Source organism: Kosakonia sp. N21, assembly GCF_050587465.1.
GTDB lineage: Bacteria > Pseudomonadota > Gammaproteobacteria > Enterobacterales > Enterobacteriaceae.
On record NZ_JBOBHR010000003.1, the window covers coordinates 1 to 115343 of the forward strand.

The following is a 115343-nucleotide window of genomic DNA, read 5'->3' on the forward strand; positions in this document are numbered from 1 at the left end:
GTTTTATCATGTGGCCTGGCCTGTTGCAGGCGGGCAATGACGTGAAACTTTCTCACCTTCCACTTGCGGACTCGACATTTTGACAATTCCTGGGTATCTTCGGCTATCTGGATGTCTAAACGTTTAAACGTATGCAGTGAGGATATAAGTTATGCCGATTCGGGTGCAGGACGAGCTGCCAGCCGTCAACTTCTTACGTGATGAGAATGTCTTTGTAATGACAACCTCGCGCGCAACAGTTCAGGAAATTCGTCCGCTGAAGGTGCTTATCCTCAACCTGATGCCGAAGAAAATTGAGACGGAAAACCAGTTCCTGCGCCTGCTGTCGAACTCACCGCTGCAGGTGGATGTGCGGCTGCTGCGTATCGACTCACGCGAGTCGCGCAATACGCCTGCCGAACATCTGAACACCTTCTATTGCAACTTCGACGAGATCTGTCACGAAAACTACGATGGCTTGATCGTCACCGGCGCGCCGTTAGGGTTGGTGGAATTCAACGATGTTGCCTACTGGCCTCAAATCGAGCAGGTGCTGGAGTGGGCAAAAGATCACGTCACCTCAACGCTATTTGTCTGTTGGGCGGTACAAGCCGCATTAAACATCCTCTATGGCATTCCTAAACAGACCCGCAGCGAAAAACTCTCAGGCGTATACGAACATCGCATTCTTCATCCTCATGCCCTACTGACCCGTGGTTTTGACGATGTATTCCTGGCTCCACACTCCCGTTATGCCGACTTCCCGGCCGCATTGATCCGTGATTACACCGATCTGGATATTCTCGCGGAAACCGAAGGCGGAGACGCCTATCTGTTTGCCAGCAAGGACAAACGTATTGCCTTTGTCACGGGGCACCCGGAATACGATGCCAATACGCTGGCGAGTGAGTACTTCCGCGATGTAGATGCTGGTCTGAGTCCGGAGTTGCCGTACAACTATTTCCCGAAAGACGATCCGCAGAACACGCCGCACGCTTCCTGGCGCAGCCACGGTAATTTGCTGTTCATCAACTGGCTTAACTACTACGTCTACCAGATCACGCCATTCGATCTACGTCATATGAATCCGACGCTGGATTAAGCGTTTCAGCCCTGCACTACAGGCGCCTTCGGGCGCCTTTTTTATTTCCGAAAATCACTTCACAACCAAATAAAACTATAACTTCTATGTTATCAGTAAGTTAATTTCATTTTAAATTAAAAATGGAAATTGTTTTTGATTTTGGAAAAATAATTAGCCAGGATTGATCCTGCTGAACGAAAACTGCACACCCGATCTTCGTTCGCATTGGGAAATGTCTTCGATGCACAAATGAGGAGCCGTACCATGACACAACAGGCGACAACAACCGATGAACTGGCCTTTACGCAGCCCTATGGCGAGCAGGAAAAACAGATCCTCACGTCTGCGGCGGTGGAATTTCTGAGTGAGCTGGTCACCCGCTTTACGCCAAAACGCAATCAGTTATTGGCTGCGCGTCTGCGCCAGCAACAGCAGATCGATGCCGGTACGTTGCCTGGTTTTATTTCGGAAACAGCTTCCATTCGCGAAAGTGACTGGACTATCCGCGGTATCCCTGGCGATTTACTCGATCGCCGGGTGGAGATCACCGGGCCGGTTGAGCGCAAAATGGTTATCAATGCGCTCAACGCGAATGTGAAAGTGTTTATGGCGGATTTTGAAGATTCGCTGGCACCAAACTGGGAAAAAGTGATCGACGGGCAGATCAACCTGCGCGATGCGGTTAACGGCACCATCAGCTATACCAACGAAGCAGGTAAAATCTATCAACTCAAACCCAACCCGGCGGTACTGGTTTGCCGCGTACGCGGTTTGCACTTGCCAGAGAAGCACGTCACCTGGCGTGAAGAAGCCATCCCCGGCAGCCTGTTTGATTTTGCGCTCTACTTTTTCCACAACCATAAAAACCTGCTCGCCAAAGGCAGCGGTCCCTATTTCTATCTGCCAAAAACCCAGTCCTGGCAAGAAGCGGCATGGTGGAGTGAGGTCTTTAGTTTTACGGAAGACCGCTTTAACCTGCCGCGCGGCACAATCAAAGCAACCTTGCTGATTGAAACCCTGCCGGCGGTATTCCAGATGGATGAGATCCTGCATGCCCTGCGTGACCATATCGTCGGGCTTAACTGCGGGCGCTGGGATTATATCTTCAGCTATATCAAAACCTTAAAAAACTACCCGGACCGTGTCCTGCCCGATCGCCAGGTCGTGACGATGGACAAACCGTTCCTCAGCGCTTATTCCCGTCTGCTGATCAAAACCTGTCATCGTCGCGGCGCGTTTGCGATGGGCGGTATGGCGGCGTTTATCCCCAGCAAAGATGCAGAACGTAATAACTGGGTACTGAACAAGGTTAAAGCGGATAAAGAGCTCGAAGCCAAAAACGGTCATGACGGTACGTGGATTGCCCACCCGGGTCTTGGCGACACGGTGATGGAGGTGTTTAACGCTGCACTGGGCGACCACAAAAATCAGTTGTCGGTGAGCCGTGAAGAGGATGCGCCGATCACCGCTGATCAACTGCTGGCGCCTTGCGAAGGCGAACGCACAGAAGAAGGCATGCGCGCCAACATTCGTGTGGCGGTGCAGTACATCGAAGCGTGGATCTCCGGTAATGGTTGCGTGCCGATTTACGGCCTGATGGAAGATGCCGCCACGGCGGAAATTTCCCGCACGTCCATCTGGCAATGGATCCACCACGAAAAAACGCTGAGCAACGGCAAAGCGGTGACCAAAGCGCTGTTCCGCCAGATGCTGGCTGAAGAGATGCTGGTCATTCAGGAAGAGTTGGGTGAACACCGCTTTAGCAGCGGGCGGTTTGATGATGCCGCACGCCTGATGGAGCAGATCACCACGTCTGATGAGCTGATCGATTTCCTGACGTTGCCTGGCTACCGCCTGTTAGCGTAATTCAACCACCTGTCACACTATGGAGCATCTGCATATGAAAACCCGTACCCAACAAATCGAAGCATTACAAAAAGAGTGGACACAACCGCGCTGGGAAGGCATTCGCCGCCCCTATACGGCGGAAGAGGTGGTGAAATTACGTGGCTCGGTAAACCCGGAATGTACGCTGGCGCAACTCGGCGCCGCCAAAATGTGGCGCTTGCTGCATGGCGAGTCGAAAAAAGGGTATATCAACAGCCTTGGCGCGTTGACAGGCGGCCAGGCGTTGCAACAGGCGAAAGCGGGTATTGAAGCTGTATATCTCTCCGGCTGGCAGGTGGCGGCAGATGCAAACCTGGCCTCCAGCATGTATCCGGACCAGTCGCTGTACCCGGCAAACTCGGTGCCATCGGTGGTGGAGCGCATCAATAACACCTTCCGCCGTGCGGATCAGATCCAGTGGGCGGCAGGCATTGAACCCGGCGATCCGCGCTTTGTGGATTACTTCCTGCCGATCGTTGCCGATGCCGAAGCCGGTTTTGGCGGGGTGCTGAACGCATTTGAACTGATGAAATCGATGATCGAAGCCGGTGCAGCGGCGGTTCACTTCGAAGATCAGCTCGCCTCGGTGAAAAAATGCGGCCACATGGGCGGTAAAGTGCTGGTACCAACCCAGGAAGCCGTACAGAAACTGGTTGCCGCGCGCCTGGCTGCGGATGTGCTGGGCGTACCAACATTGCTGGTCGCCCGTACCGACGCCGATGCTGCCGATCTGGTGACCTCCGACTGCGACCCGTATGACAGCGCGTTTATTACCGGTGAGCGCACCAGTGAAGGTTTTTATCGTACCCACGCCGGTATCGAGCAAGCCATCAGCCGCGGCCTGGCGTATGCGCCGTACGCCGACCTGGTGTGGTGCGAAACGTCAACGCCGGATCTTGAGCTGGCCCGTCGTTTCGCCGAAGCCATCCACGCGAAATTCCCCGGCAAACTGCTGGCCTACAACTGTTCGCCATCGTTTAACTGGAAGAAAAATCTCGACGACAGCACCATCGCGCGTTTCCAGCAGGCGCTGTCGGACATGGGGTATAAATTCCAGTTTATTACCCTCGCGGGCATCCACAGCATGTGGTTCAACATGTTCGATTTGGCCCACGCCTATGCACAAGGTGAGGGGATGAAACACTATGTTGAGAAGGTGCAACAGCCGGAGTTCGCTGCAGGCAAAGAGGGCTATACCTTTGTTTCGCATCAGCAGGAGGTTGGTACGGGCTACTTCGATAAGGTGACCACCATTATTCAGGGCGGAACCTCTTCGGTCACCGCGCTGACCGGGTCGACGGAAGAAGCACAGTTCTGATCTGTTCTCCCTCTCCCCGTCGGGGGGAGGGACAAATGAGGGAAAGCTATGTCGCGTGGCCTGGAACTGCTGATTGCACAAACGATCTTACAGGGCTTCGATGCTCAATATGGTCGGTTTCTGGAAGTGACCTCCGGCGCGCAACAGCGCTTTGAGCAGGCAGACTGGCAGGCCGTCCAGCAAGCCATGAAACAGCGTATTCACCTCTACGATCATCATGTGGGACTGGTGGTGGAGCAGTTACGCTGCATCACAGACAGCCAAAGCCCGGATGCCGCTTTCCTGCTGCGGGTAAAAGAGCACTACACCCAGTTGCTGCCGGACTATCCACGCTTTGAAATTGCCGAAAGTTTCTTTAACTCCGTCTATTGCCGCCTGTTTGATCACCGTTCGCTGACGCCGGAACGCTTGTTTATCTTCAGTTCGCAGCCCGAGCGGCGTTTTCGCACGATTCCACGACCGCTGGCGAAAGCATTCTGGCCGGAGCGCGGTTGGGAAGCGCTGCTGACCAAAGTCCTGTCTGATTTACCGCTGCGTCTGCCCTGGCAGGATAAAGCGCGCGATGTCGGTTATATCGCGGCACATCTGACGGATGCATTTGGCCCGGAAACCCTGAGCCAGTCGCATTTGCAGGTCGCAAACGAGCTGTTCTACCGTAACAAAGCGGCCTGGCTGGTCGGTAAGCTGATCACGCCGGTGGCGACGCTGCCCTTTTTGTTGCCGGTTCACCGCAGCGATGACGGGGAACTGTTTGTTGATACCTGTCTGACCACCCACGCCGAAGCCAGTATAGTGTTTGGTTTCGCCCGCTCCTATTTTATGGTCTATGCCCCGCTACCTGCGGCTACCGTGGAATGGCTGCGCGAAATCCTCCCCGGCAAGACCACCGCAGAGCTGTACATGGCGATTGGCTGCCAGAAACATGGCAAAACGGAAAGCTACCGCGAGTATCTGAACTACATCAACGCCAGCGATGAGCAGTTTATTGAAGCGCCGGGGATCCGCGGTATGGTGATGCTGGTGTTTACACTGCCGGGCTTCGATCGGGTATTCAAGGTGATCAAGGACGTGTTCCCGCCGCAAAAGGAGATGAGTGCGGCCCATGTTCGCGCCTGCTATCAGCTGGTTAAAGAACACGATCGCGTCGGGCGCATGGCCGATACGCAAGAGTTTGAAAACTTCGTGCTGGAAAAGCGGCAAATTTCACCGGCGTTAATGGCGTTATTACGGGAGCAGGCACCGGGCAAGATCACCGATCTCGGCGATCGCATTGCGATAAGTCACCTCTATATTGAGCGACGGATGGTGCCGCTCAACCTGTGGTTTGAGCAGGTCAAAGGCCAGCAACTGCGCGATGCGGTGGAAGAGTACGGCAATGCCATTCGCCAACTGGCCGCCGCCAATATCTTCCCCGGCGATATGTTATTTAAAAATTTCGGCGTCACCCGACACGGGCGGGTAGTGTTCTATGACTATGACGAAATTTGCTATATGACCGAAGTGAATTTTCGCGATATCCCTGCACCGCGCTACCCGGAAGATGAGCTCAGCGCCGAGCCGTGGTACAGCGTGACCCCAGGGGATGTTTTCCCGGAGGAGTTTCGCCACTGGCTGTGCGCCGACCCGAAAATTGGCCCGCTGTTTGAGGAGATGCACGCTGATTTACTGCGTGCTGACTACTGGCGCGGGCTGCAAATGCGCATCCGCAACGGGCATGTGGAAGATGTTTACGCCTACCGCAGGCGTCAGCGCTTTAGCGTACGCTTTGGCGCGACCGCGCTGCGGCAGGCGGGATAGGTCAGGTAAAGTAGTAACGCACCACATGGAAGAAAATGGGGGCGGCGAAACAGAGCGAATCGATTCTGTCCATCATGCCGCCGTGCCCTTCGAGCATCGCCCCAAAATCTTTCACCCCGCGATCGCGCTTGATGGCCGACATGCACAACCCGCCAAGGAAGCCGAGCAAGGTGATCAGCAGCGAAATCACAAACGCCTGCCAGGGGTTGAACGGCGTGATCCACCATAACCCGGCCCCCACCAGACTGGCGCTGAGAATGCCGCCAACGAAGCCCTCAACCGTTTTATTGGGACTCAGTTTGGGCACGATCGGACGTTTGCCCCACAGCTTACCGAACACATACTGCAGCACGTCCGAGATTTGCACGACAATCATCATAAACAGCACCAGTTTGATGTTCTGGCCGCTGTAACCGGGAATAGACAACATCAACAACGCGGGCGCATGACTGACGCAGTAGACCGCCATCATCAGACTCCACTGGATTTTCGCGCTGCGCTCGAGGAAGTGATGCGTATCGCCGGCGATGGCCACGCGAGCCGGAATAAACAAAAACGCATACACCGGGATAAAAATGACGAACACGGCGTACCACTGAATACCCACCAACAGATACTGCACGGGTAAAATAATAAAGAAGCACCAGAACAACGCTTCGTGATCGCCACGACGGGTTGGCATCAGCGTAATGCATTCGCGTAGCGCGAAAAAAGACATCAGCGCAAACAGCACCACCGAGCCGATTGGGCCAATCAGCATGGCGACCACCGACACGGTGCACATCAGCCACCAGGCGCGGATACGGGCGTTAAGATTGGCAATCGTGGCGTTTTGGTAACAGCGCGACAGGACAAAACCAATCGCACTGGCGACGGCAAGCAGGATAAACAGCCCGCTCAGCAGCAGGCGCAGCTCAGCATCAACATTAATCATGAGTCAGCGCCTCCAGAGCCTCTTTTGCACGCATTAAAAATTCCCGCTTTGTCTCCTGCTCCATCGGGCCGGAAATCGGTTCGCCAAAGGTTGCCGTGCAGATGATAGGCACCACCAGACGCGACCCTTTCGGCAATACGCGGTTCATATTCTCCAGCCATACCGGAACCAGTTGCACCTGCGGCATACGCTGCGCCAGATGGAACAGCCCGCTTTTAAAGGCGGCGACTTCATCGCCGGTTCCGCGTGTCCCTTCCGGGAAGAAGATCAGCGAATGGCCTTGCTCCAGCTTTTCTGTCAGCGGTTGTAAGGGATCGCGCGGCGTCGTTGTCTCTTCAGACGCTGTCGCCTGACTGCGTCGATCCACCAATACGGCGTTAAAAATGCGCGTAGCAAGATAGCGGCGCAGCGCGGTCTTGTTCCAGTAATCCGCCGCTGCAACAGGATGAACGTGATGGCGCAGCGCACGGGGAAAGCTGGCCCAAATCACCAACCCATCCAGGTGGCTACTGTGATTCGCGTAGTAAATGGTGGCCTGTTCCGTTTCCGGCAGCGCACGCCAGAAGGCTTTTACGCCCGTTAACAAGCGGCAAAGGCTCACAAAAAACGCCCGCACCGCCGTCTTATCCACAGAGAAATGCAATCTCATTGCGTGTGCCCCTGATGAAGAGACTGAATAATGTGCCGGGTTCGGCGTACGGTGGTCCATGCCGCGCCAACGGCAATCAGCACCAGCGCGCCAAGCAGGGTGGGTTGCCCCCACTGCGGCAGCACGATAGCGATGGCGGTTGCCGCAGTCAGCAGCGCCATACGGTGCTGCTTCGCCATCGGTCCACTGAACTGCTGCGCCAGCCCACAGGTGCCACCAAGCAGGCGGACATACGCGGTAAATAAGGCAAACAGCGAAGCCGCCCAGCCGAACTCCACGCCAGCGGGAACGGCCATCAGACCGTAACCTGCGCCAAGAAACAGCACACTGTCAGACACGCGGTCAGGCAACTCATTAAAAACGGCGCCCGCCGGGCTACGCAGGCCGCCTTCTACAGCAACCATGCCATCCAACAGGTTGCAAATAAGCCGCCCCTGGATACCGACGATAGCTAACAGCAGCAGACCGCGTTGCAGGGTGATATTTTCAACTTGCCAGACCGCAAGGAAGCAGAGGCAAGAGAGCAGCGCAAACACAATGCTGAACAGCGAAATGGCGTTTGGTGTGCAGCCCTTTTGGCGTAAATACCGGGCAGCTGCCGCCGCCCAGCGTGTATTGCGCGTCCGGACCGGACGACGATCGTGAACTTCCCTGGTCATCGGAAGCATCCCGTAAGATGAGTAAAAAATGGACGGGCAGTATATAACCTTTTGAAGTTAACGCATTCCCCCAAATTCCAGGGTTACCTCTTTTGCCCCGCGGATCACCATCGCCCCCAGTTCCGTCACACGATCGTCGGTAATGCGCGACAGCGGCCCGGAAATAGAGATAGCCGCAAACGGCTGGCCATGCTCGTCATAAATACAGGACGCTACGCAGCGCAGGCCGAGTGCGTGCTCTTCATCGTCAAACGAGTAGCCTCGTTTGCGCGTCTGGGCGAGATCCTCTTTCAGGTGCACTGGCGAAACCAGCGTCGCATGGGTGTAGGCATGCAGCCCTTTACGATGCAGTAAGCTGCTGACCTGTTCATCATTCAGATTCGCTAAAAACGCTTTACCCGCGCCGGAAGCATGCATCGGCAATTTACCGCCAATGGGCGCTGACATGCGCATCAGTTGGGTACATTGCACTTGATCGATAATAATTGCCTGATGATCGCTTTGATCCAGCACGGCAAGATTGACCGTTTCCCCGGACGCCTCCATTAATTTACGCAGGATCGGGTGCACAATGGCCATCAGGTTGCGGCTCTGCAAAAAGCTGCTGCCAACGATAAACGCATGCGCACCCACCGACCAGTGGCCCAAATCGCCAACCTGGCGAACAAAGCCCAGTTGCTGCATGGTGGTCAGTAAACGGTGGGTGGTGGAGTTCGGCAAACCTGCCTGCTGCGCCAGCTCGGTCAGTGCGACGCTGCCGTGGGACTCGGCTATCCATTCCAGCAGTTTCAGGCCGCGGGTCAGTGACTGGACTTGCCCACCGGCTGGTGCGGCGGGAGTCGTGGCTTTTCTACCCCGTTTAGCGGGAACGGAAGCAACCATGGCTGGCTCCTTTTTCTGTATCGTGGAAATCATTTTCGTTTTAAGTGAGTATAACGCAACTCCGTTGCAGACTGATCGGATGAGTGATGCTGAACATCTCTCATGTTAACCCGGCTCCGCTTTTCCGGTCTGTTACTTTGTGCCAGTATGTCCTGCTGGCCTTTTGGCCTGATTGAGCGTTGTCGGGAGCACGTGTGAGCAGCAAAGTTGAGCAACTGAAACAGCAATTAAACGAAAGAATTCTGGTTCTGGATGGGGGCATGGGCACCATGATCCAGAGCTACCGTTTGAGTGAGCAGGATTTTCGCGGCGAGCGCTTCGCCGACTGGCCCTGCGATCTGAAAGGTAACAACGACTTGCTGGTGCTCAGCAAGCCGGAGGTGATTGCCGCCATCCATGACGCCTACTTTGCGGCGGGCGCTGACATCATCGAAACCAATACCTTCAACTCAACGACCATCGCCATGGCGGATTACCAGATGGAATCCCTGTCGGCGGAGATCAACTTTGCCGCGGCCAAACTGGCCCGCGCCAGTGCGGACAAATGGACCGCACAAACCCCGGACAAGCCGCGTTACGTGGCGGGGGTACTTGGCCCGACCAACCGCACTGCTTCTATCTCACCGGATGTGAACGATCCGGCGTTTCGTAACATCTCGTTTGATCAGCTGGTCGCCGCTTACCGTGAGTCGACCAAAGCGCTGGTGGAAGGCGGATCGGACCTGATCCTTATCGAAACGGTGTTCGATACGCTGAATGCCAAAGCGGCGATCTTCGCCGTTAAAGAGGAGTTCGATGCGCTGGGCGTCGAGCTGCCGATCATGATTTCCGGCACCATTACCGATGCGTCCGGGCGTACGCTTTCCGGTCAGACGACCGAAGCGTTTTATAACTCGCTGCGCCACGCCGATGCGCTCACCTTCGGCCTGAACTGCGCGCTGGGGCCGGATGAATTGCGCCAGTACGTGCAGGAGCTGTCGCGCATTGCGGAATGCTACGTTACCGCGCACCCGAACGCCGGTCTGCCGAACGCCTTCGGCGAGTACGATCTGGATGCCGACACCATGGCCACGCAGATCCGCGAATGGGCGGAAGCGGGCTTCCTGAATATTGTCGGTGGCTGCTGCGGTACCACGCCGGAGCATATCGCCGCCATGAGCCGCGTGGTGGCGGGTCTGCCGCCGCGTAAGCTGCCGGACGTGCCTGTCGCGTGTCGTCTGGCGGGACTCGAACCGCTGAATATTGGCGACGACAGCTTGTTTGTGAACGTGGGCGAACGTACCAACGTCACCGGTTCTGCTAAATTCAAACGCCTGATTAAAGAAGAAAAATACAGCGAGGCGCTGGACGTCGCGCGTCAGCAGGTGGAAAGCGGCGCGCAAATCATCGACATCAACATGGATGAAGGGATGCTCGATGCGGAAGCGGCGATGGTGCGTTTCCTCAACCTGATTGCCGGTGAGCCGGACATTGCCCGGGTGCCGATCATGATCGACTCCTCCAAATGGGAGGTGATCGAAAAAGGGCTGAAATGCATTCAGGGCAAAGGCATCGTCAACTCCATCTCAATGAAAGAAGGGGTTGAGCCCTTTATTCACCATGCGAAGCTGGTTCGCCGCTACGGCGCGGCGGTTGTGGTGATGGCGTTTGACGAAGTGGGCCAGGCGGATACCCGCGAGCGCAAAATCGAAATTTGCCGCCGCGCTTATCACATCCTCACCGAAGAGGTGGGGTTCCCACCGGAAGACATTATCTTCGACCCGAACATTTTCGCTGTCGCAACCGGCATCGAAGAACATAACAACTACGCACAGGACTTTATTGGCGCGTGTGAAGATATCAAGCGCGAGTTGCCGCATGCGCTGATCTCTGGCGGCGTCTCTAACGTGTCGTTCTCCTTCCGTGGCAACGATCCGGTGCGTGAGGCGATCCACGCCGTGTTCCTTTATTACGCCATTCGCAACGGTATGGACATGGGCATCGTTAACGCCGGGCAGCTGGCTATCTATGACGATCTCCCTGCGGAACTGCGTGATGGCGTAGAAGATGTGATCCTCAACCGCCGCGACGATGCGACGGAACGTATGCTCGAACTGGCGGAGAAATACCGCGGCAGTAAAGCCGCCGATGACGGCGCTAACGCACAACAAGCGGAATGGCGCAGTTGGGACGTGAAAAAACGCCTCGAATATTCGCTGGTTAAAGGTATTACGGAATTTATTGAGCTGGATACCGAAGAAGCCCGCCAGCAGGCGGCGCGCCCGATTGAGGTTATCGAGGGGCCGCTGATGGATGGCATGAACGTGGTCGGCGATCTGTTCGGCGAAGGGAAAATGTTCCTGCCGCAGGTGGTGAAATCCGCCCGCGTGATGAAACAAGCGGTCGCGTATCTGGAGCCGTATATTGAAGCCAGCAAAGAGCAGGGCAGGAGCAACGGCAAGATGGTGATCGCCACGGTGAAAGGCGATGTGCACGATATCGGGAAAAACATTGTTGGCGTGGTGCTGCAATGTAACAACTACGAGATTATCGATCTCGGCGTGATGGTGCCTGCCGACAAGATCCTGAAGACCGCGCGTGAAGAAAACGCAGACCTGATTGGTCTCTCCGGTCTTATCACTCCGTCGCTGGACGAAATGGTCAACGTGGCGAAAGAGATGGAGCGCCAGGGCTTTACCATTCCGCTGCTGATTGGCGGTGCGACTACCTCGAAAGCGCACACGGCGGTGAAAATCGAGCAAAACTATAGCGGGCCGACAGTGTATGTGCAGAACGCTTCGCGCACCGTGGGCGTGGTGGCTTCCCTGCTGTCCGACACCCAGCATGATGATTTTGTGGCTCGCATCCGTAAAGAGTATGAAACCGTGCGCATCCAGCACGCGCGTAAAAAACCGCGTACACCGCCGGTGACATTGCAGGCGGCGCGGGAGAACGATCTGGCTTTCGACTGGGCGAGCTATACGCCGCCCGTGGCGCACCGGCTGGGCGTGCAGGAAGTGACTGCCAGCATTGAGACGCTGCGCAACTACATCGACTGGACGCCGTTCTTTATGACCTGGTCGCTGGCGGGGAAATACCCGCGCATTCTGGAAGATGAGGTGGTGGGCGAAGAGGCAAAACGCTTGTTTGCCGACGCGAATGAGATGCTCGATAAACTGAGTGCGGAAAAGCTGCTCAATCCGCGCGGTGTGGTGGGGCTGTTCCCGGCGAACCGCGTGGGCGATGACATTGAAATCTACCAGGACGAAACCCGCACGCAGGTTCTGACAGTGGGTTGCCATCTGCGTCAGCAAACAGAAAAAGTGGGCTTTGCTAACTACTGTCTGGCGGATTTCGTTGCGCCAAAACTGAGCGGCAAAGCGGACTATATCGGTGCGTTCGCGGTGACTGGCGGGCTTGAGGAAGATGCGCTGGCGGAGGCCTACGATGCGGCGCACGATGATTACAACAAAATCATGGTGAAAGCCGTCGCCGATCGTCTGGCTGAAGCGTTTGCCGAATATCTGCATGAGCGGGTACGTAAAGTTTACTGGGGCTATGCACCCAATGAAAACCTCAGTAATGACGAGCTGATCCGCGAAAATTATCAAGGGATCCGCCCGGCTCCCGGCTACCCGGCCTGCCCGGAACACACTGAAAAAGGGACTATCTGGCAACTGCTGGATGTGGAAACGCATACCGGCATGAAGCTGACGGAGTCTTTTGCGATGTGGCCTGGCGCATCTGTTTCCGGGTGGTATTTCAGTCATCCGGACAGCAAGTATTTCGCTGTGGCGCAACTGCAGCGTGATCAGGTTGAAGATTATGCGCGGCGTAAAGGGATGCCGGTGGCGGAGGTTGAACGCTGGCTGGCGCCCAATTTAGGCTACGACGCGGACTGATTTCCGAAGGGCATTTTTTTAAATGCCCTTTTTCTTTGTTATTTCATTTGTGCGAAACAATTGTGAAGCAAACATAATACAAATTGAAACTAAGAACATTCTTAAAGTTAGATCTTTTCTTAGACCCTTGTTCCTCTTCATGCGTATGATAGTCGTTCGGCTAAAAGGCAAGATTGCTTACTCTTTTACGTTTCATTTAATTGTCATAAATTTAACTTAGGTATTATAAAATGGATATTTATGATATAAGAAAAAGAAATCTATTGCCGAAGGATTTTGAAAACATCCTGGCCCCGGATATCGCGAAAAATATAATCAAAAAGGAATATTTTATTGAGAGCAGCCCGAATAATGTTTTGGGCAGTATTGACGGTTACACCATAAAACGGCATCACGGTTTTAAGTATGGATTGCCGCACGATCCGTTAGGTCATCAAAAAGAAAAACATATTGATAACCTGGTGGATAAAGGCGTGGTGGTGGTCGCGCGGCCGAATGTCAGTACGCGCAGCCGCTTCTATTATCCTTTCTTTATTGCCGAGAATGGCGATCTGTTTTGTGTACAACCTCTGTCGTTCAACGCCGTGTTTATCAGAACGATTCTGAACGGTTTTAAAGACAGCGTGGCGATGCATGGCCGCCCGGCGCCTACGCGTAGCGGCTTTGCGCCAGTGACGCCGGAGTACGGGCCAGGTTACTGGAAAACCAGCGAAAATGATTACCATGGCGTGAAAAACGCAGCGATGATGCTGATCAACCGGGCAACCAGCATGGGCGATGAAGGGCGGGTATTTGGCTCCGAGGGTAAGGATTATATGAATACCTCGCGTGACAAGGTTCAGTTATGGACGCCCATCCCGGACAGCGTGGCATCGGACACTCGCGAAATCCTCTATACTCGTTCGGTGATCCGGCGTTATGGCGAGAAGCGCGCGGTGTACCAGAAATATCTTGAAGGAGATGATGCCTGGGCGCAGTCGGGTAAATCATGGCAATGGATTCCAGGCGTAAGGGATGAGGATTATGAGTTTAAAAAATAAAGTATTGGTGTTTTGGGGAATTATGGATGGGCTGGCATTAGTCAGTTATTTCTTCTTTTCGCTGCAAAGTGGCAATGTTCCTTTTTATTCCGATATAAGCGGTTTTTATACCAATTATTCGCAGTTGGGGGTCAGTGGTTTGATGGGCGGGATTATTCAGGTGATGTTTTTTATAAATATCGCGCTGATCGTCTCGTTGTTTTTTTCCTGCTGGTCGCTGATCGTGAAAAAAGATATTCATAATATCTTCTTTATTGTGCAGGAAATAGCCCGTTTATTATCATTAAAATGTTCGTTGGCGTTGATTCCGTTGTTTATGCACTTCACTGGCGTTAGCGCCGCGTGGGGAGCGTTCCTGCTGTTTTTTGTGTCAGAGGCGTTGAAAATCGGTTCGGTGGTATGGGCCAAACGCAACCACAACCCGCATGCTGATTCCGCGATTACCGGCTAAATCTCCGTTTCTGTCACAAAATTGTCATTTTCCCTTACAACTCACAGGGCGTCAGCGCGGCGTCCTGCGTTTTTCCCGGCTTTAACGCCTTATACTTACATTCATAATGTTGACGTTATCTTCGTGGGTAACACGCAACGCATAATGATAAGGAGGACCGGATCCTGTGTTGACTTTGCTCCATCTGCTTTCCGCTGTGGCCCTGCTGGTATGGGGGACGCATATTGTCCGTACTGGTGTGATGCGCGTGTTCGGCGCGCGTTTACGCACTGTTCTCAGCCGTAGTGTTGAAAAAAAACCGCTCGCGTTCTGTGCGGGCATTGGTGTTACCGCTCTGGTGCAGAGCAGTAACGCCACCACGATGCTGGTGACCTCGTTTGTGGCGCAGGATCTGGTGGCGCTTACCCCGGCATTGGTGATTGTGCTCGGTGCGGACGTCGGGACCGCCTTGATGGCGCGCATTTTAACGTTCGATCTCTCGTGGCTGTCGCCGTTGCTGATTTTTCTCGGTGTGATTTTCTTTCTCGGACGTAAGCAAACCCGCGAAGGGCAACTGGGCCGCGTCAGTATCGGCCTGGGGTTGATCCTGCTGGCGCTGGAACTGATTGTGCAGGCGGTCACGCCCATCACTCAGGCGAATGGCGTACAGGTGATTTTTGCTTCGTTGACGGGCGACATTATGCTCGACGCGTTGATTGGCGCGGTATTCGCCATTATCAGTTACTCCAGTCTGGCGGCGGTGTTGCTCACGGCGACGCTGACCACCGCAGGTATTATCTCTTTCCCGGTGGCGCTGTGCCTGGTGATTGGCGCGAATCTCGGCTCTGGTCTGCTGGCGATGCTGAATAACAGCGCCGCCAATGCCGCGGCTCGCCGTGTCGCGCTCGGCAGCCTGCTGTTTAAGCTGGTGGGTAGCCTGATTATTCTGCCGTTTGTGCATGTGCTGGCGACCTCGATGCAAAAACTGCCACTGCCGGAAGCGGAACTGGTGATCTATTTCCATGTCTTCTACAACCTGATCCGCTGCCTGGCGATGGTGCCGTTTGCCGGACCGATGGCGCAGTTCTGTAAACGGATCATCAGCGAGGAGCCGGAACTGGATGCGCGCCTTAAACCGAAGCATCTCGACAGTTCTGCGCTGGACACCCCGACCCTTGCGTTGGCCAATGCCGCCCGGGAAACGCTGCGTATGGGCGATGCGATGGAGTTGATGCTGGAAGGGCTGCATAAAGTGATGCACGGCGAACCGCGGCAGGGAAAAGAGCTGCGCAAGCAGGCCGATGACGTCAATGTGCTGTATACCGCGATCAAGCTCTATCTGGCGCGCATTCCTCAGGGAGAACTGGCGGAGGAGGAGTCAAAGCGCTGGGCGGAAATTATCGAAATGTCGCTCAACCTTGAGCAGGCCGCTGACATTGTCGAGCGAATGGGCAGCGACATCGCGGACAAATCACTGGCGGCACGGCGTGCTTTCTCCCTTGATGGCCTGAAAGAGCTGGATGCGCTGCACGAACGGTTGGTGGGGAATCTGAAACTGGCGATGTCGGTATTTTTCTCCAGTGATATCTCCAGCGCTCGCCGTCTGCGCCGCAGCAAGCACCGTTTCCGCATTATGAATCGCCGTTTCTCGCATGCGCACGTTGATCGCCTGCATCAGCAAAACGTGCAGAGCATTGAAACCAGTTCGCTGCACCTTGGCTTGTTAGGCGACATGAAGCGCCTGAACTCCCTGTTCTGCTCTGTGGCCTACAGTGTGCTGGAACAACCGGATGAAGACGACGAACGCGACGAGAATTAACCCGTGCTGTGCCGTGCCCACGGGCACGGCCTGTCTGTTTTTTATCGTTCCTTTCGCTGCGCTGAAAACCCGACTTTTACTGCGGTAGTGCACAAATTCGATTATGCGGCGTAAAAATCCATTTTTATCTCTCCCGTAAGCCAGTTATATTCCGCTTTTACAGGAGAATGTATGCTGCCAACCCAATCAACACGTTTAAACAAATACATCAGCGAAAGCGGGATTTGCTCACGCCGCGAGGCTGACCGTTACATCGAACAGGGCAATGTCTTTATTAACGGCAAGCGCGCCGGTATTGGCGATCAGGTTGTCGCCGGAGACGTTGTGAAAGTGAATGGTCAACTTATCGAACCGCGGAACGAAGAAGATCTGGTGTTTATCGCGTTGAATAAGCCCGTTGGCATTGTAAGCACGACGGAAGATGGCGAAAAAGACAATATTGTTGATTTTGTTAATCACAGCAGCCGTATCTTCCCTATCGGTCGGTTAGACAAAGATTCCCAGGGGCTGATTTTTCTCACGAACCACGGTGATCTGGTGAATAAAATCCTGCGTGCCGGCAATGATCATGAGAAAGAGTATCTGGTCACGGTGAATAAGCCGGTTACCGATGAGTTCGTGCGAGGTATGAGCGCGGGTGTGCCGATCCTCGGCACGGTAACCAAAAAGTGCAAGGTCAAGAAAGAAGCGCCATTTACCTTCCGCATCACGCTGGTGCAGGGGCTGAATCGCCAAATCCGCCGGATGTGTGAACACTTTGGTTATGAAGTCACTAAGCTGGAACGCACGCGCATTATGAACGTCAGCCTGACCGGGTTACCGCCGGGAGAGTGGCGCGATCTTACGGATGATGAGCTGATTGCGCTGTTTAAGCTGATTGAAAACTCAACCTCAGAAGCGAAGCCGAAAGCAAAAGCGAAACCGCAGGCGGCGAAAAAACCTGCGGTGAAAGTGGCAAAGCCCGAAGAGAAAAGCCGGGCCAAACCGGCGGGCAAACGCTTTACCCAACCGGGGCGGAAAAAGAAAGGGCGCTAATCAGCGCCTGCCGCGCGTTGAGGTGTTCGCGGACCAGGAAAACGTCGTGTTTTCGTCCGGTTTATAAGCCTGCTGTTTTTTCACCTGGCGGGCTTTCTTCGCGGCCACTTCACGCTGCGCCATCAGTTTATCGATGTACTCTTTCTTTACGTGATTCGCTTCAGAGTTGCTGAGCGGGCGTCCGTGTGCGATGCGGGCGCGGTCGAGCAGCGTTTTCAGCTCCCGCTGCTCACTCTCCGTCATCTCTTTTTGCGTCAATCTGGTCAGTGCCATAGGACTCTCTCCCTAGGATGTGTTTCGAGTGTACGCGATGTCCGGGTATTGTACATGTGTGGGGCGCACAACTCTGGAAAGCGCCCCCACGTTACTGATAAATGGTCATGTTACGCTTGGTGCGCAGAGCACCGTATTGGACAAGCCTGGCAGACCGGTTATTCGCGCTCTGTCACCGCTTCTGTTTTCCGCCCATCCACCGGTTTACCGGACCAGTAGCCCGCCAGCAGCGAGCCGGACAGGTTATGCCAGACGGAGAACAGCGCACCCGGCAGTGCCGCGAGTGGCGAAAAGTAAATTTTCCCCAGTGCTGCCGCCAGGCCGGAGTTCTGCATCCCCACTTCAATGGCCAGCGTGCGGCAGGTGGACTCGTCAAACCCGAACAGACGCCCGCCCCAGTAACCACCGAGCAGACCGATGCTGTTATGCAGGATCACGGCGGCGATAACCACCAGACCGACCGAGGCAATATACGCGGCGGAACCGGCAACCACGGCGCTGATAATCGCCAGAATGCAGACCATCGAGAACGCAGGCAGCCAGGGTTCCACGGCCTTGACCAGACGCGGGAACAGATGGTGGATCACCAGCCCCAGGCCAATCGGGATCACCACAATTTGCAGGATGCTTAGCAGCATTCCCATCACATCCACCTGAATATGCGCATCCACATACAACCGCGTCAGCAGCGGCGTCGCAATCACACCAACCAGGGTGGAAACCGACGAGATAGTCACGGACAGCGCCACGTCGCCTTTTGCCAGATAAATCATCACGTTTGACGCCGTACCGCTGGCGACGCTACCGACCAGTACCATTCCGGCGGAGAGATCCGGCGGCATTTTAAATATCAACGCCAATAGCCATGCCGCCAGCGGCATCACCAGATAGTGCAGGAAAATCCCTGCCGCGACCGGCGCTGGGCGCGCCAGAACGCGTTTGAAGTCGTCGATTTTCAGGTGCACGCCCATACCCAGCATAATCAGCATCAGCAGCGTGGTGACCCACGGGCCGATGGCAATAAACGTCGGTGGGAAGTAATAGGCGAGGACAGAGAGCAGCAGTGCCCATAACGGGAACAGCCGCGTGAGAGTTGCGAGCATGTATCTATTCCTTGCGATTGTTATGTCGTGTCGTGTTGTCTTTTTTGTAATAAGGGTCGGGATCGGGCCCGACCATAGTTATTGTTTATCGTGCTAAGGAATATTATTCAAACGAATTATGATGAAGATGTTTTATGTTGCGCTGCGCACGCTTTCCCAGCTTAACCCGAAGCGGGCAAGGTATTTGCGCAGGCGATCCGCATCATTCGGGTTCGCCTTTTTCTGCCGGGAAACCGCAAACAGTTCGCGCCCGGCTTCCGACAGCGTCTGACTGCGGCGGCAAATGGCGATCACGGTTTCCAGTTGGCGTTGATCAAAGAGATCAAGCGCGCTGAGATCTATCGGCAGCGCGGAAGAGGCCGGTGCGCCGCGCCAGTGGTGCTCCAGGCGCTGTAGCTCTTCATTGACCAGCGCGAGCGTAATGCGCCCTTGCTCGGCCAGCGTGGCCATACGCGCAATCGATGTACTGAGTTCGCGGAAGTTTCCCCGCCATGCCGCGTGTGGCGAACAGGCGAAAGCCAGGTAGCGCTCACGGGCATCTTTATCGAAACGGATTTGTGTCTGTTGCTCCAGCGCAAAACGTTGCAACTCATACTCAATATTGGGGGCGATATCCTCCCGGCGATCTGCCAGCCCCGGCAGCGCAAAGGTCCACATATTGATACGCGCATAGAGATCTTCGCGAAAGCGACCCTCATCCACCCACTGCTGCATATTCCGGTGTGTCCCGGCGATCAACTGGAAGTCGCTGTGTACTTCTTTATCGGAACCGAAGGGGAAAAAGGTTTTCTCTTCAATCGCTTTCAGCAGCATGGCCTGCTCATCCAGCCCCAGTTCGGCGATTTCATCGAGGAACAGTACGCCGCCATCTGCTTCACGCAGCAGGCCAGTACGTGCCTGTTGTGCACCCGTAAAGGTACCTTTCACATGGCCGAACAGCGTCGACATGGCGTTATCGCCGCGCAGCGTCGCGCAGTTCACCGCCACCAGTCGCCCCGGCACCAGGTGGCGTGACTGACGTAACTGGAAGATGCGTTTTGCCAGAAACGATTTGCCTGCACCGGTGGGGCCTGTGAGCAGGATCGGTGCCGTTGAACGCAGCGCGACGCGTTCAATCTGATCGATGAGCCGGTTAAAGGTGGTGTTGCGGGTATCAATGCCGGATTTCAGAAATGACACCGACTGCTGTTGTTCACGCTGGAAACGGCTGGTTAACGTGGCATAACGGCTTAAATCGAGATCGATCACCGAACAGACGCCAGCGGCAATCGCCTCATCAGAAGAACCTTTTGCCGCCGGGCCGGTTTGCAACAAGCTGGCGGGCAGATAACGCGCTTCCGTCAGCAAAAACCAACAGATTTGTGCGACGTGCGTCCCGGTAGTGATATGCACCAGATACTCTTCGTTGTCCGTATCGAACGGATAGTGTGTGGCGAAATCGAGAAAGGCGGCATACACCTCTTCAAAATCCCACGGATCTTTAATCGTCACCGCATATGTGCGAACGCGGGTATCGGGAGAGAGCTGCGCAATGTCGTCCGCCGCCTGTTGCGCCAGCCCTTTATCCCGCGGTTGATGCAGCAGTTCGAGACGATCGACAGGGAAATCTGGCTGCTGGCATAGCCCTACCGTTGGCCGCCATTTACGAAAGCGGTTTTGCCGTTTTCCCCGTTTATCCAGCACCGTGCCCAGTACACCAATCACCACCCGACGTTTCATTTTTATCCTGAAAGATAAAGGTCGATATTTAAGGATAAAAAATACCTTCCTGACTCGCAACTGTTCTTCGCGGCGTTAAAAATAAAATGTTTATTTATCAGATAATTAAAAATTTAATTGACTGTTTTTCTATTTTGGCACGCATCTGGCAATAACTACCCTGTCAGCATGCTGGGTTCGCAGGGGGTAAGAGACCCCGCCGGCGCACCGGGAACGGCGCAAGTCGTTATCCAGGGGGCGTTCCGTCAGCAGAAAGACATGTGCGAAAAGTCGGTTTTCTATCGGGTTCGACTCCCGAATTCGCAACTCATTATCCTTTGAGATAACCATGATGCAGTACCCGGTAGCCAGCTGTACATGGCTACCCCCAACGACCGCCGGTAACGGCGCCGGGCGGCAGGCAAAACACCGTTTCCCCTGTGGTTTCGCCCCTGCATCCGCGGTCGTTAAGGCAAAACACGATTAAGGAGAGAGTTATGACCAATAAAATCACAATACGTAAAGGTCAGTTAGGTCTGCTGGCAAGAGAGGGCGACTATTATCAGGTGCTGGAAGCCGGTGAGCACCGCCAGCCGTGGTTCAACAAGCCCGAGATGCTGGTGGTGAATATTGACGGCAGCGACGTGGCGGAAGGCCTGGCGGAGTACCTGCGTCGTTTTCAGCCGCAATGGGTTGAGCGTTACTGCCTGGTGGCCGATATGGATACGCATGAAGCGGGGGCGCTGTACCGGGATGGCGTCTTGCAGGAGATCCTGCCGCCCTCTACGCGCCGCCTGTACTGGAAAGCGGATGAAACGCTGAAACTGGTGCGCATGGACACCCGTGACGTGAGCGTGCCGACAGAGATCCTCAACGCGGTGTTACAGCCGAAGCGCGGTGCCACGGTAAAAGGTCGCGATAACATTCTGGCGGTACAGGTGCCGGCATGGCATACGGGCGTTTTAAAAGTGGATGGCGCAACGCAGGGGCTGCTACCGGCAGGTTTAAGCGGTTACTGGAAAGTGAACCTCCTGGTAGAAGCGGACGTGGTGGATCTGCGCTTGCAGGTGCTTGAGGTGAGTGGCCAGGAGATCCTGACCAAAGACAAAGTCACGCTGCGCCTGAACCTGGCGGCGAACTGGCGTTATACCGATGTGCTGAGCGCATTTGCGCAGTTAAGCAAACCGCTGGATCACCTCTATCGCGAGTTGCAGTTTGCCCTGCGTGAAGCGGTGGGAACGCGCACCCTCGATGAGCTGCTGGAAGATAAGCAAATCATCGATGACGTGGTCAGCGCGCAGGTGGCGAGCCGTATGGCGGCGTTTGGTATTGAGGTGGCGTCACTGGGTGTGAAGGACATCATTTTACCCGGTGAGATGAAAACCATTCTGTCGCGTTTAGTGGAAGCAGAAAAATCGGCGCAGGCCAATGTGATTCGCCGCCGGGAAGAAACCGCTGCGACCCGTTCGTTGCTGAACACGGCAAAAGTGATGGAAAGCAACCCGGTGGCATTGCGCCTGAAAGAGCTGGAAACCCTGGAACGTGTTGCGGAACGCATCGATAAGATCTCGGTCTTCGGTGGTCTGGATCAGGTATTACATGGACTTGTGAACATCAAAGGAAGTCATGATGCAAAATAACGATTATCAGTTGCTGGCGCAGGAGAACACCGCGCCGGTGAAAATGTGGACCCACGGCGTACCGGTAGAACCGGAAGCGCGTGAGCAACTGCTGAATACGGCAAAAATGCCGTTTATCTTCAAACACCTGGCAGTGATGCCGGATGTGCACCTGGGAAAAGGCTCGACCATCGGCAGTGTGATCCCGACCAAAGGGGCGATTATCCCGGCGGCGGTTGGCGTGGATATTGGCTGCGGCATGATTGCGGTGCGCACCTCGCTGCTGGCGGGGGATCTGCCGGATAACCTGAGCGGATTGCGTAGCGCTATCGAGCAGGCCGTACCGCATGGCCGTTCGGTGAACCGTGCGAAGCGTGATAAAGGTGCCTGGGAGAATCCGCCGCTGGAAGTGGATAACCACTGGGCTTTGCTGGTGCCGCGTTTTCAGCGTTTAACGGAGAAATACCCTCAATTGTTGAAAACCAATAATCATCAGCATCTGGGTACGTTGGGAACCGGTAACCACTTTATTGAAATATGCCTGGATGAACAGCAGCGGGTATGGGTGATGTTGCACAGCGGGTCGCGTGGTGTCGGGAACGCCATTGGTAATGTGTTTATTACCTTGGCACAGCAAGATATGCAGCAGCATATTGCGAACCTGCCGGACAGAAATCTGGCTTACTTTCAGGAAGGTAGCAAACACTATGATGACTATCTGGAAGCGGTAGAGTGGGCGCAGGATTTTGCCCGTCATAACCGTGAAGTGATGATGTCGCGGGTACTGGCTGTGCTGTCGAAGACCGTCACCAAACCCTTTATGACGCAGCAGGAAGCCGTAAATTGTCACCACAACTATGTGCAAAAAGAGACGCACTTTGGTGAAGCGGTACTGGTCACGCGTAAAGGTGCGGTTTCGGCGCAAAAAGGGCAGATGGGGATCATTCCTGGCTCGATGGGGGCGAAAAGCTTTATTGTCCGCGGGCTGGGTAATGAAGAGAGTTTCTGCTCCTGTAGCCACGGCGCCGGGCGGACGATGAGCCGTACGGCGGCGAAAAAACGCTTTACGGTGGACGACCAGATCCGCGCCACTGCGCATGTGGAGTGCCGTAAAGACAGTGATGTGATCGATGAGATCCCGATGGCTTACAAAGATATTGATGCCGTGATGGCGGCGCAGGCCTCGCTGGTGGAAGTGGTGCATACCCTGCGTCAGGTGGTGTGTGTAAAAGGATAAAAAGAAGGATAAACAGGATGGAATATCAGGGCGTTGACGCCGCCATGCGTGAACGCGTGCGGCAAACATTATGCGAGGTGGAGCGGAAATACGGCATAAAAGTGCTGTATGCCTGCGAGTCCGGGAGTCGCGGCTGGGGGTTTGCGTCGCCAGACAGTGACTACGATGTGCGGTTTTTGTATGTGCACGAGCCGCAGTGGTATCTGCGGGTTGAACCACAGCGCGATGTCATCGAGCTGCCAATAGACGATGAGCTGGATGTGTGTGGTTGGGAGTGGCGCAAAGCGCTGGGGTTGCTGAAAAGCGCTAACCCGACCTTAATCGAATGGCTGGATTCGCCGGTGGTTTATCAGCAGGAGGATGCCACACTGGCGGCGCTGCGTACGCAGGTGCCGCACTGGTTTTCACCGGTCAGAGCGCGCTGGCATTACTATTCGATGGCGAAGAAAAACTTTCGTGGTTATTTGCAGGGGGAAGCGGTGCGGCTGAAGAAATATTTCTATGTGCTGCGCCCGTTGCTGGCAGTGCGCTGGATAGAAGCTGGCAAAGGAATGCCGCCGATGCGTTTTGCTACGCTGCTGGAGGGCAGCAACCTGGGCGCTCCCCTGCGTGCGGAAATCGACGAACTGCTGGTATTAAAACAGCGGGCGGGAGAAGCGCAATACGGACCGCGACGCCTTTTACTGCATGACTTTATCAAAACGGAACTGGCGCGTGGTGAAGTGCCGGACGCGCTGCCGGAGAGCCGCAGCGGTAAGGTTAGCGATCTCGACCAGTTGTTGTACCAGACCGTGATGTCTGCCTCATAAACGTTGCCGGATAGCGCTGCACTTACCCGGCCTGCATACTCCCGCAGGCCGGATTACGCGAAGCCGCCATCTGGCAGCATCGTCTGTCACTCAAACAGATTATGGTGCAGTTTCTGCACCACTTGCTCGGCTTCCGCGCCTGGCACCAGGAAGCAGAGGTTATGGCTGGACGCGCCGTAACAAATCATGCGGATGTTAAACGGATCCAACACGCCAAACACCTCTTTGCCCACGCCGCACGCTTTCGACAAATCGTTGCCGATCAGCGCCACCAGCGCCAGGTTCTCTTCTACTTCCACACGGCACAGTGATGAGAGCTCTGTCAGCAGCCCCTGGGTGAGTAGCGTATCGCCCGTAGACGTTGAGCCAGTGGTGTCCAGCGTCAGCGCCACGCTCACTTCGGAAGTGGTGATCAGATCGACGGAAATGTTATGCCGCGCCAGAATGCCAAATACTTCCGCGAGGAAACCGCGGGAGTGCAGCATATTCAGACTGTGCAGCGTCAGCAGCGTTTGTTTGCGGCGTAACGCCAGCGCACGGAACAGCGGCGGATTGCTGGTTTTATTGCACACCAGCGTACCGCCAGCTTTGGGATCTTTGCTGGAACCAACAAAGACCGGAATATCGCTGCGTACCGCAGGCAACAGTGTGGCAGGATGCAGCACTTTCGCACCAAAAGTCGCCATTTCCGCCGCTTCTTCAAAGGCGATTTCATCAATACGTTTTGCCGCTGGCACCACGCGTGGATCGGTGGTGTAAATACCGGGTACGTCGGTCCAGATGTCGACACGCGTTGCGTGCAACGCTTCACCCAGCAGCGCGGCGGTGTAGTCGCTGCCGCCGCGGCCCAGCGTGGTGGTACGACCTTTGGCTTCGCTTCCGATAAAGCCCTGAGTGATCACCAGACCTTCGGTGAGGCGAGGCGCAAGTTGCTGTGCGGTCAGTTCCGCCAGCGCGGAGACGTCTGGCTCGGCGCGGCCAAAACGATCGCTGGTGCGCATGACTTTACGCACATCAAACCACAGTGCCTGCACGCTGCGTTCACGCAGCACTTCAACAAACAGCAGCGTCGACATCAACTCACCGTGGCTAACCAGCTCATCGGTCAGCGCGGTGGAGGTGGCGAGCGAGGCGGCTTCCGCAAGTGTGCTGATGTTTTCCAGCAGGTGTTCAATCTCTTCGCGGATCACGTCCGGGTTGGACATCCGCTCCAGAATATTGAACTGAATTTTACGAATAGCATCGAGTTTGACGAACCGTTCGCTGGCTTCCAGTCCTTCCGCCAGTGCGACCAGCAGATTGGTCACGCCAGCAGAGGCGGAAAGCACCACCAGGCGAACATCGGAATCGGAAAGCACCACGTCCGCACTGCGGTTCATGGCATCATAATCGGCAACGCTGGTGCCGCCGAATTTGGCGACAACTAAATTAGACATAACAACCTCGTGTCAGGGGATCCACTATTTCAGCCATGGCACAAGGGAAGAGCGAAAAACGGGGTGGGCGCAGATAACAAAACAACTACGATTTCCCCAGAAGTGCTCCACCTTGCGAAACGCCCGACTGGGAACGTTTCTGGTGACAACCCAGAGGATTCAGCCTCTGTAGCCGATAACAAACGCTGCCAGGCGTTTTGCTATCTCGGCGTTGCTCCCCCTCAGGTGTTTTCTTCAGTTTGGCTCTTCCAACACCGTGTACCTGGGCAACGCGCCTCTTCTGGCTATTACCTTCGCCTTTCGCGCCGCAGCGGTGTTGGCTGCTTGCGAAATGCATGGGTAATAAATACCTTCACTTTCACACCGCAGCGGTATTGGCTGCTTGCGAAATGCATGGGTAATAAATACCTTCGCCTTTCACGGCTCGGTAATACAACACAATTGACTCCGCGCGTACGCGGAGAGTGTCGTTATAAATAAAGCGTCAGCGGGTGTGCTGTCAACGACGGGATTATGCGGATTTTTCATCTGGCTTTCGCCGTCAGTAAAATGACTTATGTTGTTCTCCTGTCCGGTTATTTTGCGCCGGGATTTGCGCCTTGCTCACCGCTCGTGACACAAAAACCATCACAATTTTCCCTGCCAGGCGCTACAATCGACCGCAGTCACAATTCTCAAATCAGAAGAGTATTGCTATGAAAAACATCAATCCAACGCAGACCTCTGCCTGGCAGGCATTACAGAAACATTACGCTGACATGAAGGACGTTACTCTCGCGGAGCTGTTCGCGAAAGATGGCGACCGTTTTGGCAAGTTTTCCGCAACGTTCGACGATTTGATGCTGGTGGATTTTTCTAAAAACCGCATCACCGAAGAAACCCTGAACACCCTGTTGTCGCTGGCGAAAGAGACTGAACTGGCTGGCGCCATCAACTCTATGTTCTCTGGCGAGAAAATTAACCGTACGGAAGATCGCGCGGTTCTGCACGTCGCGCTGCGTAACCGTAGCAATACGCCGATTGTGGTTGATGGCAAAGATGTGATGCCGGAAGTGAACGCGGTTCTGGAGAAAATGAAAGCTTTCTCGGAAGCGATCATTTCTGGTGCCTGGAAAGGTTACACCGGCAAACCTATCACCGACGTGGTGAACATTGGTATCGGCGGTTCCGACCTTGGCCCGTTCATGGTCACCGAAGCACTGCGCCCGTACAAAAATCACCTCAACATGCACTTTGTTTCTAACGTCGATGGCACCCACATCGCTGAAGTGCTGAAAAAAGTGAACCCGGAAACCACGCTGTTCCTCGTGGCCTCCAAAACCTTCACCACTCAGGAAACCATGACCAACGCCCACAGCGCGCGTGACTGGTTCCTGAAAACCGCCGGTGATAACAAACACGTGGCGAAACACTTTGCGGCGCTCTCCACCAACGCGAAAGCGGTTGGCGAGTTCGGCATCGACACCGCGAACATGTTCGAATTCTGGGATTGGGTGGGGGGGCGTTACTCTTTGTGGTCCGCGATTGGTCTGTCGATCATTCTCTCTGTGGGCTACGACAACTTTGTGGAACTGCTCTCCGGCGCCCATGCGATGGACAAGCACTTCTCCACCACTGAGCTGTCGAAAAACCTGCCGGTGCTGCTGGCGCTGATCGGCATCTGGTACAACAACTTCTTCGGTGCCGAAACCGAAGCTATCCTGCCGTATGACCAGTACATGCATCGCTTTGCCGCTTACTTCCAGCAGGGCAACATGGAATCCAACGGCAAGTATGTTGATCGTAATGGCAACGCCGTAGATTACCAGACTGGCCCTATCATCTGGGGTGAGCCGGGCACCAACGGTCAGCACGCGTTCTACCAGTTGATCCATCAGGGAACCAAAATGGTGCCGTGTGACTTTATTGCACCGGCGAAAACCCACAATGCGCTCTCCGATCATCATCAGAAGCTACTATCAAACTTCTTCGCCCAGACCGAAGCGCTGGCGTTCGGTAAATCCCGTGACGTGGTTGAACAGGAATATCGCGATCTGGGTAAAGATCCGGCAACGCTGGAAAACGTTGTGCCGTTCAAAGTGTTCGAAGGCAACCGTCCTACCAACTCCATTCTGCTGCGTGAAATCACGCCGTTTAGCCTCGGTGCGTTGATTGCGCTCTATGAGCACAAAATCTTCACCCAGGGTGTCATTCTCAACATCTTCACTTTTGACCAGTGGGGCGTAGAGCTGGGTAAACAACTGGCGAACCGCATTCTGCCGGAACTGGGCGATGCCAGCGCAGTATCGAGCCACGACAGCTCCACCAACGGCCTGATTAACCGCTATAAATCCTGGCGCGGTTAATCCTGAAAGCGTCGCTTCGGCGGCGCTTTTTTTTCCTCTGAATATATGAAGTCCGCGGTTTTATATATTGGTGGTCCGATCTTGCCGATATATAAGTAATGGCAATATTGATATTTTCATTATGGAAAGATTATGAAGAATAATCTGATTCGGTAATGACATATTGAGCGATCAGGTTTATCCGAAAATGTCGTCGACGCCATCAATTATTGCTATAAATTTTAGGACTAGCCTCATTGTGTCACCTTTTTGCAATTATTTAATTGCTTGATAAATATCACATTTATTTTTGATTTGTTTTCTGTCCAACTGCTAAATACCCATTTTCCTAAAACTCACTCGCCTATTTCCCGGGGCGTAATTCATCTGCTTTAGTTGTGTATACTCGATCTCGCCTGAGTTTTTTCAGGTAAATCTCCATTCATTCAATGAAGGGATATTGATATGAAAAAAGTCCTGTATGGCATTTTTGCCATATCCGCACTTGCGGCGACCTCTGCCTTCGCGGCACCGGTATTAGTCGGTGAAGCAGCAGGGTCGGCAGCGACCTCTGTCTCTGCAGGCAGTTCTGCAGCGACGGGCGTTAGCACCGTAGGCTCTGCGGCGGGTGTCGCTCTTGCGGCAGTCGGTGGCGGTGATGGCTCCAACACTGGAACCACGACCACCACAACAACAAGTACCCGGTAATAGCGGGTGCATTAACTATAACCACACTTCGGTGTGGTTATTTCGCCTCTTTCGGAGAAGAGTCGTGAAGCGACCTGGAATCATTTTGCTTTGCCTGCTCCTTCAGGCATGTTCTGGCCCGATCAAAGGCCTGGGAACGTCGCTTTGGAATAGCGTGTTTGGTACCCCTGGTGCTCATCTGACAGATGACGAACTGCTCAATATGCCTTATGCCAGCCAGTACGTGCAGCTTAATGATGGCCCGCAACTGTTTGTGGTGCTCGCTTTCGCGGAAAACGGGCAGCAGAAATGGGTGACGCAGGATCAGGCTGTCATCGTCACGCAGAATGCCCGCATTGTGAAAACCCAGCTTGGCGGCGACAAGCTCGGCGGCGATAACTTAATTGAAGTGAATAACCTTGGCGCCGATCCGTTGGCCAAACCGAATCAGATTATCGATGGCGCGAGTTGGACGCGTGTCATGGGCTGGTCTCAGCATAAACAGGTGCGCTACGCCGCCGCACAGTCAGTGTTCCGTTGGAACGGAACGGACACGATCACACTGGCGAACGACGAAACGGTTGTTCGCGTGCTGGATGAAGAGGTCACCACCGAAGAGAAAAACTGGCGCAACCGCTACTGGGTGGATGATGAAGGGCTTATCCGCCAGTCAGTGCAGTATCTCGGCGCGGGATTCTTCCCGGTGAAAATGACCCTGATTAAGGCGGCGAAAGAATGAAAACGTACGCGTTGCTCCCGCTTTTACTCGCACTCTTTTCCCCGCTGGTGCTGGCGACAGGGACCGTTGATGTGTATGTCGCAGGCGATGCGACACCGAAAAAGCTCACCAATGCTGAACATTTGGTCGACCTGGTTGGGCAACCCCGACTGGCGGACAGCTGGTGGCCTGGCGCGGTCGTCAGCGAACGACAGGCCACCATCGCACAACAGGCGAGGCATCAGGTACTGCTGGAACGCCTGAGCAGCCTGGCTGCTGACGAAAGTGATAATGCCGCCGCGGCCATTAACGCCCTGCGTCGGCAATTGCAGGCGGTCAAAGTGACCGGTCGGCAAATCGTGCCGCTCGACCCGGACTATATCCGTCTGCACCGCCTTTCTAACCGCCCGCTGCAAGGGGAATACACCCTGTGGGTCGGGCCGCAGCCTGGCACCATTAGCGTGGTGGGGTTGATCAGCAGTCCAGGCAAGAAGCCGTTTACACCCGGTCGGGATGTGGTGAGTTATCTGGATGATATGGACCTGCTAAGCGGAGCCGAACGCAGCTATGCATGGGTGATTTATCCCACCGGACAAACACAGAAAGTGCCAGTGGCGTACTGGAACAGACGCCACGTCGAGCCGATGCCCGGTAGTGTGATTTTCGTGGGTTTTGCGCCGGGTCTGTGGAGCAACGTCTATGACGAGCTCAACGCCGACATTCTTGAGTCCCTGACGCATCGGATACCGGAATAATAATGAAAAAATCGTTTGTAATAAGCCTGTTGGCGCTTGGAGTAAGCGCGGCCTGTCACGCAGAAACGTTTCCGGACCCGGTAGGCCCGTCCCAATCTGATTTTGGCGGTGTGGGTCTGCTGCAAACCCCAACGGCGCGTGTAGCGCCGGAAGGCGAGCTAAGCCTTAATTACCGCGACAACAAGCAATACCGTTTCTACTCCGCTTCGGTGCAGCTGTTGCCGTGGCTGGAAACGACGCTGCGCTATACCGACGTGCGTACGCGCAAATACAGTTCCGTGGAGGCGTTCTCCGGCGATCAATCTTACAAAGATAAAGCGTTTGATTTGAAAGTGCGGCTGTGGGAAGAGGGCTACTGGCTACCGCAAGTGGCCGTGGGTGCGCGTGACGTGGGCGGTACCGGTTTGTTCGACGGTGAATATCTGGTGGCGAACAAAGCCTGGGGGCCGTTCGATTTCTCACTCGGTATCGGCTGGGGTTATCTGGGTACCAGCGGTAATATCAAAAACCCGCTCTGTACCTACGACACGAAGTTCTGTACCCGTGATACCAGCTACAAAGCCGCAGGCTCAACGGATACGTCGCAAATGTTTCGCGGTCCGGCCGCACTGTTTGGTGGGGTGGAGTACCAGACGCCCTGGCATCCGCTGCGCCTGAAGCTGGAATACGAAGGCAACAACTATCAGCAGGATTATGCCGGTAAACTGCCGCAGCGTAGCAGCGTTAACGTTGGTGCTATCTACCGCGTCGCCGACTGGGCCGACATTAACCTGAGTTACGAGCGCGGTAACACCTGGATGTTCGGCTTTACCCTGCGCAATAACTTCAACGACCTGCGCCCTGGCTATAGCGATAACTCACGCCCGAGATATCAGCCAGAGCCGCAGGATGCCATTTTGCAGCACTCCGTGGTGGCGAATCAGCTTACCCTGCTGAAATACAATGCAGGCTTTGCAGATCCGCAAATTCAGGTAAAAGGCGATACGCTGTATGTGACCGGCGAGCAGGTGAAGTACCGCAACACCCAGGAGGGGATCGAGCGTGCTAACCGCATTGTTATGAATGACCTGCCGGAGGGGATTCGTACCATTCGCATTAACGAAAACCGTCTGCACTTGCCGCAGGTGACCACCGAAACGGATGTCGCCAGCCTGAAGCGCCATCTTGAAGGCGAACCGCTGGGGCAAGACACGGAACTGGTGCAAAAACGCGTGACGCCAATCGTGCCGGAGAGCACCGAGCAGGGATGGTATATCGATCGGCCGACGTTTGACTTCCACATTGATCCGGTACTGAACCAGTCGCTTGGCGGCCCGGAAGGGTTCTACATGTACCAGATTGGCGTGATGGCGACGGCGGACTGGTGGTGGACGGATCATCTGCTGACCACCGGCAGTCTGTTTGCCAACCTGGCTAACAACTACGACAAATTTAACTATACCAACCCGCCATCGGATTCGGCGCTGCCGCGCGTTCGTACCCGCGTACGTGAATATGTGCAGAACGATGTCTACGTGAACAACATGCAGGCGAACTACTTCCAGTATCTGGGCAATAACATTTATGGTCAGGTGTATGCCGGGTATCTGGAAACCATGTACGGCGGGGCCGGCGCAGAACTGATGTGGCGTCCGGTAGACAGTAACTGGGCGTTCGGCGTGGATGCGAACTACGTGAAACAGCGTGACTGGCGCAGCCCGCAGGACATGATGAAATTTACCGACTACAGCGCGAAGACGGGGCATTTCACCGCTTACTGGACGCCGTGGTTTGCACAGGATGTATTGGTGAAAGCCAGCGTCGGGCAGTATCTGGCCGGGGATAAAGGCGGCACGCTGGACATCTCCAAACACTTCGACAGCGGTGTTGTGGTCGGTGCCTACGCCACGATCACCAACGTGTCGGCAGCACAGTACGGGGAAGGGGACTTTACCAAAGGGGTCTATATTTCCGTGCCGCTGGATCTCTTCAGTATCGGCGCTACCCGCAGTCGTGCTGGCATCGGCTGGACGCCGCTGACACGTGACGGTGGGCAGAAACTGGGGCGTAAGTTTGAGCTGTACAATATGACCAACGATAAGACGCTGAACTTCCAGTAAGCATTTCCCTCGCTGAACGTTACCGGACACCCCTCTCTCAGGAGAGGGGGTTATAGCTGGCGCAGCAACCGCGCCGGGTTCCCCGCATAAACCTCTTTTCCGGTCTGGCGGACTTCCATTCTCACTCCTTAAATCGATTTGCCCAGAATATGCAACAGGCTCTGCTGAGAGGGGGTACTGAACACGGTATCCTTGATATGCGTTAACCCCTGGCGGAGGTAGAAACGGTATGCCTGCGGGTTGGCGTCCAACACTTCCAGCCAGAAAAAGGTTTCGCCCCGGTTTTTCGCCATCCGTTCTATTTCCGCAATCATCTGTTCTCCATAACCTTTGCCGGTTTTTCCGGGAAGCAGATAGAGCTTATGCAGCAGCGTACCGGCATGGCTATCGCCCTCTACGGCACAGTGCCAGGAGACTTTGGCGAATCCTACCGGCCCGTGATCCTGGGCGATAAACCAGTCACTGACATCGCTTTGCAGGCTCTGCTGTAATGTGTTCAGGGAGTACTCTTGCTGCAAAAAAGCCTGCAACTCGTGCTGCTGATGCCACAGATGAGCAAAATGGTGGGAATAACTGGCATAACCCATCTCGCTCAATAATGCGGCGTCATCCGGGCCTGCTTTACGTATTGTCAGCACTCTTTGGACCTCCATGCGTGAAATTTGACGATGCAACATGTCATCACGCGGTGTCACAAAATATAAGTAAATAATGTAGATCCAGATCACATTTCTGCGTTATACAGGAGGCTCGCCACTAAGCATGAGGTGCTGATATGACGTCGCTAACGCGTCCGCGCGCTGAGTTTATTTCGACCATTTTGCAGACCGTGCTTAACCTCGGCCTGCTGAGCCTCGGCCTGATTCTGATTGTCTTTCTGGGGAAGGAGACGCTGCATCTGGCGGATGTGCTGTTCGCCCCTGTGCAGACCAGCAAATATGAGCTGGTGGAAGGACTGGTGGTTTACTTTCTCTACTTCGAATTTATCGCGCTGATTGTGAAATACTTTCAGTCCGGTTTCCACTTCCCGCTACGCTATTTCATCTACATTGGCATTACCGCGATTGTGCGCCTGATCATCGTCGATCATCAGTCGCCGATGGACGTCCTGATCTACTCGGCGGCGATCCTGCTGCTGGTTATCACCCTGTGGTTGTGTAACTCCAAACGGCTGAAGCGTGAATAAAAAAAAGGCGGCTGATTAAGCCGCCAAACAACAGTCACAAGTTACTCGTCATACAAGTTGAGGGTGCAGTGGCCTCGCCCGTCATCTTTCGGGTGATAGCTGTGTTGGCTTCCTTTACTCACCCCAGTCACTGACTTCTGTCAGCTCCCGGGGATTCATGCCGTCGCCGCCTTGCTCTCAGCCGAAATCTTTAGGGCGTAATAACAACGATGAAACTTAACCTTTCACACCGCCTGCGGTCAGGCCGTTAACCAGCCAGCGCTGCGCAAGCAGGAAGACAATCGTAATGGGAATGGCGGACAACACCGCCGCTGCGGCAAAATCCCCCCACAGGTAGTTTTGCGGGTTGAGATACTGCTGCATGCCCACCGCCAGCGTGTAGCTGTTCACATCGCGCAGCAACAGCGACGCGACCGGGACTTCGGTGATGGCGGCAATAAACGACAGAATAAACACCACCGCCAGGATCGGCACCGACAGCGGCAACAACACCAGACGGAACGCTTGCCACGGGGTGGCGCCATCCAGCGCGGCGGCCTCTTCCAGCGAACTGTCGATGGTTTCGAAATACCCTTTAATCGTCCATACATGCAGCGCAATACCGCCCATATAGGCGAAGATCACCCCACCATGCGTGTTCAGACCAATAAACGGAAGGTACTGGCCCAACCGATCAAACAAGGCATACAGCGCCACCAGTGACAGCACGGCCGGGAACATCTGGAAAATCAGCATCCCTTTCAACAACGTCGCTTTGCCACGAAAACGCATACGGGCAAAGGCGTACGCACAGGTCGTGGAGAGCGCGACAATCCCGACAGCGGTGATCCCGGCAATTTTCACCGAGTTCCACAGCCATAGCAGCACCGGGAAGGGCGGGGGTGTGACGCGACCATCTGCGTGTTCAACGCTAAAGCCCAGCGCCAGTCGCCAGTGCTCCCAGGAGATGGTCTCCGGGATCAAGCTGCCGGTGGCGAAGTTGCCTTCACGCAGCGAAATGGTGATCACCATCAGCAGCGGGAACATAATGGCGGCAATAAACACCAGCAATAACAGGTGAGTCACCCACAATCTCAGCTTTTGCGATTTCGCTTGCACCATAGCCATACTTTTCGTCCTCCTTAATCGAATTTCATGCGTGTGGCTTTCAGGTTGACGATAGCCAGCAGACCGACCAGCAGGAAAATCAGCGTGGCGATGGCGGCCGCAAGCCCAAAGTCCTGACCGCCGCCGCCTTCAAAGGCGATGCGGTAGGTGTAGCTCACCAGCAGGTCGGTATACCCCGCCGGCGTCGTGGTGCCGATGCGGTCCGGCCCGCCGTTGGTCAGCAACTGGATCAATACGAAGTTATTAAAGTTAAAGGCAAAACTGGCGATCATCAGCGGTGTGAGCGGTTTGATCAGCAGTGGAAACGTGATGCGGAAAAAGTTCTGCAACGGTCCTGCGCCATCCATTGCCGAGGCTTCGTACAGATCGTCCGGGATCGCTTTTAACAGCCCCATGCAGAGGATCATCATGTAGGGATAACCAAGCCAGGTATTGACGATCACGATCATCGTGCGGGCCGTTGTCGGATCGCTGAACCAGGCCGGTTTGATGCCAAACAGCGCGCTGAGCATCATGTTGATTTCGCCGAAGCTCTGGTTAAACAACCCCTTGAAAATCAGTATCGAGATAAACGACGGCACGGCGTAGGGCAGGATCAGCAGTACGCGATAAATCGCTTTGCCTTTCAGCGACTCCCATTGCACCACGCAGGCCAGCACCATCCCCACGGCTACCGTCAGTACCACGGTGAGGACAGAGAACACTACCGTCCAGATGAAAATGGCGACAAACGGCTTCTGGATGCCCTCATCGGTGAACACACGCATGAAGTTATCCCAGCCAATGGTGACGGTATAACCGGGGCTCAGCTTTTCATCACCCCAACTGCCATCGGCATTCACGGCCTGGAAGAAGCCAATGTTGTTATTGGCCCGATATTTCGTGCCGCTCTGGTTATTGGTTAACGTGCCATCCTGTGCCAACTGGTAGAGCGGGCGGGTGCCGGAAAACTGGCGCAGCGAGCTCATGGCAACTTTGCTCTCATCCGGCAATATGGCGGTGAGCTGGTTCAGCGCCTGGCGCTGCTGGGTGATCACGCGCAGGTTGGCGCGCTCGCCAGCGGGCAGGGCAGTCACTTCTTTTACGGTGATTTTCTGTTCTCCGCCGGGTTTAAAGGCGTCGGAGAGGTAATTTTTTCCGCTGTCGCCATCGGTTAACGCCAGTTGCCACTCGTCACCCGCCGGGTACAGGCCAAAATTGTAGGCCTTTCCTGCCTGGTAAGCGCGATCGAGCAGGACTTGTTGCGCGCGCTCCTGGGTCAGCTGGTTGGTGCTGCTGTAGTTGGTAAAGGCAATGGCGATAGTGCAGATCAGAGGAAACAGGACAAACAGCCCCATCCCCGCCAGACCGGGATAGACATAACGCCAGGCATAGGCTTTACGGTTGGCGAAAATATAGAGACCCGCTGAACTCAGGATCAGCGTCGTTATGGCAAAAAGGTATTCCCCTTGGGCATACATCAAAACAACAAGGTATCCCACCAGTAGTCCCATAAGGGCAATGGCCGCCCAGGCGAGCTGCGGGCTTTGCCACCAGTGGCGTTTTCTTACAACATCCATGGGAAGTCCTTTTACAACGGTGAAAACGAGTGTCAGGTGGCGCTGCGTTTACCTGATTTGTACGTAGCGCCACCCGGCATATTGCTTACTTGGTAATACGACCCTGTGCGTCTTTCAGGGCTGCATCGACGGTCTGACGACCGCTGACCGCATTGATAACGGCGGTGCGGGTGGCGTACCAGAAGGCGGCCATCTGCGGGATATTCGGCATGATTTCGCCGGTTTTCGCGTTATCCATGGTGGCGGCAATGCGCGGATCTTTTGCTAACTGATCCTGATAGGTTTTCAACGCAACCGCGCCCAACGGTTTATCTTTGTTCACTTCTTCCAGACCCTGATCGGTCAGCAAGTAGTTTTCGAGGAACTCTTTCGCCAGTTCTTTGTTCGGGCTGGCGGCGTTAATACCGGCGCTCAGCACGCCAACAAACGGTTTGGACGGCTTGCCTTTAAAGGTCGGCAGCGGGGCGACGCCGTAATTGATTTTGCTCTTATCAATGTTGGCCCACGCCCACGGACCGTTGATGGTCAGCGCGGTTTCCCCTTTGTTAAAGGCGGCTTCGGCGATGGAGTAATCCGTGTCGGCGTTCATGTGCTTGTCTTTAATCAGCTTCACAAGGAAGCCCAGACCGGCTTTCGCCCCGGCATTGTCGACGCCCACGTTTTTCACGTCGTATTTGCCGTTTTCAAATTTGAACGCGTAACCCCCGTCGGCGGCAATCAGCGGCCAGGTGAAGTACGGTTCTTGCAGGTTAAACATCAGCGCGCTCTTACCCTTCGCTTTCAGTTCTTTGTCCAGCGCCGGGATCTCTTCCCAGGTTTTTGGCGGGTTTGGCAGCAGATCTTTGTTATAAATCAGCGACAGGGATTCCACAGCTACCGGGTAGGCAATCAGCTTGCCGTTGTAACGCACCGCATCCCAGGTGAAGGGATACAACTTATCCTGGAAGGCTTTATCCGGCGTGACTTCCGCCAGCAGACCAGACTGCGCATAGCCGCCAAAGCGGTCGTGTGCCCAGAAGATAATGTCCGGGCCATCACCGGTCGCGGCAACCTGCGGGAACTTCTCTTCCAGCTTGTCCGGGTGTTCGACGGTGACTTTGATACCGGTGTCTTTCTCAAATTTCTTACCCACTTCGGCAAGACCGTTATAGCCTTTATCGCCATTAATCCAGATGACCAGCTTACCTTCTTCGATCTTGGCGAGGGCAGAGGCGGAAAACATCATCGTCGCCACTGCGGACAATGCGAGGATGCGTGCGCCTGTTTTGATTTTCATATATCCCGTCCTTTAGGTGTTGTGCTCGTGGATACGTTCAGGTGGTTCGACGGGGATTAGTCTCCTTTTTTGACAAGCGCTTCTCATCCTCCTTAAACCTACGCCCCAGGGGTGATTTGTGTGATCCCTGTTACACAAATTTTTATTATGTGTGTCAGCGCACATAAAAATGTGCCGGTTTTTGCAGCGTCCATCACGAAATTGCCCGTAGCCCCTCAGCCAGGGGGGCAGAGCTGCTTCTCTCATCCTCCCGCCTCCTCCCCCATCAAAAACCAGGGGGGTGGAGGATTCACACGCGATATCGATGCGCCATAGTCAGCCCACGTTGAATGTTTCTGTTGGTGACAGGTTGTAACGAAGGGAGAAGGGCATGGCGAGCGTACAGCTGCGTAATGTAACGAAAGCCTGGGGCGATGTGGTGGTGTCGAAAGACATCAACCTCGATATTCACGAAGGTGAATTCGTGGTGTTTGTTGGCCCGTCAGGCTGTGGTAAATCGACGCTGCTGCGCATGATTGCCGGGCTGGAGACCATTACCAGCGGGGATTTGCTGATCGGCGATACCCGTATGAATGATGTTCCCCCCGCCGAACGCGGCGTCGGCATGGTATTTCAGTCCTATGCGCTCTATCCGCACCTTTCGGTGGCGGAGAATATGTCTTTTGGCCTGAAGTTAGCGGGTGCGAAAAAAGAGACGATCAAAGCGCGTGTTACCCAGGTGGCCGAAATCCTCCAACTGGCCCATTTGCTGGAGCGTAAACCGAAAGCCCTTTCCGGCGGTCAGCGTCAGCGCGTCGCGATTGGGCGCACACTGGTCGCTGAACCCCGCGTCTTCTTGCTTGATGAACCCCTCTCCAACCTTGATGCCGCCCTGCGTGTGCAGATGCGTATTGAGATCTCCCGTCTGCATAAACGCCTTGGCCGCACGATGATTTACGTCACCCACGATCAGGTCGAAGCGATGACGCTGGCTGACAAGATTGTGGTGCTGGACGCCGGTCGCGTGGCGCAGGTGGGTAAACCGCTGGAGCTTTATCACTACCCGGCTGACCGTTTTGTCGCCGGATTTATCGGCTCACCGAAGATGAACTTCCTGCCGGTAAAAGTCACTGCCACCGCCATTGAACAGGTGCAGGTTGAGCTGCCTAACCGCCAGCAAGTCTGGCTGCCGGTAGACAGCGCCAATGTGCGGGTCGGCGCGAATATGTCTCTGGGCATTCGCCCGGAGCATCTGCTTCCAAGCGACATCGCCGATGTCACGCTGGAAGGCGAAGTTCAGGTCGTAGAACAGCTTGGTCACGAAACACAAATTCATATCCAGATCCCCGCAATACGTCAGAACCTGGTTTACCGCCAGACCGACGTGGTGCTGGTAGAAGAGGGTGCCACATTCGCCATCGGCTTACCGCCGGAGCGTTGCCATCTGTTCCGTGAAGATGGCACCGCCTGCCGCCGGTTGCATAAAGAGCCCGGCGTTTAAGCATTCCAAAAAACTGACACAGAGCCATTCGCGCCAGCAGTCAATAACGCTCGCGTGCGAAAGGTGATGTGTAAAAGAAAAGCAATGATCTCAGGAGATAGAATGATGATTACTCTGCGCAAACTTCCACTGGCTCTCGCCATTGCCGCAGGCGTCCTGTCTGCACAGGCGGGCGCCGTCGACTTTAAAGGTTATGCCCGTTCCGGCATTGGCTGGACAGGCAGCGGCGGCGAGCAGCAATGCTTCCAGGCGACAGGTGCGGACTCAAAATACCGTCTCGGTAACGAATGCGAAACCTACGCGGAAATTAAATTAGGCCAGGAAGTCTGGAAAGATGCTGATAAAAGCTTCTATTTTGACTCCAACATCGCCTATAAAACCGCACAACTGAATGACTGGGAAGATAGCAACACGCCAGCCGTTCGCGAATTTAACGTGGTGGGTAAAAACCTGATCGATTCACTGCCAGGCGCCAACATTTGGGCCGGTAAACGTTTCTATCAGCGCCATGACGTGCACATGATCGACTTCTACTACTGGGACATCTCCGGTCCGGGCGCGGGTCTTGAAAATATCGACGTCGGTATCGGTAAACTCTCTTTAGCCGCTACCCGTTCTTCTGAGTCCGGTGGTTCTTCTGCCTTCGGCGATCGCGATCCTAACACCGGTCTGCGGACCTATAACAACAAAGTGCCAAACGACGTCTTCGACGTGCGTTTAGCGCAGATGGCCATTAACCCGGGCGGTACGCTGGAACTGGGCGTTGACTATGGTCACACCAACATTCCGGATGACTACTATCTGGAACCTGGTGCATCGAAAGATGGCTGGATGTTCACGGCTGAACACACCCAGAGCATGATGAAGGGCTACAACAAATTTATCGTGCAATACGCCACTGACTCGATGATCTCTCAGGGCAAAGGCCAGGCGCGCGGCGGCTCTGTGGATAACGACGGTCATCTGATCCGCGTGCTGGATCATGGTGCTATCAATCTCGCTGAGAAGTGGGACCTGATGTATGTCGGTATGTATCAGGATATCGATCGCGACAACAAACAAGGCACCACCTGGTACACCGTGGGCGTGCGCCCAATGTACAAATGGACGCCGATCATGAGCACGCTGCTGGAAGTGGGTTATGACAACGTCAAATCCCAGCAGACCGGCGATCGTAACGACCAGTACAAAATCACCCTTGCCCAGCAGTGGCAGGCTGGCGACAGCATCTGGTCTCGTCCGGCAATTCGTGTTTTCGCTACCTATGCCAAGTGGAATGAGAAATGGGGCTACGTCAAAACTGACTCCTCCGGTAATTCCTCTTCCTTCGCGGCAAGCAATAGCACTATCACGCCGTTTGGCACCACCAGTCGTGGTAACGACGATGAGTGGACCTTCGGCGCCCAGATGGAAATCTGGTGGTAATCCATTCACACCCGCTGTAATGACCGAACGAGGGGCGCAAGCCCCTCAATCTTGGGTGACGCGCGCTATTGCCTGGCCAACGCTCACCGAGCAATCAAGGTGATAATAATGAAAATGAAAAAAAGTTTTATCGCGCTCTGCCTGTCCGCAGGGCTACTGGTTGCGGCTCCCGCTGTGAGCCTGGCTGCCGTCAATATCGTGCCGCAGGATGTCTCTGCCGCACCGTCCATCCCTGCTTCTGCGCTGCAACAGTTGCACTGGATGCCTGTTTCGCCTTCGCAAACCCTTTCCAGCGATGTGAGCGCTGCCGGGCAGACGCTGAACGTTGCGGGAATTTCCGGGCCGGTAATGGCCTATAGCGTTCCGGCGAACATTGGTGAACTGAACATCACGCTCACCAGCAAAGTCAGCAATGAGAGCGTGTATGCGCCGAACGTGCTGGTGCTTGATCAGAACTTCACGCCCGCGGCATTTTTCCCGTCCCACTTCTTTACTTACCAGGAGCCGGGAGTGATGTCTGATAATCGTTTAGAAGGCACGATGAAGCTCACTCCTGCGCTGGGTCAGCAAAAGCTTTATCTGCTGGTGTTTACGACCCAAAAAGATCTCCAGCAAACCACGCAAATGGTTGATCCGGCCAAAGCGTATGCAAAAGGTAATGGTAACGCGGTGCCTGATATTCCTGATCCGATTGCTCGCCATGGCGTAACCGGTTCGCTGGCGGTGAAAGCCAGCACCTCGTCATCGTCCAGCATCCTGGTCGGCCCGCTGTTTGGTTCCTCCGGCCCTGGCCCGGTCACCGTGGGAAATACGGCGGCGCCAGCCTATAGCGCCCAACCCGCACCCGCCGCCGCGCCGGTTGCCGCACCTGCGCCCGCAGTGAAAAGCGAACCGATGCTCAACGATACGGAGAGCTATTTTAACCAGGCCATCAAACAAGCTGTTGCGAAAGGTGATGTTGATAAGGCATTGAAATTATTGGATGAAGCAGAACGCCTCGGGTCGAAAACCGCCCGTTCCACTTTTATCGGCAGTGTAAAAGGCAAGGGGTAAAAGTCTCCCCACAATGCTGATATTTGCAGCAACTGGTGCGTCGCCTGACGCACCCTTTTTCCGGCGCAGCGGTGCGCTGTTGCACACCTGTTGCGCTGATGAAAACCGAATGAACTTTCCCCGCCCGTAACGCCTGTTCTGCGATACAATAATCCTACGTTATGTACCGGAGAGTAAGGCATGTCTCACCCCGCGCTTACGCAATTGCGTGCGCTGCGCTATTTAGACGCGATTCCTGCGCTTGAACCGCAACTGCTGGACTGGCTGTTGCTGGAAGATTCCATGACGAAACGTTTTGAGCAGCAGGGCAAAACGGTCAGCGTGACGCTGATTCGGGAAGATTTTGTCACCGCAGACGAGATAGCGCAGGAGCACGGCCTGTTGCCGGAGGAGCCACGTTACTGGCTGCGCGAAATCATTCTCTGCGCGGATGGCGAACCCTGGCTTGCCGGGCGCACTGTGGTGCCGGAGTCCACCCTGAGTGGTCCGGAGCTGGCGCTGCAAAAGTTGGGAAAAACGCCGCTTGGGCGTTATCTTTTTACCTCTTCTACGCTTACGCGTGACTTTATTGAAATTGGTCGTCATGAGCAGCTATGGGGACGCCGTTCCCGCCTGCGCCTGGGGGGAAAACCGCTGATGCTGACCGAACTGTTTTTGCCTGCGTCGCCGTTGTACTAAGAGGAATCGAAAATGGAGTGGAGTCTCACGCAGAATAAGCTGTTGGCCTTTCACCGGCTGATGCGTACGGACAAACCGATTGGTGCGTTGCTGCTGCTGTGGCCGACGCTGTGGGCGTTATGGGTGGCGACGCCGGGAGTGCCGCCGCTCTGGATTTTACTGGTCTTTGTGGCGGGCGTCTGGCTGATGCGCGCCGCCGGATGCGTGGTGAACGATTACGCGGATCGTAAGTTTGACGGCCATGTTAAGCGCACCGCGAACCGTCCGTTGCCCAGTGGCGCCGTGACGGAGAATGAAGCGCGGACCCTGTTCGTGGTGCTGGTGTTGTTAGCGTTTGCGCTGGTGCTGACGCTCAACATGATGACCATCCTGCTGTCGGTGGCTGCACTGGCGCTGGCATGGGTCTATCCATTTATGAAGCGCTACACGCATCTGCCGCAGGTGGTGCTGGGCGCGGCGTTTGGCTGGTCGATTCCGATGGCGTTTGCCGCGGTCAGCGAGTCAGTGCCGCTGAGCTGCTGGATCATGTTTCTTGCCAATATTTTGTGGGCTGTGGCTTACGACACACAGTACGCAATGGTCGACAGGGACGATGATGTCAAAATTGGTATCAAATCGACAGCAATCCTGTTTGGCCGTTTCGACAGGTTGATTATTGGTATCTTGCAGGTTGCGGTGATGGCGCTGATGGCGTTCATTGGCTGGCTGAGCGGGTTAGGCTGGGTCTATTACGCGACGGTGCTGATAGCGGGTGGGCTGTTTGTCTACCAGCAAGTGCTGATTGCGGGCCGTGAACGCGACGCCTGTTTTAAAGCCTTTATGAACAATAACTACGTGGGTCTGGTGCTGTTTTTAGGGCTGGCGTTCAGTTACCTGCATTGATGTTTCTCATCCCTCTCCCTGTCGGGAGAGGGTTATCTTACTTTCACGCTTCTGCTTGCGTTGCGCTCTCAATCGTTAAACGCACATCCGATGTAATCAGCTCCGCCAGCATCTGGTACACGCTCAATGTCTGCGCGGGTTCCGCATCGCCAGTGTCGCTGATATAGCCTTCGTCACGCAGCGTCAGCACCAGCGTACTGAAGACCGCCTTATCGAAGAACTCCGGTGCGTTGATACCGTGCAGCACCGACAGACGTTGCGCCAGCGTACGGCTCTCTTTTTCCAGCGTACTGCGGTTCATCGACGGGTTCGCACTCAGCAGCCAGAAGGTGATGGCATAACGTTGCAGCGTTTCGCGCGCACCTGCGGCGAGCAGTTGCAACGTGCGCGAGTGCGCCGGGTTAATGCTCACACGATCGTCTTTCAGCGTCAGCAGCCCCTGGCGCAGCAGCTCCTGGGTCAGGTTTTCCAGCACCTGCGCCAGCTCTGCTTTCTCCCAACGCAGGAACAGCTCCGCTTTCAGCATCGGGTAGAGCAACTCGACATGACGCAGAATTTCACGTTGGGAAATGGCGCGATGCTGGGTCACGATAGCCGCCAGCAATGACGGCAGCATCAGCATATGCGCAATGTTGTTGCGGTAATAGGTCATCAACACGGCCTGCTCGCGCGGCAGAATGATGATATCGCCGATAGTATCTTTCTCGACTTCAAACTTGTTCATCTGCAACGCGTGATCGATAAGCTCACTGGCGCTGGCGGACGGCGTGGTTGAATCCGGCGAATAGGGCACATTGCGCATGAGCTCAAGGTAGCAACTCAATTGCTCGGTTAACTGCTCACGCGTCAGAGAGCGCTGACGCGATGCCAACAGCGCCGTACAGCACAGGTTCATGGCGTTAGCCGCACCCGCGTTGTTAATTCGCACCATCAGATCGGCGGCAATGCCGTTCACCGTCGGCGTTAACCATGCCGGACGGATGGCTTCAATCGGATCGATCGACTCGCGCCACTCCGGTACATGGTGGTTCAGGTAGTTCATCAGCGGGATGGGCTCGCCGAAATTCACATACCCCTGGCCCAGATTGCGCAGCTTGCTCAGGCCTCGCACCATCTGCAACAGACTCTCTTTCTCTTTCGTCGCCCCGCGCAGCTCTTTGGCGTAAGTGCCCACTTCCATCACGTGCTCATAACCGATGTAAATCGGCACCAGCGTGATCGGACGCGTACCGCCGCGCAGCATTGCCTGGATGGTCATCGACAGCGTACCGGTTTTCGGATCCAACAAACGCCCGGTGCGGGAACGGCCGCCCTCGACAAAATATTCGACGGAATAACCGCGGCTGAACAGCTCGCCCAGATATTCACGAAACACAGTGGAATAGAGCTTATTGCCTTTAAAAGTACGGCGAATAAAGAACGCGCCCAGACGGCGGAAAATCGGCCCGGCGGGCCAGAAATTCAGGTTAATGCCTGCGGCGATATGTGGCGGCACCAGCCCCTGGTGATACAGTACGTACGACAGCAGCAGGTAGTCCATATGGCTGCGGTGGCAGGGCACATAGACAATCTCGTGACCATCATGGGCCAACTGGCGCACGCGCTCGGCGTTGTGCACATTAATGCCCTGATAGAGACGGTTCCAGGTGAAGCCAAGGATGCGGTCGGTCAAGCGGATCATCTCGTACGAGAAGTTCGCTGCAATCTCTTCCATCAGCGCAATGGCGTTTTGCTGCGCCTTATCGTGGGAGATTTTTTTGCTGCGCGCCTCATCTTCGACAGCTCTGGCAATCGCTTTGGATGAGAGCAGCTTATTAAACAGATCCTGGCGCGCAGGCAGGCGCGGGCCAACTGCGGCAAGGCGCTGACGGGCGAAGTGCATACGCGCGACGCGCGCCAGTTTCTGCGCGATGATTTTGTCTGTGCCGTGTTCTGTCGCCATGCGACGCAATGAAACCGGCGGCGAAAAACGCACGAAGCTGTCGCGGCCAAGCCAGGAAACAGCGAAGAATTTCTGAATGCCGTTGAGCATGCGTAAAGGCGGGTTGACTTCGCCCTTCTCACGCCCGGGGGAGCGACCAAACATCACCGATACCGGCACCATTTGCACATCCAAATCCGGATGACTGCGGTGGAGATCCAGGTAATCATGGAACAGTTTGATGGATTCTTCTTTTGGCGTGTAATAGGTAAATACACGCGGCCCGCCGTGGATAAACACGTAACGCGGTAGCAGTGCGCCGTCGATTTCCAGCGGTTCCAGTGGGTCTGGCAGCTCATGCGCCAGACACTGAGCGCGCAGCGTCATCAAGTCTGCCTTGGAGTTGTAAGGCAGCACATACATGATGGGACGTGAGGTATCGAGACCCAGTTCCTGTGCAGGTTCTGCGGGGATCGATTTACTTTTTACCAGCACGCTTAATGGTAAATTCAGTAATTTGTAGTAAATTCGTGGCCAGCCGGACATAAAGGATGTAAAGCCTCTGGTTAATAGTGCCATTGCGCCGCAAGAATATCAGAAAGCGCGCATAATTTCTGTTGTACCTCTGCATGCTTACATAGACATTGATGCTCATTAGATAAAAAGGTTCTTTTTCATGGCCAATAATACCACTGGATTAACCCGGATCATTAAAGCGGCGGGCTATTCCTGGAAAGGCGTTCGCGCCGCATGGATAAATGAAGCGGCGTTTCGCCAGGAGGCCGTCGCGGTCGTGCTGGCCATTATTATTGCCTGCTGGCTTGATGTGGAGCCCATCACGCGCGTGCTGCTGATTGGTTCGGTTTCGCTGGTCATGATCGTTGAAATCCTCAACAGCGCAATTGAAGCCGTGGTGGATCGGATTGGCGCGGAATTTCATGAGCTTTCCGGGCGAGCGAAGGATATGGGGTCGGCAGCGGTGCTGATGTCTATCCTGCTGGCGCTGTTTACCTGGATCTCATTGCTCTGGTCGCATTTTCGATAACGATTCCAGAATTCGATAACGCCCTGGTTTTTTGCTTAAATTTGGTTCCAAAATCACCTTTAACTGTATATACTCACAGCATAACTGTATATACACCCAGGGGGCGGAATGAAAGCATTAACGGCCAGGCAGCAAGAGGTGTTCGATCTTATCCGCGATCGCATCTCCCAAACAGGTATGCCGCCGACGCGTGCGGAAATCGCGCAACAATTGGGGTTCCGTTCCCCAAATGCGGCTGAAGAACACCTCAAAGCGCTGGCGCGCAAAGGGGTTATCGAAATCGTATCCGGCGCATCCCGCGGTCTTCGCTTGCTGCTCGAAGAAGAAGACGATCTCGGGCTGCCGCTGATCGGTCGTGTCGCCGCCGGTGAGCCGCTGCTGGCGCAGCAGCATATCGAAGGGCATTACCAGGTCGATCCTGCGCTCTTCAAACCGCATGCGGATTTCCTGCTGCGCGTTAGCGGGATGTCGATGAAAGACATCGGCATTATGGACGGCGACCTGCTCGCGGTGCATAAAACGCAGGACGTGCGCAACGGCCAGGTGGTTGTGGCGCGTATTGAAGACGAAGTTACCGTTAAACGTCTGAAAAAACAGGGCAACACCGTTGAACTGTTACCGGAAAACAATGAGTTTTCCCCGATTGTTGTTGATCTGCGCGATCAAAACTTCACCATTGAAGGGCTGGCGGTAGGTGTCATTCGCAATGGCGAGTGGCTGTAACGCCTCCCTTATTCGCTGCGGCGCTGTTTTACGCTCCGCAGCGTTAATCCCTTTCCCCGATCGATTCTGACACTGCTATGCCGCTGCTGACTGCATCCGACAAAGCGCTGTGGCGACTTGCCCTGCCAATGATCTTCTCCAATATCACTGTCCCGTTGCTGGGACTGGTGGATACGGCTGTGGTCGGGCATCTGGATAGTGCGGTCTATCTGGGCGGTGTGGCCATCGGCGCGACCGCGACCAGCTTCCTGTTTATGCTGCTGCTGTTCCTGCGGATGAGCACCACCGGGCTGACGGCCCAGGCATACGGCGCGAAAAATGCGCACGCGCTGGCCCGGGCGTTGGTACAGCCACTGCTGCTGGCGCTGGGTGCGGGTGTGCTGATTACACTGTTGCGCGCGCCGCTTATCGATCTGGCGTTGCACATTACTGGCGGCAGCGCTGCGGTGTTGGAGCAGGCGCGGCGCTTTCTTGATATCCGCTGGCTAAGCGCTCCCGCATCGCTCGGCAACCTGGTGCTGCTGGGTTGGCTGCTGGGTGTGCAGTATGCCCGCGCACCGGTGATCCTGCTGGTAGTGGGTAACGTTCTCAATATTGTGCTTGATGTCTGGCTGGTGATGGGGCTGGGCATGAATGTCCAGGGGGCAGCACTGGCAACGGTGGTGGCGGAGTACGCGACCTTTGTGCTCGGTCTGCTGATGGCGCGACGTGTGCTGGTTATGCGCGGTATCACCTTCCCGGTGCTGAAGACGGCCTGGCGCGGTGGACTTGGGCGCTTGCTGGCGCTTAATCGGGACATCATGCTGCGCTCGTTATTGCTACAGCTCTGCTTTGGTTCGATAACCGTGTTCGGCGCGCGTCTTGGCGGCGAAACCGTGGCGGCGAATGCGGTGCTGATGATGTTTCTGACGTTCACTGCCTACGCGCTGGACGGGTTCGCTTATGCAGTGGAAGCCCATTCCGGGCACGCTTATGGCGCGCGTGACGACACTCAGCTTAAGCTCATCTGGCACGCGGCGTGCCGCCAGGCAGGTCTGGTGGCGCTGGTGTTCTCGGCGGTATATGCGCTGGCCGGGGAGTCAATTATCGCGCTGCTCACCTCGCTGCCAGCCCTGCAAAACATGGCCGGGCACTATCTTATCTGGCAAGTGATCCTGCCGGTGGTGGGCGTGTGGTGTTATTTGCTGGATGGCATGTTTGTGGGTGCGACGCGCGGTGCGGAAATGCGTAACAGCATGGCGGTTGCTGCGTGCGGGTTTGCCCTGACGCTGTTGACGGTGCCCACGCTGGGCAACCATGGTCTGTGGTTGTCGCTGGTGGTGTTCCTGGCGCTGCGTGGGCTGACTTTAGCGTGGGTATGGCGTCGTCACTGGCGCAATGGCACCTGGTTTTCCGGTGTTGACCCCTCCTGACAGCCCCTCTTTTCCCCTAGTATTGCTGGTTCACTCCTCTTTCTTTCGTCTCGTTAATACGGTTTTTTTTATCGTAAATGGTTAAAGATTCCGAATGTAAAACAAATTGCAGTATTACTGACTACAATAATCAGTACGTTCAGCGCAACAGGAACGTAACTTTTAACCGAACGATAAGGAGTCAACGATGAACAAAGACGAAATCGGCGGTAACTGGAAGCAGTTTAAAGGTACTGTGAAAGAGAAATGGGGCAAGTTGACCGATGACGATATGACCGTCATCGAAGGGAAACGTGACCAGCTGGTGGGTAAAATCCAGGAGCGTTATGGTTACGCAAAAGATCAGGCGGAAAAGGAAGTTACGGATTGGGAAAGCCGTAACGATTACCGCTGGTAGCCGACACTCACCCTCAAGTGTTGACCCTCTGAAAGGTTCTGCCCGAACGGTACACGGATGTACCCTCCCTTTATCCCTTTATCTTTCACGTTTTATCTACGTTAGCTGCACTTTCTCATCCGGGGCGCATACTGATGTATGCTCCCGGCGTTCGTACGTTTGCTGCCTTACCCGACATGAAATTTGGGGGGTGATATGACCACTAGCGGGGTTTTTTCTTTACCAGAATACTGTGATCGTGATGGCAGTGCTCGTGATGACGGCAGGATTCCACTTCCACACACGCGGCGCATAAACCGTGTGCTTCAATCACGTTATGACGCAGGGCAAAACCCATCTTCGCCGCCAGCGCGTGCATGATATCTTCCACGCCTTCCGCTTGTTCTTCTTTCACTGACCCGCAGCGATCGCAAATAAACATGGCTGAGGTGTGCGTCGGTTGATCAAATAAATGGCACAGCACATAGCTGTTGGTGGACTCCACCTTATGAACAAACCCTTGCTCCAGCAGGAAATCCAGCGCGCGGTATACCGTTGGCGGCTTAGCCTGCGGCTCGCTGACGCGTAATAAATCGAGCAGATCGTAAGCGCTGATCGCCCCTTGCTGCAGACTGAGTAATCGCAGCACTTCAAGACGCTGGGGAGTCAGGCGCACATTGCGCTGCGCGCACAGCTTTTCAGCCTGCACTAACATCTCTTGCGAAGTGGTCTTATCCATTGGCGTTCTCTGTTTCGGGGAAGCAATAAACCCGTACTTTACCATGTCCGGCGCGAAACGCCGAGATCGCGTCCTGGGATCTCTTTTTCGCCGATATATCCACGAACTCATCAGCGTCTTCTATAAATAATTAGTGTCATCAATCACAAAAATCACTTCTGTTCGATTATTTTTCGTTCAGGAGATTTAGCTACTTTTTCCTATGTTATTCGCAGCAATAGAGCCTTCCTGTTTAGCAAATACTAAACAGGCTTAAAAAAACTCATTCTGACTACGAGACGCATACTGTGAAAAAAAATCTCAAATTTTCGGTGGTCGCGATAGCTGTCTCCTTCGTTGTGGCAAATCAGGCGGGAGCAGCCAATACCTGGGCGGAAGCACGTAATGATGCAATGGGGGGAACCGGTGTTGCCTCTGCAAACTATGGCAGCGGAGTCCTCATTAACCCGGCGCTGCTGGCGAAAGCAAAGCCGGAAGACGATATCACCGTTATCCTGCCAAGCGTGCAGGCGCAAATTACCGATAAGGACAATCTGCGCGATGAAATCGACAATATCAGCGACAAAATCGACAACTATCGCGATGTCGTTGATAACCTGACCGCCGCGCAATTTCTTGCTAACCCTGTGGGCACCGTGGGGCAATTCCAGAGCGCGGCCAAAGATCTGGCGGATGAACTGACCTTCCTGGACGGGAAAACCGCGCGGGCGAAAGCGGCTGCAGGCATTGCTGTCAGTATTCCAAACGATGTGCTCTCCGTGGCTTTTGTCACCAAAGCCTACGCGCATGCGATTGTCAGCACTGCGGTTGACCCGCAGGATATTACCTATCTGCGCAGCATCCAGAACAGCACAACGGTTGCGACGAGCGAAGCGCTGAATGCGGTTGTGTCGCCAAACGGCAGCAACGAGATCACCAAAAATCTCAACTCCACGGCATCTGGTCGTGCGGCTGTTGTCTCGGATTACGGCGTTGCGGTTGCTCGCCAGTTCGAGGTGGGTGGCATTCCTTTATCTCTGGGCGTGACGCCAAAACTGCAGAAAACCTGGGTCTGGAACTACACCACCTCTATTTATGACTATCACAGCAGTGAGTGGAACAATAGCCGCTATCGTACCGATGACACCGGTTTTAACGTGGATGTCGGCGCGGCGGCGGATTTGAGTGAAAACATCACCGTCGGCCTGACCGGCACAAACCTGATCTCCCGCGATATCGACACCAAAGATATCCTGATCCGCAACGGCAGAACCGGGCAGACGGTCAATTACAAAGACACTTACCAGATTAGCCCGGTGGTGACTGCCGGGGTGTCATGGCATAACGATCTGGTGACGTTAAGCGCCGATGGCGATTTAACCGAGACCAAAGGCTTTAAGAGCGAGAAGGACTCCCAATACGTTGGCGTCGGCGGTGAAATTCGTCCGCTGAGCTGGCTGGCGGTTCGGGCCGGTTATCGCGCTGATGTGAAAGGCGACGACAAAAACGTCTTTACCGGCGGTGTCGGCTTCGCGCCGTTTAACCGTGTCCACGTCGATTTAATGGGTCTGGTAGGTGAAGACAAAACCTGGGGGGCTGGCGCACAGCTTAGCGTGACGTTCTAAGGTGCCATCAGACTAAGACAAAACCGGGGGCGCGTGTCCTCCGGTTTTTTTTACGCTGTTATTTGTTGCTCAACGTATTAAAACTGGTCATCAGGTTGCGGTAATCCGGAATATGGTTCGAAAACAGATTACCCAGGCCTTCAATATCATTGCGCCAGTCACGGTGTAACTCGCAGGCGATGCCAAACCAGGTCATCAATTGTGCTCCGGCTTGTGACATCCGATCCCAGGCCGAATGGCGCGTAATATCGTTGAATGTACCTGATGCGTCAGTAACGACAAACACCTCAAAACCTTCTTCCAGTGCCGATAGCGCAGGAAAGGCCACACACACTTCTGTCACAACGCCGGCAATGATCAACTGCTTTTTCCCGGTCGCTTTTACCGCTTTAACAAAGTCTTCATTATCCCAGGCGTTGATATTGCCAGGACGAGCAATATACGGCGCATCAGGAAATAGCGCTTTTAGCTCAGGAACGAGAGGCCCATTAGGGCCGGTTTCGAAGCTGGTGGTGAGAATGGTGGGAAGCTTAAAATATTTAGCGAGATCGCCTAATGCCAGGACATTGTTTTTGAATTTGTCGGGATCGATATCTCTCACTAATGACAGTAAACCTGTCTGGTGGTCGACGAGGAGAACAGCGGCGTTGTTTTTATCGAGGCGAACATACGGTGTAGTCATCTTCTTTAACTCCTTTTACCCGTTACGGTGGTTAATAGCGCCAGGCTATTGACGAACATTTCCCATGCCTACCAAAAATGATAGGTGTCGATCGTATTTTGTACAAGTTGATGCCGGTTATTGCGCGATCGGGTTGCACCGAACACCATCGGGTTTAAGGCGTTCCACTATGCTAGAATGACGCCCCGCTATTTCAGGAGCCGGTATTTGCCCGCCCTGGGTGGGCCTGATACCTCTCTTTTTAACTGCCAAAATTGCACGGTAATCCTGACATGACAAAAAACCAGCAAACCCGCCTGATGCCCACCGATTCTGCTTATCACTGGCCTGGCAGGTTTAGCATTGCGCCGATGCTCGACTGGACGGACAGGCACTGTCGTTATTTCCTGCGCCTGTTGTCGCGCCAGACGCTGCTGTACACCGAGATGGTGACTACCGGTGCGATTATTCATGGCAAAGGCGATTACCTGGCGTACAGCGAAGAAGAGCACCCGATTGCATTGCAGCTTGGCGGCAGCGATCCGGCGCAGCTTGCCCATTGTGCGAAGCTGGCTGAAGCGCGTGGCTATGATGAAATCAACCTCAATGTCGGTTGCCCGTCCGATCGCGTGCAGAACGGTCGCTTTGGCGCTTGCCTGATGGGCGAAGCGCAGCTGGTTGCTGATTGCGTCAAAGCGATGCGTGATGTGGTATCTGTTCCGGTGACCGTAAAAACGCGTATTGGTATCGACGATCAGGACAGCTACGAATTTCTCTGCGACTTTATCGGTACGGTTGCCGGTAAAGGGGAGTGCGAGTCCTTTATTATTCATGCACGTAAAGCCTGGCTCTCCGGTTTAAGCCCGAAAGAAAACCGTGAAATTCCACCGCTGGATTACCCGCGTGTTTATCAGTTGAAGCGCGATTTCCCACAGTTGACGATGTCGATTAATGGCGGGATTAAGTCGCTGGCGGAGGCTAAAGCCCATCTGGAACATATGGATGGCGTGATGGTGGGCCGCGAAGCCTACCAGAACCCGGGGATTCTGGCGTCGGTTGATCGGGAAATTTTCGGTGCTGAGGCCAGCGATGCCGATCCGGTGGCGGTTGTTCGCGCGATGTATCCCTACATTGAACGTGAACTCAGCCAGGGGGCTTACCTGGGGCACATTACCCGCCATATGCTGGGTCTGTTTCAGGGGATCCCCGGGGCGCGCCAGTGGCGTCGTTATCTGAGTGAGAATGCTCACAAGGCCGGCGCAGATGTTGCGGTTGTTGAGAAGGCGCTCAGCCTTGTTGCTCAGGCGCGTTAAAAGTTCACTAAAACCTGGTCAAATTCACTAAAACCTGCGCACCGCCGCAGGTTTTTTTATTGCCGAATCAGCAAGTTATGGTTGGCATATTTCTTGTAATAGAGGAATGAGTTACCTGGTTTGTGGAGAGCGCTATGTTGGAACTACTGTTTATTATCGGCTTCTTTATTATGTTGTTAGTGACCGGCGTGTCGCTGCTGGGTATTGTGGCGGCGCTGGTTGTGGCAACCGCAGTGATGTTTTTAGGTGGGCTTTTTGCTTTGATGATCAAACTGTTGCCCTGGTTGCTGCTGGCGGTTGCCGTGGTCTGGATCATTCGCGCCATCAAAGAACCGAAGGTTCCACGTTATCAACGCAATAACCGTTGGCGTTACTAAAGTATTGAGTGGTGCGTCACAACCCTGAAACATTTAGTGGCGCATTGCTTAGAACCGCATAGGATTTGCTTATCAAATCTGTCACTATCGCGACGTTAACGAATTCATCGCGCTGTACCCTACAATGCAGCCGAACTAAAAAAAGAAAGGGCTTCCTGCGGGAAGCCCTAATTCTTTCTGGCGATGAACTCAGGGGATCAACAGGCTTGAGCCCTGTGTCGCGCGGCTTTCCAGCACCTCGTGCGCGCGCTGCGCATCCTTTAAGGCAAATTTCTGGCTCTCCGCCACATCCACTTTAATGACGCCACTGGCAATCAATGAGAACAACTCATTGCTGGCTTCCTGCAACTCTTCCCGCGTGGTGATGTAGCCATTAAGGGAAGGGCGCGTGGCGTAGAGCGAACCTTTCTGGTTGAGAATACCGAGGTTCACCCCGGTAACCGGACCGGAGGAGTTACCAAAGCTGACCATCAGGCCACGGCGACGCAGGCAATCGAGCGAGATCTCCCAGGTATCTTTCCCGACCGAGTCGTACACCACGCCGACCTTTTTGCCGCCAGTTAGCTCTTTCACGCGCTCGACTACATTCTCTTCGCTGTAGTTGATCACCTGCCAGGCTCCGGCCTGCAATGCCCGCTGCGCCTTGTGCGCTGAACCCACGGTGCCAATCAGTTTCGCGCCGAGCGCTTTCGCCCATTGGCAGGCAATAAGCCCAACGCCGCCCGCCGCCGCGTGAAACAGGAATACCTCGTCGGGTTTGATCTCCCAGGTTTTGCGCAGCAGGTAGAAGACCGTCAATCCTTTCAGGTAAGAAGCTGCGGCTTGTTCGAAAGAGATGGCGTTCGGCAGGATCGCCGCTTTATCGGCAGGGACATTATGTACCGAGCTGTAAGCGCCCAACCCCGATTGCGCGTAGACCACGCGATCGCCCACCTTAATGTGCGTCACGCCACTGCCCACTTTGCTGACGACGCCGGCTGCTTCGGTGCCCAGCCCGCTCGGCAAAGACGGCGGCGGATACAGTCCGCTGCGGATGTAGGTATCAATGTAGTTGATGCCAATGGCTTTGTTTTCCACCTGGATTTCGTTTTCCGCCGGTGCTGTGGGGGTAAACTCCACGGCTTTCAGCACGTCAGGGCCGCCATGCTTGTGAAATTCTATTCGTGTCGCCATGCTTCCTCCTGAACTCTGTGATAATCTTTCGAACCATTCATTACCTTGGTAGCTCCATTCACTATGGCAGGAAATAAACCCTTCAACAAACAGACTGAACCCCGCGACATACAGCTTGAGGGGATGAAAGTGCCTCCGCATTCCATTGAAGCGGAGCAGTCAGTGTTGGGCGGTTTAATGCTGGATAACGAACGCTGGGACGACGTCGCCGAGCGTGTTGTCGCGGACGATTTTTATACGCGCCCGCACCGCCATATTTTCACCGAAATGCACCGCCTGCAGGAGATGGGTAAACCCATTGACCTGATTACGCTGGCGGAATCGCTGGAGCTACAGGGCCAACTGGAGATCGTTGGCGGTTTCGCTTATCTGGCGGAACTGTCCAAAAACACGCCAAGTGCGGCGAACATCAGCGCCTATGCGGATATCGTGCGTGAACGCGCCGTTGTCCGTGAGATGATCTCGGTAGCGAATGAAATTGCCAATGCCGGTTTCGATCCGCAGGGGCGTACCAGTGAAGATTTACTCGATCTGGCTGAGTCGCGGGTCTTCAAAATTGCAGAAAGCCGCGCCAATAAAGACGAAGGCCCGAAGAATATCGCCGATGTTCTCGAAGCGACCGTCTCGCGTATCGAGCAGCTTTTTCAGCAACCCCATGATGGCGTAACCGGGGTCAATACCGGCTATGACGACCTCAATAAGAAAACGGCGGGTTTGCAGCCGTCGGATTTGATCATCGTCGCGGCGCGTCCGTCGATGGGGAAAACAACATTTGCGATGAATCTCGTCGAAAATGCGGCGATGTTGCAGGATAAACCGGTTCTTATTTTCAGTCTGGAGATGCCCTCCGAACAGATTATGATGCGTTCCCTGGCGTCATTGTCGCGGGTTGATCAAACGCGCATTCGTACTGGTCAGCTCGACGATGAGGACTGGGCGCGCATCTCCGGCACCATGGGCATCCTGCTGGAAAAACGCAATATCTATATTGATGACTCCTCCGGCCTGACGCCGACGGAAGTGCGTTCCCGCGCCCGACGTATCGCCCGCGAACATGGCGGTATCGGGCTTATCATGATCGACTACCTCCAACTGATGCGCGTGCCGTCGTTGTCCGACAACCGTACGCTGGAAATCGCCGAAATCTCCCGCTCCCTGAAAGCGCTGGCCAAAGAGTTGCAGGTGCCGGTGGTGGCGCTGTCGCAGCTTAACCGCTCTCTGGAACAGCGCGCCGATAAACGCCCGGTCAACTCCGACCTGCGTGAATCCGGCTCCATCGAGCAGGATGCGGACTTGATCATGTTTATCTATCGTGATGAGGTTTATCACGAAAACAGTGACTTAAAAGGCATTGCGGAAATCATTATTGGTAAACAGCGTAACGGCCCTATCGGGACGGTGCGCCTGACATTTAACGGGCAGTGGTCGCGCTTTGATAACTATGCGGGGCCTCAATATGATGACGAATAAATTTCCGTCATCTTTCGCGCCGCAGGTGCGTTGACGGAGCCCGCTCACCCCGGTCACTTAGTTTACTAAGCTCCCGGAGATCCCCGGGTTTGTCTCCCTCCTGCAACACGAATGATTCAGGAAATTCTTTTAGTAAGGAATTGAAATGCAAGCGGCAACCGTAGTAGTGAACCGCCGCGCTCTGCGACACAATCTGCAACGCCTGCGCGAACTGGCCCCTGCCAGTCGACTGGTTGCAGTCGTGAAAGCGAACGCCTATGGACACGGTCTTCTTGAGACCGCGCGAACGCTCCCCGATGCCGACGCTTTTGGCGTCGCCCGTCTTGAAGAAGCCCTGATCCTGCGCGCTGGCGGCATAACGCAACCGATCCTGCTGCTGGAAGGTTTTTTCAATGCTGAAGAGTTGCCGCTGGTCGCTGAACATCAGCTACAGACCGTCGTCCACAGCGAGGAACAGCTTAAGGCGCTGGAAACGACCCCTCTGAACGCGCCGGTCACCGTGTGGATGAAACTCGATACCGGCATGCACCGTCTTGGGGTACACCCCAATGAAGCCGAGGCGTTTTATGCCCGCTTATCGCAGTGTAAAAACGTCCGCCAGCCGGTAAACGTCGCCAGTCATTTTGCCCGTGCCGATGAGCCGGAGTGCGGCGAGACGGAACGCCAACTCGATATTTTCACCACGTTTACCAACGGTAAGCCTGGTCTGCGCACGATTGCTGCCTCTGGCGGCACGCTGCTGTGGCCGCAATCGCACTTCGACTGGGTGCGTCCGGGCATTATTCTTTATGGTGTATCGCCGCTGGAGAACAAACCCTGGGGCGCAGATTTTGGTTTTCAGCCAGTGATGACCCTGACCTCGCAGCTTATTGCTGTACGCGAACATAAAGCGGGTGATGCCGTAGGGTACGGCGGCACCTGGCAGAGCGCGCGCGATACCCGTCTGGGTGTGGTCGCGATGGGCTACGGCGATGGCTATCCTCGTGCTGCGCCTTCCGGTACGCCAGTACTGGTTAACGGGCGTGAAGTGCCGATCGTGGGGCGGGTAGCGATGGACATGATTTGCGTCGACCTGGGGCCGGAAGCAGAAGACCGCGCGGGTGATAACGTGGTGTTGTGGGGCGAAGGGTTACCCGTTGAGCGCATCGCTGAAATAACGAATGTAAGTGCTTACGAACTTATTACGCGCCTGACCGCCAGGGCGACCCTGAAATACATCGACTAAAAAGGATTGCCCTTTGTCTCCAATGGAAATCGCCGCCTGTCTGGCCTATGCCCTCTCTGTATGGCTCGCCGCGCGCAATAACATGCACACCTGGTGGACGGGGATTATTGGCTGTGTGCTGTATGGCTGGGTGTTTTACTCGGTGCAGCTGTATGCGGATGTCACCCTGCAAGTGTTTTTTATTGCCAGCAGTATTGCCGGGTGGGTCAACTGGCTGAAAGGGAATCATGGCAGCGAGCTGGCGGTGCGCAAAACGCCGATCGGTCGACTGTTGCCGATGCTGGCAGGCGCGCTGGTGGTGGCGGGCGGCTATGCGTGGTTGCTGCACCGCTTTACCAACGCGTGGTCGCCGTGGCTGGATTCCGCCATCATGGTGTTCAGCGTGCTTGCGCAGTTCATGCTGATGGGGCGCAGGCTCGAGAGCTGGTATTTCTGGTTACTGGTCAACACCATCGCCGTACCGCTTTATGCGGCGCGCGATCTCTGGCTGACCGCCGGGTTGTATCTCGTTTTTTGGTGTAACGCATGGCACGGTCTGTACCAGTGGCGCAAGGCGCTGGTCGCGCGATGACGCGTTTCGCCAGTGGGCTGGTGGTGGGGAAGTTCGCCCCGCTGCATTGTGGTCATGAGCGGCTGATCAACGCCGCGCTGGCCCAGTGTGACCGAGTCTGGCTGATGAGTTACTCGCAACCGGAAATGCCGGGTTGCGAGCCAGAAAAACGCGAGCGCTGGCTGCGGGAGCGGTTTCCGCAATGTGAAATCGTTGTCCTGACCCCGGAGCGCGTTGCGGGCTGGGGGCTCGGTGCGTTGCCGCATAACGATGCTCCCGGCGATCGGCATCGACATTATATAGCCGACCTCTGTTTGCAGGTTCTGCACTGCCGCCCACAGGCGGTCTTCACCGCTGAAGATTACGGCGATGGCTTTGCCCGCGTGCTCAGTGAACGTTTTGCTCAGCCTGTCGCGCATGTGCGCTTACAGCGTGAACAGGGCGCGCAGGCACCTTCCGGCACGCTGATCCGTAGCGATGTCCACCGTTGGCGGCAGATGCTCTCTCCCATCGTCTATCGGGATTTTGTTCAACGCATTTGCCTGCTGGGGGGCGAATCCACCGGCAAAAGTACACTGAGCGCAGCCCTGGCGCAGGCGCTGGAGACGACCTACGTGGCGGAATATGGCCGGGAGCGCTGGGAAGAAAAGGGCGGTGAACTGGCGTACGATGATTTGCTGCATATTGCGCAGACGCAGGTGCAGCGTGAAGACGCAGCGTTAGCGGCCCGCTGGCTGGTGTGCGATACCTCGCCGCTCACGACGCTGTTCTATACGCTGGAGATGTTCGGCAACGCGCCGGATGAGCTTTATGCACTGGCACAGCGGCACTATCACTGGGTGGCGCTGTGTGAAGATGATTTTCCTTTTGTGCAGGACGGCACGCGGCAGGATGAAACGTTCCGCCAGCGGCAGCAGGCATGGTACGTTGACCAATTGACACAGCGCGGCATCCCTTTTCTTCGCGTGCGGGGTTCCGTAAGCCAGCGCGTGGCACAAATCCTTACCGCCCTTCGCGGCTAAAACGCTTATTTTTCGCCGCCACCACTGCTGCTCTCGACCTTCCCTGACTTCCGGTTTATTGTGTGGGTTCCTGCCTACTGTAAACCTGGAGAATACACGCGTGTTTCAGAAAGTTGACGCCTACGCTGGCGACCCGATCCTCTCTCTTATGGAGCGGTTTAAAGACGATCCGCGTAGCGACAAAGTAAACCTCAGCATCGGGCTCTATTACAACGAAGACGGCATCATTCCACGCTTGCAGGCAGTCGCCGAAGCAGAAGCGCGTCTTAACGCGCAGCCGCACGGTGCGTCTCTGTACCTGCCGATGGAAGGGCTGAACAGTTACCGCGCGGCAATTGCGCCGCTGCTGTTTGGCGCAGACCATCCGGTGCTGGAACAAAAACGTGTTGCGACCGTACAGACGCTGGGCGGCTCTGGCGCGCTGAAAGTAGGGGCGGATTTTCTGAAACGCTACTTCCCTAACTCGGGCGTATGGGTGAGCGACCCGACCTGGGAAAACCACGTGGCCATTTTTGAAGGCGCGGGTTTTGTCGTAAGTACTTACCCCTGGTACGACAATGAGACCAATGGCGTGCGTTTCTCTGCCTTCCTGGAAAAACTGAACACGCTGCCAGCGCAAAGCATTGTTCTGCTCCATCCTTGCTGCCATAACCCGACCGGCGCGGATTTGACCAGCGCGCAATGGGATGACGTGGTTGAGGTTGTGAAAGCGCGCAATCTGATCCCCTTCCTCGATATTGCTTATCAGGGCTTTGGCGCAGGCATGGAAGAAGATGCCTATGCGATTCGCGCAATGGCCCGTGCCGGGTTGCCTGTGTTGGTCAGCAACTCCTTCTCCAAGATTTTCTCGCTGTATGGTGAACGCGTCGGTGGCCTCTCCATCGTGTGTGAAGACACAGATGCGGCCGATCGCGTACTGGGTCAGTTAAAAGCCACCGTTCGCCGTAACTACTCCAGCCCACCGAATTTTGGTGCGCAACTGGTCGCGACCGTGCTGGGCGATGCGGGGCTGAAAGCCTCATGGCTGGCGGAAGTGGAAGCGATGCGCACCCGCATTCTGGCAATGCGCCAGGAGCTGGTAAAGGTTCTGAAAGAGGCGGTACCGGGCGGTAATTTTGATTATCTGATCAAGCAACGTGGCATGTTCAGCTATACCGGTCTGAGCGCACAGCAGGTGGAAAGATTGCGTGAAGAGTTCGGCATTTACCTGGTGGCCAGCGGGCGTATTTGTGTTGCCGGTCTGAATGGTCGCAATGTGCATCGTGTCGCGCAGGCTTTTGCGGCAGTGATGTAAGTACTCGCTCACGTTTTCATCCTGATCCCCTGCTTTTCAGCAGGGGGTTATCCCCCCGTATTCTCCTATTCTATGGTTAATCCGCAGAAAATCCTTTGTTTCACCTGCCGCTGGGGTTATGGTCGGGTAGACTTTTGACCGTTCGCACCATTTATAAAACATAACGAGCTGATAATTTAGGGATAAATATGCGAAAGTTCACACTCGCCCTGCGCGCCGCCTGCCTGTGGTTTGCGCTGGGAGGCGCGGCGGTTTATGCCTCCGCCCCCACGCCCTCTTCAGATGGCACCAATGTGGCCAAACTGGCGGAACAGGCGCCGATTCACTGGGTTTCCGTCGCACAAATTGAACGTTCGCTGGTTGAACGCCCGCCGATGGCGGTGGGGTTTGATATTGATGATACCGTGCTGTTTTCCAGCCCCGGTTTCTGGCGCGGCAAGAAAACCTGGTCGCCAGACAGCGAAGCGTATCTGCATAACCCGGCATTCTGGGAAAAGATGAATAACGGATGGGATGAGTTCAGCATTCCCAAAGAGGTGGCGCGCCAGCTTATCGCCATGCATGTGAAGCGCGGCGACAGCATCTGGTTCATCACCGGACGCAGCCAGACAAAAACCGAAACCGTCAGCAAAACCCTGCAGGACGATTTTCTGATCCCGGCGGCGAATATGAATCCGGTGATTTTCGCCGGTGACCAGCCCGGGCAAAATAACAAAACGCAGTGGCTGAAGGCGAAGCAGATCCGCATCTTCTATGGTGACTCAGATAGCGACATCACGGCCGCCCGCGAAAGTGAAGCACGGCCGATCCGCGTATTACGCGCCTCCAACTCAACCTATCGCCCGCTACCGCAGGCGGGAGCAATGGGTGAAGAGGTGATCGTCGATTCCGAATATTAGCCGGGGTTTATCTTTCGGCGCTATGCTGCACACTTAAGCAACCTCATCTTTTCGGTTAAGGAGCAGCGAATGTGGTATCAACAAACAATTACGCTTGGCGCAAAGGCGCGCGGGTTTCACCTGGTCACGGAGGAAGTGCTCGGGCAAATCCGCGAACTTTCCCGTGTGCGGATCGGTTTGTTGCACCTGCTGCTTCAACATACTTCGGCCTCTCTCACGCTGAATGAAAACTGCGACCCGACCGTGCGTTATGACATGGAACAGCACTTTCTGAACAGTGTGCCGGATAACGCGCCCTGGAAGCATGATTATGAAGGGCCGGATGACATGCCGTCGCATATCAAGTCTTCTCTGCTTGGCGTATCACTGTTACTGCCCGTGCAAAACGGGCGGGTACAGTTGGGTACATGGCAGGGGATCTGGCTGGGGGAGCACCGCATTCATGGCGGCGCACGGAACATTATCGCCACCCTGCAAGGGGAATAATGCGGTTGCCCTGGTAAACCCTGCTCTTATCGTCAGGATTTGTAACGATCGCCGTTTTTTTCATCAATACACTACGCTTAAATGAGGCAACCGGGCCGATCGGACGATCCATCGCAACACGACGAGGAGAATCAACGTGACAATTTCGGAGTTACTGCAATATTGCATGGCGAAGGCGGGCGCTGAACAGAGCGTACATAGCGACTGGAAAGCGACGCAAATCAAGGTCGCCGATGTGTTGTTTGCGATGGTGAAGGAAGTTGAGGGTCGCCCTGCGGCGTCGCTAAAAACCAGTCCGGAACTGGCGGAACTGTTGCGTGAACAGCATCAGGATGTGCGCCCCAGCCGCCACCTGAATAAAGCGCACTGGAGCACGGTGTATCTGGACGGTTCGTTACCGGACTCGCAGATTTACTATCTGGTGGATGCGTCCTATCAACAGGCGATGGAACGGGTGCCGGAACAGGTCCGGCACCAACTGTCAGTGTGACGATTTCAGCATCGGCTTAAGGAATCGCGCCGTGTGCGAGGCCTCGCATTCGGCAACGGTTTCCGGCGTGCCGGAAACGAGGATCTCGCCGCCGCCGCTGCCGCCTTCCGGGCCGAGATCGACAATCCAGTCTGCGGTCTTAATCACGTCCAGATTATGCTCAATGACCACAATGGTATTGCCCTGATCGCGCAATTGGTGCAGTACGTCCAGTAACTGCTGGATATCGGCGAAATGCAGGCCGGTGGTGGGTTCGTCGAGAATATAGAGCGTCTGCCCGGTTCCGCGTTTTGACAGCTCACGCGCCAGCTTCACGCGCTGGGCTTCGCCGCCGGAGAGCGTGGTCGCCGACTGACCAAGACGGATATAGGTCAGACCGACATCCATCAGCGTTTGCAGCTTACGCGCCAGTGCGGGTACGGCATCAAAGAATTCACGTGCTTCTTCGATGGTCATATCCAACACTTCATGGATAGTTTTGCCCTTGTATTTGATCTCCAGCGTTTCGCGGTTATAGCGTTTGCCTTTGCACTGGTCGCACGGCACATAGATATCCGGCAGGAAGTGCATCTCCACTTTGATCACCCCGTCGCCCTGACAGGCTTCGCAGCGGCCGCCGCGCACGTTAAAACTGAAGCGCCCTGGCGTATAGCCGCGCGAGCGGGATTCCGGCACGCCAGCAAACAGTTCACGCACCGGCGTGAACACGCCGGTATACGTCGCCGGGTTGGAACGCGGCGTACGGCCAATCGGGCTCTGGTCGATATCGATCACTTTATCGAAATGCTCCAGCCCGTGGATATCGCGGTATGGCGCTGGCTCGGCAATCGTCGCACCGTTTAACTGGCGCTGCGCGATGGGGAACAGCGTATCGTTGATCAGCGTGGATTTACCCGAACCGGACACACCGGTAATACAGGTGAACAGGCCGACCGGCAGCGTCAGCGTCACGTCTTTCAGGTTGTTGCCGCGTGCGCCGGTGAGTTTCAGCACTTTGCCCGGATCGGCCGGAACGCGCTGTTTCGGGATGTCGATTTTGCGTTTGCCGCTCATGTACTGCCCGGTCAGCGACTCCGGGACCGCCATAATCGCGTCCAGCGTGCCTTCCGCCACAACCTGCCCGCCGTGGACACCCGCGCCTGGCCCAATATCGATCACATGATCCGCTGCGCGAATGGCATCTTCGTCGTGTTCGACGACAATCACTGTGTTACCCAGATTGCGCAGATGGATTAATGTGCCGAGCAGGCGCTCGTTATCGCGCTGGTGCAGACCGATTGAGGGTTCATCCAGCACGTACATCACACCCACCAGGCCTGCGCCAATCTGGCTTGCCAGACGGATGCGCTGCGCTTCGCCGCCGGAGAGTGTTTCAGCAGAGCGGGACAGCGTCAGGTAGTTCAGTCCGACGTTAACAAGGAACTTCAGACGGTCGCCGATCTCTTTCAGCACTTTTTCGGCAATTTTCGCCCGCTGACCCGAGAGTTTCAGGTTGTTGAAGAAGTCCATCGCATGACCGATGCTCATATCCGAGATGGTCGGCAGCGGCGTGTTTTCAACGAAGACGTGGCGCGCTTCGCGGCGCAGACGGGTTCCTTCACAGGCGGCGCATGGACGGTTGCTGATAAACTTCGCCAGCTCCTCGCGCACCGCGCTGGATTCCGTCTCTTTATAACGGCGCTCCATATTATGCAGCACGCCTTCAAACGGATGACGACGCACCGAGGTGTCGCCGCGATCGTTCATGTATTTGAACTCAATCGATTCTTTACCCGAACCGGAGAGGATCACTTTCTGCACGCTGGTGCTCAGGCTTTCCCACGGCGCTTCAACGTCGAATTTATAGTGTTCCGCCAGCGATTTCAGCATCTGGAAATAGTAAAAGTTGCGGCGATCCCAGCCACGGATCGCACCGCCGGCCAGCGACAGTTCCGGGTTCTGAATCACGCGGTCCGGGTCGAAATATTGCTGTACGCCCAGGCCGTCACAGGTCGGGCACGCCCCGGCCGGGTTGTTGAAGGAGAACAGGCGCGGTTCCAGCTCGCGCATGCTGTAGCCGCAAATGGGGCATGCGAAGTTGGCGGAGAACAACAGCTCCTCGGCGTTGGCATCGTCCATATCGGCAACCATCGCCGTGCCGCCGGAAAGCTCCAGCGCGGTTTCAAACGATTCCGCCAGGCGTTGGGCCAGATCGCTGCGGACTTTAAAGCGGTCAATCACCACTTCAATGGTGTGTTTCTTTTGCAGCTCCAGTTTCGGCGGATCGGAGAGGTCGCAGACCTCACCATCAATACGCGCCCGGATATAGCCCTGGCTGGCGAGGTTTTCCAGCGTTTTGGTGTGTTCGCCTTTACGCTCTTTGATCACCGGCGCCAGCAGCATCAGGCGTTTGCCTTCCGGCTGCGACAGCACGTTATCGACCATCTGGCTGACGGTTTGCACCGCCAGCGGCACGTCGTGATCCGGGCAGCGCGGCTCGCCAACGCGGGCGAACAGCAGACGCAGATAATCGTGAATTTCAGTGATGGTCCCGACGGTGGATCGCGGGTTGTGTGAGGTTGATTTTTGCTCGATGGAAATCGCCGGCGACAGCCCTTCAATATGGTCGACGTCCGGTTTTTCCATCAACGACAGAAACTGGCGGGCGTAGGCAGAAAGCGATTCAACATAGCGGCGCTGCCCCTCCGCGTAAAGCGTGTCGAAAGCCAGTGAGGACTTGCCAGACCCCGACAGCCCGGTGACAACGATCAGTTTGTCGCGAGGGATGACGAGGTTGATGTTTTTGAGATTGTGGGTGCGGGCGCCCCGTACTTCTATCTTATCCAATCCATTCACCTTTTACCCGGAGGAACGCTATTTGCCTGGTATGTTTGAAGGACAACCGGCGGTCAGAAACGGCTAATTATGACACAATTTAACCTGAATGAATATACAGTATTTGCATGCATCCTGGCAGCGAATATGTAAAAATGCACTGTCGTGAGAGATCTCTGGAACCTGCTTCGCAGCTATCAATAAGCCATATGGAAATGGTACACTCGCGCGTTTACACTACTAAGAAACGTTTTCAGGAGACACGATCATGGCCAGCAGAGGCGTAAACAAGGTGATTCTCGTCGGTAATCTGGGCCAGGACCCGGAAGTACGCTATATGCCGAGTGGTGGCGCAGTTGCCAACATTACGCTGGCTACTTCCGAATCCTGGCGTGATAAGCAGACCGGTGAAACAAAAGAGCAGACTGAATGGCACCGCGTTGTGCTGTTCGGCAAACTGGCTGAAGTGGCTGGCGAATATCTGCGTAAAGGCTCTCAGGTTTATATCGAAGGTCAGCTGCGTACCCGCAAATGGACCGATCAATCCGGTCAGGAAAAATACACCACTGAGGTGGTGGTCAACGTTGGTGGCACCATGCAGATGCTGGGTGGACGCCAGGGCGGCGGCGCACCGGCAGGCGGCGGCCAGCAGCAGGGCGGTTGGGGCCAGCCCCAGCAACCGCAGGGCGGCAACCAGTTCAGCGGCGGCGCGCAGTCCCGTCCGCAACAGCAGTCTGCTCCGGCGCCGTCTAACGAACCGCCGATGGACTTTGACGACGATATCCCGTTCTGATTTTGTTCATCAGAAAACAAAAAACCCCGCAGCGCGGGGTTTTTTGTGGTTCAGAGGCTGAACATTACTTCGACACATCCGCACCGAAGTATTTCTGAGAAATACGTTCGTAGGTGCCGTCGGCCTTGATCTCTTCCAGCGCTTTATCAATCGCCGCTTTCAGTTCCGGGTTGTTTTTACGGATCAGCACGCCAGATTTCTCAGCATTGTCTTCGGTGGCGATGATTTTCACCGGCGCAGACGGTTTGTGTTTTTTGAAGTCCAGGTAAGAGAGGTTGTCGTTGATGGTCGCATCAGCACGGCCCTGCACCACCAGATCGATAGACTGGTTAAAGCCATCGGTCGGCACAATTTCCGCGCCGTATTTACGGGCGATCTGCGCGTAGTTACTGGTCAGCGAATGGGCAGATTTCTTGCCTTTCAGATCGTCAAAGCTCTTGATGCTGCTGTTTTTGTCATTCACGATCAGCACCGCTTTAGAGGCGATGTACGGCTCAGAGAAGTCATATTTTTTCTGGCGCGCTTCAGTAATGCCGACCTGGTTAATGACCGCGTCGTAGCGATTCGCATCGATACCGGCGATCAGGCCATCCCATTTACCTTCAACAAACTGCGCTTTTACTTTCAGGCGTTTGGCCACTTCCTGACCGATTTCAACGTCAAAACCTTCCAGCGTGCCGGACGCGTTATGGAACGTGAACGGAGGATAGGTGCCTTCGGTACCAATTTTCAGAACCCCGGCGGACTGGATTTTTGCCAGATCGTCCTGCGCCAGCGCCGCGTGGGCGAAACCAAGCTGCATAACCCCGGCAATAACGAGTGTTGCGAGTGCTTTCATCTAAATCTACCCCAATTGATTGTTATTGGTTCGCCCCGATCTCCGGGAGCGCTGTGCTTAAAGAGGCGATAAATTCCGCAGTACGCGGTTTTTTCGCGTGTGAAAAAAGGGCGTTGGCGGTACCGGATTCCACAATTTCTCCGGCTTCAAGGAACACCACCTGACTGGCGATATTGGCCGCCAGACGCAGGTCGTGCGTCGCCATAATCATTGTGGTGCCTTCCTGCGCCAGCTGGCGCAGAACAGCCACCACCTCGCCGGAAAGTTCCGGGTCGAGCGCAGATGTGGGTTCATCACAGAGCAACACCGCCGGTGACGGCGCAAGCGCGCGGGCAATGGCCACACGCTGCTGCTGACCGCCGGATAACGTATTCGGCAGCGCATCACGTTTATGCAGCATATCGACTTTCGTCAGTAACGCTTCGCCACGCTGGCGCGCACGGTCGCGATCCCATTTGTGTACGGTGATCAACCCTTCGGTGATATTTTCCAGAACGGTCATATGCGGAAACAGCGCGAAGTTCTGGAACACCATCCCCGTCTGACGGCTGATGCGGCGAATATCCTGGCCTTTAATGCGCGCGTCCGGCGAAAAGGTGATGCTCTCTTTGCCGATGGTCAGCGTCCCGGCTTGCGGGATCTCCAGTAAGTTAATGCAGCGCAATAACGTACTTTTGCCGCTGCCGGAGGGGCCAATCAGCGTGGTGACCGTGCCTTCTTCAATGGTTAAATTGATATTTTTCAGGACACGATGACCATCAAAACTCTTATCAAGGTTGGAGAGCGTTATCATTGACGGCTCCTTTAGGTGTCGTGCCCGCTAATTTCTGTTCAAGTTTGTTCTGCAAATGCGATAACACGGAACTGAAGAACAAATAAATCACCGCCGCTTCGCTATACAGAATCAACGGTTCATAAGTCACAGCCGCAATTTGCTGCGCGGACAGGAACATTTCCGGCACCGTGATCACCGACGCCAGCGAGGTGTCTTTCACCAGCGAAATAAAGGTATTGGAGAGCGGCGGCACCGCAATGCGCGCGGCCTGCGGCAGGATAATGCGGCGTAATGACTGCGCCCAGGTCATGCTGATGGCGTGGGCGGCTTCCCACTGCGATTTTGGCACGGCCAGCAGCGTAGCGCGGATCACTTCGGAGGTATAAGCCCCGATGTTAACGGTGAAACCAATCACCGCGGCCGGGAAGGCATCGATCGTAATGCCTGCGCTGGGCAGCGCGTAGAAGATCAAAAACAGCTGCACCAGCAAAGGCGTACCGCGGATCAACCAGACATAAAACCGGACCACCGGTTTTAAAAATCCCGGCCCGTACAGGCGCAACAACGCAACCACAAACCCAAGGGTCAGACCGAGAACAAACGAGCTGAGGGTGAGGGGAATGGTGAATTTCAGACCTGCGGAAAGCATGGGCCAGAATGAATCAATTGCTAAGGGTAACCATGTTGGCACTGCGCACCTTCCGGACAGAACGTGTTGCCAGAAAATTGCTGGCAGAATGTGAATATATATTAGTCCAGTTAATAATTCTGGCACCGTATTAGAACGGATTATATGCCTTGCACCGGACGCGAAAACAAATATATCCGAATAACGTTATGCAGAAATGAGCTAAGCAATGCTTTTTTGATACATAGGCGCTCTTACGCTGCTTTCACCCTCTCTTCCATTGCACCTTTTGCCTCTTTTTTCACCCTTCCTGCACCAAAATGACGCCCAGAAATAGTGCGTAATTTTTGATCAATTTATCTCGTATTCCGTCTTTTCAGTCAGTTACAGGCTGGCATTTTTCTTGCAGTTCCATTTAGTGAAACTAAAGTCCCATTTTATGAGACCTTGCTATGTCCATTTTAGAAACGACAGCCAGCATTCTTAAATTGATGGTGGATCTGCAACGCGGGATCCGCATCAGCGATGTGATTACCCATCTTGGGATGCCGAAAAGCACGGCTTCCCGTGTGATGAGCCAGCTTGAGTCCTATGGCTACCTGGAAAAAGACGACGGGCAGGGCACTTTTCTGCCCGGTCCGTTGCTGATGTCGGCATCACATCTGGTGAGTCGCCACATCACCCTCAGCGACCATGTTGACGCCGCGCTGCGTAGCCTGTGCGAACGCACCGGTTATACCGGCTATATCTCCATGCTGGATAACCAGGAAATCCTCGTATTGCGGGTGATTCATGGTCGCCAGGCGCTGCCGGTGGTGACGTGGCCGGGTTCACGTTCTCCTGCCTGGGGAACATCGACCGGTCGGGCGCTGCTGGCGCGTTTCACGGACACGCAACTGCACGACTTTTTCGCCAGCCCGCTGGTGGTCTCGCAACTGAGCGGCACGCCGCACGATGTCAGCATGCTGGTGGCGGCAGTTGCCTGCACACGCGATGCGGGTTACGCAACCGCGGTGAACGAATCGGTCGCCGACACGGCTTCCGTCAGTTGTGCCGTTGGCGACCCGGCCACCCACGAAGCCGTGGCGTTCTGTCTCTCTTTTCCCCAACAGCTTGCCACCCCTGAAGAGTTGCAACGGATAGCGACATTACTGAAAGAGACTGCCCTCACCATTGCCGGAAAAACCGGCGATACGCAGGTGAGCAGTCCACTTTGATTTTTTTCCTTTTGCCAATGCCAGGAGAATAACCGTGAGTCAAACCGTCCCATCCGAAACGTTGCCGGAGAACAGCGAGAGCCATCCGCGTGCTTTTGCTCCGGCCACGTTGCTGTTGTTGTTGGTCTTGAGTATCTTCGGCGCCGTTATTGGCGTGCAGTTACTGACGACCCTTGGCGTGACGCCGAATACCGCCATTATCGGCGCGATGGCGGCCATGATCATTGCCCGTATTCCATTACAGTGCTTTGCCCGTTTCCGCTCGATCCATATTCAAAACCTGGCGCAAAGCGCGACCTCCGCCGCCACATTTGGCGCAGCGAACTCGCTGCTTCTGCCTATCTCTATTCCCTGGCTGTTTGGCCATAACGAAATGGTAATGCCGATGTTTATCGGCGTGGCGCTGGCCATGCTGCTGGACGGTTGGCTGCTGTACCGTTTGTTCAATACCCGTATCTTTCCGGCGGAAGGGGCATGGCCGCCGGGCATTGCGGCGGCGGAATCCATAAAAGCCGGGGATCAGGGCGGTAAACAGGCGGCATTGCTCGGCACCGGTATTGTGATTGGCGCGATTGGCTCGTGGTTCAAGTTTCCGATGGCGGCGCTGGGTACGGCGTTTATCGGCAATATTTGGGCGCTTGGCATGCTTGGCGTCGGTTTCTTATTGCGCGGTTACTCCGCACCGCTGTTCGGCATTGATATCAATAAACTCTATATTCCGCACGGCGTGATGGCGGGTGCGGGCGTCGTGGCGCTGTTCCAGATTATCCGCTTGATCCGCCAGAGCAACCGCGCCAAAGCGGAGCAACATGGCGACGATGACGCGCTACCGCAGGCGCAGAATGCGCAAATTGGTCGCACCATTCGCCTGGGGGCGCTCGGCTTTATGGCCATTTCCGTGCTCATTGCGTTAGGCAGCGGTTTGTATGCCCATCTTTCTTTGCCGTGGCTGCTGGCGTTTATGGTCTATGCCGCGTTTGCGGCCTTCCTGCATGAAATGATTGTCGGCCTGGCGGCTATGCACTCCGGCTGGTTCCCGGCGTTTGCCGTCGCGTTAATCACTCTGCTTATCGGTATTTTGATTGGCTTCCCGCCAGAAGCGCTGGCGATGCTGTGCGGTTTTTCCGCCGCGACCGGCCCGGCGTTCGCGGATATGGGTTACGACCTGAAAGCAGGCTGGATCCTGCGCGGTAAAGGCGAGCACACTCGGTTTGAACTGGAAGGGCGTCGCCAGCAGTTGATTGCCGCGATGCTGGCCTTTGTGGTGGCAATGCCCGTGGTGCTGTTTATTTTCCGCGACTATTTCGCGCAGGGACTGGTGCCGCCGGTGGCGAAAGTCTACGTTGCGGCGATCAACGCCGGGGTGTCGCTGGATATCGCGAAATCACTGCTGATCTGGGCAATCCCCGGGGCCATTATCCAGCTGATTGGCGGTCCTGGCCGTCAGATGGGGGTGCTCCTGGCGACGGGGCTGTTAATCAACAACCCGCTGGCCGGCTGGGCGGTGATGATCGGTATCGCTATTCGCGCCATTATTTTGCGCGTGGGCGGCGAAGCGATGCGTAACAAAATCGAGGTGTTGGCGGCGGGGCTGATCGCCGGTGATGCCCTGTTCAGTTTCTTTAATTCCGTCCTGCCGGGCGGCAAAAAGTAATCACGCAACATCAGAGAAAATATTATGAGCTTACAACAAACATTACAGGTCTTTGAGTTACTCGACAGTGCATACGCCAGCGGCGACAAGGTGAAAGCCCTGCTGGCCGAATACCGCAATCTCGAGGTAAGCGTGAAAGTGGTCAGCGGCCCGAAAGGCAGCACCGACTTCGTTAAAATCGTGATTCCGGGGACACAAGGCAAACGCAGCGGCGGCAGTGCGCCGACACTGGGGATTGTTGGTCGCCTTGGCGGCATTGGCGCACGTCCGGGGCGCATTGGCCTGGTGTCAGACGCGGACGGCGCAGTGGCTGCCGTCGCCAGTGCGTTGAAGCTGGCGGAAATGCAGCGTCAGGGGGATAGCCTGCCGGGCGATGTGATTGTTACGACTCATATCTGCCCGGATGCGCCGACGCGCCCGCATGAACCGGTCGATTTTATGGACTCGCCGGTAGAAACCGAAGATATGAACGAGCAGGAAGTGTCGGACGAAATGGATGCGGTGCTCTCTATCGACACCACCAAAGGCAACCGCATCATCAACCATAAAGGTTTTGCGATTTCGCCAACGGTAAAACAGGGCTATATCCTGCGTGTGTCGGACGATCTGCTGCGGGTGATGGAAATGACCACCGGGCAATTACCTGTCACTTTCCCGATCACCACCCAGGACATCACCCCGTATGGCAACGGTGTTTACCATCTCAACAGTATTTTGCAGCCGTCGATTGCCACCGCTGCGCCCGTGGTCGGTGTGGCGATCACGGCGGTGAGCGCAGTGCCGGGCTGCGGTACCGGCGCGAGCCATGAAACGGATATCGCGCTGGCCTGTAAATTTGCGGTTGAAGTGGCCAAAGAGTTTACCCGCGGCACCTGCCAGTTCTTCGACAGCACAGAGTACCAGCGCCTGCTCGACCTGTATGGTTCGCTGGCGCATTTGCAAAAACGTCAGCCAGGGGTGTGAGATGGCTATACGCAAAATTGGCACCCTGACCATTGGTCAGGCACCGCGCAGCGATATCACACCGATCCTTGATGCTGCATTGCCTTCCCATGTGCGTTGTCTGCATGCCGGCGTACTTGATGGGCTGGATGATGCTGCCATCGCGACGCGTTTTTCGCCGCAACCGGGCGACGCCCTCCTGACGTCACGCCTGCTGGACGGGCGCGCCGTGGTGATGGGCAAACCCGCTGTCGGTGCTGCGTTGCAGCAAAAGATCGACGACCTGGAAGCACAAGGCTGCGAGATCATCGCTATTCTCTGCACCGGTGAGTTTCACGGCCTGCACAGCCAAAAAGCCTGGTTGATCGAGCCGGATCGGATCCTGCCGCCAACGTTGAACGCGCTGGTCGGGGATCGCCGGGCCGGGATCCTCGTGCCGCTCGAATCACAAATCACCAGTGAGCTGGAAAAATGGCGCGGTGCGCACCAGACACCGGTATTTGCTATCGCCTCGCCCTATACTGCCAGCGAAGAAGAGGTGGCAGAGGCCGCCCGTTCGCTTGAAGCGCAGGGCGCAGAAGTGATCCTGACTGACTGTATGGGCTATACCGGCTGGCATCAGGAGATTTGCACGCGCCATACGGCGCTGCCGGTGGTGTTGTCGAATAAATTGCTGGCCGATCTGCTGCGTAACCTGCTGTAGCGGTAATAAGGAGACTGTGATGGATTTACTGTTGTTGAGCAACTCGGTGCTGCCGGGTTCCGGATATCTGGAATATGCCCTCCCGCTGCTGAAAGCGCAGTCTGGCGGGCGTCGTAAAGTGGTGTTTATCCCCTTTGCTGGCGTGACACAGAGCTGGGATGCCTATACCGATAAGGTGCGGCTTGCGCTGGCGGAACTGGAGCTGGAGATCACCGGTATTCATACTGTTGATAATGCTCCTGCAGCCATTGCCGCTGCGGATATTGTGATGGTCGGTGGCGGTAACACCTTTAATCTGCTGAAAAACTGCCGTGAACGCGGGCTGCTCGACCCGATCCGCCAGGCGGTGAAGAACGGGGCGCTGTATGTTGGCTGGAGCGCCGGGGCGAATCTGGCCTGCCCGACGATACGCACCACTAACGATATGCCGATTATCGACCCGGGCGGACTGGATGCGCTGAACCTGGTGCCATTGCAGATCAACCCGCATTTTACAAACGCCTTACCCGCCGGGCATCAGGGCGAAACGCGTGAGCAGCGTATCCGCGAACTGCTGGTGGTCGCGCCGGAACTGAACGTGATCGGCTTACCGGAAGGGGGATGGATCACCGTGCAAAACGGCCATGCGCAGTTGGGCGGCGACAGGCCGGCGCTGTTGTTTAAGGCCAATGAAGAGGCGATCACACTGGAAGCGGGCCACTGTTTTTTCTGAGGGAAACATCATGCTGGGGATCATTCGGGTATTAACCCATGACGATGCGCATTTCGTTGAAGAGCATGGACGCCTGATTCAGCAGGAGTGTGGCATTGCATCGATCAGCCGCTGCATTGACGAGCAGCGCAACGGTATTTTCGATGCTGCAAGCGAAGCGCTGGCTGTGCCGAAAATTATCGCATTGGGGAAATCGCTGGAAGCGCAGGGCTGTACGGCGCTGTTTCTGAGCTGCGCTGCCGATCCCGGTCTGGCTCTGCTGCGCGCGGCAGTGACCATTCCGGTGGTTGCGGCCGGAAGCGCTTCCGCCAGTATCGCCGCGATGCTAAAACGCCCGGTGGCGGTGATGGGCATTGGCGCTGCGGCGCCCGCGCCATTTCGCACGTTGCTCGGTGAAAAGGTTCTGTATGCGCGGCCTGACGGGGTGACGAAAACGACCGATCTGCTCACGCCGGAAGGACGCGCCAGCGCGCTGGCTTGTGCCGACAAGCTCTATCAGCAAGGGGTGGAGGTGATTGCGTTCTCCTGCACCGGCTTTTCCACCATTGCCCTGGCGGACGCTATTCGCGTAAAACCCGGGCGCATCGCTATTGATGCGGTCAGCGCAGCGGGCCTGTTCGCCAGCCAACTGGTCTGAATACAGTTGGCCCGGCAACGGGCCAGCTGTACCGTAACGCGTTTATTCTTTGCATTTAACACGCTTTCGCTTACCCCATCAAAAATATCCCCGCTAATAAATTTATTTCTGTTTTTCGACATGGAGTGAAGGGCGAAAAATATATCATGCGTTGATGTTTTGTTGGCTGAATCGAATAACCAGACAACCGCGAAAATAATAGGGAAATAAGCATTTTACTGATTTTAAATATATTATTTCTCGCAATGGAAAATGGGACTATTCTTATCTTTCATTACGCGCCAGTTTCAACTATATCCAGATAATATTAAATAAATTGCCCGCGTTAGTGGGCAAAAAGCCGCATACACATTGTTGTCTATTATAATTTCCGGTACTGAAGTCGCCTGAAGACAGGTTTGCTCCCGGAATATTCGCCTCTGTCAGTAAGGAACTCGTATGGTTAACCGGATAACCGTCCTGTTGTCCGCCGGGAGTGATTCGCTCTTATTCTGGATGTTAACAGGAGAGGAGAAACTCTCTGCGCCATTTCGTTTTCAGGTGGATCTGTTAAGTAAAGATTTCACCCTTGATCGGCAAAAATTGCTCGGTCAGAACATGACGGTGGCCATTCCGGGGCAATCAGGCGCTGAGCGTTACCTTTCTGGTAAGGTGACCGCCGTTGCCGTTCGTTCCGAAGAGTTGGACGGTACGCGCTACGCTGTTTATCAAACCACGCTGGAACCGGACTTCTGGCCCATGATGCGCGACCGCAACTTTCGCATCTTTCAGCAGCAGCGCGTACCGGACATCGCCAAAACGCTGTTTACAGAATACAACGTCAACATCGAAGACAAGCTCACCCGCAGCTATCGGCAATGGGATTATTGCGTGCAATACGCAGAGAGCAGTTTCCAGTTTCTGAGCCGCCTGCTGGAGCTTGAAGGGATCAGCTATTTTTTCCGTCACCATAAAGACGGCCATACGCTGGTGTTGATGGATGATTACTCACAGGCGGAGGCGTTCCCCGGCTATGAGACCCTTCCCTGGCATGCACAGGCGAGCGGCGGGGCGGTGAACGAGGAGGGTATCAGCCAGTTGCTGGCGCGGCATGTGGTCACGCCAGGCCTGTACAGCACGGACGATTATGATTTTCGAAAACCGCACGCATGGATGCTGCAAACGCTGCAAAACCCGGTCTCGCCAACACCAGGGCGCATTGACGTTTATGACTGGCCGGGGCGTTTCGTTGAACATGGCGATGGCGAATCGTATGCCCGTATTCGCCAGCAGTCATGGCAGGCGGCGCAGCAGCAAACCCAGGGAACGGCTACCGCAACCGGCATTGCGCCGGGGCACACCTTTACGCTGATCAATGCCCCCCATTATGCCGACAATGCGAAATGGCTGGTGGTCGGCGCGCATTACGCGTTCGAGGAAAACCAGTATGCGTCTGGCGATACGGGCGAGGTAAAGCACCGCATCGACTTTACTGTGATCCCCGCAGCGACGCTGTTTCGCCCGCCGGTGGCGACCGACTGGCCGCGCACGTACGGGCCGCAGACCGCCCGCGTGGTGGGGCCGAAAGGGGAGTCCATCTGGACGGATAAATACGGACGCGTAAAGGTGAAATTCCACTGGGATCGCGAAAGCCAGGGGGATGAAAACAGCTCCTGCTGGGTGCGCGTCTCTAGTGCCTGGGCGGGCCAGGGCTACGGTGGGGTGCAGATCCCGCGTGTGGGCGACGAAGTGGTGGTGGATTTTATCAACGGCGAGCCGGACAGGCCGATCATCATTGGTCGGGTCTATAACGAAGCCAGCATGCCGCCGTGGGCGCTGCCTGCTGCGGCAACGCAGATGGGCTTTATGAGCCGTTCGAAAGATGGCTCGCCGGATAATGCCAACGCCCTCCGTTTTGAGGATAAACCCGGTGAAGAACAATTTTGGCTGCATGCCGAGCGCAACATGGATACCGAAGTCGAGAACGACGAAACCCATGATGTGGGCAGTAACCGGACGAAAACCGTCGGTAAAGACGAGACCAGCCATATCAAGCAAAACCGCACCCGCACCGTCGACGGCAATGAAACCGTCACGGTTGGTCAGGATCGCAGTAAAACCATTAACGGTAATGAGACCACCACGGTGCAGCAAAACCGCACCGAAAGCGTGAAGGGTAATGAGACCCTCAGCGTGGATCTAAACCGCGATGAAACCATTATCGGTAATCACACCACCACGGTGAAAAGCAACAACACCGGTACGGTCGAAGGTAACCAGACACTGACCGTGGTGCAGGATCGCAGCCGTACCGTTCAGGGCAATGAAACGGTCAGTGTTCAGCAGAACCGCACCGTGAATGTCACTGGCAACCAGACGCTGGATGTCACCGGCAACCGCAATGTGACGGTGCACAGCAGTGAAGTGCGCACGGTGACGCAAAAGCAGGATGTCAGCATTGGCGCCGGGCGCACGTTGAGCATTACCGGCGGCGATACCCGTTTTACGCAAGGCAGCGTGGCGGACAGCGCCACGGATACCTTCCGCATCAATGTGGGGGAGAGCGGTATTCTGATTGGCAATGGCAGCGTGGAAATTACCGCAGGCGGGTCGACCATCACCATTAATGCCGCCGGGGTCATGGTGAATGGCAAAAAAATTGAGCTTAATGCCTGACGGGGAATGTGAATGAGCACCGCGAAAAACCCCACCGAAAAAGTGATGGCCGAACTGGAGCTAAGCTGGCTGGATGCCAGCGAGCAATCAGCGCAGACCCGTCTGTTTATCTGGCGGATCCCGACGGGGGGCGAATCGCTGCTGGACGGTTTTATCGCGCTGCAACAGCACCCGGAAGGACGCACGCTGCCGGATCTGTTTCTTGGGCTGACAACGCCTTTCGAAACCGGCTTCGGCTACAGTGAGGCGCTGGGGCGTGAATTTGTTGAACATTATGAGGCCACGCCGGATGCCGCAGACTGGCAGGTGGAGCCCTATCTACCGTGCTACTCCCCTGCGCAGTTGCGCCAGTTACTACAAGGGTTCGCCGACCGGTTTGCCGAGGATCTACGCTACCTGGTGCTGGTGCTCAAACCTTCCGCCGTCAGCGATGACAGCGCATTAACGCGCTGGCTCAACGGCTGGCTGGAACAGGGCGAACCCGCGCCGCGATTGCTGTTGATTGATACTGTTGAACAGCCGGTGTGGCAACCGCTGCTTGATGCACATCCCGATGGGATTCAGCTGATTGTCGATGACATTGATGGCATGAAGGTGATGCACCAGACCGCGCAGCAACAGACCGATTCCGATGGCGATCGTTTGTTGTTTCGCCGCTACCTGGCGGATGCGATGCTGCTGCTGGAAAAAGGTACTGCCGCACAAGTGGCTGCGCGCGGCGGCCTTGCGCTGGCCATTGCCCGGCAACGCGGCTGGGCCGATCAGCAGGTGATGATGCATAACCTGATAGCGGGCGGCTGGCTGAAGGGCAATGACCCTGCGCAGGCGGTCGAACATTATCGGCAGGCGCAGGATATCGCCGGCGAGATTGCCGACCCGACGCTGAAAGGGCAGTTGCGCACGCAAAGTACGTTTGGCGAAGCCGGCGCGTGGTTTGCAACGAAAGATTATCTCCAGGCGGCGAAAGGTTACCGTCAGGCCGCGCGGGAGGCGCAGGCGATCCCTCACCCGGTCTTTGAAATGGAAGGCTGGCGCATGTCAGGCTTTTGCCTCTGGCTGGCCGGGCACCGTCCAACGGCGATGGAAGCGTACGCCCGTGCAGTGAAGGCGGCGGAAAACGTTCCTTTACCCGAACGCGGGCAAACCACGCTGCCGCTGGTGTTTCAGGATTTACTGCGTATGCATGATAAACGGCGCACCGAGGCCATTGAAGCCTGTGCCGCGCGCTGGCAACGCGAGAAACGCAGTGTGATCCAACAGACGGAAGCGCGTTTGCCCGCGCAGCCGGGTATTGAACAGGTGAAGCAGGCGGAAAGCCGTCTGCAATTACAGCTTGAAGCCACGTTTACCGTGATCCGCGAAGAGCGGGAAAATCTTATTCGTCGCGGAGATGAGAGTTTTCGCCGCGTTATCCGGCTGGCGCGGGAGAAACTGCACCCGCACTGGAATGGTTTGCCGGATATCGCCCACCCCTTTGATGCCCAGCCAGGTGAGTGGCAAAGCCTGCCCGCATGGGGGGAGACCGATGCATTGTTATCTGAACCTGCAGGAAGCAACCCGTTATGAAGACCCGCATTATTACCATTGTTGTTGTTACGCTGCTCGCGCTGCTGTTTTTGAGCCTCTCCGATAGCGATCTCGCCACCGAGGTCCGTACCTTCCTGCGCGCGCTATTGCGGGCCATGTTCTGAGGCACGGCTGATGCACTCCGGCGCTCACTTCGATCCGCAGCTTGGGCTGGATATTCATACCTACCCGTGGCCGCTACCGACTCCCCATATCGGTATTGTGTTTGACGTGTTTGATTATCTCCCGCTGATTGGCACTACGGTGCACGTTAATAGCATTAAGCGCGCCAGTGCCGGAACGGGCGGGATCGCGGTGCATATTCCCGTGGGCGGGGTGTGGATCCCGCCGTTGCGCGCGCCGGGCGGTCCGCAAATAGAAGATGAGCTGTTTATGGGCAGTAAAACCGTCTCCGTGGACGGCGAGCCCTTCTCCCGCATCGGCATGCCGGTGCTGAGTTGTAATATTCTCGGCCTGATCCCGCCGTTTCGCCTGAAACGCGCCACCAAGCCGAAGCCGCTGTCACTGACGCTGCCGCTGACCTTTAACCTGGCTATCCCGAACAACGTGATTGTGGGCGGGCCACCGACCATCAACCTGATGGCGCTGCTGATGCGTGCCGGGTTGAGCGGCCTGGGCAAGGGCTTCAAAAAGCTGAAGAAGACGCCGCAGTGGCGGTTGTTTATGCGCCGTTTTCGCAAGCTTCGGCAAAAGCTGTTCCGCAATATGGATCCCGGTTTCCTCAAGTGCCGGGTGTTGCGTGCCGAACCGGTCGATATCCGCGATGGCAGCGTCAGCCTTGAGCACCAGGACTTCCTGCTGCCGGGTCGTCTGTCGCTGGCCTGGAACCGCACTTACTCCTCGGCGGATCTTGATGTTGAAGGTCTGTGCGGTCACGGTTGGTCGACGCCCGCGGATATCCGCCTGGAGGTGATGGCGGACGAAGGTATTGCCATGCTGATGCAACCGGAAGGGATGACACTGTTTGCCGGGCTGCCGCAGGCCGACGGGCGTGAGCAGGGCATTCCCGGCTTGCCGGACGGCAGCTGCTTATGGCGGCAAACGGTTAACGGCGAAGTGCTGTGGCAGGTGGCGCAGGAGAGTGGCCCGCAACTGCAATTTAGCGGCGAACACGGGGTGTTGCCGATCCGCCAACTCGCCGATCGTAACGGTAATGGCTGGCGATTTGAGTGGAACGGCAGTGAACTGCTGCACATTCGTGAGTTCACCCACCAGGGGATGACCGCGCGTGAAATCCTCGTCACGCAGGAGAACCATCGCCTGCTCGCCCTGCGTTTGCGTAATGCGCTGGATGGTGAAGTCACACCGCTGACCCGCTACGAGTATGACGACGAGGGGCAACTGAGTGCGGAAATTGACGCGTTGTCGCATCCGCGCCGGTTTTATTATCAGCAGCATCGCCTGGTCAGTCACGTTGATCGTAACGGGCAGGGGTTCCACTACCAGTACAACGACGTCTGGCAAGTGGTGCATGCCTGGGGCGACGGCGGCGTCTGGGATTATCACTTTGCGTATCACGACCTGCTTAACGAAGTGGAAGTCACCGATTCGCTGGGGCATGTCGCGCGCATTACCTTTGACGAAAACGGCCTACCGGTTTCGGAAATCGATCCGCTGGGCGGCAACACCGTGTTCCGCTATGACGATTTTGGCCGCACGCTGGAGCTGATTGAGCCGGACGGCAGTACCCATCGCTGGGAGTATGACGAACTGGGGCGCATGACTGCCGAATATCTGCCAGACGGAAGCGTGATTCAGGCGGCGTATGATGCGTTTGGCGAGCTGTTGGCGCTGACCGATGAGAAGGGCGCTATCTGGCGTTCAGAGTACGATGCGAACGGAAATTTGATTGCCACGATTGACCCGACAGGGGTCACTTCGCGTTATCAGTATGACGCCCTCGGGCAGCTTTCTGAGGTGCAGAAACCGGGTTCGCCGTCGAGTTGCTATCACTATGATCGTTTCGGTTTTTTACAGTCGGCAAGCTCTGGCGGGGCGGGCATTGTCCGTTTTCGTTATTCCGTGCGCGGCACACTGCTGGAATGGGTTGACGCTGGCGCGGGGATCACCCGCTATCACTGGGATAGCAAAGATAGGCTGGTGGCGACGGTGAATCCGGCGGGGGGCGAAGCCCGCATTGCCTACGATCGGGAAGATAGCCCGGTACACTTTACCGATGAACAAGGCAATGTGACCCGTTTTCGTTATAACGGCACCGGAATGTTGACCACCTGTGAAACGCCCGATGGGGCGACGCTAGGTTACCAGTATGACCCGGAAGATCGACTGTTGGCGGTGATTAATCAGAACGGTCAGCGCTGGCAATTGACCCGCGATGCCCTCGGTCGGGTGACGACGGAAAGCGACTACTGGGGCCAGATGACGCGTTACGGTTGGAGCAGCGCCAGCCGCCTGATCAGTCGTGAAGACGCGCTAGGGCGCGAAGTGCGCTATGGCTATGACAAAGCCGGGAGGCTGAGCGAACGGCGCAGCGGTGACACATTACAGGCGAAATATCACTATGATCGGTGCGGCCGGATGGTGTTATGTGAGAACCCCTGGCGCAGGCTGGCGTGGCGCTATGACGATGCCGGGCGGCTGCGGCAGGAAGAGCAGGACGGTTTCCAACTGCGTTACGGCTACAATGAACGCGGGTTGCTGATCTCGCGCGACAGCGACAGCGGTCATCAGGTGCGTTATGGGCTGGATGAGCATGACCGCCTTGCGCAGGTACAACTGAACGATGACGCGCCCATTATTTTCACCTACGACAATACCGGGCGCAGGATCAGCGAGCAGCTCTCCGACGCGGTGACACGTAGCTTTAGTTACGACCGGCTTGGGCGACTCACCTCACAGCAGGTACTGCGAAACGATTTGCCGCTGTTCGCCCGCGGTTTTACCTATGACCGTACCGGCAACCTGACGTTACGCGAAGACAGCCAGTGGGGGAGCGATCGTTACGCTTACGATCCGCTTGGCCGGTTGACGGCGCATACCTCGCCGGATGGTGTACTGCGGCAGTTTGTGCAGGATGCAACAGGGAACCATTTGCAAACGCAGACTCGCGATGTGAACGACAGTGCAGGCGGCTGGTTCCGCGAAGGCATCCATCATGGTGTGCGCTACGTGTTTGACCGCGCCGGGGAGCTGCGCCAGCGCCGTCATGTGCAGAACGCGAGCGAAGAAAAAGAAGATTTTACCTGGGATGATCACCGCCAGCTTATTGCTGTGCGCAAAGGTGACAGCCTGGTGCGTTACGGTTATGACGGGCTGGGGCGGCGGGTATTCAAACAGACCGCCACGGAGACGCACTGGTTCTACTGGCAGCGCGATGCGCTGGCGGGCGAGACCGTTACTGCCACGCAAGAGCCGCTGGCGGCGCTGAGCATTTTCGATACCGGCGGCAGGTTAAAACGGCAGAAAGCGCAGGCGACATTATTCAGCAGCATGCGCGAGTATATCTATTATCCCGACAGCTTCCGGCCGCTGGCGCTGCTGACGCAGACAGGAGAGGCAAAACAGAGCTGGCACTACCACTGCGATCCGAACGGTGCGCCAGTGCGGTTGACCTCGCCTTGTGGGGAAATCGTCTGGTCGGAGAACGCCGGCGTCTGGGGTGAAAAAGGGCAGGTTTATGTTAACCGCATTGATAACCCGCTGCGTTTCCAGGGACAGTATTACGATGCGGAAACCGGGCTGCATTATAACCGCTATCGTTACTACGACCCGGCAATTGCCGCCTATATCAGCCAGGATCCGATAGGTCTGTCGGGAGGAATCAATCTCTACCGTTACGTACCCAATCCGCTGAACTGGATCGACCCGTTAGGGTTAAGTTGTACTTTTGACACGCAATCAAACCGTTGGCGTGATAATGAAACGGGACGTTTTACTAAACGACCCATCGATCCTTCTGAATTAGTTCATAATGGTCAGATAAAATACAGTGACGTAACGCAATGGGCCAATCAGGGGGGGATCCCTAATCAGTGGAACCCCTCTTCTCAATTTCCGACGGGGGGATTTAACTACAGAACCAGTTCTGGAGGCGTTACCTATTCGGCTCATGGGCATGGTATAAACCCTAATGCAGTGGCAAGTTATCCGGGCTCAAATTCGGCTCTGGGGCCAACAGCATCTATTACGACGAGACCAACAGGAGGGGCTTATGCGACACAAACCAATACCCTTTCAAATGGTACAAAAATTCCCAGCCAGGGGCGGACAAGTACGCAAATGGATCAGTCGCATATACCTATGAGCGGATCGCCCTACTAGTTTGGAGAAGCATGACAGTGATCGAAACCTTATTAAATAAATTACAGAATGGTCCAACAATTTTAACGTTGTCTCAGATTCTTTGCGCCATGAAATCGCTTCGCACCATTGCAGAAGACGAAATAATAAAAGAGGGGGATCGGTTTTTGGCGATATTGGATATCTTGGTTGAGTCCTACGCTGATTCCGGGATATTTGAAGTGGACGATAGTAATAAGTTTTTACTGGATGATTTTAATGCCTGGTTGATTGAACTGGGTAAAAAACATCCGCTAGGGAAAAATAAAGACGATCTGCTTTCCTATGTCAGCACATTTTCAACAACAATGTGATTAGCGCCGGGCCTTCCCGGCTTTTTATGTGTTAATTCCCGCACGGCTTTAATCCTCTTAACCACTTCTGTTTGGCAAAGATATTCTCATCGCTGATCGCAAAATGAATGTTTTTATTAAAGATAAGTGCTGGATATATTTTCTTGCGGTCTTTAAGCCATGTTGTGTATTAGACAGAATGAACTGGAGTTGATGCCAGAAGGCCTCTCTGGATTTACCTTAAGTCGTATTTTATCGTTTTTTATACTGTCAAAATTTTGATTATTTGATGAAACTATGCTAAACAGATTATTAAGAATATAGCTAACAGTGAGTGTTATTTACGCTATTGTCGGATATTGATTCGGTGCTTGTCGTTGATAATCCTGAATGGCCACGTAATGTATTAAATGAACAATGATGTTCTGCATCAGGGCGCAAAGAATCCGGCATAAATGTACCCTCTGATGAAATTTAGGATAAGTGCAGAGTTTGCCTTTTCATCGCGTCAAAGCAAATAAGAGTTCGCCCGATTTCATTCTCCTGGCTCGGTCGACAATATGGTTCGGAGTTCTTTCACTCCACCCTGTTATTAAGGAGCGCGTTCCTGTGCAAGACTTATACGACGTAAACCCGGCTTTAGGCGATACAATCGATAAGATGGTCAAAGAGGGCGACAACGCAAGGCTGCGTGGCGATATGGAGAGCGCTCTTTCGTTATACGATAAAGCCTGGGCGCTGGTGCCGGAGCCGAAAACCGAGTGGTTGATGCCCTCATTGTGGATCGCCTCCGGCTTTTGCTCCGCCTGGTTTGATAAAGGCGATTTCGCCAGCGCCAAACCCTGGGCTCAGTTTCTGCTGAATCTGCGAACCGACAGGGATACGGCGCCCGCTATCATCATGGGCATGGTGTGTTATGAGCTTCAGCAGTACGACGAAGCATACGAACATTTCCATCTTGCCTACGGTTATGGGAAGAAGAAGGCATTTCAGGGACGCGAGAAAAAGTATCTCGACTTTTATCTGCTGGAACGCAAGAAAAAGTAGGTATCCTTTTTATGAACTGTTGATAACTGACTGTTATCAATCAATAAGCAGGGTATAACCCTGCTGTAAAAGCTATTGGAATGAAACCAGGACCGCAGGCCAGAGTATTATCTGACTGGTCTGAATGGCGATGCGGAAATATATTTTTATTATCAGTTTCTTTCTGCGTTTGAGTAAACCAACCGTGCATTTCGATATATTCTTGTGAAGAATTACCTTATCAATATCAGGGTTGTTCTTTGTGATTATTAGCGCACATATCAATAAGCTCAAGAAAATCTCTATATCTGTATAGTGCAATGCTTTGCTGTTTTCGTTTTTTTACACTTTGACTTTTTTTACTATTTAAATCCCACAATAAGATTTTCCTTACGTATATATTTCTCCAGTCAGTGCTAGTAGTAAAAGCTCCCGCATAAAACCTGCCAATATGCCCATTGACAATAAGGGAGTCGCACTGTGAACACGTTGAAACCGCTGCTGGCCAGAAACCGTAGCTGGGCGCTATTAAAGCTGAACAGCGATCCGCACTATTTTGAGCAACATCTTCATCAACAACAGCCGCATTCACTATGGATAGGGTGTTCCGACAGCCGTGTTCCGGCCGAGGTGCTAACCGGCTCTCATCCCGGGGAATTATTTGTTCACCGCAATATCGCCAATATGGTCGACCCGGCGGACGACAACTTTATGAGTGTGTTGCAGTACGCGCTGCATTACCTGAAGGTGCATCGCATTGTGCTGTGCGGCCATTACGGCTGCGGCGGCGTGCAGGCTGCACTGCAATTACCGCAAATGGCGCTGGCGGAGGAGTCTTCGGCGCTGTCGCGGCGTATTGGTTTACTGCGCGATGTGCTCGGGCAAAAAATCGATGGCGCTGCGCCCAAAACGCCCGATCCGGAAACCCTCAATCAACTGGTGGAAGCCAACGTCATCACCCAGTTTTCCCGGTTGGTGCAAACGCAACCGGTGCTGGAGGTGTGGCGCAGTCAACGCGAGCTGAACATTTACGGCTGCGTCTATGAGCTGGCGACAGGCCACCTGAAAACGTTGATTGAGAAAACGGCGGAGGAGACGGTATGAAGAGCAATACATTGCGCCAGGATACGCTGGCCGGAGTGGTCGTCTTCCTTGTGGCGCTGCCGCTGTGCCTTGGCATTGCCCAGGCCAGCGGGTTACCGCCGTTTGTTGGTCTGCTGACCGGCATTATCGGCGGTTTGTTGGTCACGGCGCTCAGCCCGTCGCGCTTTGCCGTCAGCGGCCCGGCGGCGGGGCTGGTGACCATTGTGGTGGCCTCGGTTGATGCGCTGGGATCGTTCTCTGCCTTTCTGTTTGCGCTGGTGCTGGCGGGCGTCCTGCAACTGGCGATGGGACTTCTGCGCGCCGGGCGATTTATTGCGCTGGTTCCCGGCAGTGTTATTAAAGGTATGCTGGCGGCTATCGGCTTGTTGTTGATTATGCAGCAGATCCCGGTTGCATTTGGCGCGGTGGAAGAGAGCAGCTTACGCGCGCTGTTCAGCGGCGAATTTGCCTTTTCTCTGACGTCGTTCGCCGTCGCGGCTGGGGGATTATTGCTGTTGTGGTGCTGGGATTCCCGGCCCATCAAGCGGTTGAAAAGCCTGAGCTGGATCCCCGGTCCGCTGGTTGCGGTGGTTCTCGGGTGCGCGGTTTCACTGGCGCTTATCGCCACGGCACCGCACCTGTTGCCTGCGTTGCCGCGTATAACGTTGCCGGAGTTTGGCTCGTTTCGCGATCTGCTCGGCGAGCTGGAAGGGCCGGACTGGATGGCATGGCAAAACCCGGCCGTCTATTCCGTGGCGATGACGCTGGCGCTGGTCGCCAGCCTTGAGACGTTGCTCAGCCAGGAAGCGCTGAAGAAGTTGCGCCCGCAAAACCCACCCCCGTCGCCAGACAAAGAGCTGGTGGCTCAGGGGGCGGGCAACCTGTTTTCGGGTCTCGTCGGAGCAATGCCGATCACTGCTGTGATTGTGCGCAGTTCGGTCAACGTCAGCAACGGCGCGCAATCAAAATTCTCGGTGCTGTTGCACGGTGTACTGTTGTTGGTATGCGGTTTGTGGTTCGGCGGCTTTTTGTCGGTGATCCCGCTGGCGAGCCTGGCTGCGGTGCTGCTCTATACCGGGTATAAGCTGGCGACGCCGCGCCTGTTTATCGCGCAGTTCCGCGCCGGGCCACAGCAGTATGTCCCGTTTCTCACCACGGTGGTGGGGATCATCGCGTTCGGCATGCTGGTTGGTATTGCTCTGGGGTTGGTGATGCAGGTGGCGTTAAGCATCTATCACAGCCATCGCAATGCGTTGCAACTGGCCCGCTTTGACGATCACTATGTGTTGCGTATTAATCAGAACCTGACGTTTTTGCACAACCCGCGTTTGCAGACGCTGCTGGCGAAGATCCCGGAGCGCAGCGTGGTGATTGTCGAGCATGACAATGCCCACTATTTCGATCCCGATGTTAAAGCGGTGCTGAGTGAGTTTGCCGAAAGCGCGCCGCAGCGGGGGATTGACCTGAGCCAGTGGCCGACAAAATAGGCCGCAGTGAAAGCGCTCGCCGTGGCGGGCGCAACCTGCCATGCTGGGGGCTCTTTCCGGAGAGGGCGAAGACCATGTTGACCAATCTGCTGCAACACTTTCCCGCCGCTGCCCGTGCAGGCGAAGAGGAGACGTTCGACGATCTGCTGGTGCGACCCGATGTGAAAATCGAACGGATCATCTCCACCGGGCAGGCCAGTCCGCCGGATTTTTGGTACTGCCAGCCGCAAGGTGAATGGGTGTTGATAATACAAGGCGCCGCCGGTTTGCAGTTTGAAGGCGAAACGGAAGAACGCGTGTTGCAGGTGGGGGATTTCGTCAATATCCCGGCGCGTTGCCGCCACCGGGTGAACTGGACTCAAGCCGAACCGCCAACCATCTGGCTGGCGATCCATTATGAGCGGGCGGGTTAACTCAGTTGTCGGGCAATAAAATGGGTTGCAGACGTTGCCATACCGCCGGGCTGGCGGCCCAGGCGTTATTGCCTTGCGTCAGCCCATTATTGGCGAGAAAGTCATTGTGCCTGCCGCCTGCTTCTTTGATGATCGCCAGACCCGCCAGCGCATCCCAGCTATGCAGGTGCGCCTCAAAGTAGCCGTGCACCTGGCCTGCGGCAACGTGGGCCAGCATCAACGCGCCGGCGCCGAAACGGCGGTGTTCAACGCCGTGTTCAAACAACGTTTCAATGGTACGGGTATAGTCGCGCGGCGCAGTGCGGCTTGAACGCCCTAATCCCAGCACGATGGCGTCGGGTTCCGGGTCGGTTATCGTCAGTTTCTGGTCATTTAAAAAAGCGCCTTTCCCGCGTTCGGCAAAGAAAAATTCCTCGCGATCGGGGGCATAAATCACGCCCAGCTCAATGTGATTGCCGCTGACATAGGCAACGGAAATACACCAGTAATCCATACCAAGAATAAAGTTAGTAGTGCCATCAATGGGGTCAATAACCCAAACCCCCTCGCTGCCCGGCTCCAGACCTCGTTCTTCGCCAAGCAGACCGTCCTGCGGGCGCTGCGCTTTTAGCCAGGCGCGCAACGCGGTTTCCACATACACATCCGCCTGTGAAACAAAATCCTGGCGGCCCTTCTGTTCAATGGTCAGCCCGTTATCGCGAAGTTGTTTCGCCTCCTGACCGAGACGACGAATCAATGCACATAGCGCGTGGGTAAACTGTTCTGTCATATCTGGACTCTTAGCCAATGCGTGGTGAAGTTTGTCGGTGAATCAGTTCCACCTTAACCCACTCGATGCGGGAAGGTTGCAACGGATTTTTCGCCCGCTCCAGCAGACGCGTCAGCGCCCGGCGGGCGATCTCGGCCACATCCTGATGCAAGGTGGTTAACTGGTAACTGAACTGACGGCTTTGCGGTGTGTTATCAAAGCCAATCAGGTGAAAATCCTGTGGGGCGAATTTACCGCGCTGGCGCATGCCGTCGAGAAAGCCGCACGCCAGTTGCGCATTGGCGCAGAAAATACCGGCCGGTAATTCGCCTTCCCATGTATGGGCGGCCTGAAAACCGCCTTCGTAACCCTCTTCGCTGGCGGTGATGCCACTCAGGTGGCGTTGCGTATCCACACCGAGCTGATGAAGTGCCTGATAAAAGGCTTCGCCGCGCATCATCCCGGCCCAGGTGGATCCCGTGTTATTCAGCCAGCCAAAACGGCGGCAGCCAGAGTGAAACAGCTGCTCTGCGGCCTGGCGCGCGCCGGAGTCATTATCCGAGCAGACAAAGTCCACCAGCGGGATATCCGGCTGGCGGTTAATGCCGACCACCGGGATCTGTTGACTGACGCACTCATTGACCAGCGCTGCTGGCGGCTTGCCGGACGTGACGATCACCCCGGACACGCGAAACTGGGTAAAGCGGCGCAGCGTTGGCGTCAGATCCTGCTCGCCGGTGATTTCGGTCACCAGCGCCTGGTAACCGCGCCGCTGGATCTCATGCAGTAAGCCCTCCAGCAAGCTACTGCGAAACGGATCGCCAATGCGCGCGACGATCACGCCGATCAAATGGCTGCGCTGGCGGTTCAGTCCCTGGGCGAGGAAATTGACCTGGTAGCCCAACTCCTGTGCCGCGCGCAGCACTTTTTCTTTGGTGGACGGGGAGATGCTGCCATTGCTGCTCAGGGCGCGAGAGACCACGGCGCGGGAGACGCCTGCCCGTTTCGCCACGTCCTCGGCGGTGACGGTCTGCTTACGCATTGTCTGACTCACTCTGTCGCCCCCGCATACGGGTTGAGGTCGATGATCATCCCATCCTGGCTGAGAAATAACCCCGGATGCGCCGCACACACCTGCGCCAGCGCCGGTAGCGCCGCATCATGACAGTGATACAAGCCCATGCGCGGTAAACGCAATTGTTCAAACAGCGCCAGACAGCCAGGAAAATCCCCGTGCGAGGCATCGCTGGCGAGTGCGGTCAGCGACGCGCACTCCTGAAATGCCAGGCTGGCGTGATGCATCAGCGCGGTGCTTTCCGGGGTCGGGCGACCATCGCCACTGTAGAACAGTGCGTTATCGCCAATCTCGATGCGTAACGCGAGGTTGGGGATTTCATGATGGGAAAACGCGGTGCGGATATGCCAGCCTTGCCAGTGCCATTCGGGTTCGCTGTCCCGCCAGTCGATAGCGAAACAGAGGCTGCTCTCCGGCCAGTTAGCGAGGCTTGCCAGTTGCATCAACACCGGGCGCTGCTCACGCTGTGACCAGATTATTAGTGGCTTGCGGCGGCCAAAGCTCTTCCAGTGATTGAGTAGCGCCGTCAGGCCGGTGCAGTGATCCGGATGGACATGGGTAAAGTAGATCGCATCAATGTCATTGACGTCGCCACGCCGCTGCCAGAGCGCGCGTGGGATCGTGGGGCCACAGTCGATCAACCACTGGCGATGGTCATGGTCAGTCACGCAGATTGCCGAGGTATTTTGCTGCACGGAAAAGGCGCTGCCGCACCCCAGAACATCTATTTTCATTTCGCCCACCAAATTTATTGATGACTTAATCAAATTGTCACAAATAGACGACAAAGTAGGCTCACATAATGTCGGTGCAAAGTTGCATTTTTTTTACAAATAAATGAACACGTGTTCATCGACGATAAAAGAGTGAATAAAAGGATCGCCCGTGAGTTATTTGCAAATCGAAAATCTGAAAATTGGCTATGGCGATAACATCGTCCTGCACGATATTCATTTGTCGGTAGAAAAAGGCGAAATGATCGCGCTGCTTGGGCCATCAGGTTGCGGAAAAACCACACTTCTCAATGCATTATGTGGATTCATTCCGGTGCGATCGGGCGAGATAGCGATTGCCGGTCGGGATATTACTCACAGTACGCCGGAACAGCGAAATATCACCATGGTGTTCCAGAGTTATGCGCTGTGGCCGCATTTTACCGTTGCACAAAATATTGGCTATGGGTTGAAGGTCCGTCGCTGGAAAAAAGAGACGATCCAACAGCGGGTGCAGGAATTATTAAAAATCGTCAATCTTGACGGTTATGCGGATATCAAAGTTACCGCGCTTTCTGGTGGGCAACGACAGCGTGTGGCGTTGGCGCGCGCGCTGGCCATTGAACCGGACGTCCTGGTGCTGGATGAACCTCTGTCAAACCTGGATGCCAAAGTGCGCCTCAATGTGCGCCACGAAATAAAAGCGCTGCAAAAGCGGCTGGGTTTTACCTCGCTGATTGTCACCCACGACCAGCAGGAAGCGTTGGTCATGGCGGATCGTATTGCGGTGCTTAACCGTGGTCGCATCGAACAAATCGGCACGCCAGAAGCGATTTACCACCGCCCGGCAACGCCATTTGTCGCCGATTTTATGGGGGCGGATAACTGCATTGCCCGCCCGGATGCGCGTGGGGAAACGCTCTATTTTCGTAGCGCCGATGTGACCATCCACGGGGCGTCTGTACCGCCTGACGCACAAGGATTATTGCTGGACGGTGTGGTGGAAGAGAGCGCATTTCTCGGTCACCAGTACCGTCATAGCGTACGTTGCGACGGGCAGTTATTACTGGCGGATTCGCCGCAATGCTGGCCCGCCCACACGAACGTCATTTTGCATGTGCCGCAGCCCGCACTGCATGTTTTTGAAACCGCTTTGTAATGCCAACCGACACACTCTTTTCCTGGGGATACATCATGTCCGTAAAAACGAAACTTGCTGTAATAGCCACACTCTGTCTGGGCTATGGAATACACGCCGCGAACGCCGAAACGGTACTGAATGTCGCGACGGCGGGCGACCAAAATATGGTGGACTATGTGAAAACCTGGCTGGGGCCGAAGTTTGAGGCTGCCCATCCTGGCGTGAAAGTGCAGGTGGTCGGAACCGGGCCGGGGGATGCCGGATCAAACAAAATTATGGAAAAACTGACCGCTCAGCAAGAAAGTGGCGCGAAAAACTGGGATATCGATGTGGCGGTGGTTCACCAGGCTGTGGGTGGACAACTGGTGGAAAAAGGATTGCTGGAGAAATATCGCCAGGCCATCAATACCGGTTCGATGGTCACAGCGGAAAATGCCAAAAACGCCCTTGGTGTGAATGTTGATGGTTACGTGATGCCGATGTTTTTAAGCCAGACGGCGATCGCGTTTAACAGCGATATGATCAAAACGCCGCCGAAATCCTATGACGAGCTGGTGCAGTGGTCGCAACAGAACCCGAAAGCGTTTGGCTATAACGGCATTAAAAACGGCATGTCCGGTGTGAGTTTTGTGGTGGGCTGGATGTATGCCTACGGCACGGATGCACAGCGTTTGTCTGCGCTGCCGTATGACAAAGGCGTGGAAAAAGAGTGGGGCCAGGCCTGGACCAAACTGAAAGAATTCAATAAGAACGTGACTTTTACGCCGGGCAACGCCGGAACGCTGGATATGCTAAGCCGTGGCGAGATCACCATGGGGCCGGTGTGGGTGGACATGTTCTATAGCTGGAAAGATCAGGGCAAGCTTCCGCCGTCCATCAAGCTGGCGTTGATCTCCCCCGGTATGCCAGGCCAGCCGATGTATTACGTCGTGCCTGCACATGCAGCGCAGCCAAAACTGGCGCAGGAGTTTATCGCACTGGCCACCAGTCCGGATGTTCAGGCGCAGGGGATCGTAAAACAGTTTAACTGGTATCCGGGTATTGATGCGCAATACGTCAAAGGCAAGCTGGATGAGGCCACCTGGCAGAAACTGTTTGCTGAAATTTCGCCGGAAGATTTAGCGAAATACGGTAAAAGCTTCCCGATTAATCAGTACTTCACCGATATCAAAGAAGGCTACGAAAGTCAGGTATCGAACTGATTAACCTTGGTGCCCGCAGCGCTGTGGCTGCGGGCATCTTTTTTTGCGGCAACGACTCAGGTTTATCATGCGACACGCAACAAAATATTTACTGCTGGTTGCCCCGGCCACGCTGATGATTGCGGTGTTTTTTCTCTGGCCGCTGGGTTTTTCACTGATATCTGCTTTTACCCGTGACACACATCACCTGACGCTGATGCACTTTGCGAAAGTGCTGACCCTGTATTCGAACGATATCCTGTTCACGGTCGTGATTGTGCTGGCGTCGCTGGCGATCCTGCTGCTGTTGTCCATCACCCTTTCGGCGGTGATTGTCCTTTCGCCCTTTCGGCGGATCGTTAAAGCGCTGGCCTTTTTATACCGCCTGCCGCTGTTTATTCCTTTTATTGTTACTGCGCAAATGATGCGGACGTTTCTGGCAAAAAACGGCCTGATGAATAATGCGCTGGTGGCCGCGGGCATACTCACACCCATGGATACCACCTCGCTGTTGGGCTGGAGCGGGATCATCATTACCTTTGTCTGGAAACAGATGGCGTTCTCAACGCTATTGATTTGCGGAGCGATGTCGGCGGTGGATCCGTCGCACATTCTGGCGGCGAAAAATCTTGGCGCGTCGCGGCTGCGCATTCTCTTCGACATTATTTTGCCGCAGGTGATGCCAACGATTGGCGTGGCGACGGTGCTCTCCACGGTGACCATGATGTCGGTGCTCTCGGTGCCGTTGATGATCGGCACCGGTACGCCAACGATGATGACCGTCGATATGGCGTTTCGCGTTAACTCTTATGGTGACTACCCGGTTGCCAACGCGATGGGGGTAATTTCATACCTGATTTGCGCCCTGTTGTCCTGGTTCTATTTACGCCACAGCCTGCAAACCAAAGGAGCCCGGTGATGAGCACTATCCGGCATAAAATTCGCGGCAGCTTTATTCTGCAAACGCTGCTGCTGACGTTTCTGGTACTGGCGCTGTTTGGCCCGCTGCTTAACCTGTTGATCTGGACGGTGGCGGAGAGCTGGTTCTTTCCCCATGCGTTACCGGGGCAATGGGGGCTGAAGTACTGGGGCCAGGTCTTTAGCCCTTATAGCGATGTTTCCGGATCGTTGTCGATAAGCGTACTGATTGCGGTGCTGGCGGTGATCGTCTGCCTGGTCATTTCGGTACCGGCGGGGTATGCGCTGGCGCAGCGATCCATGCCGTTGCGCGCCTTCTTTATGCTGCTGTTTCTGATCCCGCAGGCATTCCCGAACCTGACGGTGTATATGAATGTGGCGCGTCTGTTTTATCAGTGGGGCTTAAATGGCACCGTGGCCGGTGTGGTGCTGGTGCACAGTGTGCATGGTTTGATGTACTCCATCTGGATCAGCGTGGCGGCGTTTTCATCCGTCGATCCGCTGCTGGCGCGCGCATCGCGCAATCTTGGCGCGGGGCCGGTGTACACCTTTTTCCATATCGTTCTGCCGCAGGCCGCGCCCGGGCTGATTGCCGCCAGTATCTTTGTTTTTCTCGAGTCGCTGGATGAGTTTACCGCCACCTTCTTTGTTGGCGCGCCGGACATTACCACGCTGCCGATCCTGCTCTATACCGCCAGTATGTCCGGCAATTACCAGGTCTCATCCATTACGGCGTTGATCCTGCTGGTGCCATCAGTGCTCTTTATGCTGATTATTCAAAAATTTATGCGACCGGAAATGTTGTCAAAGCTGGGGAAATAGGCGGTTATGTGTGCGCTTGTGGTGTGGCGAAGGTATGCTAACAGGCTGTTTGGGATGAAAAAAAAAGCGCCTGTTGGCGCTTTTTTTCATCAGGTAATGACCATCGGCCACTCTGGCGGTGCTTTGCGGGAGATTTCCTCCATCACCACAACCAGGTTGTGCCAGATGTTGGAAAAGTCTACAACCGTAATGCCAAGCAGGCCGGTGGCAAACCAGCATGCTGCGGCTAAACCCAGACCGCTGCTGATCACCGCAAGACCAATATAGTCTGCTCTGCGAAAGCGAATGTTCAGCGTGCTGGCCATAAACATCAAAACTGCGCTCAATATCTGCCAGCGCAACAACACGACGCTGGTGGTAAAGGTTGCCATGAAACCATCCTCAGAAGAATCAAATACCGGGCGGACTGGCGTTATGCGCGAGTGGCAGAGATGACGCAGGCGTCCGCGGAGTAGCACAACAAAGTGAAACAGTGTTTTCCATTTCAGGAATGTGTGAACTATATCACACTTGGTTGTTTATTCGCCAGCGTGAAAACAGGCCTTTTTGTCTCTTTTTTCGTCGATTTGTTGGCCTGCGTTATACCGTTATTGTCTTACGGATATATTTAATCGGGGCGGAAAGTGATTTAACTTAAATTTATTCATACCCTGCCGTGAATATTTAGCAGACTAATTGCTACAATATTTACAGTTCACAAAACATCTATTATGCTTTTCTGGACAGTATTATTTACCTGTGAGTGATTATTCAGGGGATTTGATTTTAAGCGATATATTCTGTACTGGCACGATTTCGTTACGTCGTTCAGTGTTGTTTTTCGCCTGCTGCCTGGGCTAATTCGTGGGTGTTACTTTTTCTTCCTGATTCAATCATTCCCGGCGGTCTGGTGCTTAATAACCTGCGAATGATAAAACATGAAAACAGAGATTTCCGCCGCACCTTTGGGAGATGGGACCGCGGCGCTGGCGCTGCTGGCGAAACTGATGCCGTGGCTGACCGGGAAACGTTCGCTGGAAGAGATCCTTCGGGGTATCAATGCGGCTTTGGGCGCAAACCTTTCATGGGTGCTGGTCGAGCAAGAGGGGGAGCTGCAGCTCACCAGCGTGGGTGAGATAGCGTGCACATTGCAGGATGCGAAAACGTTGCTGCAGCAGTCACAGTTACGGCGAAACCCGCGTGCCTGGCGCGTTATTTGTTGGCGACGCCATGTTGGTACATTATTATTTCCTGCGAATATTACTATTGGCAATAAATTAAAGAGTGGCATTCTGTGTAAATTGCACATGCAGGATTCTGGTCTTAGCGGTTATTTCTTTATGGCATTTCCTCAGCCAGCTTTATCATTATCCGTGATGAAAAGCGTCGTGATTATTTTAGTCGAAAAACTGAAGGGTTTCCTCGTGGAGATTATTTCACGGGATCGCGCTGCGAAAGAGATGCAGCATGTTATTGCTCAATATAAAGTGTTATTTGATCGCGCCCCGGTATTAATGAATTCCTTTGATAAAAATAACCGTTGTATTTTATGGAATGGTGAATGTGAGCGTCTCTTCGGCTGGAGCCTGGAACAACTCAACCAGCAGCCCGATCCATTAGCATTGTTTTTCCCTGATCCACTGGTGCGCCAGCAAGTTCGCGCTTCGGTTAATACTTCCCCGGCTGTAGACATGCACGAGTGGCATCCTGTACGTCGTGACGGACAGGTGCTGACCGTGCTGTGGTCAAACATCCTGCTGCCCGATCATTCCATCCTCAGTATCGGGCTGGATATCACCGAGCGTAAAAAGGCGGAGCAGCAGTTGGAGAGAAAAGCCACCATTGACGATCTGACGGGATGCTACAATCGATTTGCTATCCTGCAACATTTAAAAGCGTCGTTGATAAGTTGCAACCCGAGCGATCCGCGCAGTCATTTCAGTCTGTTAATGCTCGATCTTGATCACTTCAAGAATATCAACGATCGCTGGGGACACCTCACGGGTGATGCGGCGCTGATCCATTTCTGCGATAAGGTCCGTGAGCACAGCGATCCCTCCTGGTTTTTTGGACGACTGGGTGGTGAGGAATTTCTGATTTTAATGCCGTACACCAGCAGCCGATCTGCATTACGTTTTAGCCAAAAAATGCGTGCTGCCTTAACGCAAACGCCATTGTTAAGCATCGGTGAAAAGATCACCTTATCCTTTAGCGCTGGTTTAGTATTTGTCACCAGTGACCAGGCGGATACTTCAGTTTTACTTACGCTTGCAGACAATGCGTTGTACGATGCGAAGCGCGCCGGACGCAGTAAAACCGTGATTGCCGGAGCCTTTTTATAAATAAAGGAGGGATTATGAAGGAAACTCAAAATCCGCATGAAAAAATTTTCGCACGGTCAGTTCTTTTTTATCCTGTGGTTAGTTTGGCTTAATCAGCGATTCCCGGTTGCATTAAGTTAAAACTAACCTGAACTACGGATTAATATTTTCCTTAATATAAACATTGAGCCGACTTTTAGTTTGGCTTACGGTCGAATATTATCGTCATAACCAAATATTAGGTTTTTAATGATAAAAGTCAGTTGCTAATGTCGCATGATTCATGCAACGTAATCACCTGTTTATCAAAGCATCCTGCCGTACAATTAAAAGGCACATAAAATGCATGGATATAGGCGGACATGAATCATAGCGTGCGTCGCAAGATGCTCTGGGTCATTGGGATAATCCTGGTAGTGCTACTACCGGTGATGCTCTCGCTATGGTTTGCGCATATCCGTGCGGTAAAAGAAACAGGCACGCAACTCCATTCCTTTGCTCAACTGGCGCTAAATAAAACAGAAGCGGTAGTTCAGCAGGTGGATACGGTTCGTTTAGCAGCAGAGAAATATCAAGGTCAAATTTGTACGCCAGAGCATCGCGCTGCAATGCTCAATATCGTACGCGGCAGTTTGTATGTCTCCGATTTAATTTATGCCCGCGGCGGGCAATTTTTGTGTTCGAGCGTAATAACGCCCGAACAACCGTATGCTATTTCACCAGCTGAGTATAAACGCCGTCCTGATATTGCTATTTATTACTACCGGGATACCCCTTTTTACGCTGGCTATAAAATGGTCTACATGCAGCGTGGAAATTATGTTGCAGTGGTTAACCCGCTCGCCTATAGCGATGTGATGTCAGAGGATAATGAACTGGCATACGGTGTTTACGATACGGTCACCCATTTATTCTTCTCGGTGAGTCGCTCGACGGATATCGGTACGCTGTCGAAGCTGGTGAACCGGAATGACTCGACATTCCAGCAGGGAACGCGCTTTTACACGATCGCCCACTCTGACAAACGGCCGATTGCTATTATCGTGTCGACTTCCAGCGATCACTATCTTCAGGCCTTTTACCACCAGGTGACGTTTACCCTGCCGTTGGGGATGGTATGCAGCGTGATCATCTTATTATTGTGGTCACGAACGCGTCAGGAATTTAACTCCCCGCGCCGCCTGCTCCACCGGGCATTAACGAAGCGCCAGCTCTGCCTTCATTACCAGCCTATTATTGATATCAAAAGTGGCACGTGCGTAGGGGCAGAAGCGTTACTGCGCTGGCCGGGTTTTAACGGTCAGGTCATGAGTCCGGCTGAATTTATTCCGTTGGCGGAAAAAGAGGGCATGATCGAGCGTGTGACCGATTATGTCGTTGATGAAGTCTTTAATGATTTGGGCGATTTTCTGCCGCAGGTTCCCGATCTCTACATCTCGATCAACTTATCTGCTGCGGATTTCCACTCTTCACGCCTGATCTCGTTAATTGCCAATAAAACCCGGGAGCATGCCGTACGCGCCGGGCAAATCAAGATTGAAGTGACCGAACGCGGGTTTATCGATGTGCCGAAAACCACGCCGGTGATTCAGGCGTTTCGCCAGGCCGGCTACGAAGTGGCGATCGATGATTTTGGTACTGGCTACTCCAACCTGCACAATCTCTACTCCCTTAATGTCGATATCCTGAAAATCGACAAATCCTTTATTGATACGCTCACCACCAACAGCACCAGCCACCTGATTGCCGAACACATTATCGAGATGGCGCAGAGCCTGCGTCTGAAGATTATTGCGGAAGGGGTGGAAACGGCGGAGCAGGTGACCTGGCTGTTAAAACGCGGCGTTCAGTTTTGCCAGGGGTGGTACTTTGCCAGGGCGCTGCCGCCACAGGAATTCAAACGCTGGGTGCAGCAGCCGCCGTCGTTAAAGTGATCGTCCATCAGGCATGATGTCGGTAATCGCTGGGGGTACGGTCAAACTCCCGGCGAAATACGCGTGAAAACGTCTGCTGCGAGACATACCCCAAATCCATCGCAATATCAAAAATAGGGCGTTGCGTCGTACGCAGCGCTTCCGCTGCCAGCAGCAAACGGCGCTGGCGAATATAGTCGCCCAACGTTTGATGCATCACGGTACGGAACATCCGTTGTAGATACCACTTTGAATAACCTGACTTTCTGGCGACTACATCAATGTTCATTGGTTGGTCGATATGTTCATCAATCCATTCAATAAGGGTCTGAATAATTTGCTGATGGGACATAAAGCTTCCTCATTTCCCGATTCGTCGTTTTGTCTGGGAGCGAGTATAATTCCTCAAGTTAACTTGAGGTAAAGAGGTTTTATGGAAAAGAGAATGCCGCGTATAAAAGCCCTGCTGAGCCCCGGTGAAGTGGCGAAGCGTAGCGGGGTGGCCGTCTCAGCGCTGCACTTTTATGAGAGCAAAGGCTTGATTAAAAGTACCCGTAATACCGGTAATCAGCGGCGCTACACCCGCGATGTGCTGCGTTATGTTGCAATCATCAAAATTGCGCAACGTATTGGCATTCCGCTGGCGACCATCGGTGAAGCGTTCGGCGTCTTGCCGGAAGGGCACACGCTCAGTGCGAAAGAGTGGAAACACCTGTCGTCCCAATGGCGCGAAGAACTGGATCGCCGCATTCATACGCTGGTTGCGCTACGTGATGAGTTGGATGGGTGTATTGGTTGCGGTTGCCTGTCGCGCAGCGACTGCCCGCTACGTAACCCTGGCGACCAGCTTGGGCAGCAGGGTACTGGCGCGCGCCTGTTGGAAGACGACTGAGACGCATAAAAAACTAAAGCGCCCGTTGGGGCGCTTTAGTCGTTTTCCGGTCTTTGTCTTTCTCTCTATCCCGCTCTGTTGCAGGAGGGTTTCCCCCGACATCAGCACGCCTCGTCATGTTGGAGGTTCCGGGTTGTGCTGACACTTTTAGTCTAGGTCATCGCAGCAAAATTGCCACTTTTTTGAGCAATTTTTTCAGGCTTTTTTTTCTTCGCTCTTTCAACCGCAACGGCGCCGATTTTCTATAGTTAATTCATATGGATCCTCGGGAGAAAAACATGCTTACGGTGCATCATCTGAATCAGTCCCGCTCACAGCGTATTCTTTGGGCTTTAGAAGAACTGGGCGTGCCGTATCAAATTGTTCGCTACCAGCGCGAAAAAACAATGCTCGCGCCGGAGTCACTTCGCAAAGTACACCCGTTAGGCAAATCCCCTGTCATAGAAGATAACGGGCTGATCCTCGCGGAATCGGGCGCGATCCTGGAGTATTTGCAGGAAACCTACGACACAGCGCAGCGCTTTAAGCCACAGGCGATGCAGCAGAAGCTGGATTACCTCTTCTGGTTGCACTATGCGGAAGGGTCGCTGATGCCGTTGTTACTTATGAAGCTGGTTTTCGCCAGTCTGGGTAAACCTCCGGTGCCATTTGGCGTTCGCAGTATCGGCAAGCTGCTTTCGTATGGTGTTCAGAAAGCCTGGCTGAACCGCCAAATCACCACGCATGCGCGCTTTCTTGAAGAAGAGCTGGCGCACCATAGCTGGTTTGCCGGGGAGCAATTGAGCATGGCGGACATGCAGATGAGTTTTCCGGTCTTTGCGCTGCTGTCGCGCGGTGGGGTGGATAACCTGCCAGCTTTGCGGGCGTGGAAAAAGCGCATTGAAATGCGTCCGGCCTGGCAACGCGCCATCGTTCAGGGTGGTCCGTTCGATCTTCCCGGGGGCTAAAATGATCCGAAAATGTTGCAAAGTTGCGCATCGACGATAACGTTTGCGCATCTGTCGATGACTTCTTAATCACCATAAGCGAAATTTAGCGAAAAGCGGCAAAGTTCAGTTGAAAAGCGGTATCTAAACGCTGGATAATCGTTTGCCTTTTTTCGACCAACCGTTGTATGCGCGGAGTTAAACGTTTGCTTTTTTGTGGCCCCCTTGCCACAACGCAGCACAGGGAGATGACGTTTAACCGGCAGTGGACTGTCCACCACGCATGCGAACGAACAATAAAATTCTCAGGGGATGTTTCCTATGTCTACGCCTTCTGCGCGTACCGGCGGTTCGCTTGACGCACTGTTTAAAATCTCTGCCCGTGGCAGTACTGTTCGTCAGGAAATCGTTGCTGGTTTAACCACCTTCCTGGCGATGGTCTACTCGGTCATCGTTGTTCCCGGCATGCTGGGTAAAGCGGGTTTCCCACCTACGGCGGTATTTGTGGCCACGTGTCTGGTTGCAGGCGTTGGCTCCATCGTGATGGGCCTGTGGGCGAACCTGCCGCTGGCTATCGGCTGCGCTATCTCTCTCACCGCGTTTACCGCGTTCAGTCTGGTGCTGGGTCAGCACATTAGCGTGCCGGTTGCGCTGGGCGCCGTGTTCCTGATGGGCGTGCTGTTTACCGTGATTTCCGCGACCGGTATTCGTAGCTGGATCCTGCGCAACCTGCCGCAGGGCGTTGCGCACGGTACCGGCATCGGTATCGGCCTGTTCCTGCTGCTTATCGCTGCAAACGGCGTGGGCCTGGTCATCAAAAACCCGCTGGATGGTCTGCCGGTTGCACTGGGCCACTTCGCCAGTTTCCCGGTGATCATGTCGCTGATTGGCCTGGCGGTGATTATCGGCCTCGAAAAACTGAAAGTGCCGGGCGGCATTCTGCTGACCATTATCGGTGTGTCGATTGTGGGGCTGATTTTCGATCCGAACGTACACTTCTCCGGTATTTTCGCCATGCCTTCGCTGAGCGACGACAAGGGTAACTCCTTGATCGGCAGCCTGGATATCATGGGCGCGCTGAACCCGGTTGTGCTGCCAAGCGTGCTGGCGCTGGTGATGACCGCGGTGTTTGACGCCACCGGGACTATCCGCGCGGTAGCCGGGCAGGCAAACCTGCTGGATAAAGACGGTCAGATTATCGATGGCGGCAAAGCGCTGACCACCGACTCCCTGAGCAGCGTGTTCTCTGGTCTGGTCGGCGCAGCGCCGGCAGCGGTGTATATCGAATCTGCGGCCGGTACGGCGGCAGGCGGTAAAACCGGTCTGACCGCGATCACTGTGGGCGTGCTGTTCCTGCTGATCCTGTTCCTCTCTCCGCTCTCTTACCTGGTGCCGGCGTATGCCACCGCACCGGCGCTGATGTATGTGGGTCTGCTGATGCTGAGCAATGTCGCGAAAATCGATTTTGCCGATTTCGTCGACGCCATGTCAGGCCTGATCACCGCCGTCTTCATCGTGCTGACCTGTAATATCGTTACCGGCATCATGATCGGTTTTGCCTCGCTGGTTATTGGCCGCGTGGTCTCCGGTGAATGGCGTAAGCTGAACATCGGCACTGTGGTGATTGCGGTTGCGCTGGTTGTATTCTATGCAGGCGGCTGGGCTATCTGATCGCTAAACGTATTAACAATGGGCGACTCCGGTCGCCCATTTTTTTGCCCACAGCCCGGTTTCTTTGCGTTAAGCTGGATGTTCTGGCATCAAGGTCTGAGGCCTTTATAACAAAACATCGCAAACAGGGAACGCATGGAAATATTCTTTACCATTCTCATCATGACCCTTGTGGTTTCGCTTTCGGGTGTCGTCACCCGTGTCCTACCGTTTCAAATCCCGCTACCGCTGATGCAAATCGCCATTGGCGCACTGCTGGCTTTCCCCACCTTTGGCCTGCATGTGGAGTTCGACCCGGAACTGTTCCTGGTGTTGTTTATCCCGCCGCTGCTGTTCGCCGATGGCTGGAAAACCCCCACGCGTGAGTTTCTCGAACATGGTCGCGAGATCTTCGGTCTGGCGCTGGCGCTGGTGCTGGTCACCGTAGTGGGTATCGGCTTCTTAATTTACTGGGTGGTGCCGGGGATCCCGCTGGTGCCGGCGTTTGCGCTGGCGGCGGTACTGTCGCCAACCGATGCGGTGGCGCTTTCCGGCATCGTCGGTGAAGGGCGCATTCCTAAGAAAATCATGGGGATTTTGCAGGGCGAGGCGTTAATGAACGACGCTTCAGGCCTTGTGTCACTGAAATTCGCCGTTGCCGTAGTGATGGGGACCATGGTCTTTACCGTTGGCGGCGCAACGGTTGAGTTTATGAAAGTGGCGATAGGCGGCCTGCTGGCGGGCTTTGTCGTGAGCTGGCTGTATGGCCGCTCGCTGCGCTTTCTCAGCCGCTGGGGCGGCGATGAACCGGCGACGCAAATCGTCCTGCTGTTTCTGCTGCCGTTCGCCTCGTATCTGATTGCCGAGCATATCGGCGTTTCCGGCATCCTCGCGGCGGTGGCGGCCGGGATGACCATCACCCGTTCCGGCGTGATGCGCACCGCGCCACTGGCGATGCGTCTGCGTGCGAACAGCACCTGGGCGATGCTGGAGTTCGTCTTTAACGGCATGGTGTTTCTGCTGTTGGGGCTGCAATTACCGGGTATTCTGGAGTCCTCTCTGGTGGCGGCGGAAGCCGACCCGAACGTGGAAACCTGGATGTTGTTCACCGATATCGTGCTGATTTACGCCGCGTTAATGCTGGTGCGTTTTGGCTGGTTGTGGACGATGAAAAGGTTCAGCCGCCGTTTTCTTACCAAAAAACCGATGGAGTTTGCCTCCTGGAGCGATCGCGAATTATTGATTGCCACCTTTGCCGGGGTGCGCGGGGCGATCACCCTTGCGGGCGTCCTCTCTATTCCACTGTTGCTGCCCAGTGGCGATGTCTTCCCGGCGCGTTATGAGCTGGTGTTCCTGGCTGCCGGGGTGATCCTGTTCTCGCTGTTTGTTGGCGTGATCGCGCTGCCGTCGCTGTTGCAGCATGTTGAGGTGCGCGACCACGCGCAGCAGTATAAAGAGGAGCGGATGGCGCGAGCCGCCACGGCCGATGTGGCGATTGTGGCGATTCAGAAAATGGAGGAGCGCCTGGCCGCCGATACCGAAGAGAATATCGATGATCAACTGCTGACCGAAGTCAGCTCACGGGTGATTGGTAATCTTCGGCGTCGCGCCGACGGGCGCAACAACGTGGAAAGCTCGCTACAGGAAGAGAACCTGGAGCGCCGTTTCCGCCTGGCAGCGCTACGCTCTGAGCGCGCCGAGCTTTACCATTTGCGCGCGACCCGTCAGATCAGCAACGAGACGCTGCAAAAACTGCTACACGATCTCGACCTGCTGGAGGCATTGCTGCTGGAGCATAAGTAAAAAAACCGTGCCGGATGGCGACGTGATACGGCCGACAAACTCACGCAGGTTTTGTCGGTTTGGTCAGCGCCACGCCATCCGGCGGTTGTAGCCAGAATCCTTTGCAGCATTCCAGCCACGCCTGAGCGCTACGTGAAAGGTAAACCCCTTCGCGCCAAATCATCCCCAGTTGCCAGCGTAAATCGCTCTGTAGCGGCAGCCAGCGCAGCGTCTGCTTATCTAACCGCTGGCAAATCGGCTCCGGCAATATCGCAATACCCACACCGGCCTGCACCATCGCCGCAAGAAAATCCCACTGACCGCTGCGCACCGCAATGCGCGGCTTCACGCCGTGCTGATTGAACAACTGCATTAACTGGCGGCTGAGGGCGAAATCTTCGTTATAAATGAGTAACGGGTGTTCACCCAGTTCTTCCGGTGTGACCACCTCGCGTTCGACCCAGCCTCCGGAGCGTGGCACCAGCACACACATTGGGTGGCTGAACAGCGGCAGTGTTGACAAACCGCTCTCTTCTTCGATTGGTAGCGCCGTCATCGCCAGATCCAGATCGCCGCTGATCACTGCTTGTTGCACCACTAAACCGCCAAATTCGGAGATTTTTAGCTCTACGCCAGGGTAGCGCTGGCGAAACAGGCTGATTGGCCCGGCCATCAACATACCGACCATCGGCGGAATGCCAAGACGTAACACGCCTTTATTCAGATGGTTAATGTCATTGAGTTCGGCTTCCAGTTGGCGAAATTCCGCCAGGATCGCCACGCCGCGTTCAAAGACTACCTGCCCGGTATCGGTAAGCAGAAGTTTGCGACCATCGCGGATGATCAGCGTGCAATCCAGCTCATCTTCCAGATTCTTCAGCATTTTGCTGATGGTCGGTTGGGTAACAAAAAGACGTTCCGCCGCGCGGGTGAAGCTTTGCTGGCGAACCACCTCCACAAAATAACGCAGCGTTCGGATGTCCATAACTATTCCTTTCAACTATGCCCGCGATGATTTTAATTCATTTCTGTCACACCTGGTGCCTCTCTATACTGAGCGCCTGCCGAGTTAATGGGAAATTAATATGGACGTGGCGTTAAGACGTGTTACGCCGGCCCTTGTGCGTCGTCTTCAGGTCCCGGTTCAGGTCGTATTGTATGCCGGGCTGTTCATCGTTGCTGAATACCTTGTCCAGTGGTTGCATCTGCCTTTACCGGCCAATTTGGTCGGCATGCTGCTTATGCTGGGCTTAATACTGTGCCGGGTGATCCCGCTGAGTTGGGTACGGGAGGGGGCTCGCTGGTTACTGGCGGAAATGCTGCTGTTTTTTGTGCCTGCCGTGGTCGCGGTGGTGAATTATGCACAACTGTTGATGGTGGACGGTTGGCGCATTTTTGCCGTTATTGGCCTGAGTACGTTAATGGTGCTGGGCGCGACGGCCTGGGTGGTGGATAGAGTTTATCGCTTTGAAGTGAGCAGGCTTAACAATGAGTGAGTTCTCATTAAGCGTACTGTGCCTGTTATTGACGCTGGGGTGTTATTTTCTCAATAAGCGTATTTACCGGCGTTTCCACACCTTGCCCTTAATGCCGCTGGTCTGCACCCCTGTGCTGTTGGTGTTGCTGCTGGTCTTTGGGCATATCTCCTATCAAAGCTATATGGGCGAATCGCACTGGCTGATATGGTTTCTGGGACCGGCGACCATCGCTTTTGCCGTCCCGGTGTATGACAACCTGGCGATCATTCGCCGCCACTGGATGTCGCTGTCCGCCGGGGTGATCACCGCCACTGTGGTGGCGGTCACCAGTTCGGTCTGGTTGGCGCGTTTATTCACATTACCGGATGAGATCCAGCGTAGCCTGGCGGTCCGTTCGGTTACCACGCCGTTTGCGCTTGCCGCCGCGAAACCCCTTGGCGGGCAGCCGGATTTGGTGGCGCTGTTCGTGGTGGTGACAGGCGTGTTCGGCATGGCAGTGGGCGATATGCTGTTCCTGCGTTTGTCGATCCGCGAAGGGATGGCGAAAGGCGCGGGCTTTGGCGCGGCTTCCCATGGTGCGGGCACCGCGCGATCGTATGAGCTGGGGCCGCAGGAAGGGGTTGTCGCCAGCCTGGTGATGATGCTCTCTGGTGTGGTGATGGTGCTGACCGCACCGCTGGTGGCATGGGTGATGTTTTAATGCCCCGCCAGCGCTGACGGGGCGCGAGGGTTACTGCTTTTTCAGGCGGGTGACCAGTTCAAACTCGTTAAAATTAACCGGGCGCTGTTGCTGCATGGCGATATTCCCGGCAATGCCGGTCAGGATCGACATTGCGCCAGCGCGGTGATCGGCGGCGCGTTTTAAGGGATCATGACCCGGTTCGCCAAACAGGTCCGCCAGCATGGCGTTATCGCCACCGCCATGACCACCCTCGCCGAGGGTAAAGTCTGCTTTCCACGGTGCGGCAAACATCGGGAAGACGGTAATATCACAGGATTCAAGGCTGCCCTCACTGGCGCGTTCGCCCCCGGCGTTCACGTAAGATTTTTCGACGATTTTCATCTCCAGCCGCCCCTGACTGCCGTTAAAAACCACGTTTAGCCCTTCCCACGGCAGGTAGGTGTTCAGTGAGTAGCTCAACTGGCACTGGTTCTGGTATTTCACCAGTACCGACAGCGTATCTTCAATGGTGATACCATCGCTGAAAACGCTCTGATCGCGCCAGTAGTTATCTTCGTGCTCCGCATCCAGGTACAGCGCTTTCAGTTGTGGATTCTCATCCATATGCAGGGCAAAGGGGTCGTCTTTCGCGGCGGCATAACCGTGAGCGCGTGGGTAAAAGCGGGTGATGCCGCGTTTTTCCGCGTTCTCTTTCCCGTAAAAGCGCAACCCGCCTTCGGCATACACTCGCAGCGGGTAGCTGTCGAGCCAGAAGTTCATCAAATCAAAATGATGGGTGGATTTGTGCACCAGCAAGCCGCCGCTGTTGCGTTTTTCCCGATGCCAGCGACGAAAATAGTCTGCGCCATGTTCGGTATTCAGCAGCCACTCAAAATGCACCGAGTAGACCTCGCCGATGGTGTTGTTCATCAGCAACTCGCGCACTTTGCTGTGGTGCGGTGCATAACGATAGTTAAACGCCACGCGCACGGTATGCCCGGTCTGTTCAATGGCATCCAGAATGCGTAGCGCGCGCTGTTCGTCAATGGTCATCGGTTTTTCGGTGATCACATCGCAGCCGGCATGCAGCGCCCGCACGATATAGTCATCATGGGTACGGTCCAGGGTGGTGACGATAATGATGTCCGGCCGGGTTTCCGCAATCATTGTTTCAAACTGCGCGGCTTGCCAGGTGGAAACTGGCGCAGCGCCTTCGTTTTTTAACAACTGATTGGCGTAGTCCATCCGCGTCTGGTTGCTGTCGCAAAACGCCACCATGCGGGCATTCTCTTTCCACTGACCGCCGATGGCCGAGATATATAATCCGGCGCGCCCGCCAGTACCTACCAGCGCATATTTTTTCATCGCATCCTCGTAAGTCATAAATGAATTAACGTATTGATGTATTAAAAACGGTGTTTCAGATTGGATTTTTGTACTGTAGCGCGATGGCGGAAGATGGGTACTGGCAGGTGGGGAAAATGTGATCCCCGGCCATTACTGGCCGGGGTAGGGCATTAATGTGCGCGACCTTGTTCGATACCGATACCGGTCTGCGAGCGGATAAACTGCGCGCGGAACAGTTCGCGCTCGCGGTTACCCTCTTCAGAGTTATCGGTGATGGAGAAGATCCAGATGCCGATAAACGCAATCGCAATGGAGAACAGCGCCGGATACTCATACGGGAAGACGGCGGTCGCATGACCGAGGATCTTCACCCAGATAGTCGGGCCAAGCACCATCAGAATCACGGCGGTTAACAGGCCTAGCCAGCCGCCAATCATTGCGCCACGGGTGGTCAGTTTCGACCAGTACATGGAAAGCAGAATGATCGGGAAGTTGCAACTGGCGGCAATCGAGAAGGCCAGTCCGACCATAAAGGCGATGTTCTGATTTTCAAACAGGATCCCCAGCAGGATAGCCACCACGCCAAGCACCAGCACGGTGATTTTCGAGACTTTCAGCTCCTGACGCTCCGTTGCGCCTTTACGGAATACGTTGGCGTAGAGATCGTGCGAAACCGCCGATGCGCCCGCCAGTGTCAGCCCGGCTACCACCGCCAGAATGGTGGCGAAGGCGACAGCGGAGATAAAGCCGAGGAACAGGCTGCCGCCGACCGCATTGGCCAGATGCACTGCCGCCATATTGTTGCCGCCGATCAGCGCGCCCGCGGCGTCTTTAAACGCCGGGTTCGCCCCCACCAGCATGATGGCGCCAAAACCGATGATAAAGGTCAGAATATAGAAGTACCCCATAAACCCGGTGGCGTAGAACACGCTCTTACGGGCTTCACGCGCGTCGCTGACGGTGAAGAAACGCATCAGGATATGCGGTAAGCCCGCGGTGCCGAACATCAGCCCCAGCCCGAGAGAGAGGGCAGAGACCGGATCTTTGACCAGCCCGCCAGGGCTCATGATTGCGCTGCCTTTCGGGTGTACGGACATGGCTTCGCTAAACAGGTTATTAAAGCTAAAGCCGACATGCTTCATCACCATAAAGGCCATAAAGCTGGCGCCAAACAGCAGCAATACTGCTTTGATGATTTGCACCCAGGTGGTGGCCAGCATGCCGCCGAACAGCACATACATCACCATCAGCACGCCTACCAGCACGACTGCAACGTGGTAGTTCAGGCCGAACAGCAATTCAATCAATTTACCGGCACCGACCATCTGTGCAATAAGATAGAGCGCCACCACCACCAGCGAACCGCAGGCGGAGAGTGAGCGAATCGGGCCTTGTTTAAGACGATAGGAGGCCACATCGGCAAAGGTATAGCGCCCGAGGTTACGTAAGCGTTCGGCAATCAGAAACAGGATAATCGGCCAGCCGACCAGAAAGCCGAGCGAGTAGATCAGCCCGTCGTAACCGGAGGTGTAAACCAGTGCGGAGATACCGAGAAAAGAGGCCGCCGACATATAGTCACCGGCAATGGCCAGCCCGTTTTGCAGGCCTGTGATATTGCCGCCGGCCGTGTAGTAGTCGCTCCGCGTGCGGGTCCGTTTCGACGCCCAGTAGGTGATGCACAGCGTTAATGCCACAAACACCACAAACATGATGATCGCCTGCCAGTTGGTGGGCTGGCGTTGTACTGCGCCGGTAATGGCATCGGCGGCGTTGGCTGTGAAAGGCAGTGTGGCGGCAAGCGCCGTCAGGACTCTCTTCATGATGCTTTTACCTCGTTCATCACCGCTTTTGTCAGACGATCAAACTCGCCGTTTGCCCGCCAGACGTAGACGCCGGTCAGCACAAACGAAATCAGGATCACGCCAATGCCAATCGGAATACCACGCGTTACGCTGGTACCCTCATGCAGCGGCGTGCCGAGCCACTGTGGCGCAAAGGCAATCAACAAGATAAAGCCGACATAAATAATCAGCATGATGATGGAAAGGATGAAGGCAAACCGTTGCCGTTTTTCCACTAACTCCCTGAAATGCGCACTGTTTTCAATCTGTTGATAAATATTATTCATCACAGAATTCTCCAGAGGTAAGGTCGAGGCGTTTTTTTGTACCCTCCCCCGAAGGGGAGGGCTGTAGGGGAATTACGATGGCATGGTGATCGCCTGCTTCTCTTCGAGCAGTTTTTCCACGACACCCGGATCGGCGAGCGTCGAGGTATCACCCAGATTACTGGTATCGCCTGCGGCAATTTTGCGCAGAATACGGCGCATGATTTTGCCGGAGCGGGTTTTCGGCAGCGAGTCGGTCCAGTGCAGCACATCCGGCGTTGCCAGTGGGCCTATCTCTTTACGTACCCAGTTGCGCACTTCGGTGTACAGTTCTGGCGAAGGCTCTTCGCCGTGGTTTAACGTGACATAGGCGTAAATGGCCTGGCCTTTGATGTTGTGCGGAATGCCCACCACGGCGGCTTCGGCGATTTTCGGGTGCGACACCAGCGCCGACTCAATTTCCGCCGTACCCAGACGGTGACCGGAGACGTTGAGCACGTCATCCACGCGCCCGGTGATCCAGTAGTAGCCATCTTCATCGCGACGGGCGCCGTCGCCACTGAAGTAGCGGTTTTTAAAGGTTGAGAAATAGGTTTGTTCAAAGCGTTCGTGATCGCCAAACAGGGTACGGGCCTGGCCCGGCCATGAATCGGTGATCACCAGGTTGCCTTCTGTTGCGCCATCCAGCGTGTTGCCTTCGTTATCAACCAGCGCAGGCTGAACGCCGAAGAACGGACGGGTGGCGGAACCGGCTTTCAGTTGGGTTGCACCCGGCAGCGGGGTGATCATAAAACCGCCGGTTTCCGTCTGCCACCAGGTGTCCATGACCGGGCATTTGCCATTGCCGATTTTGGACCAGTACCACTCCCAGGCTTCCGGGTTAATGGGCTCGCCCACGGAGCCTAAAATGCGCAGCGACGAACGGTCAGTGCCTTCAATCGCTTTATCGCCTTCCGCCATCAGCGCACGGATCGCTGTCGGCGCGGTATAAAGGATATTCACCTTATGTTTGTCGACCACCTGGCTCATTCGCGCCGGGGTCGGCCAGTTTGGCACCCCTTCAAACATCAGCGTGATTGCGCCGCAGGCCAGCGGACCATACAGCAGGTAGCTGTGGCCGGTGACCCAACCGACGTCGGCGGTGCACCAGTAAACATCGCCCTGGTGGTAGTCGAAGACATATTTAAATGTCGACGCGGCATACACCAGATAACCGCCAGTGGTATGCAGGACCCCTTTGGGTTTGCCGGTCGAACCTGAGGTATAGAGGATAAACAGCGGATCTTCTGCGCCGATGGCAACAGCCTGATGCTGGTCGCTGGCATTGTCGGTCAGATCGTGCCACCACAGGTCGCGCCCTTCATGCCACTCCGTTTTACCGCCGGTGCGTTTCAGCACCACCACATGTTCAACGCTGTTCACGTGCGGGTTTTTCAACGCGTCGTCGACGTTTTTCTTCAGCGGGATAGTCCGCCCGGCGCGGACGCCCTCATCGGCGGTGATCACCAGGCGTGAACTGGAGTCGATAATGCGCCCGGCAACCGCTTCCGGCGAGAAACCGCCGAAAATAACCGAATGCACAGCGCCAATGCGTGCGCAGGCGAGCATGGCGACGGCGGCTTCCGGCACCATGGGCATATAAATCGCCACCACATCGCCTTTTTTGATGCCGAGATCGACCAGCACGTTAGCGAAACGGCATACGTCGCGGTGCAACTCGCGGTAGGTCAGGGTTTTGTTCTGGCTTGCGTCATCGCCTTCCCAAATAATCGCGGTTTGGTCGCCACGCTCAGCGAGATGGCGGTCCAGGCAGTTGGCGGCAAGGTTTAGCGTGCCGTCTTCGTACCATTTGATGGAAACATTGCCGGGGGCGAAGGAGGTGTTTTTCACCTTCGTATAGGGCGTGATCCAGTCGAGGATCTTGCCTTGCTCGCCCCAGAAGGCGTCAGGGTCTGTGACGGATTGCTGATATTTGGCCTCATACTGCTCCGGATTAATCAGGCAACGTTCCGCAATATTTGCGGGAATATCGTGTTTATGTATTTGGCTCATGGCATTTGCTCTCCTTGTAGGATGTTAATAATATGTCACGTAAAAGTTAATTGAAGAGCCCTTACCTGTTTTGTTTATTATTTGCGCGACAGATCACGCATTAATTGTATGGTATGAAAAAGCAGCAAAATAAATGCACTAGCGTGCATCGGAAGCAAAAAAAAGCCGCGTGGTGATAAATTAGATTCATAACAGCAGGTTATGAAAAGTGACAATTCGATTACGCCTGATAGGGTGACAAAGCGGTAGGTGGGTATAAGCTTCTGAAAATTTATCGCCTGATTGATAGTGTGGTTATTATTTTTTATGTGAACTATTCACTGTTCTAATGAATAATCGCAGACAATATTTCCGCAATAAATTGTCAGCACGGCATTTCTTCTGCCTAAAAAATACGCAAATGAACAAATACGCGCTAATAATTTCCAAACGTAAATATTGGAATTAGACAGGCTAAAAAATTTTCTATAACAAAAGCTTATTTAACGTAACTAAAATAAAAGACGGTTTTTAGATAAAAATTCAGTCAAACCCCCTCCCGGTATAGGGTTGCGCGTTACACCCCGCAAATGGTACTGATAATGCGCATTAAAAAACCCCGCAATACCGTGCGACGCTAATCATACCCTTTCAGTATGTGTCGTTCCTGAGCATGGAATGGTGCTTCATTGAGGATGTCTGTAGTTATGAAAAACATGAAAGTCAGCCTGGCCTGGCAGATTTTGCTGGCCCTGGTGCTGGGTATTCTTCTGGGTAGTTATCTGCATTACCAAAGCGATAGCCGTGAATGGCTGATTGCTAATCTCCTGTCTCCGGCAGGCGATATCTTTATCCATCTGATCAAAATGATTGTGGTGCCGATTGTTATCTCCACGCTTGTTGTCGGGATTGCCGGTGTCGGTGATGCGAAACAGCTCGGGCGTATCGGCGCGAAAACCATCATCTATTTCGAAGTGATCACTACGGTTGCTATTGTTCTTGGCATCACGCTGGCGAATGTTTTCCAGCCGGGTGCGGGTATCGATATGTCGCAGCTGGCGACGGTGGATATTTCGAAATACCAAAGCACCACCGCGGAAGTGCAAAGTCACGCCCACGGCCTGATGGGGACGATCTTATCGTTGGTGCCGACCAATATCATCGCGTCGATGGCGAAAGGCGATATGCTGCCGGTTATCTTCTTCTCGGTGCTGTTTGGCCTGGGGCTCTCTTCCCTGCCGGCATCGCACCGTGAACCGCTGGTGACGGTGTTCCGCTCAATCTCTGAAACCATGTTCAAAGTCACCCACATGGTGATGCGCTATGCGCCGGTAGGCGTGTTTGCGTTGATCTCGGTGACGGTGGCGAACTTTGGTTTTGCCTCACTGTGGCCGCTGGCGAAGCTGGTGATCCTCGTCTATTTCGCCATTCTGTTCTTTGCACTGGTGGTGTTGGGCATCGTGGCGCGAATCTGCGGGCTGAGCATCTGGATCCTGATTCGTATCCTTAAAGAAGAGCTGATTCTGGCGTACTCCACTGCCAGCTCGGAAAGCGTGCTGCCGCGCATTATCGAGAAAATGGAAGCCTATGGCGCACCGGCGTCAATCACCAGCTTTGTGGTGCCGACCGGTTACTCCTTTAACCTCGATGGTTCCACGCTGTATCAGAGTATTGCCGCAATCTTTATTGCCCAGTTGTACGGCATTGATCTGTCACTCGGGCAGGAGATTATCCTCGTACTGACGCTGATGGTGACCTCAAAAGGCATTGCTGGCGTTCCGGGCGTCTCGTTCGTGGTGTTGCTGGCAACGCTGGGCAGCGTCGGTATTCCGCTGGAAGGCCTGGCGTTTATCGCCGGTGTTGACCGTATCCTCGATATGGGCCGTACCGCGCTGAATGTGGTGGGCAACGCGCTGGCGGTACTGGTGATTGCGAAGTGGGAACACAAGTTTGACCGCAAAAAAGCGCTGGCGTATGAGCGCGAAGTGCTGGGCAAATTCGACAAGACCGCCGATCAGTAAGCCTCTTAATCCCTCCTTCACGGAGGGATTTTTTTTACCGTTTCCCTGCCATTCCCCGGCTAACAATCGCCAGAAAGGCCATACCCACGGGCACCAGCGATCCCCAGAGTACAGCGTCCCAGCCAAACGCATTCAGCAGTGCGCCGGAAGAAAAAGAGCCGACGATCATCACGCCGAAGACAATAAAATCATTCAGCGATTGCACCCGGGTTTTCTCTTCAGGACGGTGGAAGTCGATGATTTTTGCCGATGCACCGGTAAAGCCGAAGTTCCAGCCCAGCCCCAGCAGAATAAGCGAAACCCAGTAGTGCGCCACTCCGGTTCCCGACAGACCCACCGCCACCGACAGGGCGGTGATCAACAACCCCGCCGCGCCAACCGGGTGTGCGCCGAAGCGGTTAATCAGCTTACCGGTAAAGAACCCTGGCGCGTACATGGCGATCACATGCCACTGCAGACCGAGATTGGAGGCCTGCAGCGAAATGCCGTGTATATGCATCGACAGAGGGGCTGCGGTCATGAGGAAATTCATCACCATGTATGAAACCGCGCCGCCAAAGACGGTGCGCGCAAAGCCCGGCTGGCGGACAATTTCAGACAGCGGTCGGCCACCGCGGATGGCTTCCGGCGTCGGAGGCGTCGATATCACGCCCATCAGCACCAGTGCGGAGATGGCCGCCACCGCCGCCTGGGCAAGAAAGGTCACGGCAAAGGTATGGGCAGGCCAGAGATCCAGCGTGGCGGTGACCAGCATCGGCCCGATCACACCCGCCGCTACGCCGCCGCCCATCACCAGTGACAACGCTCTGGCGCGCCGTTCTTTCCCCACGCCATCTGTGGCGGCGAAACGGAACGATAAGGCCACGGCGGCGTAAGCGCCCCCCATAAACGCAGCCAGGCAAAAGAGCGTAAATGTGCCCAGCACCACCGCCAGCGCTGCTGTCAGCCCGGTCAGCACCCCCAGCGCCGTGCCTGTCATAAATGCCGCTCGCCTGCCATGGCGACGGGCAAGCGCGCCGAATGGCAGAATGCTCGCCGCCATACCCAGCACAAAGACCGTGACCGGCAGCGTGGCCAGTGTGCTGCTCGGGGCAATGGTGTTGCCGACAATCGCCCCGGTGGCGTAGAAGACCACCGAATTCGCCCCGGCCAGCGCCTGCGCCGTAGCCAGACGCATGATGTTCTTATTCTGCTGACTTACCGGCAGCTCTGTTTCTGATAATTTCAAGGCGATACTCCGGGGGGATCCTGTCCGTGACATTACACGAGCGGAGGCGTTGCTGCACTCACATCGCGGATTGCGCGGTTGCTCGCGGCAACAATCATTGAAGAGGGAAGCCTCAGCCCATTTATCGTTCCCGTTCCGGTAAAGCGCGCCTGACGCGGGTCGTATAACATTGTCACCCGAATGCATAATGCAGAAAGTGATAAATTGGGTGCGTTAAGACCTCTCCCCCCAGGAAAAGCTGGCGGGTTTCCCCACCAGCCAGGTTTAGCCTGCTATGCAGGCTAATTTTGCCGCCACTTCCTGATGCTGGCTCTTTATTTTTAACTCACAGAGTCTCCCCTGATTAATAAAGGCGAACAGCAGGATTGTTACACAAACAATTAATAGAATGCCTAACAAATATTTCAATGGCGTCATGCCTTTTACTCCTTGCAATAAAAAGAATAAGAGGCTAACCTTCCACCTGTCCAGGGTGTGAGGGTTAGCCCCGGGTTTATGGAAACATAGCCCGGGGCTTACTACTTCCCTCCCTAAACATAATAATGCTTAAGTCAGAAAGCCTTAAGCACCCGCCCGATATCATAATTTCACGTGTCGAAAAAGAAAGATGTAATTCCCCTTTCGATAAATTACATATTTTATGGAATCGCGATCCCGAATAATTAATTCGCTTCGTATATATGCTGAAATAAATAAAAAGCGGAGTGAATTAATCACTCCGCTTTAATAAGATGACTACTGTCGGTTATTAACCCAGTGCGCTTTCGCGCAGGCGGGTTTTTAACTTGTTGTACTCATCTATCACATACTGCTCGGCGGCGCGCTGATCGGCGATCGGTTCCACACGCACGGCGCAGTATTTGTACTCCGGTGTTTTGGTAATCGGGCTGAGGTTTTCCGTCACCAGCTCGTTACAAGCGCCAATCCACCACTGGTAGGTCATGTACACCGCACCCTTGTTCGGACGCTCGCTAACCTGTGCACGAGTGATGATCCGCCCTTTGCGCGAGTTCACCCACACCAGCGCTTCATCTTCAATGCCCAACCTTGCGGCATCGGCCGTGTTGATTTGCGCATAGCCCGGTTCATCCGCCAGTGCGGCCAGCGCAGCGCAGTTACCGGTCATGGAGCGGCACGAGTAGTGGCCCACTTCACGTACGGTAGACAGCACCATCGGATACTCTTCCGTCAGTTTATCCTTCGGCGCAACCCAGTCGCAGGTGAAGAACTTCGCCAGCCCGTTCGGGGTATCGAACTTCTCTTTAAACAGATAAGACGTGCCCTGATCGGCATCCGATGTATCGCGACACGGCCACTGAATGTAGCCCAGCTCACCCATTTTTTCGTAGGTAGCGCCATAGAAGTCCGGGCACAGATGACGCAATTCGTCCCAGATTTCCTGCGTGTTGTTGTAATGCATCGGGTAACCCATACGGGTGGCGATCTCACTGATAATTTGCCAGTCCGTTTTCAGATCCCACTTCGGTTCGACCGCTTTAAAGAAGCGCTGGAAGCCGCGATCCGCTGCGGTGTAAACACCTTCATGTTCACCCCACGAGGTAGACGGCAGAATGACGTCCGCCGCCGAGGCGGTTTTGGTCATGAAAATGTCCTGCACAATCACCAGATCGAGTTCTTCAAACGCCTTACGCACGGCGGACAGTTCGGCATCCGTTTGCAGCGGATCTTCGCCCATAATGTAAGCGGCACGGACTTCGCCATGCGCCACGCGATGCGGCAACTCGCTGATGCGATAACCGGTATGCGCAGGCAGACTCTCCACACCCCAGGCTTTAGCGAATTTCTCGCGGTGCGCATCCTCTTTCACATACTGATAGCCAGGGAACGTATCCGGCAGCGCACCCATGTCACAGGCACCCTGAACGTTATTCTGACCACGCACCGGGTTAACCCCAACGTGGGCTTTCCCCAGATTCCCCGTCAACATGGCGAGGCTGGTCAGCGAACGCACGGTTTCAACGCCCTGATAGAACTGTGTGACTCCCATCCCCCACAGAATCGCCGCCGTTTTGGCGCCAGCGTACATGCGGGCGGCCTGGCGGATCTCCTGTGCGCTCACGCCGGTAACATCCTCAACGGATTCCGGGGTGTAGCCTTCGACAATCTTCCGGTACTCTTCAAAGCCCTCTGTACGGTTGGCGACGAACGCCTGGTCGTACAGGTTTTCTTCGATAATCACATGCCCCATTGCGTTAAGCAGGGCGATATTCGACCCGTTTTTCAATGCGACGTGCATATCGGCAATGCGCGCGGT

Annotated in this window: 100 protein-coding genes and 1 riboswitch (1 of these 101 running past the window's edge); of the genes, 67 read left to right on the forward strand and 33 right to left on the reverse strand. The window is 55.0% G+C overall.

Annotated elements, in window-relative coordinates; all coding sequences use genetic code 11:
• Positions 1–151: 151 nt before the first annotated feature.
• The 4 genes from metA to aceK all read left to right on the forward strand — a co-directional run bounded on the left by metA (position 152) and on the right by aceK (position 6065).
• Complete coding sequence (gene metA / locus ACQ3G7_RS07150) at positions 152–1081, forward strand: homoserine O-succinyltransferase MetA (RefSeq protein WP_430889352.1); 930 nt, start codon at positions 152–154, stop codon at positions 1079–1081.
• A 246-nt stretch (positions 1082–1327) separates the two neighbouring features.
• A complete protein-coding gene (gene aceB / locus ACQ3G7_RS07155) occupies positions 1328–2929 on the forward strand; it encodes a malate synthase A (protein WP_430889353.1) in 1602 nt (533 codons plus the stop codon).
• Positions 2930–2963: 34 nt separating this feature from the next.
• A complete protein-coding gene (aceA, locus tag ACQ3G7_RS07160; RefSeq protein ID WP_430889354.1) occupies positions 2964–4268 on the forward strand; it encodes an isocitrate lyase in 1305 nt (434 codons plus the stop codon).
• Positions 4269–4316: 48 nt separating this feature from the next.
• Positions 4317–6065 (forward strand): bifunctional isocitrate dehydrogenase kinase/phosphatase, encoded by a 1749-nt coding sequence (gene aceK / locus ACQ3G7_RS07165; RefSeq protein ID WP_430889355.1) that lies wholly within the window; start codon positions 4317–4319, stop codon positions 6063–6065.
• A 1-nt stretch (position 6066) separates the two neighbouring features.
• On the opposite strand, the gene ACQ3G7_RS07170 is transcribed toward aceK, so the two are convergent.
• From ACQ3G7_RS07170 to iclR, 4 genes are read right to left on the reverse strand one after another with little or no spacing between them, the layout of a single operon-like run.
• Positions 6067–6999, reverse strand: coding sequence for a phosphatidate cytidylyltransferase (locus tag ACQ3G7_RS07170; RefSeq protein WP_430889356.1), 933 nt, complete (start codon positions 6997–6999; stop codon positions 6067–6069).
• Entirely contained in the window at positions 6992–7648 is a 657-nt protein-coding gene (locus tag ACQ3G7_RS07175; protein ID WP_430889357.1) for a lysophospholipid acyltransferase family protein, read from the reverse strand. Before ACQ3G7_RS07175 ends, ACQ3G7_RS07170 begins: the two co-directional genes overlap by 8 nt.
• Positions 7645–8307 carry a CDP-alcohol phosphatidyltransferase family protein gene (locus tag ACQ3G7_RS07180; protein ID WP_430889358.1) on the reverse strand — a complete coding sequence of 221 codons (663 nt, stop codon included), beginning with the start codon at positions 8305–8307 and terminating at the stop codon, positions 7645–7647. Before ACQ3G7_RS07180 ends, ACQ3G7_RS07175 begins: the two co-directional genes overlap by 4 nt.
• 57 nt (positions 8308–8364) lie before the next feature.
• Complete coding sequence (iclR, locus tag ACQ3G7_RS07185; protein WP_061498942.1) at positions 8365–9189, reverse strand: glyoxylate bypass operon transcriptional repressor IclR; 825 nt, start codon at positions 9187–9189, stop codon at positions 8365–8367.
• Between the two features lie 194 nt (positions 9190–9383).
• Between iclR and metH the strand changes: the two genes are divergently transcribed.
• From metH to rluF, 5 genes are all read left to right on the forward strand, one after another.
• Complete coding sequence (gene metH, locus ACQ3G7_RS07190) at positions 9384–13070, forward strand: methionine synthase (RefSeq protein WP_430889359.1); 3687 nt, start codon at positions 9384–9386, stop codon at positions 13068–13070.
• A 230-nt stretch (positions 13071–13300) separates the two neighbouring features.
• Positions 13301–14110 carry a DUF8093 domain-containing protein gene (locus ACQ3G7_RS07195; protein WP_496353477.1) on the forward strand — a complete coding sequence of 270 codons (810 nt, stop codon included), beginning with the start codon at positions 13301–13303 and terminating at the stop codon, positions 14108–14110.
• Positions 14094–14561, forward strand: a complete 468-nt coding sequence (locus tag ACQ3G7_RS07200; RefSeq protein ID WP_430889360.1) for a hypothetical protein — start codon at positions 14094–14096, stop codon at positions 14559–14561. Before ACQ3G7_RS07195 ends, ACQ3G7_RS07200 begins: the two co-directional genes overlap by 17 nt.
• Positions 14562–14727: 166 nt before the next feature.
• Positions 14728–16359, forward strand: a complete 1632-nt coding sequence (locus tag ACQ3G7_RS07205) for a Na/Pi cotransporter family protein (protein ID WP_430889361.1) — start codon at positions 14728–14730, stop codon at positions 16357–16359.
• Positions 16360–16530: 171 nt separating this feature from the next.
• Complete coding sequence (rluF, locus tag ACQ3G7_RS07210) at positions 16531–17394, forward strand: 23S rRNA pseudouridine(2604) synthase RluF (protein ID WP_263098468.1); 864 nt, start codon at positions 16531–16533, stop codon at positions 17392–17394.
• Here the strand turns inward: rluF and ACQ3G7_RS07215 are convergent, their stop codons facing one another.
• The 3 genes from ACQ3G7_RS07215 to rtcR all read right to left on the reverse strand — a co-directional run bounded on the left by ACQ3G7_RS07215 (position 17395) and on the right by rtcR (position 20489).
• Positions 17395–17667: a YjbD family protein gene (locus ACQ3G7_RS07215; protein ID WP_061498925.1), complete on the reverse strand. Its 273-nt coding sequence runs from the start codon at positions 17665–17667 to the stop codon at positions 17395–17397. It abuts the gene before it with no gap.
• A gap of 158 nt (positions 17668–17825) precedes the next feature.
• Positions 17826–18770: a ketopantoate/pantoate/pantothenate transporter PanS gene (gene panS / locus ACQ3G7_RS07220; RefSeq protein WP_263098467.1), complete on the reverse strand. Its 945-nt coding sequence runs from the start codon at positions 18768–18770 to the stop codon at positions 17826–17828.
• 132 nt (positions 18771–18902) lie between these two features.
• The gene (gene rtcR, locus ACQ3G7_RS07225; protein ID WP_430889362.1) at positions 18903–20489 is read right to left on the reverse strand and encodes an RNA repair transcriptional activator RtcR; all 1587 of its coding nucleotides are present in this window, start codon (positions 20487–20489) and stop codon (positions 18903–18905) included.
• Between the two features lie 476 nt (positions 20490–20965).
• On the opposite strand from rtcR, the gene ACQ3G7_RS07230 reads away from it, so the two are divergent.
• The 3 genes from ACQ3G7_RS07230 to ACQ3G7_RS07240 are packed head-to-tail and all read left to right on the forward strand — an operon-like array spanning position 20966 to position 24133.
• The gene (locus tag ACQ3G7_RS07230; protein WP_430889363.1) at positions 20966–22108 is read left to right on the forward strand and encodes a slipin family protein; all 1143 of its coding nucleotides are present in this window, start codon (positions 20966–20968) and stop codon (positions 22106–22108) included.
• Positions 22098–23324 (forward strand): RtcB family protein, encoded by a 1227-nt coding sequence (locus ACQ3G7_RS07235; protein WP_430889723.1) that lies wholly within the window; start codon positions 22098–22100, stop codon positions 23322–23324. Before ACQ3G7_RS07230 ends, ACQ3G7_RS07235 begins: the two co-directional genes overlap by 11 nt.
• A gap of 17 nt (positions 23325–23341) precedes the next feature.
• On the forward strand, positions 23342–24133 hold the full coding sequence (locus tag ACQ3G7_RS07240) for a nucleotidyltransferase domain-containing protein (RefSeq protein WP_430889364.1): 792 nt from the start codon (positions 23342–23344) through the stop codon (positions 24131–24133).
• 86 nt (positions 24134–24219) lie between these two features.
• On the opposite strand, the gene lysC is transcribed toward ACQ3G7_RS07240, so the two are convergent.
• On the reverse strand, positions 24220–25569 hold the full coding sequence (lysC, locus tag ACQ3G7_RS07245) for a lysine-sensitive aspartokinase 3 (protein ID WP_430889365.1): 1350 nt from the start codon (positions 25567–25569) through the stop codon (positions 24220–24222).
• Between the two features lie 92 nt (positions 25570–25661).
• Positions 25662–25857: riboswitch (Lysine riboswitch) on the reverse strand.
• A gap of 407 nt (positions 25858–26264) precedes the next feature.
• Between lysC and pgi the strand changes: the two genes are divergently transcribed.
• From pgi to ACQ3G7_RS07270, 5 genes are all read left to right on the forward strand, one after another.
• The gene (gene pgi, locus ACQ3G7_RS07250) at positions 26265–27914 is read left to right on the forward strand and encodes a glucose-6-phosphate isomerase (RefSeq protein WP_263098462.1); all 1650 of its coding nucleotides are present in this window, start codon (positions 26265–26267) and stop codon (positions 27912–27914) included.
• A 444-nt stretch (positions 27915–28358) separates the two neighbouring features.
• A complete protein-coding gene (gene yjbE, locus ACQ3G7_RS07255) occupies positions 28359–28601 on the forward strand; it encodes an exopolysaccharide production protein YjbE (RefSeq protein ID WP_061498897.1) in 243 nt (80 codons plus the stop codon).
• A gap of 64 nt (positions 28602–28665) precedes the next feature.
• Positions 28666–29319 (forward strand): YjbF family lipoprotein, encoded by a 654-nt coding sequence (locus tag ACQ3G7_RS07260; RefSeq protein WP_430889366.1) that lies wholly within the window; start codon positions 28666–28668, stop codon positions 29317–29319.
• Positions 29316–30053, forward strand: coding sequence for a capsule biosynthesis GfcC family protein (locus ACQ3G7_RS07265; RefSeq protein WP_430889367.1), 738 nt, complete (start codon positions 29316–29318; stop codon positions 30051–30053). Before ACQ3G7_RS07260 ends, ACQ3G7_RS07265 begins: the two co-directional genes overlap by 4 nt.
• Positions 30054–30055: 2 nt before the next feature.
• Positions 30056–32152: a YjbH domain-containing protein gene (locus ACQ3G7_RS07270; protein ID WP_430889368.1), complete on the forward strand. Its 2097-nt coding sequence runs from the start codon at positions 30056–30058 to the stop codon at positions 32150–32152.
• Positions 32153–32280: 128 nt separating this feature from the next.
• On the opposite strand, the gene ACQ3G7_RS07275 is transcribed toward ACQ3G7_RS07270, so the two are convergent.
• Positions 32281–32790 carry a GNAT family N-acetyltransferase gene (locus ACQ3G7_RS07275; protein WP_430889369.1) on the reverse strand — a complete coding sequence of 170 codons (510 nt, stop codon included), beginning with the start codon at positions 32788–32790 and terminating at the stop codon, positions 32281–32283.
• A gap of 137 nt (positions 32791–32927) precedes the next feature.
• Between ACQ3G7_RS07275 and psiE the strand changes: the two genes are divergently transcribed.
• Positions 32928–33338 carry a phosphate-starvation-inducible protein PsiE gene (gene psiE, locus ACQ3G7_RS07280; protein WP_263098456.1) on the forward strand — a complete coding sequence of 137 codons (411 nt, stop codon included), beginning with the start codon at positions 32928–32930 and terminating at the stop codon, positions 33336–33338.
• 216 nt (positions 33339–33554) lie between these two features.
• Here the strand turns inward: psiE and malG are convergent, their stop codons facing one another.
• The 3 genes from malG to malE all read right to left on the reverse strand — a co-directional run bounded on the left by malG (position 33555) and on the right by malE (position 37280).
• The gene (gene malG, locus ACQ3G7_RS07285; protein WP_430889370.1) at positions 33555–34445 is read right to left on the reverse strand and encodes a maltose ABC transporter permease MalG; all 891 of its coding nucleotides are present in this window, start codon (positions 34443–34445) and stop codon (positions 33555–33557) included.
• Between the two features lie 14 nt (positions 34446–34459).
• Entirely contained in the window at positions 34460–36004 is a 1545-nt protein-coding gene (gene malF / locus ACQ3G7_RS07290) for a maltose ABC transporter permease MalF (RefSeq protein ID WP_430889371.1), read from the reverse strand.
• A gap of 85 nt (positions 36005–36089) precedes the next feature.
• Positions 36090–37280: a maltose/maltodextrin ABC transporter substrate-binding protein MalE gene (gene malE, locus ACQ3G7_RS07295; protein WP_430889372.1), complete on the reverse strand. Its 1191-nt coding sequence runs from the start codon at positions 37278–37280 to the stop codon at positions 36090–36092.
• Positions 37281–37650: 370 nt separating this feature from the next.
• On the opposite strand from malE, the gene malK reads away from it, so the two are divergent.
• From malK to ubiA, 5 genes are all read left to right on the forward strand, one after another.
• Complete coding sequence (gene malK / locus ACQ3G7_RS07300; protein WP_061498867.1) at positions 37651–38760, forward strand: maltose/maltodextrin ABC transporter ATP-binding protein MalK; 1110 nt, start codon at positions 37651–37653, stop codon at positions 38758–38760.
• Between the two features lie 102 nt (positions 38761–38862).
• Positions 38863–40185, forward strand: coding sequence for a maltoporin (locus tag ACQ3G7_RS07305; RefSeq protein WP_430889373.1), 1323 nt, complete (start codon positions 38863–38865; stop codon positions 40183–40185).
• A gap of 108 nt (positions 40186–40293) precedes the next feature.
• Positions 40294–41238 (forward strand): maltose operon protein MalM, encoded by a 945-nt coding sequence (malM, locus tag ACQ3G7_RS07310; protein WP_430889374.1) that lies wholly within the window; start codon positions 40294–40296, stop codon positions 41236–41238.
• A 180-nt stretch (positions 41239–41418) separates the two neighbouring features.
• Entirely contained in the window at positions 41419–41916 is a 498-nt protein-coding gene (gene ubiC / locus ACQ3G7_RS07315; protein WP_263098450.1) for a chorismate lyase, read from the forward strand.
• Positions 41917–41928: 12 nt separating this feature from the next.
• A complete protein-coding gene (ubiA, locus tag ACQ3G7_RS07320) occupies positions 41929–42798 on the forward strand; it encodes a 4-hydroxybenzoate octaprenyltransferase (RefSeq protein ID WP_430889375.1) in 870 nt (289 codons plus the stop codon).
• 43 nt (positions 42799–42841) lie between these two features.
• Here ubiA and plsB read toward each other — a convergent pair whose 3' ends face one another.
• Positions 42842–45265, reverse strand: coding sequence for a glycerol-3-phosphate 1-O-acyltransferase PlsB (plsB, locus tag ACQ3G7_RS07325; protein ID WP_263100990.1), 2424 nt, complete (start codon positions 45263–45265; stop codon positions 42842–42844).
• 130 nt (positions 45266–45395) lie between these two features.
• On the opposite strand from plsB, the gene ACQ3G7_RS07330 reads away from it, so the two are divergent.
• From ACQ3G7_RS07330 to ACQ3G7_RS07345, 4 genes are all read left to right on the forward strand, one after another.
• Positions 45396–45764, forward strand: a complete 369-nt coding sequence (locus ACQ3G7_RS07330) for a diacylglycerol kinase (RefSeq protein WP_430889376.1) — start codon at positions 45396–45398, stop codon at positions 45762–45764.
• Positions 45765–45872: 108 nt separating this feature from the next.
• A complete protein-coding gene (gene lexA / locus ACQ3G7_RS07335) occupies positions 45873–46487 on the forward strand; it encodes a transcriptional repressor LexA (RefSeq protein ID WP_061498844.1) in 615 nt (204 codons plus the stop codon).
• 77 nt (positions 46488–46564) lie between these two features.
• Positions 46565–47899: an MATE family efflux transporter DinF gene (gene dinF, locus ACQ3G7_RS07340; protein WP_430889377.1), complete on the forward strand. Its 1335-nt coding sequence runs from the start codon at positions 46565–46567 to the stop codon at positions 47897–47899.
• A 187-nt stretch (positions 47900–48086) separates the two neighbouring features.
• Entirely contained in the window at positions 48087–48296 is a 210-nt protein-coding gene (locus tag ACQ3G7_RS07345) for a CsbD family protein (protein WP_263098446.1), read from the forward strand.
• A gap of 202 nt (positions 48297–48498) precedes the next feature.
• On the opposite strand, the gene zur is transcribed toward ACQ3G7_RS07345, so the two are convergent.
• Complete coding sequence (gene zur, locus ACQ3G7_RS07350; protein ID WP_263098445.1) at positions 48499–49014, reverse strand: zinc uptake transcriptional repressor Zur; 516 nt, start codon at positions 49012–49014, stop codon at positions 48499–48501.
• Positions 49015–49301: 287 nt separating this feature from the next.
• Here zur and ACQ3G7_RS07355 point away from each other — a divergent pair, with 287 nt between their 5' ends.
• On the forward strand, positions 49302–50618 hold the full coding sequence (locus ACQ3G7_RS07355) for a conjugal transfer protein TraF (protein ID WP_430889378.1): 1317 nt from the start codon (positions 49302–49304) through the stop codon (positions 50616–50618).
• 58 nt (positions 50619–50676) lie between these two features.
• Here the strand turns inward: ACQ3G7_RS07355 and ycaC are convergent, their stop codons facing one another.
• Positions 50677–51300 (reverse strand): isochorismate family cysteine hydrolase YcaC, encoded by a 624-nt coding sequence (ycaC, locus tag ACQ3G7_RS07360; protein ID WP_430889379.1) that lies wholly within the window; start codon positions 51298–51300, stop codon positions 50677–50679.
• Between the two features lie 254 nt (positions 51301–51554).
• Here ycaC and dusA point away from each other — a divergent pair, with 254 nt between their 5' ends.
• Together dusA and pspG are read left to right on the forward strand one after the other, a co-directional pair.
• On the forward strand, positions 51555–52592 hold the full coding sequence (dusA, locus tag ACQ3G7_RS07365; RefSeq protein ID WP_263098442.1) for a tRNA dihydrouridine(20/20a) synthase DusA: 1038 nt from the start codon (positions 51555–51557) through the stop codon (positions 52590–52592).
• Between the two features lie 134 nt (positions 52593–52726).
• Positions 52727–52969, forward strand: coding sequence for an envelope stress response protein PspG (gene pspG / locus ACQ3G7_RS07370; RefSeq protein WP_263098441.1), 243 nt, complete (start codon positions 52727–52729; stop codon positions 52967–52969).
• 189 nt (positions 52970–53158) lie between these two features.
• On the opposite strand, the gene ACQ3G7_RS07375 is transcribed toward pspG, so the two are convergent.
• Positions 53159–54142: a quinone oxidoreductase gene (locus tag ACQ3G7_RS07375; RefSeq protein WP_430889380.1), complete on the reverse strand. Its 984-nt coding sequence runs from the start codon at positions 54140–54142 to the stop codon at positions 53159–53161.
• Between the two features lie 63 nt (positions 54143–54205).
• Between ACQ3G7_RS07375 and dnaB the strand changes: the two genes are divergently transcribed.
• The 8 genes from dnaB (at position 54206) to ACQ3G7_RS07415 (ending at position 61578) form a co-directional block, all read left to right on the forward strand.
• A complete protein-coding gene (gene dnaB / locus ACQ3G7_RS07380) occupies positions 54206–55612 on the forward strand; it encodes a replicative DNA helicase (protein WP_263098439.1) in 1407 nt (468 codons plus the stop codon).
• Between the two features lie 145 nt (positions 55613–55757).
• Complete coding sequence (gene alr / locus ACQ3G7_RS07385; protein WP_430889381.1) at positions 55758–56837, forward strand: alanine racemase; 1080 nt, start codon at positions 55758–55760, stop codon at positions 56835–56837.
• Between the two features lie 13 nt (positions 56838–56850).
• Positions 56851–57408, forward strand: a complete 558-nt coding sequence (gene pnuC, locus ACQ3G7_RS07390; RefSeq protein WP_263098437.1) for a nicotinamide riboside transporter PnuC — start codon at positions 56851–56853, stop codon at positions 57406–57408.
• On the forward strand, positions 57405–58409 hold the full coding sequence (locus ACQ3G7_RS07395) for an AAA family ATPase (RefSeq protein ID WP_430889724.1): 1005 nt from the start codon (positions 57405–57407) through the stop codon (positions 58407–58409). The genes pnuC and ACQ3G7_RS07395 overlap by 4 nt, the downstream gene beginning before the upstream one ends.
• A gap of 100 nt (positions 58410–58509) precedes the next feature.
• Positions 58510–59703 carry an aromatic amino acid transaminase gene (gene tyrB, locus ACQ3G7_RS07400; protein ID WP_430889382.1) on the forward strand — a complete coding sequence of 398 codons (1194 nt, stop codon included), beginning with the start codon at positions 58510–58512 and terminating at the stop codon, positions 59701–59703.
• 188 nt (positions 59704–59891) lie between these two features.
• Positions 59892–60602 (forward strand): acid phosphatase AphA, encoded by a 711-nt coding sequence (gene aphA, locus ACQ3G7_RS07405; protein WP_430889383.1) that lies wholly within the window; start codon positions 59892–59894, stop codon positions 60600–60602.
• Between the two features lie 69 nt (positions 60603–60671).
• Positions 60672–61088 (forward strand): secondary thiamine-phosphate synthase enzyme YjbQ, encoded by a 417-nt coding sequence (locus ACQ3G7_RS07410; RefSeq protein WP_430889384.1) that lies wholly within the window; start codon positions 60672–60674, stop codon positions 61086–61088.
• 136 nt (positions 61089–61224) lie between these two features.
• Positions 61225–61578 carry an MmcQ/YjbR family DNA-binding protein gene (locus ACQ3G7_RS07415; RefSeq protein ID WP_088237231.1) on the forward strand — a complete coding sequence of 118 codons (354 nt, stop codon included), beginning with the start codon at positions 61225–61227 and terminating at the stop codon, positions 61576–61578.
• Here ACQ3G7_RS07415 and uvrA read toward each other — a convergent pair.
• Positions 61570–64404 carry an excinuclease ABC subunit UvrA gene (gene uvrA, locus ACQ3G7_RS07420; protein ID WP_430889385.1) on the reverse strand — a complete coding sequence of 945 codons (2835 nt, stop codon included), beginning with the start codon at positions 64402–64404 and terminating at the stop codon, positions 61570–61572. The genes ACQ3G7_RS07415 and uvrA overlap by 9 nt on opposite strands.
• Positions 64405–64660: 256 nt before the next feature.
• On the opposite strand from uvrA, the gene ssb1 reads away from it, so the two are divergent.
• Positions 64661–65185, forward strand: a complete 525-nt coding sequence (gene ssb1, locus ACQ3G7_RS07425) for a single-stranded DNA-binding protein SSB1 (protein ID WP_017459456.1) — start codon at positions 64661–64663, stop codon at positions 65183–65185.
• 64 nt (positions 65186–65249) lie between these two features.
• On the opposite strand, the gene ACQ3G7_RS07430 is transcribed toward ssb1, so the two are convergent.
• From ACQ3G7_RS07430 to ACQ3G7_RS07440, 3 genes are read right to left on the reverse strand one after another with little or no spacing between them, the layout of a single operon-like run.
• Complete coding sequence (locus ACQ3G7_RS07430; protein ID WP_263098431.1) at positions 65250–66023, reverse strand: amino acid ABC transporter substrate-binding protein; 774 nt, start codon at positions 66021–66023, stop codon at positions 65250–65252.
• A 22-nt stretch (positions 66024–66045) separates the two neighbouring features.
• Positions 66046–66816 carry an amino acid ABC transporter ATP-binding protein gene (locus ACQ3G7_RS07435; RefSeq protein WP_430889386.1) on the reverse strand — a complete coding sequence of 257 codons (771 nt, stop codon included), beginning with the start codon at positions 66814–66816 and terminating at the stop codon, positions 66046–66048.
• The gene (locus tag ACQ3G7_RS07440) at positions 66794–67489 is read right to left on the reverse strand and encodes an amino acid ABC transporter permease (RefSeq protein ID WP_263098429.1); all 696 of its coding nucleotides are present in this window, start codon (positions 67487–67489) and stop codon (positions 66794–66796) included. Before ACQ3G7_RS07440 ends, ACQ3G7_RS07435 begins: the two co-directional genes overlap by 23 nt.
• Before the next feature lie 389 nt (positions 67490–67878).
• Between ACQ3G7_RS07440 and ACQ3G7_RS07445 the strand changes: the two genes are divergently transcribed.
• From ACQ3G7_RS07445 to ACQ3G7_RS07515, 15 genes are all read left to right on the forward strand, one after another.
• Positions 67879–68643: an IclR family transcriptional regulator gene (locus ACQ3G7_RS07445; protein WP_430889387.1), complete on the forward strand. Its 765-nt coding sequence runs from the start codon at positions 67879–67881 to the stop codon at positions 68641–68643.
• Between the two features lie 61 nt (positions 68644–68704).
• Positions 68705–70297 (forward strand): OPT/YSL family transporter, encoded by a 1593-nt coding sequence (locus ACQ3G7_RS07450; RefSeq protein ID WP_430889725.1) that lies wholly within the window; start codon positions 68705–68707, stop codon positions 70295–70297.
• Positions 70298–70321: 24 nt separating this feature from the next.
• Positions 70322–71260: a DUF1177 domain-containing protein gene (locus tag ACQ3G7_RS07455; protein ID WP_430889388.1), complete on the forward strand. Its 939-nt coding sequence runs from the start codon at positions 70322–70324 to the stop codon at positions 71258–71260.
• A gap of 1 nt (position 71261) precedes the next feature.
• Positions 71262–71942 carry an AroM family protein gene (locus ACQ3G7_RS07460; RefSeq protein ID WP_430889389.1) on the forward strand — a complete coding sequence of 227 codons (681 nt, stop codon included), beginning with the start codon at positions 71262–71264 and terminating at the stop codon, positions 71940–71942.
• Positions 71943–71961: 19 nt separating this feature from the next.
• The gene (pepE, locus tag ACQ3G7_RS07465; protein ID WP_430889390.1) at positions 71962–72654 is read left to right on the forward strand and encodes a dipeptidase PepE; all 693 of its coding nucleotides are present in this window, start codon (positions 71962–71964) and stop codon (positions 72652–72654) included.
• A 10-nt stretch (positions 72655–72664) separates the two neighbouring features.
• On the forward strand, positions 72665–73291 hold the full coding sequence (locus ACQ3G7_RS07470) for an aspartate/glutamate racemase family protein (RefSeq protein ID WP_430889391.1): 627 nt from the start codon (positions 72665–72667) through the stop codon (positions 73289–73291).
• A 438-nt stretch (positions 73292–73729) separates the two neighbouring features.
• On the forward strand, positions 73730–75946 hold the full coding sequence (locus tag ACQ3G7_RS07475; protein WP_430889392.1) for a type VI secretion system Vgr family protein: 2217 nt from the start codon (positions 73730–73732) through the stop codon (positions 75944–75946).
• Positions 75947–75958: 12 nt separating this feature from the next.
• A complete protein-coding gene (locus ACQ3G7_RS07480) occupies positions 75959–77512 on the forward strand; it encodes a hypothetical protein (RefSeq protein ID WP_430889393.1) in 1554 nt (517 codons plus the stop codon).
• Positions 77509–77637: a hypothetical protein gene (locus tag ACQ3G7_RS07485; protein ID WP_263098421.1), complete on the forward strand. Its 129-nt coding sequence runs from the start codon at positions 77509–77511 to the stop codon at positions 77635–77637. The genes ACQ3G7_RS07480 and ACQ3G7_RS07485 overlap by 4 nt, the downstream gene beginning before the upstream one ends.
• A gap of 10 nt (positions 77638–77647) precedes the next feature.
• Positions 77648–81814 carry an RHS repeat-associated core domain-containing protein gene (locus ACQ3G7_RS07490; protein ID WP_430889394.1) on the forward strand — a complete coding sequence of 1389 codons (4167 nt, stop codon included), beginning with the start codon at positions 77648–77650 and terminating at the stop codon, positions 81812–81814.
• An 11-nt stretch (positions 81815–81825) separates the two neighbouring features.
• Positions 81826–82146, forward strand: coding sequence for a hypothetical protein (locus tag ACQ3G7_RS07495; protein WP_430889395.1), 321 nt, complete (start codon positions 81826–81828; stop codon positions 82144–82146).
• A 588-nt stretch (positions 82147–82734) separates the two neighbouring features.
• Entirely contained in the window at positions 82735–83172 is a 438-nt protein-coding gene (locus ACQ3G7_RS07500) for a hypothetical protein (RefSeq protein WP_430889396.1), read from the forward strand.
• 459 nt (positions 83173–83631) lie between these two features.
• Positions 83632–84255 carry a carbonic anhydrase gene (locus ACQ3G7_RS07505; RefSeq protein WP_430889397.1) on the forward strand — a complete coding sequence of 208 codons (624 nt, stop codon included), beginning with the start codon at positions 83632–83634 and terminating at the stop codon, positions 84253–84255.
• On the forward strand, positions 84252–85721 hold the full coding sequence (locus tag ACQ3G7_RS07510) for a SulP family inorganic anion transporter (RefSeq protein WP_430889398.1): 1470 nt from the start codon (positions 84252–84254) through the stop codon (positions 85719–85721). Before ACQ3G7_RS07505 ends, ACQ3G7_RS07510 begins: the two co-directional genes overlap by 4 nt.
• Positions 85722–85795: 74 nt before the next feature.
• On the forward strand, positions 85796–86134 hold the full coding sequence (locus ACQ3G7_RS07515) for a cupin domain-containing protein (protein WP_430889399.1): 339 nt from the start codon (positions 85796–85798) through the stop codon (positions 86132–86134).
• 1 nt (position 86135) lies between these two features.
• On the opposite strand, the gene ACQ3G7_RS07520 is transcribed toward ACQ3G7_RS07515, so the two are convergent.
• Genes ACQ3G7_RS07520 through ACQ3G7_RS07530 form a run of 3 tightly spaced genes read right to left on the reverse strand, consistent with a single transcriptional unit; the run spans position 86136 to position 88691 of the window.
• Positions 86136–86903 (reverse strand): inositol monophosphatase family protein, encoded by a 768-nt coding sequence (locus tag ACQ3G7_RS07520; RefSeq protein WP_430889400.1) that lies wholly within the window; start codon positions 86901–86903, stop codon positions 86136–86138.
• Between the two features lie 10 nt (positions 86904–86913).
• Positions 86914–87924 (reverse strand): LacI family DNA-binding transcriptional regulator, encoded by a 1011-nt coding sequence (locus ACQ3G7_RS07525; protein WP_430889726.1) that lies wholly within the window; start codon positions 87922–87924, stop codon positions 86914–86916.
• A gap of 8 nt (positions 87925–87932) precedes the next feature.
• Complete coding sequence (locus ACQ3G7_RS07530) at positions 87933–88691, reverse strand: MBL fold metallo-hydrolase (RefSeq protein ID WP_430889401.1); 759 nt, start codon at positions 88689–88691, stop codon at positions 87933–87935.
• Between the two features lie 151 nt (positions 88692–88842).
• On the opposite strand from ACQ3G7_RS07530, the gene ACQ3G7_RS07535 reads away from it, so the two are divergent.
• From ACQ3G7_RS07535 to ACQ3G7_RS07550, 4 genes are all read left to right on the forward strand, one after another.
• Positions 88843–89829 (forward strand): ABC transporter ATP-binding protein, encoded by a 987-nt coding sequence (locus tag ACQ3G7_RS07535; protein WP_430889402.1) that lies wholly within the window; start codon positions 88843–88845, stop codon positions 89827–89829.
• 35 nt (positions 89830–89864) lie between these two features.
• Positions 89865–91013, forward strand: a complete 1149-nt coding sequence (locus ACQ3G7_RS07540; RefSeq protein ID WP_263098411.1) for an ABC transporter substrate-binding protein — start codon at positions 89865–89867, stop codon at positions 91011–91013.
• Between the two features lie 67 nt (positions 91014–91080).
• The gene (locus tag ACQ3G7_RS07545; protein WP_263098410.1) at positions 91081–91911 is read left to right on the forward strand and encodes an ABC transporter permease; all 831 of its coding nucleotides are present in this window, start codon (positions 91081–91083) and stop codon (positions 91909–91911) included.
• Positions 91911–92732 (forward strand): ABC transporter permease, encoded by an 822-nt coding sequence (locus ACQ3G7_RS07550; RefSeq protein ID WP_263098409.1) that lies wholly within the window; start codon positions 91911–91913, stop codon positions 92730–92732. Before ACQ3G7_RS07545 ends, ACQ3G7_RS07550 begins: the two co-directional genes overlap by 1 nt.
• A gap of 89 nt (positions 92733–92821) precedes the next feature.
• On the opposite strand, the gene ACQ3G7_RS07555 is transcribed toward ACQ3G7_RS07550, so the two are convergent.
• Entirely contained in the window at positions 92822–93103 is a 282-nt protein-coding gene (locus tag ACQ3G7_RS07555) for a YjcB family protein (protein WP_263098408.1), read from the reverse strand.
• Positions 93104–93649: 546 nt separating this feature from the next.
• On the opposite strand from ACQ3G7_RS07555, the gene ACQ3G7_RS07560 reads away from it, so the two are divergent.
• Both ACQ3G7_RS07560 and pdeC read left to right on the forward strand, forming a co-directional pair.
• Complete coding sequence (locus ACQ3G7_RS07560; RefSeq protein WP_430889403.1) at positions 93650–95053, forward strand: GGDEF domain-containing protein; 1404 nt, start codon at positions 93650–93652, stop codon at positions 95051–95053.
• A gap of 341 nt (positions 95054–95394) precedes the next feature.
• On the forward strand, positions 95395–96966 hold the full coding sequence (gene pdeC, locus ACQ3G7_RS07565; RefSeq protein WP_430889404.1) for a cyclic di-3',5'-guanosine monophosphate phosphodiesterase PdeC: 1572 nt from the start codon (positions 95395–95397) through the stop codon (positions 96964–96966).
• Positions 96967–96973: 7 nt separating this feature from the next.
• On the opposite strand, the gene soxS is transcribed toward pdeC, so the two are convergent.
• Positions 96974–97297: a superoxide response transcriptional regulator SoxS gene (soxS, locus tag ACQ3G7_RS07570; protein ID WP_061498717.1), complete on the reverse strand. Its 324-nt coding sequence runs from the start codon at positions 97295–97297 to the stop codon at positions 96974–96976.
• Between the two features lie 81 nt (positions 97298–97378).
• On the opposite strand from soxS, the gene soxR reads away from it, so the two are divergent.
• The 4 genes from soxR to ACQ3G7_RS07590 all read left to right on the forward strand — a co-directional run bounded on the left by soxR (position 97379) and on the right by ACQ3G7_RS07590 (position 102216).
• The gene (gene soxR / locus ACQ3G7_RS07575) at positions 97379–97837 is read left to right on the forward strand and encodes a redox-sensitive transcriptional activator SoxR (protein WP_263098405.1); all 459 of its coding nucleotides are present in this window, start codon (positions 97379–97381) and stop codon (positions 97835–97837) included.
• 278 nt (positions 97838–98115) lie between these two features.
• Positions 98116–98784: a glutathione S-transferase family protein gene (locus tag ACQ3G7_RS07580; protein ID WP_263098404.1), complete on the forward strand. Its 669-nt coding sequence runs from the start codon at positions 98116–98118 to the stop codon at positions 98782–98784.
• 300 nt (positions 98785–99084) lie between these two features.
• A complete protein-coding gene (ghxP, locus tag ACQ3G7_RS07585; RefSeq protein WP_263098403.1) occupies positions 99085–100434 on the forward strand; it encodes a guanine/hypoxanthine transporter GhxP in 1350 nt (449 codons plus the stop codon).
• A gap of 135 nt (positions 100435–100569) precedes the next feature.
• Positions 100570–102216: a Na+/H+ antiporter gene (locus ACQ3G7_RS07590; protein ID WP_430889405.1), complete on the forward strand. Its 1647-nt coding sequence runs from the start codon at positions 100570–100572 to the stop codon at positions 102214–102216.
• Between the two features lie 40 nt (positions 102217–102256).
• Here the strand turns inward: ACQ3G7_RS07590 and ACQ3G7_RS07595 are convergent, their stop codons facing one another.
• Positions 102257–103180, reverse strand: coding sequence for a LysR family transcriptional regulator (locus ACQ3G7_RS07595; RefSeq protein WP_430889406.1), 924 nt, complete (start codon positions 103178–103180; stop codon positions 102257–102259).
• Between the two features lie 100 nt (positions 103181–103280).
• Between ACQ3G7_RS07595 and ACQ3G7_RS07600 the strand changes: the two genes are divergently transcribed.
• Positions 103281–103691: a CidA/LrgA family protein gene (locus ACQ3G7_RS07600; RefSeq protein WP_263098400.1), complete on the forward strand. Its 411-nt coding sequence runs from the start codon at positions 103281–103283 to the stop codon at positions 103689–103691.
• Complete coding sequence (locus ACQ3G7_RS07605) at positions 103684–104373, forward strand: LrgB family protein (protein WP_430889407.1); 690 nt, start codon at positions 103684–103686, stop codon at positions 104371–104373. The genes ACQ3G7_RS07600 and ACQ3G7_RS07605 overlap by 8 nt, the downstream gene beginning before the upstream one ends.
• Positions 104374–104403: 30 nt before the next feature.
• Here the strand turns inward: ACQ3G7_RS07605 and ACQ3G7_RS07610 are convergent, their stop codons facing one another.
• The 4 genes from ACQ3G7_RS07610 to acs all read right to left on the reverse strand — a co-directional run bounded on the left by ACQ3G7_RS07610 (position 104404) and on the right by acs (position 109840).
• Positions 104404–105699, reverse strand: a complete 1296-nt coding sequence (locus ACQ3G7_RS07610) for a Gfo/Idh/MocA family protein (protein WP_430889408.1) — start codon at positions 105697–105699, stop codon at positions 104404–104406.
• A gap of 152 nt (positions 105700–105851) precedes the next feature.
• The gene (actP, locus tag ACQ3G7_RS07615; RefSeq protein ID WP_430889409.1) at positions 105852–107501 is read right to left on the reverse strand and encodes a cation/acetate symporter ActP; all 1650 of its coding nucleotides are present in this window, start codon (positions 107499–107501) and stop codon (positions 105852–105854) included.
• Positions 107498–107809, reverse strand: a complete 312-nt coding sequence (locus ACQ3G7_RS07620) for a DUF485 domain-containing protein (protein ID WP_263100986.1) — start codon at positions 107807–107809, stop codon at positions 107498–107500. Before ACQ3G7_RS07620 ends, actP begins: the two co-directional genes overlap by 4 nt.
• A gap of 72 nt (positions 107810–107881) precedes the next feature.
• The gene (gene acs, locus ACQ3G7_RS07625; protein ID WP_430889410.1) at positions 107882–109840 is read right to left on the reverse strand and encodes an acetate--CoA ligase; all 1959 of its coding nucleotides are present in this window, start codon (positions 109838–109840) and stop codon (positions 107882–107884) included.
• A gap of 686 nt (positions 109841–110526) precedes the next feature.
• Here acs and gltP point away from each other — a divergent pair.
• A complete protein-coding gene (gltP, locus tag ACQ3G7_RS07630; RefSeq protein ID WP_061498683.1) occupies positions 110527–111840 on the forward strand; it encodes a glutamate/aspartate:proton symporter GltP in 1314 nt (437 codons plus the stop codon).
• A 34-nt stretch (positions 111841–111874) separates the two neighbouring features.
• Here the strand turns inward: gltP and ACQ3G7_RS07635 are convergent, their stop codons facing one another.
• The 3 genes from ACQ3G7_RS07635 to fdhF form a co-directional block, all read right to left on the reverse strand.
• Complete coding sequence (locus ACQ3G7_RS07635) at positions 111875–113017, reverse strand: MFS transporter (RefSeq protein ID WP_430889727.1); 1143 nt, start codon at positions 113015–113017, stop codon at positions 111875–111877.
• A 315-nt stretch (positions 113018–113332) separates the two neighbouring features.
• Entirely contained in the window at positions 113333–113485 is a 153-nt protein-coding gene (locus ACQ3G7_RS07640) for a Hok/Gef family protein (RefSeq protein ID WP_263098394.1), read from the reverse strand.
• A 331-nt stretch (positions 113486–113816) separates the two neighbouring features.
• A protein-coding gene (gene fdhF, locus ACQ3G7_RS07645; protein ID WP_430889411.1) for a formate dehydrogenase subunit alpha crosses the window boundary here: on the reverse strand, positions 113817–115343 show its 3' portion. 621 nt of this gene lie beyond the right edge of the window; only the last 1527 of its 2148 coding nucleotides appear in the window; its start codon lies off the right edge, out of view — the gene reads right to left on this strand; the stop codon is at positions 113817–113819.

Coding starts and splice junctions, on each gene's coding strand:
- metA (WP_430889352.1), top strand. CDS start 152: ATGCCGATTCGGGTGCAGGACGAGCTGCCAGCCGTCAACTTCTTACGT.
- aceB (WP_430889353.1), top strand. CDS start 1,328: ATGACACAACAGGCGACAACAACCGATGAACTGGCCTTTACGCAGCCC.
- aceA (WP_430889354.1), top strand. CDS start 2,964: ATGAAAACCCGTACCCAACAAATCGAAGCATTACAAAAAGAGTGGACA.
- aceK (WP_430889355.1), top strand. CDS start 4,317: ATGTCGCGTGGCCTGGAACTGCTGATTGCACAAACGATCTTACAGGGC.
- ACQ3G7_RS07170 (WP_430889356.1), bottom strand. CDS start 6,999: ATGATTAATGTTGATGCTGAGCTGCGCCTGCTGCTGAGCGGGCTGTTT.
- ACQ3G7_RS07175 (WP_430889357.1), bottom strand. CDS start 7,648: ATGAGATTGCATTTCTCTGTGGATAAGACGGCGGTGCGGGCGTTTTTT.
- ACQ3G7_RS07180 (WP_430889358.1), bottom strand. CDS start 8,307: ATGACCAGGGAAGTTCACGATCGTCGTCCGGTCCGGACGCGCAATACA.
- iclR (WP_061498942.1), bottom strand. CDS start 9,189: ATGGTTGCTTCCGTTCCCGCTAAACGGGGTAGAAAAGCCACGACTCCC.
- ACQ3G7_RS07195 (WP_496353477.1), top strand. CDS start 13,301: ATGGATATTTATGATATAAGAAAAAGAAATCTATTGCCGAAGGATTTT.
- ACQ3G7_RS07200 (WP_430889360.1), top strand. CDS start 14,094: ATGAGTTTAAAAAATAAAGTATTGGTGTTTTGGGGAATTATGGATGGG.
- rluF (WP_263098468.1), top strand. CDS start 16,531: ATGCTGCCAACCCAATCAACACGTTTAAACAAATACATCAGCGAAAGC.
- ACQ3G7_RS07215 (WP_061498925.1), bottom strand. CDS start 17,667: ATGGCACTGACCAGATTGACGCAAAAAGAGATGACGGAGAGTGAGCAG.
- panS (WP_263098467.1), bottom strand. CDS start 18,770: ATGCTCGCAACTCTCACGCGGCTGTTCCCGTTATGGGCACTGCTGCTC.
- rtcR (WP_430889362.1), bottom strand. CDS start 20,489: ATGAAACGTCGGGTGGTGATTGGTGTACTGGGCACGGTGCTGGATAAA.
- ACQ3G7_RS07230 (WP_430889363.1), top strand. CDS start 20,966: ATGACCAATAAAATCACAATACGTAAAGGTCAGTTAGGTCTGCTGGCA.
- ACQ3G7_RS07235 (WP_430889723.1), top strand. CDS start 22,098: ATGCAAAATAACGATTATCAGTTGCTGGCGCAGGAGAACACCGCGCCG.
- ACQ3G7_RS07240 (WP_430889364.1), top strand. CDS start 23,342: ATGGAATATCAGGGCGTTGACGCCGCCATGCGTGAACGCGTGCGGCAA.
- lysC (WP_430889365.1), bottom strand. CDS start 25,569: ATGTCTAATTTAGTTGTCGCCAAATTCGGCGGCACCAGCGTTGCCGAT.
- pgi (WP_263098462.1), top strand. CDS start 26,265: ATGAAAAACATCAATCCAACGCAGACCTCTGCCTGGCAGGCATTACAG.
- yjbE (WP_061498897.1), top strand. CDS start 28,359: ATGAAAAAAGTCCTGTATGGCATTTTTGCCATATCCGCACTTGCGGCG.
- ACQ3G7_RS07265 (WP_430889367.1), top strand. CDS start 29,316: ATGAAAACGTACGCGTTGCTCCCGCTTTTACTCGCACTCTTTTCCCCG.
- ACQ3G7_RS07270 (WP_430889368.1), top strand. CDS start 30,056: ATGAAAAAATCGTTTGTAATAAGCCTGTTGGCGCTTGGAGTAAGCGCG.
- psiE (WP_263098456.1), top strand. CDS start 32,928: ATGACGTCGCTAACGCGTCCGCGCGCTGAGTTTATTTCGACCATTTTG.
- malG (WP_430889370.1), bottom strand. CDS start 34,445: ATGGCTATGGTGCAAGCGAAATCGCAAAAGCTGAGATTGTGGGTGACT.
- malF (WP_430889371.1), bottom strand. CDS start 36,004: ATGGATGTTGTAAGAAAACGCCACTGGTGGCAAAGCCCGCAGCTCGCC.
- malE (WP_430889372.1), bottom strand. CDS start 37,280: ATGAAAATCAAAACAGGCGCACGCATCCTCGCATTGTCCGCAGTGGCG.
- malK (WP_061498867.1), top strand. CDS start 37,651: ATGGCGAGCGTACAGCTGCGTAATGTAACGAAAGCCTGGGGCGATGTG.
- ACQ3G7_RS07305 (WP_430889373.1), top strand. CDS start 38,863: ATGATGATTACTCTGCGCAAACTTCCACTGGCTCTCGCCATTGCCGCA.
- malM (WP_430889374.1), top strand. CDS start 40,294: ATGAAAATGAAAAAAAGTTTTATCGCGCTCTGCCTGTCCGCAGGGCTA.
- ubiC (WP_263098450.1), top strand. CDS start 41,419: ATGTCTCACCCCGCGCTTACGCAATTGCGTGCGCTGCGCTATTTAGAC.
- ubiA (WP_430889375.1), top strand. CDS start 41,929: ATGGAGTGGAGTCTCACGCAGAATAAGCTGTTGGCCTTTCACCGGCTG.
- plsB (WP_263100990.1), bottom strand. CDS start 45,265: ATGTCCGGCTGGCCACGAATTTACTACAAATTACTGAATTTACCATTA.
- ACQ3G7_RS07330 (WP_430889376.1), top strand. CDS start 45,396: ATGGCCAATAATACCACTGGATTAACCCGGATCATTAAAGCGGCGGGC.
- lexA (WP_061498844.1), top strand. CDS start 45,873: ATGAAAGCATTAACGGCCAGGCAGCAAGAGGTGTTCGATCTTATCCGC.
- dinF (WP_430889377.1), top strand. CDS start 46,565: ATGCCGCTGCTGACTGCATCCGACAAAGCGCTGTGGCGACTTGCCCTG.
- ACQ3G7_RS07345 (WP_263098446.1), top strand. CDS start 48,087: ATGAACAAAGACGAAATCGGCGGTAACTGGAAGCAGTTTAAAGGTACT.
- zur (WP_263098445.1), bottom strand. CDS start 49,014: ATGGATAAGACCACTTCGCAAGAGATGTTAGTGCAGGCTGAAAAGCTG.
- ycaC (WP_430889379.1), bottom strand. CDS start 51,300: ATGACTACACCGTATGTTCGCCTCGATAAAAACAACGCCGCTGTTCTC.
- pspG (WP_263098441.1), top strand. CDS start 52,727: ATGTTGGAACTACTGTTTATTATCGGCTTCTTTATTATGTTGTTAGTG.
- ACQ3G7_RS07375 (WP_430889380.1), bottom strand. CDS start 54,142: ATGGCGACACGAATAGAATTTCACAAGCATGGCGGCCCTGACGTGCTG.
- dnaB (WP_263098439.1), top strand. CDS start 54,206: ATGGCAGGAAATAAACCCTTCAACAAACAGACTGAACCCCGCGACATA.
- alr (WP_430889381.1), top strand. CDS start 55,758: ATGCAAGCGGCAACCGTAGTAGTGAACCGCCGCGCTCTGCGACACAAT.
- ACQ3G7_RS07395 (WP_430889724.1), top strand. CDS start 57,405: ATGACGCGTTTCGCCAGTGGGCTGGTGGTGGGGAAGTTCGCCCCGCTG.
- aphA (WP_430889383.1), top strand. CDS start 59,892: ATGCGAAAGTTCACACTCGCCCTGCGCGCCGCCTGCCTGTGGTTTGCG.
- ACQ3G7_RS07410 (WP_430889384.1), top strand. CDS start 60,672: ATGTGGTATCAACAAACAATTACGCTTGGCGCAAAGGCGCGCGGGTTT.
- ssb1 (WP_017459456.1), top strand. CDS start 64,661: ATGGCCAGCAGAGGCGTAAACAAGGTGATTCTCGTCGGTAATCTGGGC.
- ACQ3G7_RS07430 (WP_263098431.1), bottom strand. CDS start 66,023: ATGAAAGCACTCGCAACACTCGTTATTGCCGGGGTTATGCAGCTTGGT.
- ACQ3G7_RS07435 (WP_430889386.1), bottom strand. CDS start 66,816: ATGATAACGCTCTCCAACCTTGATAAGAGTTTTGATGGTCATCGTGTC.
- ACQ3G7_RS07445 (WP_430889387.1), top strand. CDS start 67,879: ATGTCCATTTTAGAAACGACAGCCAGCATTCTTAAATTGATGGTGGAT.
- ACQ3G7_RS07455 (WP_430889388.1), top strand. CDS start 70,322: ATGAGCTTACAACAAACATTACAGGTCTTTGAGTTACTCGACAGTGCA.
- ACQ3G7_RS07460 (WP_430889389.1), top strand. CDS start 71,262: ATGGCTATACGCAAAATTGGCACCCTGACCATTGGTCAGGCACCGCGC.
- pepE (WP_430889390.1), top strand. CDS start 71,962: ATGGATTTACTGTTGTTGAGCAACTCGGTGCTGCCGGGTTCCGGATAT.
- ACQ3G7_RS07470 (WP_430889391.1), top strand. CDS start 72,665: ATGCTGGGGATCATTCGGGTATTAACCCATGACGATGCGCATTTCGTT.
- ACQ3G7_RS07475 (WP_430889392.1), top strand. CDS start 73,730: ATGGTTAACCGGATAACCGTCCTGTTGTCCGCCGGGAGTGATTCGCTC.
- ACQ3G7_RS07480 (WP_430889393.1), top strand. CDS start 75,959: ATGAGCACCGCGAAAAACCCCACCGAAAAAGTGATGGCCGAACTGGAG.
- ACQ3G7_RS07485 (WP_263098421.1), top strand. CDS start 77,509: ATGAAGACCCGCATTATTACCATTGTTGTTGTTACGCTGCTCGCGCTG.
- ACQ3G7_RS07490 (WP_430889394.1), top strand. CDS start 77,648: ATGCACTCCGGCGCTCACTTCGATCCGCAGCTTGGGCTGGATATTCAT.
- ACQ3G7_RS07495 (WP_430889395.1), top strand. CDS start 81,826: ATGACAGTGATCGAAACCTTATTAAATAAATTACAGAATGGTCCAACA.
- ACQ3G7_RS07510 (WP_430889398.1), top strand. CDS start 84,252: ATGAAGAGCAATACATTGCGCCAGGATACGCTGGCCGGAGTGGTCGTC.
- ACQ3G7_RS07515 (WP_430889399.1), top strand. CDS start 85,796: ATGTTGACCAATCTGCTGCAACACTTTCCCGCCGCTGCCCGTGCAGGC.
- ACQ3G7_RS07520 (WP_430889400.1), bottom strand. CDS start 86,903: ATGACAGAACAGTTTACCCACGCGCTATGTGCATTGATTCGTCGTCTC.
- ACQ3G7_RS07525 (WP_430889726.1), bottom strand. CDS start 87,924: ATGCGTAAGCAGACCGTCACCGCCGAGGACGTGGCGAAACGGGCAGGC.
- ACQ3G7_RS07530 (WP_430889401.1), bottom strand. CDS start 88,691: ATGAAAATAGATGTTCTGGGGTGCGGCAGCGCCTTTTCCGTGCAGCAA.
- ACQ3G7_RS07540 (WP_263098411.1), top strand. CDS start 89,865: ATGTCCGTAAAAACGAAACTTGCTGTAATAGCCACACTCTGTCTGGGC.
- ACQ3G7_RS07545 (WP_263098410.1), top strand. CDS start 91,081: ATGCGACACGCAACAAAATATTTACTGCTGGTTGCCCCGGCCACGCTG.
- ACQ3G7_RS07550 (WP_263098409.1), top strand. CDS start 91,911: ATGAGCACTATCCGGCATAAAATTCGCGGCAGCTTTATTCTGCAAACG.
- ACQ3G7_RS07555 (WP_263098408.1), bottom strand. CDS start 93,103: ATGGCAACCTTTACCACCAGCGTCGTGTTGTTGCGCTGGCAGATATTG.
- ACQ3G7_RS07560 (WP_430889403.1), top strand. CDS start 93,650: ATGAAAACAGAGATTTCCGCCGCACCTTTGGGAGATGGGACCGCGGCG.
- pdeC (WP_430889404.1), top strand. CDS start 95,395: ATGAATCATAGCGTGCGTCGCAAGATGCTCTGGGTCATTGGGATAATC.
- soxS (WP_061498717.1), bottom strand. CDS start 97,297: ATGTCCCATCAGCAAATTATTCAGACCCTTATTGAATGGATTGATGAA.
- soxR (WP_263098405.1), top strand. CDS start 97,379: ATGGAAAAGAGAATGCCGCGTATAAAAGCCCTGCTGAGCCCCGGTGAA.
- ACQ3G7_RS07580 (WP_263098404.1), top strand. CDS start 98,116: ATGCTTACGGTGCATCATCTGAATCAGTCCCGCTCACAGCGTATTCTT.
- ghxP (WP_263098403.1), top strand. CDS start 99,085: ATGTCTACGCCTTCTGCGCGTACCGGCGGTTCGCTTGACGCACTGTTT.
- ACQ3G7_RS07590 (WP_430889405.1), top strand. CDS start 100,570: ATGGAAATATTCTTTACCATTCTCATCATGACCCTTGTGGTTTCGCTT.
- ACQ3G7_RS07595 (WP_430889406.1), bottom strand. CDS start 103,180: ATGGACATCCGAACGCTGCGTTATTTTGTGGAGGTGGTTCGCCAGCAA.
- ACQ3G7_RS07600 (WP_263098400.1), top strand. CDS start 103,281: ATGGACGTGGCGTTAAGACGTGTTACGCCGGCCCTTGTGCGTCGTCTT.
- ACQ3G7_RS07605 (WP_430889407.1), top strand. CDS start 103,684: ATGAGTGAGTTCTCATTAAGCGTACTGTGCCTGTTATTGACGCTGGGG.
- ACQ3G7_RS07610 (WP_430889408.1), bottom strand. CDS start 105,699: ATGAAAAAATATGCGCTGGTAGGTACTGGCGGGCGCGCCGGATTATAT.
- actP (WP_430889409.1), bottom strand. CDS start 107,501: ATGAAGAGAGTCCTGACGGCGCTTGCCGCCACACTGCCTTTCACAGCC.
- ACQ3G7_RS07620 (WP_263100986.1), bottom strand. CDS start 107,809: ATGAATAATATTTATCAACAGATTGAAAACAGTGCGCATTTCAGGGAG.
- acs (WP_430889410.1), bottom strand. CDS start 109,840: ATGAGCCAAATACATAAACACGATATTCCCGCAAATATTGCGGAACGT.
- gltP (WP_061498683.1), top strand. CDS start 110,527: ATGAAAAACATGAAAGTCAGCCTGGCCTGGCAGATTTTGCTGGCCCTG.
- ACQ3G7_RS07635 (WP_430889727.1), bottom strand. CDS start 113,017: ATGCGTCTGGCTACGGCGCAGGCGCTGGCCGGGGCGAATTCGGTGGTC.
- ACQ3G7_RS07640 (WP_263098394.1), bottom strand. CDS start 113,485: ATGACGCCATTGAAATATTTGTTAGGCATTCTATTAATTGTTTGTGTA.